We start from the raw sequence: 115,343 nt of genomic DNA, 5'->3' as shown, positions 1-115,343 counted from the left end.
CGACGGAGCTGTCCAACCTGGCGGAGCTGATGGGCAGGGGGCTGACCAAGCACCTGACCAGGATTTCCGACGACCACAAGGCCCGTTGGCAGGCGAATGTTTCCGAATTCGGAAAGGCCGTGGAAGCCATGGGCGGTGCGCAGGAAAAGGGGTCTCTCTTTGAGGCCTGGGAGGATTACTGGCAGGATGTCTCCCAGCGTGTGGTCCTCACAATGGACACCCTTCGTCAGCGTGGCGACAACTTTCTGGACCACGAGGATGCCGGCTGTCCGCCGGTTCTGGTCTATGACTACGAAGTGGTTCTGGACGGTGCCGATCTGCCGCGTCCAAGCTGCTACATGCTGCTGAAAATCATTCCGCCGGCAGACCTGCCGTGCCGCGACCCGAAGCCCTGGAAACGGCCCTATATTATCATTGATCCGCGGGCGGGACATGGCGCCGGGATCGGAGGTTTCAAACCGGACAGCCAGGTAGGCGTCGCCCTGCACGACGGTCACCCGGTCTACTTCGTGGCCTTCAAGCGCATGCCGGAAAAAGGCCAGACGCTGGCAGACGTGACTCATGCCGAAGCGGCATTTGTGCGCAAGGTTATGGAACTCCACCCGGAAGCCCCCAATCCGGTCGTCACCGGCAATTGCCAGGGTGGCTGGGCGACGCTGCTGCTGGCGGCCACGAACCCGGATCTGACCGGACCGATCATTCTCAATGGGGCGCCTGTCTCCACCTGGGCCGGCCGGGTCGGTGAAAATCCGATGCGCTACAATGCCGGTGTTCTGGGCGGTACGTGGAATGCCATGTACTACTCCGACCTAGGCCACGGCATCTTCGATGGCGCCGACATCGTGCAGAATTTCGAACTGCTCAATCCGGCCCGGAACTATTTCGGCAAGTACTATGATCTCTATTCAAAGATCGATACCGAGCCGAAGCGGTTTCTGGAGTTTGAACGCTGGTGGGGCGGGTACTTCCTGCTCAACGAAGCGGAGATGAAATGGATTGTCGAACAGCTCTTCGTCGGCAACCGTCTTTCCAAGAACGAGGCGCAGCTTGAACCCGGCCGCAACGTCGACATCAAGCACATCCGCGCGCCGATCATCGTTTTCGCCAGCTACGGCGACAACATCACCCCGCCGCAGCAGGCCCTCAACTGGATCATCGATACCTATACGGACGAGCGGGAAATCGCCATTCGTGGGCAGCGGATCATCTATATGATCCACGAACAGGTCGGCCATCTCGGCATTTTCGTGTCTTCCAAAATTGCCAAAAAAGAGCACACGGAAGTCACCTCGACGCTGAAGACGATCGAGGCGCTGGCTCCGGGTCTCTATGAAATGACCATCGACGACTATGAAGGCCCGTTGCTTGAACGGGAATTCACCGTCAGCTTCCATGAACGCAAGATGGAAGACCTGACGAAGATCGATGATGGCCGGGACGATGAAATTCCCTTCGCCGCCGTTGCCCGTGCGTCGGAGCAACAGGCTGAATTCTACGACGTCTGTGTACGTCCTTTCGTCCAGGCGTTCGTGACCGAGCAGAGTGCGGATCTGCGCCGCAAGACCCACCCGCTCAGAATGCAGCGCGCGCTGTTCTCCAGCCTCAATCCGGCGCTTGGCTGGTTGCCGGGCATTGCCGAGCGGGCCAGAAACGAGAGGTCGCCGGCCAGTGCAGGCAATCCGTTTGTCGAACTGGAGAAGGTCAATGCAGCCTTGGTCGAACAGTCCATGGATCTCTATCGGGATCTGCGCGACACCGCCTACGAAAACCTGTTCTATTCGATCTGGGGAACACCCTACATGCGCTGGTTCGGCCGCAGTAAGCAACCGGGTCGGACGCTGAAACGCAAGGACGAACTGCGCAGCCTGCCGCCGGTTCAGGCCGCGCTGATGCATATCGAGGAAGGTGGTTTCTGCGAAGCCGTCATCCGCATGCTGATCCTGCTCGCCGACAGCCGGGGCAACGTCCGCCGCGACCGTCTGGAAAGGTCTGCCCGTGTTCTGACGCAGGACGAGCCGTTCAAGTCGCTGACAGCGGACGAACGCAGCTTCATTCTTCAGGAACAGACGATGATCGTCGAATTTGCACCGGCTCAGGCGATCGAAACCCTGCCCAAGCTTCTGAAAACCAGGGAAGAGCGGGAACTTGCGGCCAAGGTCGTCAGGTTCATCCCCGGCGCCATAGACGAAATGACGCCGCATACCATGGAAACCCTGCAGCAGTTCCACGAGGTGCTTGGCCTGCCGCCTGTGTCAGGAGACGTCACGGAAGATCCGCTGGCTGCGACGGACGTGGCGGTCGAGCCGGGCAAGGAAGACGCCAGGGCTGCACAGAAAGAGGCGGCCAGTAAAACGCCGGTACGGGCAGCTTCGGCTGCTGCGGCACCGAGCAAATCCTCGCCTCGCAAACCGTCCGCGCGCAAGACGACGGCCCGCAAGACAAGCGCCTCGCGCAAACCGCGCAGCGCTGCGAAGAAGTCCCAAGAGCCGGCTGAATAATAAAAGGGGAGCGCCCGGGCCTCTCGGACGCTCCCCACAGAGCCCCCCTGGAATTATTGTTGGAGTTTGGCTCTGATCTGAAACGGTGTTTTGCTTAGCAGGCTAAGGCATGATTTCGGCAAACCGGCAGAGATGGAAACTCAGGACCCAACTTGCTGGATTGATGCGTTAAGCATAACGATATCGGGGCTACTCACAAGTGCCGGTTCACCGGTTGGCCAAGGAATGTCGACAGGCCAAATTCCAGCTCTGTTTTCTTTGCGTTTTTCGCTACGCTCAAGCGTGATGGCGAAACACGAACTTCCTATTCGCCACCGGAATGCCTACTTCTTGTTCAATGCAGAGCCTTACGCAGCCCGGATTTCCGGTTGTTTGGCTGGAATGGAAACCTTCCGGAGCGGTCTGCTCCAACGGCCCGGCAACGGTAACCGCTCTGCGACAGGACTTTGAAAAGACAACTGGCGGAGCCGCATGTTCGACTGGGCCTATAAGAAACGCTTGAAGGACGACCTGGAAGTATGGGTCGCGAAGGGCTGGGTTAGCTCCTCAGGGGCTACTGCCATTTTGAAGGAACAGGATCAGGACGACGGCCGTTCTCGTCTGCCCATGGCCCTTGCCGGAATTGGCATGGTCTGCGTGGCCCTGGCACTGCTGGCGTTCATTGCCGCAAACTGGGGTGCGATCCCGAAGTCCGTGAAGCTCGTCGGCATCGCCTTGCTGGTTGTGGCAAGCAACGGGCTGGCGGCTTTCGCTTCCACGAGGGGACGAAAGGGAATTGCCGATCTCGCGACAGGCTTTGCGACATTGGTTTTTCTCGGCGGCATGGCGCTGGTCGGACAGATCTTTCACCTGCCTGCCGACTGGCCCGGGGGCGCTTTCCTTGTCTGCCTGGGGGCGCTGGCCGCTGCCTGGCTGACCGGCTCGAAGACATCGCTGATCGTGGCAGCAGGCGCTGCCATCACCTGGCAGGTCATGCGGTCCGAATTCGGGTCGGCGCCACTTCTGGAAGATCTCATAGGGCTTCTTCTTCTGGTGGCTGTTTTCCTCCATCCGGTGGTTCACCCGGCGCGACTTTCGCGCTGGGCTGCAATTTCGCTGCTATGGGTGACGTATGGCCGCTGGTTCGGTGAAACGGCGGAGCTGATGAGTTCCAGCGACGACTTCATTACGGCAATGTTCCTGGCCGGGACCGGCGGGTTGGCGGCGGCGATGATGTTGCTCGATCCGGTTGCAGATCTCTTCGTGAAGTGGTCCAGCGACCGCCCCATGCGCAGTCATGGCCACTGGCTGATGGCAAGATCGCTTCAGGATGTCGGTATTCTTGTGCTGTCCGTGCTGGTGGTGCTGGCGCTGGTGTTTGTTCCCGAGGTTGCGGACGAACCCTCGCTGAACGGGCTTGCGACGCTTCCAGCCCTGGTGCCGCTGGCAGTTGCGATGGCTCTTTTGGTGACCGGTCTGCTGCTCTCATACAAGACAGCCAAATCGGGGGCGCTTTTCGGGGCGACCGGTCTGGCGCTGGCGGCCGCGCTGATGCCGGTCCTGACCGCAAATATTCTCGTGTTGGCGGCTTTCGTTCTGGCGGCGTTGATCGGCCTTTGTGCGCTTGGCACCTGGTACAACAACAGGTTCTGGATGCTTTGTGCCTATCTGGGGCTGACTGCGGTCGCACTCTGGCTGCTTCAGGTAACCATTGGATCCCTGCTTGGGCAGTCGCTGTTCTTCCTGGTCGCGGGTGTGCTGCTTCTGGGGATGGCTCTTTGGCTGGCGCGTGTTCTGAGGCGCGGTAACCGCTCGCCCTCTCAAGGGGAAATGACGGGGGAGGCCCAGTGATGACCACGGCAACCGAAACGTCTTCCGGTTATTCGATGTTCCGCTCCGCCTGGCTGCGCTGGGGGCTTCTGGCGCTGATCCAGCTTGGCCTCATATCAATCCCGTTGTTCGACCGGTTGGACGTTCAACACAGCGGAAATACGGTGTCTCTGGCCGTGGTCCCGGTGGACCCGAGAGATCTGCTGCGTGGGGATTATGTGGTGATCAATCTTGCAATCGGCACCATTTCCAAGACCGTGCCCGGGGCCGACCAACTCCAATCGGGAGATCGCGTCTTCGTCGGTCTGACCTCCGGGGGATCAGGGACCGCGGGATCAGGCGCCGCGGAGCCGGTGTTGATCGCACGGGAGCGATCAGAAGCCGGCGACCTCGCCATTGCGGGCACGATTCGTACCGTGCTCGATGACGAGATAAGGGTGGATTACGGCATCGACGCCTTTTTCCTTCCCGAGGGAGAGGGACTCGAAATCGAGCGTATGGACCGATCGCGCATTCTGCTGGAAGTCTCGCTTGCCGAAGACGGCAGGTCCCTGCCAGTGAACCTTCTGGTGGACGGCAAGGCATTTCGATCCGACGCGATCTTTTGACGTTCGGCCATTCTGGCGGTATGAGCGCGTCAGCTTAAACCCGTCTGAAAGACCACCATGTCCGATCCCGCGCTCGATACCCTCGTATTGCCTCTTGAAAGCGGGGCCGTCGAGCTTGCCGAAAAGAGCCGTGTCCTGTTCCTGCGCGCCAGGGCGGGACGTCCGCTTGCTGCGCTGGCGAATGCCGATCTTGTTTGCGAACAGAGCTTTGCACCTGACCGGGATGCACTGCGAAAATCCGGGTTGAAGGTCCAGGCAGACACTGAAGAAAATGGCTTCGATGCTGTTTTTGTTCTACCGGGTCGTCAGCGTCAGGAAGCAAGGGCACAGCTTGCCCGCGCGGTTTCCAAGACACGGCCGGGCGGCATCGTCATGGCCTGCGCACCCAATACCGAGGGTGCCAAGACGCTGGAAAGCGATCTTCGGGAGCTTCTGGGCAGCGCCGAGAAAATGACCAAGAACAAGTGCCGGGTTGTCTGGAGTGAGCTTTCCGATGACCGCTTCAACACCGCACTTCTTGCTGAATGGCTGACGCTCGATGCACCACGGCCCGTGCTTGACGGCGCATTCGTCAGCCGTCCGGGCATCTTCGCCTGGGACAGGATCGACCCGGCCTCCAGACTTCTGGCGGACCTTGTGCCGGCAACGCTGAAGGGCAGGGGGGCTGATCTTGGAGCGGGCTTTGGGTATCTGACCCGTGCCGTCTTCGAGAAAGCTCCCAAGGTCACGTCGATGGATCTTTATGAAGCCGAAAAGCGTGCGCTGGACCTGGCCGAACAGAACCTGGCAGCCTTCAAGGGGCTCAGAACAATGCAAGGCATCTGGTCGGACGTGACCCAAGGCATCGAAGGGCCTTACGACTTCATCGTTTCCAATCCACCGTTCCATCAGGCCGGCAAGGCTGATCGCGCCGATGTCGGTCAGGGCTTCATCCGTGCCGCTGCCAGGGGGCTTCGGCCAGGAGGCGAATTCTTCATGGTGGCCAACCGGCACCTTCCCTACGAGCATACGCTTGGCGAGGTCTTCGCCGACGTGAAACAGCTCGCCGACGAAGGTGGCTACAAGGTGATCCGGGCCATCAAGGGCAAGGGAGGACGTTAACATGCGTCTTGTGAAACTCCTCGCCAATCTCGGCTATGGCAGCCGGAAGGAAATGCAGCTCGCGATCCGCAATGGTTGGGTCACCGACCGGGAGGGCAATCGGTTGAAGGCCGACGCGAAAACTGCTCACGAAGACATTCTCTTCGATGATGAGCCGCTCGATCCCGCGCACGGGGTTGTCATTCTGATGAACAAGCCGCTTGGCTATACGTGTTCCATCAAGGATCAGGGGCGGCTGGTCTACGACCTGCTGCCGGACCGGTTCCGCATGCGCAAGCCTGTGCTGTCCACCATCGGCCGTCTGGACAAGGAAACGTCCGGGGCGTTGCTGTTTACCGATGACGGCACGTTCCTGCACCGTGTCATTTCGCCGAAATCCGAAGTTCCCAAGATCTACGAAGTGACGCTCGACCGTCCGATGAAGGGCGACGAAGCGGCGCTGTTTGCCTCTGGTGACATGATGCTGGAAAGCGAAGACAAGCCGCTGAAGCCGGCGGAACTTGACGTGACAGACGAGACCCATGCCCGCCTTACCCTGCATGAAGGTCGGTATCACCAGGTCCGCCGCATGTTCGCCGCAACGGGCAATCACGTGACCGACCTGACAAGAAGTCATATCGGAGGTCTGGGCCTGGAAGGGCTCGAAGAGGGGCAGTGGAAAGTGCTTTCCGAAGAGGAAAAGACGCGCATCTTCGAAAGCGAGTGAGGCGCCGCCGTTAGGAAACTTCTTTTTTTACCTGCCTCGAAAATTTCTGAGGCCGAACCTCTGTTTTGTAAACATATTTGTATTCAAGGATTTAGCGGAACTGTCTTTGCGGCTTTGACCGGACTCAATCGCTGAGTCTTGTCTAAATCTCGAAAAAAGATTTTTCAGCTGCATCCAAAATTCGATCTGCCGTGTTTCCGGGATGTGAGGCCAGTCCGATGCCTCCTGCTTATGAAGACGGAGATCTGAAATGCCCCTTTTCGCACGTACACTTCTGACAGCATCTACCCTTGTTCTTGCCGCCGGCGCCGCGCATGCGACCCCTGCGATCGGCCTCGCCGGCGAAAAGACGCTTGTGGTCATCGACAGCAATTCCGGCAAGGTCACGCAGACCATGGAAGTTTCCGGTGTCGAAAGCCTGCTCGGCATCGACCTGCGTCCGGCGACGGGGCAGCTGATTGGCGTCAGTACCGCACACGAAATCGTCGAGATCGATCCGAAGACCGGCGCGGCAACGGTGATTTCCAAGATGGACAAGATGTTGCCACTGAAGGACGGGCAGCCTGTCATCGTAGACTTCAATCCCAAGGCCGACAAGTTGCGGTTCATGACAGGCCTGACCAATCACCGCGTTGATATCGAAAGCGGCAAGGTGACCGTCGACGGCAGCCTGGCCTTCGAGGAAAAGGACATGCATGCGGGCGAGGCGCCGAACATCGTTGCTGCCGCCTACATCAATTCCTATGGCCAGCCGGAAACCACGGCCATGTATGACATCGACGCGACCATCAATGCGGTTATCCGCCAGACGTCGCCGAACGACGGCACTCTCGCAGCCGTTGGCAAGCTGGGGGTGGACGCAGCCGAGACCTATGCCTTCGATGTGGCAACCGATGCGGAAGGCAACAACAAGGCCTGGCTCGCAACGGGCACTTGGCTGCACACCGTTTCTCTGGAAACCGGCAAGGTTACCGGCAGCTGGGAACTGGGCGGCCTCGAGTGGCCGCTGCGCGACATCACCTTCATGACGGCGATGTAACACCCATCCGAAAACAAGCTAATGGAGCATCTTCAGCCCGCTGAATGAACAGAGATGCTCTAGGCTTTGTGGACCGTTCCCACCTGGTCCGCAAAGCCGATTGCCGGAGCAGCCTGGACCACCCACCCTGGGCTGCTCCGGTCCTTTTTCGGCATGATTGGTCCGGCAACGCTGCTGATGCGTAGCAGTCAGAAGCCCTGGTGAGTTTGAACAAGTGAGACCGACGTGCTGGATATGCCGGAGAGCGTAAGCGAAGTGGATCACGCGGCCCTTCTGGCCGCCTGTGCGCGCAAGGACCGTCAGGCCCTGCGCCAGATCCTTGAACTGGAAGGCCCTAAAATGCTCGGCATTGCCAGGCGCATGTTGCGTAGGCAGGACCTTGCCGAAGATGCCCTGCAGGATGCGCTGGTCCTGATCTGGCGCAAGGCACCCCAATTCGATCCCCGCAAGGGATCGGGCCGTGCCTGGATCTATGCGGTTCTGCGGAACCGGACGTTGAACATGCTGCGCGACGGGGCCCGCGAAGCGGCAACCGATGACGACAAGCTGGAGCGGCAGATCGACGGCAGCGACCTGAACGATGCCTGGGAAATGCTGGGGCACGACAGCGAGTTGCGGCGGTGTCTCGGGCGGCTGGAAACCGAAAAGCGCAGTGCGGTGCTGATGTCTTACATCTGGGGGTACACCCATGGTGAGATTGCCGGCCGTTTGTCCGCGCCCCTTGGAACGGTGAAGGCATGGGTGCGCCGTGGCCTGACCTCCCTTCGGGAGTGCATGTCATGAGAACAGCCCGTCGAGACCTTGCCGAACTTGCCGACGAATTTGTCATTGGCCTGTGTGATCCCGAGGAACAGCGCGAAGTGGAAGATCGCCTGATGAAGGAGCCGGAATTGGCCGTTCTCGTGGAACTTGCCCGTCAGCGATTTGCCGCCCTTGACGCAGCAACGCCCCGCGTAGCCGTGCCGGACAGCCTTTGGCATCGTGTTGAAAGGCGTCTAGACGCCCTGGAAGAGAGCCTTGTGCAGCCCCAGACAAACGACAGCGATGTTGGGGCACCGGTTGATCTCCAGTCCGAGAGACAGAGGAGGGGCAGACCGCTTCTATGGACAACGGCCGCAAGCCTGGCGGCCAGCCTCGTACTGGCCATCGCGCTTGCCTGGAACCTGATGACGACCGTCGAACCGCAAGTGATCGCCGTTCTCGTCAACGACGCCGGTCAGCCGGTCGCGATGATCGAGGGTGCTGAGAACAATGCCACCCAGGTTACCCTGCTTGGCGAGACGGACGTGCCTGCGGGCACGATCCTGCAGCTCTGGACCAAACCGGATCCGGATGGGCCGCCGGTTTCCGTCGGTATCTTCGACGAACCTAAGCAGACCCTTCTGCAGGCCGCCGGGTTGCCGGTGCCAAAACCTGATCAGCTTTACGAGATCACGTTTGAACAGCCCGGTGGTTCTCCAACCGGATTGCCCACTGGTCCGATCCTCGGCAAGGGCCATGCAAGAGAACCCAGGTGATCTTGGGCCCGGGAGGTGCCGGGTGAGGCCGCCCGCAATGGTATGGCCTTTTCCGAAGACAGCCCGGTCCTTGACATGACCTAACGAAAACACCCGGCAAACTGGGTTTGCCGGGTGTTTCCAGTTTGGCGGAATTTGCAAATTCAGGCTTTGGTAGCCTTTGCCGCAAGGGCGATCGCGATATAGCTCCATCCGTTGAGCATCACGGAAATGCCAGCCAGCAGCCCAAGCGCCCAGGCTGCGGAACTCGGCAGCTCCAGCCAGATCATGACGCCTGCCGCAAGTGATACCAGCCCGGCGATCAACACCCAGACCCAGCCCTCATGGGGCTTCAGCTTGAAGGCCAGCAGGATCTGGCTGATGCCCTGCGCCACGAAAATCGCAGCAATCACCAGCGTCAGTGCGATGGTTCCCGCCAGCGGGTTCACATAAATCACGATCCCGCCGATCACGGCGATGACGCCGGTGATCAGGTTCCAGAGGAAACTGGCGGTGCCGTGTGTCTTGAAGGAATTGTAGATCTGAACCAGGCCGCCGATGAAAAGCACGGCCGCGATCAGGATCGTCACGGCAACCGAGGTTGCCAGCGGAGCGGCGATCAGGATGATGCCCCCTATGACAAGCGCAATGCCAAGCGCCAGAAACCAGCCCCAGTTATCCTGGATCTTTTTTTTCAGATCCTCTACAGCCTGAACAGCATCTGTCATTTTGACCTCCTCACGCTCCGGTTGTCGATACAAACCGTAACCCCTTTGCAAATAAACGCAATATCCTGATGTAAAATTGCTGGAGCTTGGGCTCGTCAGACTGTGACTTGACAATTGATGTGTATATGCACACAAAGCCCCCATGGAAGAAGACGACTTTTCGCTCTGCGTTCTGGCCAACGCCCGCAAGGCTGCACGTGCAGTCAGCCGGCATTACGACAAGCTCGCCCGGCCAGTGGGCATGACGGCCGGACAGTTCTCTGTCCTCGTCTCGATCCGTAAATACGAAGGCGAAACAACCGCTGGGCTGGCGGAGCGGCTGTCCATGGAACGTACGACGCTGGTCCGTAATGTGGCTCTGCTGGAGCGCAAGGGCCTGGTGGCCTCGCAACCGGTCCGCGACGGCCGGGGCAAGCAATACCGGCTGACGCCGAAAGGCACGGAGCTTTTGAACAAGGCCGTCCCGTTATGGCGGCAGGCACAGGCAGACGTGAAGGGTCATCTGGGCAGCGAGGAATTTCTGCGCGCCATCAACACCTTAAAACGGCTCTCGGAGCTTTAGCCGAGCGGAATGAAACCGAATTTCGGGCGGACTGGCAAACCGCCTCGACACATCTTGACTGCCGGGGCGGGGGCGCTGGCAAACCAATGCGAGGTAAGACATGCGGCGTGTGGTCGTAACGGGACTGGGGATCGTTTCCCCGCTGGGAACCGGGGTAGATGCTTTCTGGAACCGGCTGAAGGCAGGTGACAACGGCATTCGCCAGATCACCCACTTCGATGCAGGCGAACTGGCCTGCCGGATCGCAGGCGAGGTCCCTTCGAAGGCGGAAGATGAACATGGCTTTGATGTCGATGCAGTGATGGATCCGCGCGAACAGCGCCGCTCCGACCGTTTCATCCATTTCGCCATGGGGGCGGTTCAAGAGGCACTTGCCCATGCCGGGTGGGAGCCGAAGTCCGACAAGGACAAGGAACGTACCGGAACGATCATTGCCACCGGTGTCGGCGGGTTTCCGGCCATGACGGCAGGCACGCGGCTGGTGGACGAAAAAGGCCCGCGCCGGGCATCGCCGTTTCTGGTGCCGTCTTTCCTGGCCAATCTTGCTGCCGGGCAGGTCTCTATCCGTCATGGCCTCAAGGGGCCGATCGGCGCACCGGTAACAGCCTGCGCCGCCAGCCTTCAGGCTCTTGGCGACGCTGCCCGCATCATCCGTTCGGGAGAAGCCGACGTGATGGTTGCCGGCGGGTCCGAAGCTTGTATCGACAAGGTTTCCTATGCCGGCTTCTGCGCGGCCAAGGCCATGTCTTCCAAGCGAAATGACGATCCGGCCCATGCGTCCCGGCCATTTGACCAGGACCGCGACGGTTTCATCATGGGGGAGGGCGCCGGTATCCTGATCCTTGAGGATCATGACCACGCCACGGCCCGCGGCGCCACGATCCTGGCGGAACTGGCCGGTTACGGTACCAGCGCCGACGCCTATCATGTGACCGCGTCTTCACCCGACGGCGAGGGGGGGCTTCGGGCGATGCGCCAGGCCTTGGCGACAGCCAATCTCTCGCCAGGTGAAATCGGCTACGTCAATGCACACTCCACGTCGACACCTGTCGGTGATGCCGCCGAAATCGCGGCGCTGACCAAGCTGTTTGAAAACCGGGGCAAGGACCTTGCGGTGTCGTCGTCGAAATCGATGTTCGGTCACCTGCTTGGGGCTGCCGGAGCCGTTGAGGCGATTGCCTGCGTCAAGGCGCTGATGAGCGGTCTGCTGCCGCCCTCCCGCAACCTGGAAACGGTCGATGAGGCCATGAGCCGTTTCGAAATGATCCCCGGCAAGGCCATTGCTCGCGACGTCAACCACATCCTTTCCAACGGCTTCGGCTTTGGTGGCGTGAACGCCAGTGCGGTGTTCTCGAAAGTGTAAAACTAAACGACCGTCAGACACTGCTCATTCTTTGAGCTTTGTAAATTGAAGAATCCCATATATGAGAAAAATCTCATTTATGGGATTTTTTGATGTCGAACCTCGATCAAGATCTCGCCCGGCGGCTGACCGAATTGCGCCGGGCCAGAAACTGGCCCCTGGAAGAACTGGCCGAACGCACCGGCATCAGCCGGGCAACTCTTTCGCGGATCGAGCGCGGCGATACCAGCCCGACCGCAAACGTGCTTGGAAAACTCGCTGCCGCATTCGGACTGTCAATGGCCGAACTCTTCGGAGCTGCTTCCGCGGCGGTCGAGCGCCTTGTCCCTAGGGACGCGCAGGCTGTCTGGACGGATCCGGAGACGGGTTATGTCCGCCGCACACTGACGCCTGCTGCCAGCGGCTACCGCGGGGCGATGATCGAAGGACGCATTCCTCCCGGTGCCACCGTTGCCTATGCCGCGCCACCGGTGCCGGATCTGGAGCATCAGCTCGTGCTCCTGGAGGGAACCTTGCGGCTGGTCATTGGTCCCGACGCTTATGATCTGGAACCTGGTGACGCGCTCCGGTTCCGTCTCAATGCCCCCAACAGCTACCATGCGTCCGGCAGCTCACCGGCCCGCTATTTCCTGACGGTGATCACGCCATGACCCTTTCCAAACCCGATACCGGCTCTGCTCAGGAGCCAGGCTTTGCGCCTGAAGCTCCTGTCCATCTTCTGTCCGCGGACGAGGTTCGCAAATCCTTGCCTGAAATGGGGCAACTGCTGAAAACATGTGTCGAAGAGGGCGCTGGGATTGGCTTTATTCTGCCGATGCCTCAGGAGAAGGCGGAAGCATTCTGGGCCGGTAAACTGCCGGCCATTGAGAGTGGCGAAGCCTTTCTTCTCGCTGCCCGTCAGGGCTCTGAGATAGCCGGTGTCGTGATGCTGGTGAAGGCCGGTGCGGACAACCAGCCTCATCGGGCGGATGTCGCCAAGCTTATGGTCCATCCGGACCACCGCCGAAAGGGACTTGCCAGAAAGCTGATGACAGCTATCGACGGGCTCGCGATGTCTGTGAACCGCTGGATGCTGGTGCTGGATACGGTTACAGGAGACAGGGCAGAAAAGCTTTACCCGACCTGCGGATACCAGAAGGCTGGCGTCATACCGGATTACGCCTACAACAGCCATGGCCATCTGGACGCGACGACCGTGTTCTACAAGGATTTGCGGTGAGGTAACGGCAGAACGTCACAGCCCGTCCTGCTCATCGGATCGTCATTCCTCGATGTCATCTCCGCATCGTTTCGCGGGAAATGACAGCAGGCAGGTTGCGCGGACAACAGGAGCACCGGCTGATGCCCGCTCTGCCATCCGTTCAGTCGCTGAACTCGACGGAATCCGGTTTGACGCCCAGCTCCTCAAGTACCTCCTGTACCGCATCCATCATCGGCGGCGGTCCACAGAGATAGAAACGGCGGTCCAGATCAGGCACAAGATCCTTGATCATATCGGCGTCGATCATGCCGTGGTGGCTGCCGGCCGTGTCCTCGTCAGACAAAACGTGGTCGACTTTCAGGCCGTCCATCGCTTCCAGTTCCTGCCGGTAGATGATGTCGTCCGACGTCTTGTTGGCAAAGATCAGCTGGTTGCCTGTCAGTTTGCCCTTCTTGTCAAGATCCCGGAAGATCGCAAGGAACGGCGTAATACCTGCACCGCCCGCAATGAACACGCCGGGTTCGTCATAGCGGAAGGTCTTGAACGGGGCCGCGATCAGAACCTGGTCGCCCTCATTCAGATTGTGAAGGCGTTCCGTCACACCGTCATGATCGGGATAACCCTTGATCGTGAACTCAAGCGTGCGCTCTTCCGGCAGCGAGGTCATCGTGAAGGGCCGGGTCTCGTCCCGCCAACCGTCTTCGTCGACCGCAAGCTCTGTGGCGTCGCCGACTTTGAAATCAAATCCGTCAGGCTCGACAAGACGGAAGCGTTTCACGTCGTGCGTGACCTGTTCAATCTTGAGAATGGTCGCCTTGTGCATGTGTGCGTCTCCTTCTTGTTCGAAGAGGAAACGCGGAAAGGGGGCGGAGAGTTCCCCCAGGTTCAAATGCCTCATCAGCCGCATTCCGGCTGGTGAGGAGAGCACAAGGCAAGCGGGCCATCGTGTGCACCGGTAATCCTGAAGCGGTGCTTTGTTTCCGCTTCAGGCCTCGGCGGGAACTTGAATCAATTTGTGAAGACGACTGGCTGGCCAGCTCCACTAGCTGGCCTCGTTCAGCATTTCCAGTTCCAGCCACTGTTCTTCCGCAGCATCCTTTTCATTTGTGAGATCAGTAATTTGCTGGGAAATCTTGGCAAATTTGTCAGGGTTCTTCACGTAAAGCTGCGGGTCGTTCATTTCCGCCTGAAGCGTTTCGAGACGCGCCTCAAGTTTCTCGATCGTATCCGGCAGTGTTTTCAGGAGATGCTGTTGGGTGAAGCTCAGTTTCGATTTCGCCTGAGGCTTTTGTACCGAAGTTTCTGATGCTGAAGGTTTTTCCTTCTTCACCGATGCCGCCTTGTCCGCTTTGCGGGCGGTCACGCCTTCCCCTCGCTGGGCGAGCATATCGGTATAGCCGCCGGCATACTCGCGCCACAGGCCATCGCCTTCCGAAACGATGACAGACGTTGCCACCCGGTCGAGGAAATCGCGGTCGTGCGAGACGATCAGAGCGGTGCCGGGATAGTCGGCCAGCAGTTCCTGCAGCAGGTCGAGCGTTTCCAGGTCGAGGTCGTTGGTCGGTTCGTCGAGCACCATCATGTTCGACTTGTTGGCCAGCGCCCGGGCAAGCATGGCGCGGGCGCGCTCGCCTCCCGACAACACGCCGACGGGCGTACGGGCCTGTTCCGGCGAGAACAGGAAGTCCTTAATGTAGGACATGACGTGCTTGGTCTCGTCGCCGATCACCACCATATCGCCGCGCCCGCCGGTCAGGACGGAGGACAGCGTGTCGTTGAGATTGAGGTTCTCGCGTTTCTGGTCGAGCGTGACCATTTCCAGATTTGTGCCAAGCCGCGTCGTGCCGGTGTCCGGAGCCAGTTCGCCGGTCAGCATTTTCAGGAGTGTCGTCTTGCCGGCGCCGTTCGGGCCGACAAAGCCGACCCGGTCACCGCGCTGGATGCGTGTAGAGAAGTCCTTGACGATGGTTCGTTCGCCATAGGTCTTGGAAATGCCCTTGGCTTCGATCACGAGTTTGCCCGACACTTCAGCATCCGCTGCCGCGAGCTTGGCTGTGCCCTGGGGGCCGCGGTGCTCGCGCTTCTGCTTACGCAGGTCCGCGAGCTCGCGCACCCGCCGCATGTTGCGCTTGCGCCGGGCGGTGACGCCATAGGTCATCCAATGTTCTTCGCGCTTGATCTTCTGCGCCAGCTTCTGCTGGTCAATCTCTTCCTGCTCGAACACCTCGTCGCGCCAGGCCTCGAAATGGGCAAAGCCCTTGTCGAGCCGGCGAGCGAGGCCACGGTCGATCCAGACGGTGGTACGCGACAGGTTCTCCAGAAAGCGGCGGTCGTGGGATATCAGCACAAGGGCGGACTTGAGGCTCTTGAGCTCCTCTTCCAGCCATTCGATGGCGGGAAGGTCCAGGTGGTTGGTTGGTTCGTCGAGCAGCAGGATATCCGGTTCGGGCGCGAGCGTCCGGGCAAGAGCCGCCCGGCGGGCTTCGCCACCTGAAAGGGACATCGGATCCTCCGCGCCGGTAAGGCCGAGCACTTCGAGAAGGTAGGCGCCGCGATAGGGATCGTCGCCCTCGGTCAGGCCTTCGTTGACATAGTCCAGCGTGGACGCATAGGCGGACAGGTCCGGATCCTGCGGCAGGTAGCGCACGGTGCGACCCGGCTGGAAGAACCGTTCGCCCTTGTCCATCTCCACCATGCCGGCAGCGATTTTCAGGAGAGTCGATTTGCCCGAGCCGTTGCGGCCGACCAGGCACATGCGCTCACCTTCGGAAACGGACAGCTCCGCTCCGGTCAGGAGCGGGGTGCCGCCAAAGGTCAGATGAACGTCGCGGAGAGTCAGCAGCGGTGGAGCCATGAGGGTCTTGTTTTCCCGGTCGGAATGTCGGATCGGCGCCCGGTTTACTGGCCGCGCGTGAACCGCGCAAGCGGCCCGGAAAGAACGCCCTGCATTTTTGATCCGGATTGGAGAGATTTTGGCTGCCGAATGCGGTATTCTCATAGGCGTGTGGACAGGGGCGACCAACAGGCGCAAGGCGTGCGCCGACAGGAGAGAGCATCATGTCTGACCTGAACCTGGCAAATCCCGACCTGAGCGGCATTGCCCGCTGGCGGTTCCGGATCTGTCTCACCGCTGCAGCGATCTGTCTCGCCGGAGCGCTCGCCAGTCTGTCCGGCACCACGCCCGCGCGCGCGGACGGCATTTATTTCAATGGCGTCGGTGTCGGCTTCGGTTTCGGCAATCGCGGGTATCGCGGCGGCGTCTTCTACGCACCCTATGGCCTTTACGGTCCGCCCTATCGTCCCTACGGGGCGCCTTACTATTATCACCCCTATGACATGAGGGCCTATCCCTACCGGTCGCGGGTCTACGTGAACCCGCCCCGCTACCGTGGACAACCGCAACGTGTCCCCTATACCAAGACCGGTCTGGCCCCGTTCACCCCCCAGTGGGCGGCCTATTGCGCGCGGAAATTCAAGTCTTTCAACCCAAATACGGGCACATATCTGGCCTATAGTGGAAAATATCGCTTTTGCCGCTAGCTTTGAAACAAAATTGCGCAAGGTGAGGTTGATTTATTTGACCGCTCAGTAAAACAACGGAAAAATATTCCGGTTGCGATCGAATATGAGCAAAAACATCGCCTTTTTGCGACTATAGTTGAAATGTGCCGTTGGGAGATGCTTGATTGCGCGCAAAGAGCGTGGAATCTTGTGACCCATCGTTCCATTTGCTTCAACTATAACCCAAGAGGGGAGAGCGATATGTTCAAGTCCATGCGTGTGACAGCGCTTGCGGCTGCCTTGATGGCTGCTACATCTATTACTGCGGTTGCAGAGGTGGTCTACCACCGCGGCAACACTGCCGACCCGGAAACCCTGGATCAGCACAAGACCTCTACAACCTATGAAGCGCATATCCTGCGCGATCTGTATGAGGGCCTGGTTGCCTATGGCGCCGACGGCCAGATCATTCCTGGCGTGGCTTCGGAATGGAAGGTTTCCGACGACGGCAAGACCTACACCTTCATGCTGCGCGACGATGCCAAGTGGTCCAATGGGGATCCGGTCGTTGCCGGCGATTTCGTCTTCTCGCTCCAGCGCATCATGAACCCGGAAACCGGCGCGAAATACGCCAACGTGCTGTATCCGATCATGAATGCGGAAAAGGTCAACAAGGGCGAAGCCAAGCCGGAAGACCTCGGCGTGAAGGCAATTGACGATCATACGCTCGAGATCACTCTGGAGTCCCCGACACCGTATTTCATTGATCTTCTGGGCCACCAGACCGGTCTTCCGGTCCACCCTGCGTCCGTCGAAAAATTCGGCTCCGATTTCGTGAAAGCCGAAAACATCGTCACCAACGGTGCCTTCACCCTGGCCGAATTCGTGCCGAACGCACATGTGAAGGCGGTCAAGAACCCGTATTTCCATGATGCCGATCAGGTGAAGATCGACACAATCTTCTTCTATCCGACCGAAGACCGTGGCGCGGCTCTGCGCCGGTTCCAGGCCGGTGAGCTGCACACCAACAACGATGCGCCGACCGAGCAGGTCGCCTTCATGCGTGAGAACCTGGGCGACCAGTTTCACGTCGCTCCGTATCTGGGCACCTACTACTACGCCCTGAACCACGAAGACGAAGTGTTGAAGAACGCGGACGTCCGCCAGGCCCTGTCCATGGCAATCGACCGCGAGTTCCTGGCCGATGAAATCTGGGGCTCCACGATGGTCGCCGGCTATTCCTTCGTGCCGCCGGGCATCGGCAACTACGGTGAGCCGGCCTATGCCGACTACAAGGACATGTCCCAGATCGACCGCGAAGAAAAAGCGATCGAGCTGCTGACCAACGCCGGTTACGGCCCGGACAATCCTGTTGAGCTGACGATCAACTACAACACGTCGGAAAACCACAAGAACACGGCAGTTGCGATTGCAGACATGTGGAAGCCGCTTGGCGTGAACGTGAAGCTGATCAACACCGACACCAAGACGCACTATGCCATGCTGCGTGACCGTCAGGACTTCGACGTCGCTCGCGCCGGCTGGATCGGCGACTACTCCGACCCGCAGAACTTCCTGTTCATGGTCGAGAGCGACAACGACGGCTTCAACTACGCCCGCTACAACAATCCTGAGTATGATGCACTCATGGACGAAGCGGCCGTCACGGTTGATCTGGAGAAGCGTGCGGACATCCTGAAGAAGGCGGAAGAGATCTTCATGCGGGATCTGCCGTTCATTCCGATGATGTACTACGGTTCCATGAACCTGGTATCCGACAAGGTGGCAGGATTTGAGGACAACCTCCTCAACATCCATCCATCCCGCTGGATGAGCATCTCCGAATAACCCGACAACATCGAGACCGGCAGGGATTCCCTGCCGGTTCTTGCAAGGCGGCATCAATCAACCAGGATTGACCGAAAGACCGCCGTTTAACAAACAGAGGCAAAGCCTATGCTCCGCTATGTCTTCGGACGATTGCTCGGCGCAATCCCGACGCTTTTTCTGATTGTCACGATTTCCTTTTTCCTCATCCGCATCGCGCCGGGTGGACCGTTCGATCTGGAACGTCCGCTGGAAGCCAAGGTGATGGAGAACCTGAACAAGATCTATCATCTCAACGAGCCCCTGTGGAACCAGTACCTTCTGTACCTGCAGAGCGTGGCCCGCCTTGACTTCGGTCCAAGTTTCTATTTCCGCGATTTCTCGATCAACGAACTCTTTGCGGAAAGTCTTCCGATTTCGATCCAGCTTGGTTTGTCCGCTCTCTGCCTGGCGCTGATCGTCGGCGGTGTTCTGGGGGTGGCAGCGGCGCTGCGCCAGAACAAGCCGGCCGATTATTCGATCATGGCCGCCGCGACGCTCGGCGTGACGATCCCGAACTTCGTCGTTGCACCAATCCTGACCTTGCTGCTGGGGGTCTGGCTCGGGTGGCTGCCTGTCGGCGGCTGGAATGGCGGAGCCTTCGTCAACCGGGTGCTACCGGTCGTGACCCTGGCCTTGCCGCAGATCGCCGTTGTGGCGCGTCTGACACGCGGTTCGATGATCGAGGCCCTCAGGTCCAACCATGTCCGAACGGCCCGGGCCTATGGCCTGACCTCCTACATGATCGTGGTGGTGCATGCCCTCAGAGGCGCGATCCTGCCGGTCGTTTCCTATCTCGGCCCGGCTGCGGCAGCGCTGCTGACAGGTTCGGTCGTGATCGAAACCATCTTCGGCATCCCGGGCATCGGCCGCTACTTCGTGCAGGGCGCTCTCAACCGTGACTACACCCTGGTGATGGGTACGGTTGTTGTCGTTGCCTGCTTTGTTATCCTGTTCAACCTCGTCGTGGATCTGCTCTATGCGCTGCTTGATCCGCGTGTGCGCTACGACTGAGGAGGAGACGACTGTGACCCTGACTGCAACATCAACCACCGGGGCGCCTGCAAAGGGGCGTTCCCTGTGGGACGACGCGCGCGACCGGTTGCTTGCCAACCGTGCTGCGGTTGCCTCCATCATCGTGCTGCTGACGATCGGACTGATCTCGATCTTCGGCCCGATCCTCTCGTCCCATCACTACGACACCGTTTATCGCGACTATGTGAAGGTGCCGGCCAGCCTGCAGGCTTACCCAAAGCCCGAGCATGTCGAACCCGGTTTCATGTCGTCCGCCAAACGGGCGCGTCTGAAGGTGGAAAGCTTCGAGCGCGAAGGCGACATGATTGTCGCGAAGGTAACCTCCAGCCGGGATATCGATCCGCGGTCCGTTCTCTATTTCGACCGCAGCGATCTGTTCAAGAACACAGAACTCACGGACATGTCCGCGGACAACAAGTCGGCAACGGTCAAGGCCGACATCAACTTCATCCATTTCTATTTCGGCACCGACGCCAATGGCCGTGACATGATGACCCGGACCTTCATTGCCGGTCGCGTGTCACTGACCATCGGCCTGTTGGCAACCATCGTGGCGATCTCCATCGGGGTTCTCTACGGGGCAACTTCGGGATATCTCGGAGGCCGTGTCGACCAGATGATGATGCGTGTCGTCGACATTCTCTATTCGCTGCCCTTCATCTTCTTCGTGATCATGCTGGTCGTGTTCTTCGGCCGGAACTTCATCCTGATGTTCATCGCCGTCGGCGCGGTGGAATGGCTCGACATGGCGCGTATCGTTCGCGGTCAGACCCTGACCATCAAGCGGCAGGAATACGTGCAGGCAGCGGAGGCTCTCGGCGTTGCCGACGGCGGCATCGTGCGCCGGCACATCATTCCCAACACGCTCGGTCCCGTCGTGGTCTACATGACCCTCCTTGTGCCGAAGGTCATTCTGCTGGAAAGCTTCCTGTCCTTCCTGGGTCTTGGCATCCAGGAGCCGATGACGAGCTGGGGCGTGCTGATTTCCGAAGGGGCCCGTAACCTGCAAGGGGCGCCCTGGATGCTCATTTTCCCGTCCATCTTCCTGACATCGACCTTGTTCGCCCTGAACTTCATCGGCGACGGCCTGCGCGATGCCCTGGATCCGAAGGACAGGTGAGGAGAAGACCATGACCAGCGAAACCAGGAAAACGGTCCTCTCCATCAAGGATCTTAAAGTCGATTTCGAAACCGCGACGGGTACCGTCAATGCGGTTCAGGGTGTCGATATTCACGTGCAGGCGGGCGAGACCGTCGCGATTGTGGGGGAAAGTGGCTCTGGCAAAAGCCAGACCATGATGGCAGCGATGGGTCTCTTGGCGTCCAACGGGCGTACGCGAGGCGAGGTGATCTACGAGGATCGCAACATTCTCGGTCTGCCCGTGAGCAAGCTCAACAAGATCCGCGGCGCCAAGATCACCATGATCTTCCAGGAACCGATGACCTCCCTCGACCCGCTCTACACCATCGGACGGCAGCTGGCCGAACCGATGGTCGTTCATGGCGGGTTGTCCTGGAAGGCGGCAAAGGCAAAGGCGCTTGATCTGTTGAAGCTCGTCAACATTCCCGAGCCGGAACGCAAGATCAATGCCTATCCCTACGAGATGTCGGGCGGTCAGCGGCAGCGCGTGATGATCGCCATGTCGCTCGCCAACGATCCCGATGTGCTGATTGCCGACGAGCCGACCACCGCACTGGACGTCACCACGCAGGCACAAATCCTGGACCTCTTGGCAGACCTGCAGAAGCGGCTCGGTATGGCGGTGATCTTCATCACCCATGATCTGGGCATCGTCCGTCGCATTGCGGATCGGGTCTATGTCATGAAGACCGGCGAAGTGGTGGAAAGTGGCGAGACCGGGCAGATCTTCACCCAGCCCGCGCATCCCTACACCAGGATGCTGCTGGATGCGGAGCCAACCGGGCACAAACTGCCGGTTCCCGACAGTTCTCCGGTTCTTCTGGAAGCGCAGAAGGTCGAGGTGGAATTCGAACTCGATTCCGGCTTCTTGAAACCCAAGCATGTGCTGCGCGCCGTCGACGATATCAGTTTCTCGCTGCGCAAGGGCCAGACACTGGGCATCGTCGGTGAAAGCGGCTCGGGCAAGTCGACCCTTGGCCGAGCGGTGCTGAACCTTCTGCCAGCCGGTGGCCGGGTGGTGTTCCACGGACAGCAGATCACCGGCAAGTCCCGTGCAGAAATGCGCGGGCTGCGCAAGGACATGCAGCTGATCTTCCAGGATCCGTTCGGTTCGCTGTCGCCGCGCATGACGGTTGGCCAGATCATTTCCGAAGGCCTCATGGTGCATGAGCCATCGCTCAACGGCCGGCAACGGGATGAGCGGGCGTGCAAGGCGCTTGAGGAAGTGTCAATGGATCCGGCGATGCGCAATCGGTATCCGCACGAATTTTCAGGCGGGCAGCGTCAGCGTATTGCAATCGCCCGCACGATGGTTCTGAAACCGGAACTGGTCGTGCTCGATGAGCCGACCTCGGCTCTCGACCGGACGATCCAGAAGCAGGTGGTGGAACTGCTGCGTGATTTGCAGAAGGCCCATGACCTGACCTACTTGTTCATCAGCCATGACCTTGCGGTCGTACGGGCGCTGTCCGACACCGTGATGGTGATGCAGCGGGGCAAGGTGGTGGAAGCCGGAACTGCCGATGCCATCTTCGAAGCGCCCAAATGCGACTATACGAAAGAGCTGATCGGCGCTGCGATGCTGACGCAGCAACAGATGATGGAAAGCGCCTGACCGGCGTTCTCCGGCAAATCATACCACCCGAAATCTGGATCTCTGGACGTTCGATCGAAACCGATTGAACGTCCAGAACCGTTTGGCCATCAAGCGCCAGGGCAGGGGGATTGCGGTCAGTCGATCGCAGGGCGCACTAGCGCAAGTGCACGCCGGCTGCCTTGACGGGTAGCGCGTCGAACTGGTCCTGAAGTTCCACGATATCCGTACCATAGAAATGAGGGGCCAGCAACACGGCGCTCGACAGGATATGAGATCGAAGTGCCGTCAGTGTTGCATTGATGTCATGGGCGCCCAGTGCCTCGATGATAGTCCGGTGCGGGGTCACATTCGACCTGGTCCACGACAATTCGGAGCGTGGTGTCGACAGCATGACCCTTTGCAGGATCATGAAGGTCCTGACCAGCATCGGCTCCAGAACGGGCATCTGGGAAATTCTGAAGAGTTTCAGGTGCAGATCGCGGTCAATCTCGGCGCAGCCGAACACGTCACGTCTGTCCCGGCACACTTCGAACTGGTCTTCAAGGTCGATGAGTTCGTCTATCTGTTCGCTCGTGACCAGCTTGATTGCCTCCACGACGCCGGTCGCTTCAATGTCGATGCGCAGTTTCAGCATCAGGCGGGCTTCCAACGGGCTCGGGTCGGTGACGAAAGTGCCCTGGTAGCCACGGCGGACAACGAGCCCGCATTCCTGCAGAAGCATCAGTGCTTCACGGATTGTGCTTTGCGAGCAGCCATAGTCCTGGGCTAGGGATTGTTCGGTAATAGGGCTATCGGAGGTCATTTCTCCGGTCAGGATCTGACGCTTGAGATCCGCATAGACCGCATCGGACTTGCGAGCGCGCTTGCCCCTGTTTTCTCCGTTCACCGGCGAACGTCTGTCCGCGGTAAGTAATACATTCACGTCGCTGCCCCCCACTGGCATCGCGTCTGAATGGCAACGCAAATAAAGACCGTAGCCGGCAAAATCCACCGACCACAATCTCGCGTTTTCCTCTCCATCCGGTCATTCGCCTGTGCGAAGAAACGGTCAATGGGACGTGCCAACCACGCGCAACCGCCTGAATACTGCAACCTGCCTGCATCTTGTGCCACCGGTGAGGGTGGATATTGAACGCGCAGTTCAGCTGTTATTCCGGTCCTGATATTTAGACGGGTGCCAAAAAATAACAATAAATGCATTGTTTCTCCGCCGACCCGCAAAAGCAATCGCTAACTCTTTACGCTTGGTAACAAGTTTGCGAGCCGGGCGAAGTGATATTGATCAAACGCGAGGAGGGAGGCTCAGGCGGCAGCTTTTTCCAGGGCCGAGATCCAGTTCTTCCAGGCAATCTTTTCCAGAACCGGCGTATTGAACCCGCGGGAATCGAGCTCTTCCATCAGTCGGGACAGACCGGTGACGTCGCCAATGTCGCGCGGCAGGACACAGCCGTCGAAATCAGAGCCTAGCGCCACGCTGTCTTCTCCGAGGCGATCGACCAGGTAGGCCGCATGGTCGGCGATGACCGACAGTGGCGTGTCGCGTGAATGACCGCCGTCCTTGCGAAGGAAGGCGACGTGGAAGTTGATGCCGACAAGACCACCGCTTTCCTTGATGGCGTCCAGCTGTTTGTCGGTCAGGTTGCGGCTGCTTTCACAGATCGCATGAACGTTGGAGTGACTGGCCACGATCGGCCGGTCTGTGATGCGGGCCAGATCCCAGAAACCCTTTTCGTTGAGGTGCGACACATCGAGCAGGATGCCGAGCTGGTTGCAGGCGCGCACGAGGTCACGCCCCGCACCGGTCAATCCCGGGCCGATGTCCGGTGAGGCCGGGTGCGCCATCGGCACACCGTATCCGAAGTCGTTCTCGCGGCTCCACACAAGGCCGAGAGAACGCAGGCCCCGCCCGTAAAGTTCTTCCAGTGCATAGAGGTTGGTGTCGATGGCTTCGGCACCCTCGATATGCAGACTGATGGCGATCTGGCCGGCTTCGACAGCCTTGCGGTTTTCATCGGGGGTTCGGCAGATGACGACGTTGTCCTCGGACCTGGCTGCAATCTCTTCTGCCCGCTCCAGCAGCCTGTAGGTGAAATCAAGCGCGCTCTTCTGCGGAACCGGCTGATAATTGGCGGGATCCTTGGGATTGAAGGGCCGGGTGAAATCCTGGTCCGGGTTGGATGGCACGAACATGGCAAAAAGTCCGCCGGCAAATCCGGCTTCCTGCGCACGCACCATGTCGACATGGCCGGTCGTTGACCTGTCGAAGAAGCTGCGCTCGGCGCCCTTCATGGCATCGATTTCGAGTTTCAGGAGCGTGTCGTTGTGACCGTCGAAAACGGGAAAGGGCGACTTTGAAACGTTTGTCTGCACGGAAGGACCTTGGGTGTGGGGTGGGCCGGAGAAGGTCGGCACACGATAATCTAAGGATTCATCTGAAGAATGTAAGGCAGTTCGGCGAATGTGACTTGCAACTGTTGAAAACCTGTCTCAAGAAGGAGCCAGAATTTGTGGAGGTCTCATGAAGCGTTCCAAATCGCCGCTCGATGTTGACGGCGCGCCAGCAAACGGCGCGATGAACAGACGCGGTTTTCTTGCCGCCGGTCTGTTGCTGACGGCGACCGGCCTTGCAGGATGTCAGTCCGCCGGACTGGTCGGTTTGCCGGATCAGGCTGACCTGCCGGACGAGCAGTTCGACTATGCAGCGGCCTATGCGGCTTGGCCCGATGGTGATTTCACCTGGCCGGCGATCAATTACAAGAATTTCGACCAGAAGTACTGGCGGCAGATCGTGGAGTACGAAACCCGCGAGCGGCCGGGAACGATCATTGTCGATCCCTATAACAACTTCCTTTACTGGACGCTCGGAAACGGCAAGGCACTGCGCTACGGCATCGGTGTCGGCAAGGCCGGATTTGCGTGGTCGGGTGAAGCGAAGATCCGCGTCAAGCGCCCTCATCCGATCTGGCGCCCTCCACGCGAAATGATCGCACGCAAACCGTCGCTGGAACGTTATTGGGAAAAGGGCTATCCGCCCGGACTGAAAAACCCGCTCGGTGCGCGCGCCATGGATCTGTGGCAAGGGTCCACCGATACGCTTTACCGCATCCACGGCACCAACCAGCCGAACTCCATCGGCAAGAGCGTGTCCTCTGGCTGTATCCGCATGTGGCAGCAGGACGTGATCGATCTGTTCACCCGCGTGCCGCTCCAGACGAAGGTGATCGTGCTCAAAAAGGATCCCAACGCAGACGCGTGATAGAGTGCGAACTCTGAAAACGAAAGGCGGTTCCTGTCGGGGCCGCCTTTTTTGTTGCCTGGGGTCAGACCGCCCCGGCCAGTGCCACGTCGTGGAAGACGGCAGTGAAATGACAGACTGCGGCTGCCAGCACGAATGCGTGCCAGATCGCATTCTGGAACGGCAGGCGCTTCCAGGCATAAAACGCTGTTCCGACCGTATAAAGGACTCCGCCGGCCAGGATCATGTAGAATCCGAACGCGGACGCCTTTTCGATCAGCGGGTTGACGGCAAAAACGACCACCCAGCCGAGCGCGAGGTAAATCGGCACGGTGAGGCGATCAAGTCCGGTCAGATGCGCCAGTTTGACGATGGCTCCGGTCAATGCCCCGGTCCAGACGACTGCCAGCAGTACGCCTCCTGTCCAGCCACCGATGATCATCGCCGACAGAGGCGTATAGGTGCCTGCGATCATGAGGAAGATGGCCGCATGGTCGAGCCTCCTCAAGATCCCGGCCTTGTGATCTCTCGCCAGCATGTTGTAGAGCGCCGAGCAGATCAGCATCGCCATCAGGCAGGCGGCATAGATCATGACCGTGACCTGCCGCGTCGGATCACCCGTATTCCAGAGCGTGGCTGCCAGAACGACAGTTGCCGTCAGGCCCAGACAGATGCCGATCACATGAACGGCGCCGTCGGCGATGAATTCGGCAAGGGTTTGCGGTCTGAGTGTTGGCATCAAGCTTTCCTCGGTGGTTTGGAGCGCGTTTGCGTCGTCCAACTCATCTCAGCTGAAGGTGCGGATAATTTGACAAAGCAAATTCGCAGCCAGCTCGAGCATGGCGCAAAAGTTTTATGAAAGCTTGATGCCAGTGGTCGGTATTTCCCGGACTTGCCCAAATTTCGCAGACTTGCTTTAAAATTGAGCACCTTTGGTATCAAATGCCACATTCCTGTTTGTCCACCTTTACGGGACGCTGCGACCATGAACCATCTCTTTGACGCCCTGACCGCCTACATACCCGACCGCTCCAAGGTTTTTCTCGAAACGATGGACGACGGTCGGGTGACATATGCGGACATGCTGGCGCGCTCGGCGCAATATGCCGGAGCCTTGCAGAAGCTGGGTGTCAAACCGGGGGACCGGGTCGCTGTCCAGGTGGAAAAATCGCCAGATGCCCTGATGCTCTATCTCGGCACGATCCGTGCCGGCGGGGTGTTTCTTCCGCTCAACACTGCCTATACACCTGCTGAGATCGGATATTTTGTCGGTGATGCGGAACCGGCGGTCTTTGTCTGCGATCCGGCGAGAGCAGACGTTCTGGCCGGAACCGCGCAAAAGGCCGGGGCAAGACTGCACACGCTCGATCAGAACGGGGAGGGCAGTCTCAGCCAGCTCGCGGACCAGATGCCTGAAAACTACGAGACCCGACCACGCGAAGACGATGATCTGGCAGCTATCCTCTATACGTCCGGTACGACCGGGCGCTCGAAGGGGGCGATGCTGTCGCACGGCAATCTGGCGTCAAACTCACAAACCATGGTGAAATACTGGCGGTTCACCGAAGACGACGTGCTGTTGCACGCCTTGCCGATATTCCACACCCACGGACTTTTCGTGGCCACCAACTGCCTGATGATGGCGGGCGGCTCCATGCTGTTTCTGCCGAAATTCGATCTGGATCAGGTTCTCGCGGCCTTGCCGAAGGCAACGTCCATGATGGGCGTTCCGACTTTCTACACGCGCCTGCTTGCGTCCGACCGGTTCACCAGCGAGGTAACGGCCCACATGCGCCTCTTCATCTCCGGATCGGCTCCCTTGTCGGCAGAAGTGCACAAGGAGTTCTCCGAACGAACCGGGCACGCGATCCTGGAACGCTACGGCATGACCGAAACCAACATGAACACGTCCAACCCTTATGACGGCGACCGCAGGCCCGGTACGGTCGGATTTCCTCTGCCAGGTGTCGGGCTGCGTGTCGTTGACGCCAGAACCGGGCGGGCGCTGCCTGACGGGGAGGTCGGTATCATTGAAATCAAGGGCCCCAACGTCTTTCAGGGCTATTGGAGAATGCCGGAAAAGACGGCACAGGAATTTCGGGCGGACGGCTATTTCATCACCGGCGATATGGGCCGTATTGACGAGCAGGGGTATGTTTCCATCGTCGGCAGGTCCAAGGATCTTATCATCAGTGGTGGCTTCAACGTTTATCCCGCTGAGGTCGAAGCCCTTTTGGACGAACTTCCCGGAGTGGCCGAAAGCGCGGTGATTGGTGTGCCGCACCCTGATTTTGGTGAAGCGGTTGTCGCAGTGCTGGCACCGAAGCCAGGTGCGGAACTGGCGCAGGAATCCGTTCAGGCCTCATTGAACGACCGTCTGGCAAAGTTCAAGCAACCCAAGAAAGTCCACATCCTTGACGCCTTGCCGCGCAACACGATGGGCAAGATCCAGAAGAACGTGTTGCGGGACCAGTACAGCGGTGATTTCGGCTGATACCAGCGCCACTCTCGTTGTGGCCGCAGTCGCCGGGAAATACTCAGTTTTTCGCAGGCGAGTCCTGAACGAATGCGGTAGCGCCATAGGCGCAGCACAGCGCGAGCAGGAGGCCCGTGATCCAGAAGATCGGCCCGAAACCGGCTCCCATGCCCAGGAGTACGCTGCCCAGGGTAACGCCTAGTGTTCCGCCCACAAGACGGGCGGTGATCAGCAGGCCGCTGACTTCTCCCTGCTTTTCGGTGGGAACCGCATTGGCGCTCAACCGGCCACTCGGGACCATGGCAAAGGGAAGGGCGACACCCCACATCACAAGGCCCGTTGCAAGAGCCCAGTAGTTTTCCAGAAGCATCATTGATCCGATGGCCGCATTGGCAAGCGCCAGAAGCATCAGCGCTGTCAGCACCGGTCTGCGCGAGCCGTGCTTGTCCGCAAACTTGCCCGCAGGGGCTGAAAGGATCGGCATGGGCACGACGGCAAGGACCGTTACGAGGCCTGCAGCAAGGGCCGAATATTTCATGTCCAGCTGCAGGAAATGCGGCACGAAGATCGCAACCACGATCTTGTTCATCTGTGTCAGCAGGATCACCAGCAGGCTGGCGTGAAACGCTCTCAACCGGAACAGGTTCACATCGATCAGCGGCACGTCCTGCCGGGCTTCATAGGCAACAAACGCGAACAGTCCGAGAAGGCCAGCCGTCAGACATGCCAGAATGGCCGTTGTTGCCCAGCCGAAGTTCGGGCCTTCCATCAGTCCGAAAACCAGAGCGGTCAGACCAATGACCAGCAGCACGAGGCCAATACTGTCGACTGGAGGGCGGGTGAACTCCTTTGAGGGCGCGCGCCAGAGCAGGCAGGCGAGCACACTGCCAGCTGCGACGATCGGAATATTGACCCAAAAGACCCAGCGCCAGGTCAGGAAATCCGTCAGCATGCCGCCTAGCAAAGGTCCGCCAGCCAGAAAGATGGTTGCCATGCCCGTGAGAATACCGATCGCCCGGCCGCGTTCGCTCTTGTCGAACGTGAGCATCACGGCAGCCAGCGTCATCGGGAAGATCAAGGCTGCGCAGAGACCCTGAACGATGCGCATGCTGATCAGCATTGTGGCTCCGTCTGAAAACCCGGCAAGAAGACTGGCAAGCGCAAACACCGCAGCGCCGGCGATGAGGGCAGGGCGCAGCCCGAGAAAGTCGATTGCCTTTCCGCCAATGGCGGCGAAACAGGTGAAGGTCAGCATGTAGGCGTTGATGATCCAGTGGGTCACAGTTGGAGTGAGACCGAGGTCAGACCGGATCGCCGGCAGAGACACGCCGAGAATTGTCTCGTCCAGCATGACAAGCCCGCCGAGTGTGCCCATGGCGAGAACGAGACCGCGCTTGCGGTTGGTTTCCGAAAGTTCCCTCATCGTCCGTCCTCCCCAGGTTGACGGATCTCCAAACCGCTCCAACAACGGTTACCCGAAGGAAGTCTAGGCAGTTTCAGCAAGTGCGCCCAGCTGTTTTTGCCGTTCCGGATCAGGCTCCGGGCGCGGTTCCCCCGAAGGCAAGCGTCGACAAGGCCCTGTCGGTCTGGTTGCTCCAGGTCGTCAAGGCTGCAGAAAGGCGTGCGGCTGGACTGTCTTGCGGGTCGGAGGCGCGCCGAACGCACCACCAGTCCATTGAAACGCCCTCTTCGGCGATAGGACGGGAAACCAGTGTTCCGTCAGCCAGTTCCGGTTCGATGGCCCACTTGCTGAAGATGGCAACGCCGAACTTGGCGCGCACCAGATCGATCACGGCTTCCGGGGTCGGCATCGGGGTCAGCCGCCTGAAAGGCTGGGTTGGCGTGCCGAGCAGGGTTGTCCAGTCGAAACCGGGTTCGGCTGTCAGCGGATAGACGAAGAAACGCTCATCCCCCATGTTCTCGCTGTTGACGACCGGCTCGGCGGCAAGCGGGTGGTTATGAGCAAGTACGGCGACAATCGGATCGGTTCCGAGCTTGACCGCGCGCAGGGAGGCGAGCGCCGGTTCGCGGCCGAATACCAGTGACACATCCACGGAGCCGTCAAGGAGCGAAGCCAGTGGATGAGCTGTCGCCCGGGACGACAGATCGACCGACAGTTTCGGATCCGTCGTTTCCAGATAGTCCAGGAAAGCGGGAAACCAGTGATACCGGCTGTAGGTGGCCTGACCGAGGCGAACGAGGATCCTGGCATCACGCGCGGACGCTTCGAGATCCTGTTCCAGGCGGAACAATTCTCCCAGAAAGGTCTCTCCGAGGTGCCGTAGCCGCTCGCCTTCCGGCGTCAGTTCGATCCGGTTATCCGCCCTCCTTGCCAGGACCACCCCAAGACGCCGCTCAGCCTCCCGCAATCTGTGCGAGGCCGCCGATTGGGTGACACCGAGACGCGTGGCGGAGGCCGTCATGCTGCCGGTTTCGCCAAGCGCGGACAGAAGGGTCAGGTGATGAAGGGCAAGACGTGGGATCATGCAGACATGAAAGCATTTCATGAACTGAATGAAAACTAGGAATTTTGTTTATTCGCCGATGCGCAGTATCGACAAGGTATGAGGAACAATATCTTTCCACAAACCGGTCTAGGTCCGACAGGTGCAACTCTCGTCATTGCTGGTTCCGCAGCCTGTTTCGGCCTTGTTCCGATCTTCGTGCGGGGGCTTCAGGACCTGGGGAGCGGACCCGCAACGATCGCGCTTTACCGCTATGGGTTTTCCGTCCTGTTCCTGATCCCCTTCCTGCCGTTCGAAAAGCGGAAGCGCAGCGGGGCGCTGTTGATGGCGGGGGCTGGCCTTGTACTGGGGCTCAGCCTGATCGGCCACCTGGAGGCGATCCGCATGGCGCCGGTCGCGGCTGCCGGGGTGGTCTACATGTCCTATCCGGTATTCGCGGCACTCTTTGCCTGGGTTCTGCTGAGACAGGCGCTCACCTGGAGGTCGTTTGCCTCTGCGGGTCTGGTTGTCCTGGCCGCCGGGCTGTTGCTTGATCCCTCGTCACTGTCTCCCGAAGCACTGAAAGCCCTGTTGTGGGCCATTCCTGCTCCCATCGCGTTCGGCTTTCTGATTGTTGTCCTGAGCGGATTGGCAAGTGAATTGAATTCGCTGGAGCGCACGGCCTGCGGTTTGTCCGGATCCGTCGTCGGTCTGTTGCCGCTTGCGATCCAGGAAGGGCACGGGTCAGTCCTGCCGGCGACCACTGGCGAATGGGGGCTTGTCATCGCCATGGGTCTTGGAACGGCTCTTGTTCCGCAGATCCTATACACCGTGGCCTGCCAGAAAGTTGGTCCGGTGCGCACTGCGGCTGCCGGAAGTTTCGAACTGCCGACCATGTTCCTGGTTGGCTGGCTGGTTTTCGGCGAAGCAATTGGCTTGCGGGAATTGCTGTCGGCAACACTGGTTTTATCCGCAATCCTGATTGCGCCCTCAATCGCGGCGGGTCCCCGTCTGAACCGGGACGTCGCACCAACAATCTAATACCTCGAAGATAAGTATCTTGATATCGAGACAAATATATCCTATCTCCTGGTCAAACGATGGATACATGTCCGGAAAAACGACTGGAGATACTGCTCATGACTGCCCGTACGCCCGATCATCCAATTGAAAACCTGTTCGTCGACCGCTGGTCACCCCGTGCATTCGACCGGTCACCAATCGCGGAAGCGGATCTGAAAACCATCCTGGAAGCAGCGCGCTGGGCGCCGTCTGCTTTTAACATCCAGCCCTGGCGCTTCGTCTACGCGCGCAGAGGCGACGCCAAGTGGCAGGTCCTGGTCGATCTTCTCAACCCGTTCAACCGCGACTGGGCGCAACACGCCTCCGCGCTGGTCTATCTCTTTTCCGACAGCGAGGTGGACGGCAAGGACGGCAAGCCGAACCGAGCCAACGGCTCGCACACATTCGATGCCGGTTCGGCCTGGTCGCATGCAGCCCTGCAGGCCACCGCGCTCGGCTACCATGCGCATGGCATGGCCGGCATCCTGAAAGACGAGATTCACCAGAAGCTCGGTGTGCCAGAACGCTACCTGCCTCAGATTGCCATTGCCATTGGCCGTCGGGGTGACACGGCAGACCTGCCTGAAACCTTGCAGGAACGCGAAACCCCAAGCAGCCGCAAACCGTTGGCTGAAATCGCTTTCGCAGGTGCCTGGGCCTGAACGCCGAGGTCGGCACACAATCACTTTCCCAAAAAGGCAGCGGGCTGTTTCCGCTGCCTTTTTGCTGCGGCAATCTGCAAGGGGTTTTTCCGGTGGCGGCAGGTATAGGATTGGCAAGTCGAATTTGCTGGAGGGAGCCAGGGCATGGCCATGACCGACAAACTGCCGGAAGAAAGTCTCCTCAATACCTATAAGGCAGCCGACGATTATCTCGACACCTTTTCGATCCCGATCCGCGGACGGGAAGATCTGTTGACCGCAGACATGCGCGTACTTGCCGAACGCATTCTGATGGCAGAAATCGGTTGGGTGACTGCGCTTCTCTCGTTCCGCGACAAGCTTGCAGGCCTCGTCGGCATGAAGACAACGAAGGCTCTGGCACAGGAACAAGGCGCCGATAACATCATCTGCAAGGGTGAGGGAGACCGGATCGGTTTCTTCAAGATCTATTCGGTTTCAGAAGATGAGATCATTCTGGGCGAGAACGACTGGCACCAGGATTTCCGTGTCTCCGTGTTCCGGAAAAGGGGAGGTGCCGCGCGGGTCTATGTCTCGACCTGCTGCAAACGGCACAACCTTGCCGGTCATGCCTATCTTGCGTTGATCCTGCCGTTGCACAAGATGATCGTCAAAACCCAGCTTTCCAGGGGGACGGCCCTCCAGAACTGGGCAACTCAGAACGCCAGGTGACCCGTCTTCCGCCAGACGCGGGCTCCCTGTGTGGTGCTGATTTCCTGCCGGGTTCCGGCAGGCAGGCGTATCCAGGTTCCCTGGTCGTGCCGTCCACTCTGGTCCGAGAAACTGCCTTCAACGACAAAATACTCCGCACCACCCGGGAAGGTCTGCGGGCTTAGCCGGGCTCCTTTTTCCCAGTCCAGCATCACCACTTCCTCGTCCGGTCGAATGTACAGCGGCAGAATAGTTTCTCCGGGCCTGCCAGCCTGCCAGCCGCCGGGGTCAAGTGTGTTCACCCGGACAAAGACATCGTCGTCTGGCTGCATCTGGCGCAATTTCACCAGGATAACCGCGCCCGGCTCGCTGGAGGGCACATGGCTGGAGCCCGGAGGATTGCGGACATACATGCCTTTCGGGAAATCGCCGCTTTCATCCGAGAAAACGCCGTCAAGGACGAGAAATTCTTCTCCCATGTCATGGTCATGTGCGGAAAAGGAGGAGCCGGGTGCATACCTGACCAGACTGGTGGCCCGCGCAACTTCCTCGCCGTCGCGCTCCAGCATGCGCCGCTCGACACCGGCCATCGGCGAGGGCACCCAGTCGAGCGTGGCGCTATCGACGATTGCAGGCTGCGTCAGGTCAGCATGAATTTTCATCCGGTCCATCCCTATGTGCTTCTTCTTATGGTCACATGGGGCAGGATATCCCTTTTTGAAAGGGGTGGGTTTGAACTCGTTGTGAAGCCTGTGCAGCATGCCGGAGTATCGGGGAACTCCATCCGGCGAGGCGGGTGTCACATGGCTGTTTTCAGATCACGAGGGGTTGGCCCGGGATTTGCCGTCGCCAGTATGGTTCGGCCACAAAAGGCGATCGTATTCTCGGGTGTCACGTAGTTTTTTCAGGCCGCGATTGAACCGGGTGCAGAACATTTGGCCGTTTTCGATGTTCTTTGAAATGACCACGCGATACTCCCACAGGACAGCCACGTCCTCCAGGGCTCTGAAACGTGCGGTTTCTTCAGGCGCAAATGCGGCCGACTGCGCATCGGCGGCAACTTTTTCATTCCCCATGACAATGTCGACACGCCCGACATCAAGCATCTTGAACAGATCTTCCAGTGTATTTTGGCGAAAGACCGTGATCCGCCCGGCCGAAACCAGTTTGTCCAGTTCCTCGCCAAGGGCGGCTCCTTCGATTGCCCCCAGGCTGAGCCCGCCAAGGTCCTGCAGACCTTTCGCGTTCACCGGCCGGTCAACGGCATAGAAGAACTGTTCGCGCTCGACCAGCACTGCATCGCAGAAATGGAAGAATGGCATGCGTTCAGCGGTCTTGCCCCAGCCGGCTGATGCTTGCCAGCGGCCGGACTGGGTTTCCAGCAAGGCCCGTTTCCAGGGAAAGAAGCCGTATTCCACCGCAACGCCTTCAAGCTCGAAAGCTCGCGTAACCACCTGTGCGTAAGTGCCGTAGCCGTCGGCGTCTTCTGAAAAATAGGGCGGCCATTCGCCAACGGCGATCCGGATCGTATCGGTTGTTGCAGAACTTGCCGTGAGCGAAAGGAGCAGCAAAACGGCGCCGGCGAGCAGCGTTTTGACTTCCAAAAAAATATGCCGGCACGAAGAGCCTGCCAATCCATTGACTGTCACAGCTATTTCCCTGAAAAGCTCCCGTCCCCTGGACCTTACCACAGAAAACCTTCGTGGAGACGGGTACGTCCGGCATAACTTCATGCGATCCCGAACCTGAATTTCGGTGTCTTCTGATCGCAGTCTGGCACTTAAAGGTTGCTATTCGGTGGAATTCTGGGAAAACCCGGCTTTCCCGGCAGGCCGGCTTTGCAAGTCGCACGGAATCGTGCTGACTACCGCACTGCATGAAATCCAAAAAACGGAGAAGCCGCAGCGCTGCCGAGGCTGCAAGAAAAGTGGTCGCATGACGGTACAAATCGACATCGGGGAAATGACAAGCGGCGCACGCGCCGGGCTTGATCTGGAAGAACTGCTGGCGACGCGCCTTCTGGTGCAGGGCAATTCCGGCTCGGGAAAGTCGCATCTCCTGCGCCGGCTTCTCGAGCAGTCCGCAAGCTGGGTGCAGCAGGCCATTATCGATCCTGAAGGCGATTTCGTGTCACTCGCCGACAAGTTCGGGCATGTCGTTGTCGATGCCGTCGGCACCGAAAAGGATCTCCAGATGATCGCCGCACGGGTGCGCCAGCACCGGGTGTCGGTGGTGCTCAACCTGGAAGGTCTTGATGCGGACCGGCAAATGAAAGCGGCCGCAACCTTTCTCGACGGTCTGTTCGATGCCGACCGCGATCTCTGGTATCCGATGCTCGTCATCGTCGATGAAGCGCAGCTTTTCGCCCCTGCCGCTGCCGGCGAGGTGACCGAGGAGGCCCGGCGTCGTTCTTTGGGCGCCATGACCAACCTGATGTGCCGCGGCCGAAAACGCGGGCTGGCCGGCATCATCGCCACCCAGCGTCTGGCCAAGCTTGCCAAGAACGTTGCCGCGGAAGCGTCAAACTTCCTGATGGGCCGCACCTTTCTGGATATCGACATGGCCCGCGCCGCTGATCTTCTCGGCATGGAGCGGCGACAGGCCGAAAGTTTCAGAAATCTCGACAGGGGCCACTTCATCGCTCTCGGACCGGCCATGTCGCGCCGTCCGGTTCCGGTCAAGATCGGCCCGGTGGAGACCATGGGCCGGGGCGGAAGTCACAAACTGTTGCCGCTGCCTGAGCAGCCCAAGGAAGACGCCAAGGACCTGATCTTCACGCCGGGAGCAGACGAAGTTCAGCCAGTGCGCCAGCGTTTCGTCGAGCCAGTGGTTTCTACCGGTGACGTGCTCGACCAGCTGAGCAGTGCCGAACGGGCCAGCGCCGATGAGGTGCCGCAGGCCGAAAGCCTGCTCGATTTCGGCGAGCGCGAGCAGAAAATTGCCGAAATCATCGCAGGTATCCTGGAAGACGAGGAAGCTGCGTTCCAGCCGATAGCAACGCTGTACCAGGACTTTCAGGTCCGCTGCCGCATTTCCAAACTGGCCGGTGGCGCACCAGACCTGCAAACCTTCCGTGAAAAGCTCTCCGTTGCCCGTGCGGGGGTGGAAAAAGGCGAAATGGACGATGGCGCCTGGGCTCAGGCGGAACTGATTGCCTCCGAACTTCCCGAAGACATGCGCGGCGTCTATCTGCTGCTGGCCAAGGCGGCGATTGCAAAGGCGCCATGCCCGGGCAACATCGAAATCGCCACAGCTTACGGTACAAGGTCACCCGGCAGGGCACGCTGGCTGTTGAGCCATATGGAAGAACGCGGATTTCTTGTCTGCGCCACCGATCTGCGCGGCAATCGCATCGTGACGTTGACCGACCTCGGTTGGCAGACGGCTCCGGGTGACGAAGCCGCGGCCTGACCGGCCGTTTCGGCACATCGACTGGCGAACACGCAAACTTTCGCGCATGCTTCCTGTGAAGACGGCAAGGGAGGCGTGAATGACGCTGGAAGACACCATCGATCTCTACTGCGCAGCCTGGTCTGAACGCGACCCGTCCTATCGGCGGGACCTGCTGGACAGGTCCGTGAACGAAAACGTCAGATATACGGATCCCGAAACCGACGTGACCGGCATTGCAGCGCTTGTCGACCACATCGCAGGCGTTCTGGCCGGCAGGGTCGGCGCAAAGATCATTCGCACAAGCGGCATCGACGCCCATCACGACATGGCGCGCTTTGCCTGGCGGATGGTCAAGGCGGACGGAACGGCGCTTCCTGAAGGCCTTGATGTCGTCTGGATCGACGACGAAACCGGAAAACTCAAGACAGTTCTCGGGTTCTTCGGCGCGTTGCAGCGCGAATAAGCACGAAGGTCCGGCTCTCCGATTTCTAGGAAGGCAATGCCTCGAATGTCGGCAGAGTTTCCAGGCCGTCATCCCAGTCAGCGCGGCTGGCAGTAAAGATATGGCCTGCCGGTTTCAGCGATACGGGCGTGTCCAGACAACCTGCCGGCACGACCAGAAGCTTGCCGTCCATCTGAAGATTGGGAAGAGCTGATCCGCACTCGGAACAGAAGGCCTTCTTGTGGCGTGTGCCCGTCAGCGTGAAGGACTTGACCTTGTCCTCACCGGACGTCCAGGCAAGGCTTGCCGTTGTCGAAAACAGATTGGCGGCATGTGCGGATCCGGTGTCTTTCCGGCAGTGCCCGCAGTGGCACAGAAAGAATGTCTCGAAGTCGCCTTCGATGGTGAAAGTGGCGCTGCCGCACAGGCAGCGGCCTTTGTGAACCGTCACTTGGCAATATCCTGAAAGAGGGAAGCTGCTGCTGCATAACAACTTGCACCTTCAAAGGCTACCCGGTCAGATTGCAGGGCGCATACGACTTGTGGACGAATTGCGTGACGGGTCGACAGGCTGGGACACCAGAAGGTAGTCGAGCTGCGACAACTCCAGCGAAATGCCGTCGATCGTGCGCGTGAGCACGCTTTCCAGATAACTGCCGCCAGGTGATCTGTCCCGGATCGCGATGGCCCGTTCCCGCGCCTTGCGCAGGTACAACATCATGGTGCGGACCTCGCCGCGTGTAACGGACGTCAACTGATCAGTGCCCGGCGTCGACGCAGAAGCGGAGGAAACAGCACAGGAATGCGCAACAGCAGTGTCGGCGAGCCGCATCGATCTTCTCCAATGTTCCTATTTTGTTCTTTTTACGTCAGCTCTCTTTTTCGTTCAAGCGCGGAATCGAAAATCAGCGGCTTTTTGAGGAAGGGAACAGTGCGGGGTAGAACATAAAGGGGAGGCGGATAACCCTGTGAGTTTGTTTCGGTCCGTCGCGAGAACGCTGATAATGTTGAGCTTTTTCAGCGGAGGATACTCATGAGACGTCACGATACAGGGGCTGAAGATGATGCGGGTCCTCTCGAAGTGGCAAATGGCTTCGAGCACTTTATGGTCAGTAGCACGTCAGTCACAACGGTCGCCGCAGGCTGCTATCACGTCCAGAACGTGAATTCGCTCCACGCCCCCTACGACAGGTTCATCAGGCCATCTGCAGGCCGCCCAATATCACTTCACCCTTCCATCATCTTGGCCAGAAGTCTTCTTCCCGCCGGTCCCGGAGGACGGCTCGCGAGGTAGGCGGCATAAATTGTCAGCGCCCCTTGCTGTCCGGTAGCCTCGTCATCCAACTTGAGCTCCACCACGCGCCCCTCCTCGAGATCCGTCTTCACAAGATGGCGCGGCATCCTGCACCAGCCAAACCCGGCGCGCAGAAAGTCCAGTCGACGACCGAGGTCAAGGAACCGCCACCGAGCAGAACTCAACACGCCATAGTCTGGACCCTGCGCCGTCGCGTCGGAACTCAGGACGAGCTGGACGTGAGGTTCGAGGTCAGCACGCGTGAGCGGACCTGGAAGCTGCGCAAGCGGGTGCTGCGAGGCCGCGACCGGAACCAGCTCGATCGTGCTCAGCGGCAAAGCGACCACGTCCTCTGGCACCTGAGGCAAAAGCAGGCCGATAGCCAGTGCGGCCTCCTTGCTGCGCAGACGTCTCAGAGCACCACCAAGTTCTTCGGTGGAAAAGCTGATCGGCAGTTGAGGCCACTCGTCGTGCAGTGTCCGCAGGCTTTGGATGAGAGGCTCTGACGGTACCATCGGATCAATTGCGAGGGTCAGAACCGGTTCCAGACCCGTCCGGGTTCCGGCTGCAACGGCCTCGAACCGGGCCGCGCTGGCAAGCACGAGGCGGGCCTGTTCCACCAGCACACGCCCGGCCTCCGTCAGCTCAGGGCGGTGACCGGACCTGTCAAACAGCTGCACGCCCTGATTTGCTTCAAGGTTGGCCACGGACTGACTGATGGCCGACTGAGCCCGCGACAGATCCCGGCCAGCAGCTGAAAAACTTCCCGTATCGGCAATGGTCACGAGGATACGTAGTTGGTCAAAGGTGAGAGTGCCGAGCAACTCTATCTCCATTCAAGATGGTAATGATCATAATTATATCACTTCTTATGATAATTTTCAGCGCCTATCTTCGCCTCATGCAACCGACAATCTTCATCAATCACGGCGGCGGCCCTTGTTTCTTCCTGCGGGGTGGACCGATGCGTGACGGCTTCCGGGAGCTGGAAGCCTACCTCGACGGGTTCGCTGCACAATTGGCAGCACCACCACGGGCAATCCTCGTCGTTTCGGGCCACTGGGAAGAGCCGTATCCGACTGTGAACGCTGCGGCGCGCCCGCCGCTTCTCTATGACTACTGGGGGTTTCCCGACTACACGTATCGCCTGACCTGGCCAGCGCCGGGAGCACCTGAGATTGCGGCGCGTGTCCAGGACCTGTTGACCGACGCAGGGATAGACAATGCACGCGAGGATACGCGCGGCTGGGATCACGGGGTCTTTGTACCGCTCAAGGTCATGTGGCCCGACGCGGATATTCCGACGGTTCAGTTGTCGTTGTGCCGCGACTGGGACCCGGCACGGCACCTTGCCATTGGTCGCGCCCTGCGTCCGCTGCGCGACGAAGGCGTGCTGATCCTTGGAAGCGGTCAGACCTACCACAATCTGTCGGCCGGGTTCGGCGCGTCAGACCCCAAGGCCCTGGCCTTCGATACGTGGCTGCGCACCGAGATGGTTTGTCCTGAAACCAGAGACGAAGCACTGATCCGCTGGGCCTCGGCCCCCGGAGCACGCCACGCCCAGCCTGAAGAGGATCACCTGCTGCCATTGATGGTGGTTGCAGGGGCCGCGTCTGGTGATCCCTGCCGGATCGACTTTCACGGACAGGCCCTTGGCAAGCCCATTTCAGGATTCCGCTTCGGCGCCTGAACCCGTCCCATCTCTTTACTCTCTCCAACTCCTTCCTCCTGAAAGGCAAGATCATGACGAAACTTCTGTTAATCGAGACCAGCCCCCGGGCCGCTGCGTCTGTCTCCCGCAACCTCACCGCCAGATTTATCGCCGATTGGCAGGCCACGCATCCCGAAGGCGAGATTGTCATCCGGGACCTGGCCAAGGACGCGCTGCCCCACGTCACAATGGACTGGCTAGCCGCCTATTTCACGCCGCCACCGGCGCAGACACCCGAGATGAAGGCGCAACTGGCACTGTCCGACGAACTGGTGCAGGAACTGCTGGGCGCAGACGAGATCGTGATCTCGACGCCTGTCTACAACTACAACATTCCTGCCAGCCTGAAGGCCTGGGTGGATCACATCGTGCGCAAGGGGCTCACGCTCGGGTTTGACGGTGCAGGGCTGGTGACCGGCAAGAAGGCGACACTTATCGTCGCTTCAGGTGGCGTCTATGGCGAAGGTTCCCCAATCGCGGATCGCAACATCGCGCCGCAATACATGAAACTGATCCTGAAGGTTATCGGGATTACGGACGTGTCCTTTATCCACGGCGAAAGCGCCAAATCTGTCGACATGGGTGAGACCACGATGGAAAATTTCGTGGCGAGCCACGTGGGTCAGATGAAGCAATTGGCTGACGCCTGAACCGCGCGACTTCCTGCGCTCCAATGTCTGACAGGGCCGGTCATTCGTGCACCGCGCCGCGAAGGGGCGGCCAGGGTCCGTCGTACGGTCTGGGGCAGATACAGAGCTTGAGAGGTGACGCTGAGGTCAAGCTCGACAGGCCACCGCAATTTATGGTCACCATCCCCCCAAAAAAATTGGGCCCGCACAAGGATTTGTGCGGGCCCGTCTTTGAGGCGATGTAACCGGCTTACGCCGCGCGAACGCGGCTCAGGAAGTCAGCAATGGTTGCCTGCAGGCCCTGGGCATGCTCGGAAACCGACTGGGAGACCGACAGGACATCGGCTGCCGAGCTGCTGGTTTCCTCTGCGGCCTGCATGACATCACCAACGCTGCTGCTCATGTCACTGGTGCAGCTGGCGGCCTGCTGGACATTGTGGCTGATCTCGTTGGTGGCGTCGCCCTGCTGCGAGATCGCCGCGGCAATCGCTGCCGTGAACTGGTTGACCTCTTCCATGGTGCTGGCGATTTCCTGGATCGAACCGACGGCGTTGCGGGTGGAGGACTGAATGCCGGTGACCTGCGTGGAGATTTCTTCCGTCGCCTTGGCGGTCTGGGTGGCAAGTTCCTTCACTTCAGCGGCAACGACAGCAAAGCCCTTGCCGGCTTCCCCTGCACGGGCTGCCTCAATTGTCGCGTTCAAGGCAAGAAGGTTGGTCTGTTCCGCAATCGCCTGGATCAGGCTGACAACTTCACCGATCTTTTGTGCGGCGGTGTCGAGACTGCCGACCTTGTCGTTGGAATCGTTGGCGGCGCGGGTCGCGCTGGTGACGACTTCCTTGGTCTGGTCGATCTGACGGCCGATTTCGGAGATCGAGGCGGACAGCTCCTCGGCGGCGGAAGCCACCGTCTGAACGCTACTCTGCGCAACTTCCGAAGACCCGGCCACCGACGAAACCTTTGCCGAAGTGTCACGGGCGATCGCATCGAGAGACGCTGCGGTCTGTTCCATGCGCTTGCTGTTGCCGCTGACCTGGTCGAGCACGGCATGCACGTCGCGTTCGAATGTCTCGATCAGGGCTTCGACTGTCTTCTGGCGCTCCAGCTGGCTGTGCTGGGCCTGCTCCGTGTCGCTTTGCAGCGACCGGCGTTCGGTCTCGTTTTCAACGAAGATTTCCAGTGCACTGGCCATCTGGCCGATTTCGTCCTTGCGGTCGAGGTAGGCCACCGGCGTGTCGACGTCGCCTTCGGCAAGCTTGCGCATACGGGCAGTCAGCATCTGCACCGGTCCGGCGATCGTGGAGCCGAGCATCCACATCAGGAAAGTGCCGGCAACCAGCAGACCGAGGGCGAGCAGGAGGCTCATCTGCATGGTGGAATTGGCGCTGGCCAGAAGTTCGCTCTCGTCAACGGCGACAACGATGAACCAATGTTGGCCGGTGCCGTCCAGTTCGAAACCCTTGATGGCTTCAACGATACCGTTGTCGGTCGTGAAGGCAGCTTCATTCTTGATCGACTGGATCTTGTCGACCATTGCCGCATCGGCCTTCTGGCCCAGGAGAGCCGCGTCCGGATGTGACACCCAGACACCTGCCTCACTGAGAAGGCCGACATAGCCGCTTTCATAGGTCTGACCGGCGCTCACCGCCTGCTGGAGGCCTTCCAGCGACACGTCGATGGTGGCACCACCGATACCGCGCCCGGAAACGTCCATGATCGGCGAGGAAGCCGTTGCCATCAGGACATCGACACCGTTGACCGGATAAAGATAGGGTTCGGTGACCGTGTCGTGGCCGAGGTTCTTCGGCTTGTCGTACCAGTCCTCAGAGCCGCTGTCGCCGCCGAAAAGAAGTGGTTCCCAGGCGACAGTTTCATCCTTGTTGTAGAAATAGGGAATGAAGCGGCCCTTGTCGTCGGAATAGTTGGCGCCCGCGTTGTCCGCATCCTTGCCAGCCATGTCCGGTTCCAGGATCGCGCCGCCGCCGACAAAATGTTTGTTCTGGCTGATCTGGTGCTGCATCACGGCCGCATAGGCATTGCGGTCGCTGACGCCGGCGTGCTGCAATCCTTCCAGGGCATCTGCCGCGGCGCGCGCTGCAAGCTGTGCCTGTGCCAGTGTCTTGCCGGCATCCAGGGCTAGCGCCTCGGCTGTCTTGCGGATGAGATCCTCGCCCGATTTCTGCGAAGTGGCCTGGGTCATGAAGGTGACAGCAAGAATAAGCGTCAGGAATCCAACCAGGAACACGCCGCTCGAGGCGAAAAAGATTCGATTTCTAAGAGACATGAAAAGCTCCAACGGTGAGACTGTGGGAAACCTAGGAGACGCGCGTAAAGCAAAGCTTACGTTCGGCAGTTTTTTTGCGATGCAGCAGGAGAAAATCTGCCCCGATTGCAAAACCATCGACATGCCGCTTGATCCCCGGGATCAAAATGGTTACATATGCAACTAAATTCATCTCCGAACCGGGAGGACGTCATGGATCAGAGATCGGATAGCAATCAAAATCTTGCTGAAAACGGCCGTAACACGGCGGATCTGGAATATATGCCGGGCTTCGGCAATGATTTTGAGACGGAGGCTCTGCCGGGTTCGCTGCCGCAGGGCATGAACAGCCCGCAGAAATGCGCCTATGGACTTTACGGCGAGCAGCTGTCGGGCACTGCCTTCACCGCCCCGAGCCACCAGAACGAACGCACCTGGTGTTACCGCATTCGCCCTTCGGTCAAGCATACCAGCCGGTTCAGGAAGATCGATCTGCCGTACTGGAAGTCCGCGCCGAATATCTGCGATGACGTCGTTTCGCTCGGTCAGTACCGTTGGGACCCGGTGCCCCATTCCGATGAAGGCCTGAACTGGCTGACCGGCATGCGCACCATGACGACGGCCGGTGACGTCAACACCCAGGTCGGCATGGCCAGCCACATTTACCTGATTACCAAGTCGATGGAGGACGAGTATTTCTACTCCGCTGACAGTGAGCTGCTGGTGGTGCCGCAGGAAGGTGTCCTGCGTTTTTGCACCGAGCTGGGTGTGATCGAGCTGGAGCCGAAGGAAATCGCGATCCTTCCGCGTGGTCTCGTCTACCGTGTCGAACTGGTGGAAGGTCCGGCACGCGGGTTCGTCTGCGAGAATTACGGCCAGAAATTCGAACTGCCGGGCAGGGGGCCGATCGGGGCCAACTGCATGGCGAACCGCCGTGACTTCAAGACACCTGTGGCGCACTACGAGGACCGCGAAGCCCCGTCCACGGTGACGGTGAAGTGGTGTGGCCAGTTCCACGAAACCAGGATAGGTCATTCGCCACTGGACGTCGTTGCCTGGCACGGCAACTACGCGCCCTGCAAATACGATCTGAAGAACTATTGCCCGATCGGCTCGATCCTGTTCGACCATCCGGATCCGTCGATCTTCACGGTCCTGACCGCACCGTCCGGTGTGCCGGGAACCGCCAACATCGACTTCGTGCTGTTCCGCGAACGCTGGATGGTGATGGAAGATACCTTCCGTCCGCCCTGGTACCACAAGAACATCATGTCCGAGCTGATGGGCAACATCTACGGGCAATACGATGCCAAGCCGCAGGGCTTTGTTCCCGGCGGCATGAGTCTGCACAACATGATGCTGCCGCACGGGCCGGACAAAAACGCCTTCGAAGGCGCGTCCAACGCCGACCTGAAGCCGGAAAAGCTCGACAATACAATGTCCTTCATGTTCGAGACCCGCTTCCCGCAGCACCTGACGGAATTTGCCGCCAAGGAGGCCCCGCTGCAGGACGATTACATTGACTGCTGGGACTCGCTGGGCAAAAAATTCGATGGCACGCCCGAAGGAACCTGGAACAAGTAGGGAAACCGTCCGGCGTTTGACCGACCGCAAACGGCTGATCGGTCGTCGCCGGTAGGTTGACCTGGCTCTCCGGAATCCGGTCAGGCACCGGTCGCGGGCAACCACAGTGTTTCGGCAGATCTGCCGGGGCCTTGACAAGAACAACGGCTGGAAGCCGCAAATGGCTTCCCGGGAGAAACCATCGTTGGACGCAACAGTCTGGCGATTTTTAGGAGCTGAAAACCCGATGAAACTGGCAACGCTCAAGGATGGCAGCCGCGACGGCAAGCTGGTGGTGGTCAACGACCGCCTGACCTTCTGCACCGACGCAAGCCACATCGCGCCGACTTTGCAGGCGGCGCTCGACGACTGGGAGCAGGTGGCGCCGAAGCTGAAGCTGCTGGCCGAAAGCCTGTCTCATGAAGCTGTTCCCACGCTCCGCTTTCACGAGCACGATGCCCTGTCGCCGCTGCCGCGCGCCTATCAGTGGGCGGACGGTTCGGCCTATGTCAATCACGTCGAACTGGTGCGCAAGGCCCGCGGTGCGAAGATGCCGGAAAGCTTCTGGACCGATCCGCTGATGTATCAGGGTGGTTCGGACACGTTCCTTGCCCCGCGCGATCCGATCTCCATGCGCGACGAAGCCTGGGGCATCGACATGGAAGGTGAGATTGCAGTCGTAACCGGCGACGTGCCGATGGGTGTCAGCGCCGATGAGGCGCGCGATCACATCCTGCTGGTGCTGCTGGTCAACGATGTGTCCCTGCGCGGGTTGATCCCGGCAGAACTGGGCAAGGGCTTCGGCTTCTTCCAGTCCAAGCCATCTTCAGCCTTTTCGCCGGTGGCCGTCACCCCGGAAGAACTGGGCGACACCTGGAAGGGTGGCAAGCTTCACCTGCCGCTTCACGTCGACCTCAACGGAGAGCCGTTCGGCCGGGCGAATGCGGGCATCGACATGACCTTCGATTTCGGCCAGCTGATCGCCCATGCGGCCAAGACCCGACCCCTCGGCGCGGGCACGATCATCGGATCCGGTACAGTGTCGAACAAGCTTGACGGCGGCCCGGGCAAACCGGTGGCCGAAGGCGGTGTCGGATATTCCTGCGTTGCCGAAATCCGCATGATCGAGACGATCAACACCGGCGAAGCCAAGACACCGTTCCTGAAGTTCGGCGACACGGTCCGCATTGAGATGCTCGACACGGAAGGCCATTCGATCTTCGGCGCCATCGAGCAGACGGTGCAGAAATACGAAGGGCCTTGATCGGACCTTTTGAGATGGGCCCCCATCGAGGGGTGGGGGCCTGTTCCGTAGAGCAACAAAAGTGCTGCGTCAGGCCGAGCCATTCCGCCGCCAGGATAATTCAGGGAGAGGGCAATGCCTCATATCGACCCGCTTGACAGAGTGGATCTGCCTCAGTTCGAGGAAAAATTCGCGCGTTACGATGCAATTCGCGGCTTTCTGCCGAACTCCATCCTGACCATGGCGCGCCGGCCGAATATCGCAAAGGCTTTCATGGAGCTGAACCAGGCGATCCTCTACGAAGGCACGGTGCCGGAAGACCTGAAGATGATGGTCGCGCTGATGACCTCCATGGCGACCGGCTGCCGCTATTGCCAGGGACACATGGCAAATCTGAGCCACGTCTACGATGTGCCGGACGAGAAGATCGCTGCTGTCTGGGAATGCGAGACCTCGCCGCTGTTCACGGAGGCTGAAAAGGCTGCGCTGGTGCTGGCCCGCGAAGCAGCCGGCGTTCCGAACGACGTGACTGAAGCCCATTTCGCGGCGCTCAAGCCGCATTTCAATGATGCCGAGATTGTCGAGATCGTCGCCTCGATCGCTCTCTTTGGCTACCTCAACCGGTGGAACGACACCATGGCAACCACGATGGAAACCCATCCGGCCGCCGTCGCCAAAAAGGCGATGCCCGCATGGGAAGAAGGCAAACACGGAGCCTCGAAATGAGCAAGCAATTCGCGTCCGCTGGAGACATGACGGAAAAGAAGATCTCCTTTACCGAGATCGGCAAGGACCTCTGGGCCTTTACCGCTGAGGGCGACCCGAACACCGGCGTCATCATCGGCGACGACAGCGTCATGATCGTCGAGGCGCAGGCGACCCCAGAACTCGCCAACAAGGTGATCGAGAAGGTGCGGTCCGTCACCGACAAGCCGATCAGCCATCTTGTGCTGACGCATTACCATGCCGTGCGCGTGCTGGGGGCTGCCGCCTACAAGGCGCCGACCGTGATCATGAGCCAGAAGGCCCGGTCCATGGTTGTGGAACGGGGTGCAGAAGACCGGGAATCCGAATTCATGCGCTTCCCGCGTCTGTTCATGGGCTATGAAAACGTCAACGACATTCCGCCTCTGACCTGGCCGACCACCACCTTCAACGACCGCATGACGGTCTATCTCGGCAAGCGCCGGGTCGACCTAAGCTTCCTTGGCCGCGCCCACACGGCCGGGGATATCGTTATCCACGTACCGGACGCGAACGTCATGTTCACCGGCGACATCGTCGAATACCATTCGGCCTGTTATTGCGGCGACGGTCATTTCAACGACTGGCCGACAACGTTGGAAGCGATCCGTTCCTTCGATGTGGAGGCTATCGCGCCTGGACGCGGCGATGCGCTGGTCGGCAAGGAGATGGTGGGTAAGGCGCTGACCAACACCGCCGATTTCGTCTCCTCGACCTATCGGCCGGTGGCCCGGGTCGCCCAGGGTGGCGGATCGCTGAAAGAAGCCTGGGACGCCTGCCGTGCCGAATGCGATCCGAAGTTCAAGGATTACGCCATTTACGAACACTGTCTGCCGTTCAACGTTGCCCGGGCCTATGACGAGGCCCTCGGCATCGACACGCCGCGCATCTGGACCGCGGAGCGCGATGCCAAGATGTGGGCGGATCTGCAGGGCTGACCCATGAGCACTGTCCTTGATCACCTCCGCCTGATGGCCCGCAACAACGCCTATGCGAACAAGCGTCTTTACGACGCGTGTTGCCGGTTGTCACAGGCGGAGTTCGAGGCGGAAAGAACCGGGTTTTTTCCGTCGATCAGGGAAACGCTCAACCACAATTGGGAAGTGGACCGCTATTACCTTGATGCCTTGAAGGAAGAGGGACAGGGCCTGTCGGTATTTGACACGCCACATCTGGCCTCGGCAGCGGAATTGAAACAGGCCCAGGAAAGTGCCGATGCGGTGCTGATCGCGTTCTGCGACCGGATCACGGATGCCGATCTTAACCGCAACATCGCGCAGGACCGGGGCAAGAGTGGCACCTGTCACGAGACGATTGCCAACACGCTGCTGCATCTGTTCCAGCACCAGATCCATCACCGGGGGCAGGTGCATGCCATGCTGGCAGGCACCAGTGTTGCCCCGCCGCAGCTGGACGAGTTCTTTCTGGAGTTCGACCGGCACCCGTCCGCGCAACGTTTCTGGGAGGCGGACTAACGCTTCGGCGCAAGGATCAAGAGGGCGAGCCAGGTGAGGCCGCCGGCAAGAACGATGATCTCGCTCACCACGATGCTGATGCCGATCATGCTCCAGTTGTCGGCAAGCACGGTGGCGGGCGCGGCGATAAGAAGTGCAAGGGCGACAACGGACAACAGTCCGGCAATTAGCCGGAACGTCCAGAGACGGCCTGATGTCAACATGTTCTGACGTGTCACGATTGGCATGTCACACCTCCTTTTGGGGGATCGTGTAACGAAAACGCGGAAACCCCGGTGCGGGTTCCGAGAAACAGGCAAAGACGGGTCGGCGGAGGATGCCGGGACGTCTCGGCAATTGGGAGAAACGCCTGTGACCAAATTGTTTGAAGCGCCGCTTTATCCGTACAAGCGGTCCCAGGACCAGGACGCCGCGGCGCCCGTTCGCCACCCGGTGGTGATCATCGGCGCCGGGCCTGTTGGCCTCGCCACGGCCATCGATCTGGCTCAGGCGAATGTGCCTGTCGTCATTCTGGACGACAACGACAAGGTCAGCGTGGGCTCGCGGGCGATCTGCTTTTCCAAGCGGTCCCTGGAAATTTTCGATCGCCTTGGATGCGGAAACGAGATGGTCGACAAGGGCGTTGTCTGGAACGTCGGCAAGGTGTTTTTTGGCGATCGGCAGGTCTACGACTTCAACCTGTTGCCGGAAGAGGGCCACAAGCGCCCGGCCTTCATCAACCTGCAGCAATATTATTGCGAACTTCACCTGGTCGAGCGCATTCGCGCGCTGCAGGTGGAAGGCAAGCCGGTGGAAATCCGCGGTGGCAGCCGGGTTGCAAACCTCAATCAGAGGGACGACCACACGCTGGTGACCGTGGAAACGGCTGATGGTGCCTACAATATCGAAGCGGATTGGCTGATTGCCTGTGATGGTGCCGGTTCGCCGTCGCGCCGGATGCTCGATCTCGACTTCGTCGGCCGGGTGTTCGAAGACAACTTTCTGATCGCCGACGTCATCATGAAGGCAGACTTCCCGACAGAGCGCTGGTTCTGGTTCGATCCGCCCTTCAACAAGGACCAGTCCGCGCTCCTGCACAAGCAGCCGGACGGTGTCTGGCGCATTGATCTTCAACTTGGCTGGGACATCGACAAGGAAGAGGAAAAGAAACCGGAAAACGTCATTCCCCGGCTCAAGCAGATGCTCGGACAGGACGTTGAGTTCGATCTGGAATGGGTGTCGATCTATACCTTCCAGTGCCGGCGAATGGAAAAATTCCGCCACGGCCGGGTCATCTTTGCCGGCGACAGCGCGCACCAGGTGTCGCCCTTCGGTGCGCGTGGCGCCAATTCCGGGTTCCAGGATGCCGACAATCTGGGCTGGAAGCTGAAGCTCGTCCTTGAGGGCAAGGCTCCGGAAAGCCTTCTGGACAGCTATGCCTTCGAACGGGAAATGGCGGCGGACGAGAACATCCTGCAAAGCTCGCGGTCAACCGACTTCATCACGCCGAAGTCGGACATCAGCCGTGTCTTCCGCGATGCGGTGCTGGATCTGTCCGAAAAGCACGCCTTTGCCCGTCCACTGGTCAATTCCGGCCGCCTGTCCGTCCCTTGCGTCTATGACGGATCGATGCTCAATGGCCCGGATGTGGAGGGTCTGCCTGCGCGCACGCGGCCGGGAAGCCCGGCTGTGGACGCTCCTCTTGGAGACGGCTGGCTGCTGGATTGGCTCGGCAGCGGTTTCCATCTGCTGGGGATCGGCGCCGAGGTGCCGGAGAACATCCGGATTGACGGCATCGGCATCGCCGGTGTCAGCATTGCACCGGCATCTGCTGGTCCGGAGCTGAAAGCCAGATATCTCGGCGAAGCCTCATCGGCGGTCTATCTGATACGTCCGGACCAGCATGTGGCGGCACGCTGGACAGGGTATGACCGCGCAGCGGTCGAACACGCACTTGCAATTGCACTCGGGAAAGGCGGAGAGGCCTAATGGCGGAGATTGTCACCAAACCGAACCTTGAAAATCCCGACGGGTTTTATGCTGACCTGCTGATCGCCCATGAAAGTCTTTCCAAGGCTGAAAGCGATGCTTTCAATGCCCGGCTGATCCTGTTGATGGCAAACCAGATCGGTGACAGCGAGACGCTTGCAAAGCTGCTCGAAGCCGCCAAACGATAGGCCGTGTGTGACGTCGCACAGGTGATGTTATCCTGCACACTGAGGTTTTTGACGGGGGTATGAAAGTTTCAGGCTTTCATACCCTTGGTAGAATTTAGGTTCTGCCTAATCGTTATGCAGGTAATTGGAATTATTTTGGGCAAAAATAAATTTTTCAAAAAGCCTCAATATCTAGTTGTCGCAAAAGAGTAAAAAGCGCCTGATTTAATTTGTGATGTCAAAGAGAAGACAGGCCTGCGATTTTTCACCAAATGTTTATCTGCCTACACCTTCATTCGTTGAAAGTGCGGGGGAAACAATGTCCAGGTTACTTACACCTTTAAAGAATGTACGCCTTTCGGCGAAAGTAGGTGGTGGCTTTGCGGCCATGATCCTGGTGGCGGCTGCGGTCGGCGCCGTGGGTACGGTCGCAATTCTCGGCCTCAGGACCCAGTCGGATGTCAGCGCGAAGGCAACAACCGCGATGGCGAACCTTCAGCAGGTCGCGCAGGCGCAGGAAGCCTATCTTTCGGATCGCACGACGGATCTGGCTGACGCCGCCAGGCTGCAGATTGGTCAACTGGAGACGGCTCTGGTGACGCTCGACGGTGTCTCGGGGTCAGGAGAAGGCGAAAGGGCCACTGCGGAGGCCATTGCGCTGGTCGGTCAGCTCAGCGGCGAATTTGACGGTGTCGTCCAGGCTGTCGAGAACCGGCAGGCCCAGGTCGACAAGCTGCTGCGCTCTGCCGTCAATCTGGCAACCATCGCTGCCCAGATCAATGACAAGATGAGCAAGATCCAGCGCGATGCCGGCAGTGCCGCCAAGACGGCATCAGGCACCCGCAACCGGGCTGACAAGGTCGGGCGCATGCTGTCGGACATGGAAGACCTCGTGGCCGATCTGGAAGCCAGGATCGCCGAGGCAGGTGCCAACGGCGATCTGCCGTCGGAAACAGTGGCAGCCATTCTGGATGGCACGCAAACCCTGGCCAAGACGGCAGCGAAAGCCGGCAAGCTGAAAGTGGACGGTGTCGACAAGGAAAAGGTCAAGGGTCTTGCCGACATGGCAGCGGTACTTGGTGAAAAACTGCCGAAGCCGGAAGGGGAAGGGGCACGGCCCGCACCGTTGCCGGCCGCAGTTGCCGCGGATCTTGTCGCTGGCCTGGAACTGCTCCACGATCAGGCCTCGGCCTTGCGCAAGGTGGTCTATGCCGCAACAGATGAAGCCAAGTCGATTGCCGGCAAGGCAACCTCCCAGCTCGGTATCGTCGACCTCGTCAATGTGAACGTGAACAAGTATCAGAACGCATCCCTGGATATTCGCTCTGCGACCATGGAGTACTTCGCCGGCTTTGACACGATTGGCGCGGAAGAAGTTCTCAACCGGATCGAAACGCTGCGCTATCTCGCCAATCTGCTGAAGGCGGACAGCGCTGCTTTCCCGGAAATCGCGGATGCGATTGCCTCGATCGAAGCGGAGGTCGGCACCTATGAGGCCGAGTTCGCCGCCATGGTCACCGCGAAAGAGGCCTTCGATGCCAAGCGGGCAGAGCTCATTGAGATTTCCGGCAAGGTGCGCAGTGTCATCACGGCCCTGACGGAGGCTCAGTCCGCGGGAGCTTATGCGCGGGCGGACACAGCGCTCGGACTGATCGCGGTTGCGCTCATCGTGGCGGTTGCCGCCGGTGGACTGCTGGCCTTTGTGCTCTCACTCGTGATCACGCGTCCGACGCGGGCGTTGACCGAAGCCATGGGCCGCCTTGCGGAGGGGGATATCGATGCGGTCATTCCCTCGACCGATCAGCGTGACGAAATCGGCGACATGAGCCGCACTGTTCAGGTGTTCCAGGAAAACGCCCGCGAGCGGATACGCCTGGAAAGCGAGGCGAATGCCCATCGCGAAGCCCAGAATGCGCGCCAGCAGGAAATCGAGGATCTGATCCAGAACTTCCGGGGTGAAATCCAGGGCCTCCTGAGCGCACTGGATGAAACGGCTGCCGGCATGTCCAACACCGCTTCGGCACTCGGCGGCATCGCCGAAAGCAGCGCGGAACAGGCCGGCGATACCGCCCGGGTCAGTGAAGACGCCAGCATGAGTGTTGAAAACGTTGCCGGTGCGGCAGAGGAATTGTCCGCATCGATTGCCGAAATCGGTGAGCAGGTGCGCCGGTCCTCCGACATCGTCACGACGGCCACCAGCGCAGTGCACGAGACCAACGGCAAGGTTCAGGGACTGGCGGAAGCCGCTTCGAAGATCGGCGAAGTTGTCAGCCTGATCCAGGCGATCGCAGAACAGACCAACCTTCTGGCGCTGAACGCCACCATCGAGGCTGCACGTGCGGGAGAGGCGGGCAAGGGCTTTGCGGTTGTTGCTGCCGAGGTGAAGGAGCTGGCAACACAAACCTCAAAGGCAACCGAAGAAATCTCGTCCCAGATCCACACCATCCAGAGCTCAACGAGCGACGCGGTCGCCGCTATCGGGGCGATTTCCGACACGATGGAAGAGGTCAACGGTTACACGCAAGGGATCTCGGCCGCCGTTACCCAGCAGGGTGCGGCCACCAACGAGATTTCCGGAAATGTTCAACGTGCCGCCCAGAGCACGCAGGCGGTCCAGACCAACATGTCCAGCCTGGCCAGGGCGGTCGATGAGACCAAGGAAGCATCGGGTGATGTTCTTGCCGCCTCGGGAGATCTGAGCAACCGTAGCAAGGACCTGAAGGAGGGGATCGAAACCTTCCTCAACCGTGTCGCCGCTGCCTGACCTCAATCGGATCGCATTTCAGTTGAACGCCTCGCCGGCCATTGCCGCCGGCGGGGCGTCTTCTTGCGAGTCTGAAACTCAAGAGCGGTTCGTATAGGCTTTGCTTCGGAGGCGAGGGTGGACGTATCCGGCGACACCGCAGTCTTTCAGATATGTTTTCCCTGACAATGGGAGCTCGAGATAAGAATGATATTGCAACTCATTCGCAACAAACTTGACAGTTGCGAATGAGTTGCAATATCACTTGCAGAAGTGATGTTCATACGGGATATGGTGATGCTGAAAAAACTGGTTCTGACGGTCTCTCTCGCGGCGCTAGCTGCTGGACCGGCAACGGCTGCCTTTGCACGGGACAAGATGAAAGTGGTGACCACCTTCACCGTTCTCGCGGATATTGCGCAGAATGTTGCCGGAGAGACCGCCGACGTGGTGTCAATCACCAAGCCGGGCGCGGAAATTCACGGCTATGAGCCGACACCACAGGATATCGTCCGGGCATCGGACGCGGACCTGATCCTCTGGAACGGCTTGAACCTCGAGCGCTGGTTCGAACAGTTCCTGTCCAACCTTGGCGACATCCCTTCCGTCACTCTCACCGACGGGATCGAGCCGATCTCGATCGCCGCAGGGTCCTACGAAGGCAAGCCGAACCCGCATGCCTGGATGGGGTTGGACAATGCTCTGATCTATATCGACAACATCGCCAAGGCGTTCGCCCAATACGACCCGGACAATGCGGCCACGTACGCCGCCAATGCGGATGCCTACAAGGAAAAGCTGCGCGAAACCATCGAGCCGCTGCGCCAGGCCGTTGCCGACATTCCCGAAGACAAGCGCTGGCTGGTGACCTGCGAAGGTGCCTTCAGCTACCTCGCGCGCGATTTCGGCATGAAGGAACTCTATCTCTGGCCGATCAACGCCGATCAGGTCGGAACGCCGCAGCAGGTTCGGTCGGTGATCGACGGTGTGCGCGAGCACGACATCCCGGTCGTCTTCTGCGAAAGCACGGTCAACACCTCGCCCGCCAAGCAGGTCGCGCGTGAGACGGGTGCAAGATATGGCGGCGATCTTTATGTCGATTCCCTGAGCGAGGCGAACGGCAAGGTGCCGACCTATCTGGATCTGCTCAAGGTCACGTCGAGCACTGTGGTCGAAGGTCTGAAATCCACTTCGCAGTAACCGGCCGTAAAACGGATTGCCGGGTGGCATTGATCTGATGCCGCCCTTGATTGTGCCGCAGTAACCCCGGATTGTACTGGAAAGCCTACATGCTGAATGTCATCAAGGACCCGGTTATGGAAATGCCCAACGTCAGGGACGATGACGGAATTGCCGCCGAGGACGTTACCGTTACCTACCGGAACGGACATACGGCTCTCTGGAACGCCAGTTTCTCGATCCCGCGCGGCACCGTGACGGCTCTCGTCGGGGTCAACGGCGCCGGAAAGTCGACCTTGTTCAAGGCCATCATGGGGTTCGTGCCGACAGCCAAGGGGCGCATCCGGATCCTGGACATGACGGTTCGCGAAGCGCTCAAGAAGAACCTCGTTGCCTATGTGCCCCAGTCGGAAGAAGTCGACTGGTCGTTCCCCGTCCTCGTGGAAGACGTGGTGATGATGGGCCGCTACGGACACATGGGCTTTCTGCGCCGGCCGAAGCCCGCCGATCATGCCGCGGTCGACCAGGCGCTGATGCGCGTGAACATGCAGGACTTCAGGCATCGGCAGATCGGGGAACTCTCCGGCGGTCAGCGCAAGCGCGTCTTTCTCGCCCGCGCTCTCGCCCAGGACGGTCAGGTGATCCTTCTCGACGAGCCCTTCACCGGCGTCGACGTGAAAACCGAAGAACAGATCGTGGTGTTGCTGCGGGAGTTGCAGGCTGAGGGCAGGGTGATGCTCGTGTCCACCCACAACCTCGGTTCCGTACCCGAATTCTGCGACAGGACCGTACTGGTGAAGGGCACGGTGCTCGACTACGGGCCAACCGCGACAACCTTCACCCGCCAGAACCTGGAGAAGGCCTTCGGCGGCGTCTTGCGCCATTTCACCATTTCCGACCAGACCCTGCACACCGATGGCGACCAACGTGCGGTAACCATTCTGACCGATGACGAGCGTCCGTTCGTTCAATATGGTGACAAGGTGCAGATCCGCGAGGATCGCGACTGATGGAGCCTTTCAGTTTCGCCTACCTGCTGGAACCTTTCCAATACAGCTACATGACCAACGCCATGTGGGTCTCGGCGCTTGTCGGCGGCGTTTGCGCCTTTCTGTCGTCTTACCTGATGCTGAAGGGCTGGTCGCTGATCGGCGATGCCCTGTCTCATTCGGTCGTGCCGGGGGTCGCCGGTGCGTACATCCTGGGCCTGCCGTTTTCGCTCGGCGCTTTTCTCGCCGGCGGGCTTGCGGCAGGTGCCATGCTGTTCCTGTCCGAACGTTCGGGCCTGAAGGTCGACGTCATCATCGGCCTCATCTTCACATCCTTCTTCGGACTGGGCCTGTTCATCGTTTCCATCAGCCCCATGTCGGTTTCTGTGCAGACGATCACCATGGGCAATATTCTGGCGATCACGCCGGAAGATACCCTGCAATTGGCCATCATCGGGTTCGTGTCGCTGACGGTCCTCACACTCAAGTGGAAGGATCTGATGGTCACCTTCTTCGACGAGAGCCATGCCCGCACCATCGGTCTGAGGCCCGGTCTCCTGAAAGCGATTTTCTTCGTGCTTCTGTCTGCTTCCGTGGTCGCGGCGATGCAGACGGTCGGGGCCTTTCTGGTCATCGCGATGGTGGTCACGCCGGGGGCAACGGCCTATCTCCTGTGCGACCGCTTTCCGCGCCTGATCCTGACCTCCGTGGCTATCGGCACCCTGACGAGTTTTGCAGGTGCCTACGCCAGTTATTTCCTCGACGGTGCCACCGGCGGCATCATTGTCACGCTGCAGACGCTGATTTTTCTGATCACCTTCGTGCTGGCGCCAAAGCACGGCCTTCTGGCTGCCCGGCGCAAGTCGGCCGCAGCCCTGCGCCGGGGATACGCCGTGGACGCAGAGCAGTCAGAAGCAGGAGATCAGGCATGATGGATCTCGAAACACTCCTTCTGCCGTTCAAATTCCCGTTCATGCAGAATGCGTTTCTGATCTGCGTGATCGTATCGATCCCGACTGCCCTGCTGTCCTGCTTCCTGGTCATCAAGGGCTGGGCTCTCATGGGCGATGCCGTCAGCCATGCGGTCTTGCCGGGCATCGTGCTCGCCTACATCTTGGGCATCCCGTTGATCATCGGGGCATTTGGCGCCGGCATGGTCTGTGCGGTTCTGACGGGTTATCTGTCCGGCAACAGCCGGGTGAAGCAGGATACGGTGATGGGGGTCGTGTTTTCCGGCATGTTTGGTGTCGGCATCGTGCTCTATGTCTCTATCGAGACAAACGCCCATCTGGATCATATTCTGTTCGGCAACATGTTGGGCGTCGAACGGCACGAGCTGATAACCGCGGGCATCATTGCTCTCGTTGTCGGCGGTGCGCTGGTGCTGAAGTGGAAAGACCTGCTGCTGCACAGTTTCGACGCTGCCCAGGCCCGGGCGTCAGGATTGCCGGTCCAGGTGCTGCACTACGGGCTTCTGGCGGCGCTGTCGCTGACCATTGTGGCCACCCTGTCGGCTGCGGGCCTGATCCTGGCCGTTGCACTGCTGATCGCGCCGGGAGCCATCGCATTCCTGCTGGTTCGCACCTTCAAGACGATGCTCTATGTGTCGGTGCTGGTTTGCATGCTGTCGATGGTGGCAGGCACCTATGCCAGCTTCTTTTTTGACAGCGCACCAGCTCCCACGATCGTGCTCATTCTGACGGCGGTTTTCCTTGCTGCTTTCGTTCGCCGCCAGGTTCTGACACGTCAGGCGTCCTTGCGCCGCATGGACGAAACCGGCTAACCGCAGCCCGAACATCCGGGCCTGGAACCAGTTCCGGACGTTCGGCACTGGTTCTCGGCAACCTCTACGCTATTTGGGTAATGGATCCGGTCCGCAGATGCTTCAGTGGCAATTGGGGGGCTTGTTTCTATATCACAGGTAGAGTTGCAGAGATGAAACAGCTCTTTGGTGTTGGTCTGCGTCGTTCCGCATACAAATTGGTACACCTTATCGATTGTTGGCATACGGGATTTGCCGTAGATAACTGGTTTCAGGAAACAACCGTTTTCGGCAGTGCCGGCAAGTTCTGATCGGAGTTCCAATTGTCAATTTGGAAACAGCTCGTCCTCACCCTGTTGGTTGTCGTTGCGGCGGCAGGGCTCTGGGTTCGTTACTATCCGGGTGCTGGGCAGCAGCTGTCCGACTGGGGCATCGACTGGCTGGACTTTGCCGTGGCCGATGCCGCGCCAAGTGCTGGCGACAAACCACGGCGTGGCCGGGGAGGTCCGCAAGGCGCAGTCGTTGCAACTCCGGTTGTCGAAATCACGATCAATGACCGCCTGTCTGCCATCGGCACCAGCACGGCGCTGCAATCGGTCGCCGTGACGCCTTATACCAGCGGCCGCATGACGGATGTCCTGGTTGAGTCCGGCGCGACAGTGAAAGCTGGTGATGCCATCGCCAAGCTGGACCTGGATGCAGAACAGATCGCGGTCGAACGGGCTGCAAACGCTCTTAAGGACGCCGAGGCGCGGCTGCAGCGCATGCAGGTTCTGCGCAAGACCAATACTGCAACGGCAGTGCAGGTGACCGACGCGGAGCTGTCGGTGGACAATGCAAAGCTGCAACTGCGTGAAGCCGAGCTGGCGCTGTCCCGCCGGTCCATCGAAACGCCCATCGGCGGTGTGGTCGGCATTCTGCCCATCACCGCAGGCAACTATGTTTCGTCGCAGACGGTCATCGCAATCATTGACGACCGCAGCGAAATTCTCGTCGATTTCTGGGTGCCGGAGCGTTATGCCGCTGCCATCACGGTAGGCTCGCCGATCACCGCAACGTCGGTTGCCCGGCCGGGCGAGACCTTCGAGGGTGTCATCAGCGCCGTCGACAACCGCATCGATATCGACAGCCGTACACTTCAGGTGCGCGCGCGTTTCCCGAACAAGGCAGACAAACTGAGAGCCGGCATGTCGTTCCAGGTCTCGATGAAGTTCCCCGGCGACAAATATCCGGCGGTCGATCCGCTGGCCGTGCAATGGGGATCTGATGGTGCGTTTGTCTGGGCCGTGCGCGAAGGCAAGGGCGTGCGCGTTCCGGTCAGCATTATCCAGCGCAACACCGACAGTGTTCTGGTCGATGCGGACCTGACCGTAAACGACGAAGTCGTGACCGAAGGTATTCATCTGGTTCGCAACGGTGCAGATCTGACGGTCGCGGATCGCAAGCAGGCACCGGCGTCGGATGCGCCCGCACCGCCGGTATCCAGCGAAAGCGGTTCCTGAAATTTGACCTGAAGGTCTTGGAGAGACTGCCATGCAGATGGACCGTTTGAAGGAACTCGGTATTACCGGCCTGTTCGTGCGGCGCCCTGTTCTTGCCTTCGTGATCAACATGCTGATCGTGGTTGCAGGGATCGCCGCAATCTTCGGTATCGAGGTGCGCGAACTGCCCGATGTCGACCGTCCGGTCATCACCGTCAGCACAAATTATCCGGCTGCCGCCGCCGAAACCATCGACCGGGAGGTGACCGGGGTCATCGAAGGGGCCGTGGCGCGGGTGTCCGGCGTCAAGGCGATCTCTTCCTCGTCGTCCTTTGGCCGCAGCCGCGTGACCGTGGAATTTTCCGACGATGTCGATCTGGACGTTGCCGCTTCCGACATGCGCGATGCGCTTGGGCGCATAACCAACGACCTGCCGGAAGATGCCGAGCCGTCCCGCATCATCAAGGCGGACGCCAATGCGCAGGCCGTGTTGCGTCTTGGCCTGACCTCCGATCGCATGTCGGTCGAGGACATGACGGTGCTGGTGGAAGACGAGATATCCGATGCACTGGCCGCCGTACCCGGCGTTGCGGACGTCCAGGTCTATGGCGACCGCGACAAGATCTTCCGTATCGATATCGACCAGGCCAAGATGGCCAGCCTCAATCTGACCATTGCCGATGTGGCCAAGGCCCTGTCCTCCATGGCTTTCGATACGCCTGCAGGCTCGCTCACCAGTCAGAATCAGGATCTGATCGTACGGGCGACGGCGTCCATCGATACGCCGGAAGAATTTGAAAGCGTCATCATCAATCGCCGGGCCAGGTTGCGCGATTTCGTGACGGTGACCCTTGGTCCGGACCTGGGCCAGACCCAGCTGCGCGCCAACGGCAAGTCCGGCATTGGTCTTGGCATCATCCGCTCGGCCCAGTCGAACACGCTCGAGATTTCAGAAGGCGTGCGTGCCGCGGTCGATCGCATCCAGGAAAACCTGCCTGAAGGCATGACCATCGAGGTCACCAGTGACGACGCCACCTTCATCAACGGCGCCATTCATGAAGTCGAGATTGCCCTGGCCATCTCGGTCAGCATCGTTCTGCTGATCATCTTCATTTTCCTGTGGGACTGGCGGGCGACCATCATTCCCGGTGTTTCCCTGCCTGTGGCGCTGATCGGCACGCTGGCGGCGATCTATCTCGCCGGTTTTTCCATCAACATCCTGACGCTGCTGGCGCTTGTGCTGGCAACCGGTCTTGTGGTCGATGATGCAATCGTGGTTCTGGAAAACATCGTCCGCCGGCGCAACGAGGGCATCGGCCCGCGTGCGGCGGCGGTTCTGGGGGCTGAAGAGGTCTTCTTTGCGGTTCTGGCGACCACGGCCACACTGATTGCCGTCTTCGTGCCGCTATCCTTTCTGCCGGGGCAGACCGGCGGGCTGTTCCGCGAGTTCGGCTTCGTGCTTGCGATTGCGGTGTTCCTGTCCTCCATCGTGGCGCTGTCACTGTGTCCAATGCTGGCCTCGCGAATTCTCAAGAGCAAACCTGGCGGTGAACCCAAGGGGCAAGGTGGCGTCGCAGGGGGGCTGGGACGTATGTTGAGCGCGCTCTATCGGCGCTGCCTGCATGCGTGTCTTGATGCACCGATGGTGGTCGTGGCTGTCTCGCTGCTGTTTGCCGCGACCGCTGGCGTCCTGTTCCCCACCATCAAGTCGGAACTGACACCGACTGAGGACCGCTCGATAGCCTTCATGCGCGTCTCCGCGCCACAGGGCGTGAGCCTGGATTATCTGTCACAGCAGATGCGTGAAATCGAAAATATGCTGGAGCCCTACCGGGAAAGCGGCGAGATCAACAGCACCTTCTCAATTGCCGGCACCGGCGGTTCCAAGAACAGTGGCTTCATCGTCATGCGTCTGGCGCCTTGGGATGAGCGGGAGCGCTCGCAGCAGCAGATTCTGTCCGAAGTCAGTGCGCTCGTGCGCGACGTTCCCGGCGTGCGGGCCTTCGCTTTCCAGCCGAACAGCCTTGGCATTCGCGGGGCAGGGTCCGGCCTTCAGTTTGCCGTTGCCGGCAGCAACGACTATGCGACACTCGGTGAAACGGCGGACAAGATCATTTCTGTAATGGAACAGGACCCGCGGTTCCGCCAGGTGCGCCTGTCCACCGAGGCAACACAGCCGCAGCTTTCCGTGTCCATCGATCGGGAACGCGCCTCTGATCTCGGCATCGATATCAACGGTCTGGGCACGGCCATGCAGGCCATGCTGGACGGCCGCAAGATCGGTCAGGTCTTTATCAACGATCAGGCCTATGACGTGAAATTTGTCTCCACGTCCAATCCGATCAACGATCCGACGGACATGGAGAACATCTTCATCAAGACAGGTGATGGCCGCTTCGTTCCTGTCTCGACCATTGCCAGCCTGGTGGAGAAGGCCGTGCCGCCGGCGCTTGCCCGCGAGCAGCAGCTGCGCTCCGTTGCCATCACCGCGGGTCTTGCGGACGATTTTGCCCTCGGCAACGCCTATGAAGAGGCGCTGAGGATCGCCGAGCCGCTGCTGCCGCCCGGTGCCCGTATTGTGCCGCTGGCGGAAACGGCAACGCTGGGTGAGCAGTCGTCCTCCATGGCGCGCACGTTCGGCTTTGCGATTGTCATCATCCTGCTTGTACTGGCTGCCCAGTTCGAAAGCTTCATCAGTGCGCTCATCATAATGGCCACGGTGCCGCTCGGTCTGGCTTGCGCCGTCTTTGCCATGCTGCTGACCGGGACGACACTCAACGTCTATTCCCAGATCGGGCTGGTGCTGCTTGTGGGCATCATGGCGAAGAACGGCATTCTGATCGTGGAATTTGCCAACCAGTTGCGGGATCGCGGGCAGGGATTGCGCGAAGCGATCGAGAATGCCTCCAACATCCGCCTACGTCCCGTGATGATGACCATGATCTGTACAATCGTCGGCGGTGTGCCGCTGATCATGGCAAGCGGGGCAGGGGCGGAAGCGCGTATTGCTCTGGGCTATGTGATTGTCGGTGGCCTGGGCCTTGCGACCGTTTCGACCCTGTTCCTGACACCTGTCGCCTATCTCCTGCTCGGGCGGTTCATCACGCCGGCCGTTCAGGAAGAAGAACGGCTCCACAAGGAAATGGACGCGGCAAGGGAGATTGGACAGCAGCCGGGCGAGTGACGCGGAGAGCGCCTTCGGACGTGATACGAAACTTGCCGTTGTCTTCCCGGCCAGGCGGAGCGCGAGCCGGGACCGGGGAGCCCAGGCGTTTCCGAGATTGCATCGGCTCTCCGATCCCGAATCTTCGCTGGGCTGTGTTCGGGATGACAACGAAAATCCACGTTTTCAGAAGACCCGCCCGCGATTTTCGCGAGCGGGTCTTTTCGTTTGGGGGTTATCGACCGGTGATGCCGGGGAAGAACAGCAGGATACCGACCGCCAGTATCTGCAAGGCAATGAACGGCAGCAGCGACCGGAAGATGGTTGCCAGCGTTATGTCCGGTGGCGCCACACTCTTGAGGTAGAAGGCTGCCGGCCCGAACGGCGGCGACAGGAACGACACCTGCATGTTCATGCAGAACAACACGCCGAACCAGACCGGGTCATAGCCGAGGTCCTTGATGATCGGCACGAAGATCGGCATCGTCAGCAGGGCGATCCCCACCCAGTCCAGGAACATGCCGAGCACGAACAGGATCAGCATCATGAACAGCAGGATGAGGGTCGGGTTGTCGGAGATGCCGGAAATCATGGCCGACACGAACTTGATGCCACCCATCAGGTTGAACACCCCGACCAGCGCACTGGCGCCGATGCCGATCCAGACAATCATGCCGACGGTCTGAAGCGTCTGCAACGCCGCGCCTTTCAGAAGGTCGATGGTGAATTCCCCACGCACAACGGTCGACAGCAGCACTCCCGCGACGCCGACGGCGGAGGCTTCGGTGACACTGGCGATACCGCCGTAGATGGAGCCGAGCACGCCGGCAACGACGGCAAGCGGCAGGACCAGGCCTTTCAGAAGACGGAGTTTTTCCGCCATCGGCACCGGCTCGCCTTCCTGCACCGGCGCGATGGCCGGGTTGAGGTAGGCCCGGATCAGGACGTAGGCGACATAAAAACCGGCCAGCATCAGACCCGGCAGAAAGGCGGCGGTGAAGAGATCGCCGACCGAGACGTTGGCGGTGAGGCCATAGATGATGAGTACGATGGACGGCGGTACCATGGTGCCGAGCGCACCACCTGCGCACACGACGCCGATGGCCAGGTGCTTGTCGTAGCCGAGCCGCAGCATCTGGGGCAGTGCAACGAGGCCGAGAAGCACAACTTCGCCGCCGATGATGCCGCTCATGGCTGCCAGGATCACCGCAACGACGATGGTTTGGATCGCGACCCCACCGCGCAGGCGTCCGCCCAGCAGTTTCATGGCGTCAAACAGATCCCGGGCTATGCCTGATCGATCCAGGATTGCCGCCATCAGCACGAACATCGGCACGGAGACGAAAACGAACGAGCCGACGAAGGAATAGACGCGGCTGGTGATCAACGGCACGACCATGGGGCCGAACCAGCCGAGTGCGAAGATCAGCGCAACCAGCAGCGTGACGAAGGCAAGTGGGATGCCGGAAACCAGCAGAACCAGCAACATCGCGAACATCAGCAGCGTGCCGGTCTCGATGCCGAGCCCTTGAAGGGAGCCGAAGAACTCTGTCACTTGCGCCCCCTGGCGTAGTTATAGGCAAGAATGAGGAACTGGACGGCCATCACCGTCATGACCACCAGAAGGAAAACCTTGATCAGCCCTGGGTAGACCGGGTCCCAGGCGCTGCCGGACCGTTCCAGGCGAAAGCTGCCGTCCGGGCGAAAGGCTGCCTTTTGCACCATCAGCCAGCTGGCCCAGGCAAAAAAGGCACTGGCCACCATGCAGATGAGAGAGATGACGACGTCCAGAACGCGGCGCAGATGGCGCGGCAGCGTGTCGTAGATCAGTACGACCCTGATGTGGCGGTCGCGTGCGGTGCAGTAGAGGCCGCCGTAAAGAAAGGCAGCTCCGCACAGGAAGATGGTGGTTTCATGAGCCCAGATAGTGGGCGCATTGAAGACATAACGCAGGACCACCTCGTTGATGAGGATCAGCATCGACAAGACAATGCCGACCGCGAACAGCAATCCGCCCCTGTCGATCCAGCGCCCGAGCATACCTGCCTCGGCAATGGCGCCGGGATCTTTTTCCCGCTCCGGGGTTTCCTTCAGTTCCGCCACGGTTTCCTCCAGCTTCTTTTACAAAACGGGCGCCCGAAGGCGCCCGCCAGATAGTCATGGTGAGGCAGATTACTGCATCAGGCCGTTTTCCTTGAGGTAGCCGGTCAGAACGTCGTAGACCTTCTGGGCATTTTCCGAACGCTCGGCCACTTTTGCCCATTCACCGGTGGCGATGGTGCGGAACTTGGCGCGTTCTTCCGGTGACCAGTCGGTGATGGTCACCTTGCCGCTGGCCTTGGCTTCCTCGACGGCTTTCTGATCGCTCGCAGCAAGGGCAGCAACCTGCGCCTTGGCAAAGTCGGTGACGCTTTCTTCAAGAGCGGTCTTGAGATCGTCCGGCAGAGCGTCCCACTTGTCCTTGTTCATTGAGATTTCCACCAGCGGCATGGAGTGGAAGCCCGGGTAGACCGGGTTCGGGGCAACGTCGTGCATGCCTTGTGCCTGGTTGGTGGAAAAGACGGAGTAGTCGGCTGCGTCGATCACGCCCTTGTCGAGCGCGGTGAACACTTCAGAGCCCGGCAGGTTGACCGGGGCCGCGCCGGCTGCGGCAAACACCTGCTGGACCAGACCTTCCGGTGCGCGCATCTTCAGGCCCTTCAGGTCGTCGACGCCGTTCAGCGGAACCTTGGAAACGAAGGCTTCCAGGCCCGGCGTTGTCGCACCGATGAAGTGCAGGCCATAGGGCTCGATCAGCTCGTTCATCAGTTCCTTGCCACCCCCCTCGGACATGAAGGTGAACATCTGGTCCGGGGAGGCCCAGGCGCCGACCGGATTGGCGATCAGGCCGAAAGCCGGATCCTTGCCGGCAAAGTAGGACGTGTCGGTGATGTGGCCGTCGAGAATGCCGGATGCGATGGCATCCTGGGTCTCGCTGTGGGAAACAATGGATTCCACGGGCAGCAGTTCGACCTCGATCTTGCCGCCGGTCTTTTCCTTCACGCTCGCGGCCCAGCCCTGCTGCAGCACGAAATTCGGGTTGCCTGCCGGATCCGAGGACTGGAAGCGGAACGAATAGTCCGCTGCCATGGCGGTGGTGGCAAGCGCACCGGCTGCAACGGCGGCGAGAGCGGTTCTGGTCAAGAGTTTCAGCATGATTTCCTCCCTGGTGGAAACGTCATCGCTCAAGAGGCGATGGTGGTATGAGGCGGCCTTGCCGGCCGCAGTTCTTCCAGGGCCCTGTCGACAAGTTCGTCGACGGGCCTTGAAATATCCAGGCTGAAGCCGGCTTCTCCGGCTTGCAGCGGTTCCAGCGTCGCCAACTGGCTGTCCAGCAGCGTTTCGCCGACAAAATGCCCCTGGCGTCCGGCCAGGCGCGCAGCAATCAGTTCTCGTTCTCCCGACAGGTGAACGAAGATGCAGGAGGGCAGGGCGCTCCGAAGACGGTCTCGATAGGCACGTTTCAGGCTGGAACAGGCAATCACCGCGCCGCCGGCGCAGTAGATCTGTAACTTGGCCGCAACTGACACGGCATCCAGCCAGGGCATGCGGTCGGCATCGGTCAGCGCTTTGCCGGCCGCCATCTTCCGCTTGTTTTCCAGGCTGTGGAAGTCGTCAGCTTCAACCATGCCGATACCTAGACGGCCGGCTAGACGGTTCGCCAACAGGCTTTTGCCGGCGCCGCACACGCCCATCACGACGATGGCCGTCTCGCCAGAGGCTGTTGGCAATTCACCCTGCATTTCCGTCCCCAAGTGATCTCGTTGTTCGGCGCATACAAAATGATAGCGCTAACATTTGTCAAACACTTTTTTCTGAGATATTATTCAATTGTTGATTTGATATAGAATAACTAATTGTAATGGTTGAGTAATTTGAAGAAAACGATCGCGGATGTCGCTCGAGAGGCTGGTGTTAGCGCTATGACTGTGTCACGCGCGTTGCGTGACCCGGGCAAGGTTTCCACCAAGACGCTGACCAAAATCCGGGAGGTGGTTGACCGACTGGGATATGTGCCTGATCCGGCGGCGAGTGCGCTTGCCACGGGCAAGACCAACGTCATCGGTGTCATCGTGCCGTCGGTCACAAACAACGTCTTTTCCGATGTCATGCGCGGCATCTACGAAGCGGCGGAAGGGTCCAAGTGGCAGATCCAGCTCGGCAACTCCCGGTATTCCCCGCTCGAGGAAGAAAGCCTCGTGCGGACCTTCCTGAGTCAACGCCCCGCGGGCCTGGTTCTTTCCGGTCTTGACCAGTCGGAAGACACTGCGCGGCTGCTTGAAGCGGCCGACTGCCGCATCGTGCAGATCATGGAATGCGGCCCGGCGCCGTACGACATGATGGTCGGCTTTTCCCACGTAGAAGCCTCGGCAGCGGCGACCCGTCATCTTCTTGCCGCCGGATACCGGCGCCCGGGATATATCGCGGCCCGTCTCGATCCGCGTAGTCAGCGCCGTCTTGCAGGGTTTCGGGGTGAGGCTGAAAAGGCTGGCGTGTTTGATCCCGGCCGGATCGTCACGACGCCGCGCCCCTCGACAGTCACCCTCGGCTGCGAGCTTGTTGCCGATCTTCTGTCGAAGGCACCTGAAACGGATGCCATCCTGTGCAACAACGACGACCTTGCGCTCGGCGCGCTGTTCGAGTGTCAGCGCCGCGCAATCCGGGTTCCGGACGACATGGGCATCTGCGGTTTCAACGATCTGGAAATGATGGCGGCCGCCAATCCGCCGATTACAAGCGTGCGCACTTTCCGCCTCGACATGGGGCGTGATGCATTTCGCATGCTGGCGGGTGCTCTTGCCGGTGTCGAGCCGGAACAGCCGCTGGTCGACCTCGGCTACGAAGTCATCGCTCGCGGCAGCACGGCCCGAAGCGGGCAGGGCTAGAACAAAGCGTCTGAAGATAAGGAAGAAACTGGCTGGGGTGGAAGGATTCGAACCTTCGCATGGCGGTACCAAAAACCGCTGCCTTACCGCTTGGCTACACCCCAAGGCCGTGGGGACGCTGTATAGCGAGCCTCGAACCTTTGCGCAAGTCTCCTCAAGAGCAAACTTTGAAGGGGAAGGACCGGTTTTCCCCAGGAGCGTTGCAAGGCCTGGTTTCGAACGATTTTGGGTCGTTTCGAACAGCTTCCACCTGGCGGTTTGGCATGCGGGGCTTGCGTGTGCCGGCTGAAAAGCGGCCATTTTCACGCTTACTCCGCTGAGGTTGTTCACAGTTTCAAAAAAGTGACATTCGGCAATTCAAATCGCTTGCGGGATCAGACCAGCTTTGCTACATGACGCTCCACGCAGCGAGGGCTTTCCCCGCTGTTCCCGATGAGCTTGGTTTTCCAAACTCATATTCTGTGTCGGAGTGTAGCGCAGCCTGGTAGCGCACCTCGTTCGGGACGAGGGGGTCGGAGGTTCGAATCCTCTCACTCCGACCATTTTTCTTCCTTCAAGACTTAAGACATATCAAACCGTTTGTACCGGTAACACGGGTTTGCATTGTGCCGCACGGTTTGCCGACGCCATCAGGCCTCCAATTCGGGCTACGCATGTCGGGCAGAGGCTGTCCTGTTCGATAGGCCTCGTCTTGAGCCTTCGGCCTCTTCCTGATTGAGGGGCGTGCGTCATGTTTCTTGCCGCTGGCGAAGCGAGCGCGCGGTTTGCTCCGCTTTTGCAACCTGCCGCCATTGCAACCAGCTGTTCTGGCCAGGGCCATGCAGATTCTCCACGACAAAAAGCAAGTTTTGATCGAGCGGAGGCACTCCAGCCCGACCTGCTCTTTGTCGATCATAAGTACGCGTTTTGATTGAGTCTTTTGAATAATAAAACTGAATTTAAATCGATTGCCAGAAAAATAAATGCAACCAAAAGAAGATTAGCTCGCGCAAAAGTAGCTTGCAACCTGTGGCTTAAACGCTTAGGGCAACACTAACAAAAAAGACAATGCGAGAAAAGACAATGCTCCATACTTTCGCTGTATTTTGAATAACTTGCCGGTTCTGAATTTCAAGATCCGGCGACGATAGCTGCAATTTTTCAATCCTGACCGTTGGCCCGCCGGCTCGTCTGGCGGAATGCTTGTGCACGCCCTGCGTGCTGTTTCGTCAAAAGACAGATACCCATGGCACAAACAATGTTTTCCCGTTTTTTCGTTCCGTCGAATATCAGGTTCGGCCGCCGCAAAGGGCCTTTCGTACGGCCTGATGCGCGCTTCAGTTTCTGGAAACCCGCATTGGTGGCGGGTGGTCTGCTGGCCGCCTGTGCGCAAGCATCGGCACAATCGGAACAGCCAGACCAGAAGACCATAACCGAGCGGTTCAAGGCCTGGACGGTCACATGCGTGGAGGCCGAAACACGCATCTGCCGGATGACGCAGGAACTGGTTCAGCAAAAGAGCGGGCAGCGGCTCTCCGCATTGGTCGTTGAAGAGCGGGCAGGGCAAGGTCCCGTTCTTACGGTCCTGACGCCATTCGGTCTGTCTTTGGCGCAAGGTCTTGCCCTTTCCGTGGATGAGACGGAGTTGCCCAAGGCGCAATTCCTGACGTGTCTACCAGCCGGCTGTGTGGTGCAGGTGCCGCTGGATGAACCTGCCCTGGAAAAGCTGCGCGCGGGCAACCGGCTCACAGTGGTCGGTGTAACTGCGACAAATAACAAGCCGGTTCGAATCGAGTTTTCACTGCAGGGGTCTTCGGCCGCTCTGGCACGGCTGAAGGCTCTTTCCGCGGATAATACGGCCGATTGACACCATGCGAGCACTTGCGCGTTTTTGGGCCCCGCTTGCAGGGGCGCTGATGTTTGCACTGCCCGGGGCGGCTCAAACGCCACCGGGGATCGAGGACGTGCTGCGCCAGCAACGCCAGATCATCGAGCGCGAGGAACAGCAGCGCCGGCTTGAACGCGACCGGTTTCTGGGGGGAACGACCGAGCCGTCCCAGCGTTCGCCGGATCTGCTGCCGCAGGCAACCGGCGGCGAGGGGCCATGCGTTGACGTCGACCGGATCCGGTTCGAAGGCGCGAACCGTGTTCCCGCCCGCCAGCTGGAGCTGCTGGTCCGCAACCGCCAGGGCGCCTGCCTGACGCTGACCGACATTCAGAACGTGCTGAGAGCGGCGACCAACTATTACGTCGAAAAGGGCTTTGTAACCTCGCGCGCCTATCTGGTGCCGCAGGATCTCGGCTCCGGCGAATTGCGCGTTCTCATCGTCGAGGGCTCGGTGTCCGAGGTTCGCCTTCAGGAAAACGGCAAGGCACGACGAGGAGCGGCCCAGCTGTTTGGCGAACGGTCCGGCCGGATCATGAATATCCGTGATTTCGAGCAGGGTCTGGAGCAGATCAACCGGCTGGGATCGAAGGAAGCTGTCATTCGCATCGAGCCGGGCGCTGGCGTCGGCCAGAGCATCGTCACCATCGAGGTGAAGGACGCCTATGCGATGCAACTGTCCGCATCGCTGGACAATGGCGGGTCCACAAGCACCGGTCGTCACCAGTGGAACGGCATCGCCGGCTTCGAAGATGTCCTCGGGTTAAGCGAGTTGCTGACGATTTCCGCCCGCAGTTCGCTCGACAGGCTGGACGAACGTATCTATTCGCGCTCGATCAACGCTTATCTGTCTGTTCCCTGGCGGTATTGGACCGTCAACATCAGCGGGTCTTATCTGGACTATCTGTCCCGTCTGGAAAGCCCTTCGGGCGACTACAGCTATGACGGCACAAGCTGGGAAGGCCGGGTGGAACTGGACCGCGTGCTCCATCGCACCGGGCGCTATGTCTGGCGCGCGGGCGGCGCTTTTTCGCTGAAGGAAGCCACCAACTACATCGAAGAGATCTTCATCGACGCCTCCAGCCAGCGGCTGGCGGTTCTCGAAGCCTCCACAAAAATCAGCGGCCGGATAGCAGGTGGCTTCGGCCAGGCGAGCGTCGCCTTCAGGCAGGGGCTGGACGGCTTTGCCGCCCAGAAGGACAGCCGCCAGCTTAACGGTACACCGGCGGCCCAGTTCAGCCAGGTGACGCTGTCGGGGTTCTACCAGCGCGTCTGGCAGAACCCTGTCGGCCAGCTTTCCTTCCAGGCCAGCACCTATGGCTCCTATTCGCCGGACACGCTGTTTGCGTCCGAGCGGGTGACCATCGGCGGGCCTCTGTCCGTTCGCGGCTTCCGGGATGTCAGCCTGTCGGGTGACGCTGGCGGCTATGGCCAGTTTGAGCTTGGCTTCACGCCCGCGTTCGCCAGCAAAGCCCCGGACAACCTGAAGCGGATATTCGGTCTGCCGCAGGTCTACGCCGGGCTTGATGCAGGCGGTGTTCTGGAAGATGCCGACGATCCGCTGGAGGGCGGAGAGCTGATGGGCGGTGCGGTCGGCCTGCGGCTGAGCGGCGGCATCGTGACCGGCGAAGTGGCTTATGAGCGGGCTCTGGCCCATCCGACATTTCTGGATCCGGCGGAAAACGGCTTTTTGCGTTTCCGGCTGGGCATTTCTCAAACGTTTTAGGCGGATCGGCTTATGATCAAGTCCGTTTTAAATGGTTTCTTCTGTACCGTCTTTCTGGTCCAGACCTCCCTGCCGGCCTTTGCCGGCGGGCTGACACCGGATGGCGCTGCTGCGCCCGGCAACCGGCCGGAGATCATCGCGGCGCCAAACGGCGTGCCGGTCCAGAACATCGTCACCCCAAATGCGCAGGGCCTGTCCCACAACAAGTTCACCGATTTCAATGTCGGCAAGAACGGCTTGATCCTCAACAATTCCAAAGGTGTCGGCCAAAGCAACCTGGGCGGTTACATTGTCGGCAACCCCAATCTTCAAGGCTCCGGCCCGGCATCGGTGATCCTGAACGAAGTCACCTCGTCCAACCGGTCGCTGCTGCAGGGCGCGACGGAGCTGCACGGCGGCCAGGCGGACTACATCCTCGCCAACCCCAATGGCATCACCTGTAATGGCTGCGGCTTCATCAACATTCCGCGGGCAACGCTGACAACAGGCGTGCCGCAAGTCGATGCGGGAACGCTGAAGGGTTTCTCTGTCGACCGGGGCACCGTCACCATTGGTGCGGATGGCGTCGCGGCGGAAAGCGTCGACTATTTCGACATCGTCTCGCGCGCGGTCGAAATCAACGGCAAGATCCACGCTGGCGAGAACCTCGGTGTCTTTGCCGGTCGCAACGACTACGATTATGCCAACCGCTCGGTTGCGGCCAAGGCCGGGTCGGCGGCGGACAAGCCGGAATTTGCCATTGATTCCTCCGCGCTTGGCGGCATGTATGCCGGGCGCATCAAGCTTATCGGCACGGAAAGCGGCGTCGGTGTGCGTGCTCCTGAAAGCGCGACGGCCGCCACCGGCGATTTTCAGATAACCGCCGATGGCAAGCTGGTGCTTGGCGGCACGGTGTCTGCCCGCAAGACCCTGCGCGCCCGGTCCGTCAACGGGTCGGTGGAGGTTCAGCAAAATGCGTCCCTCTATGGCCAGGAAACGCTGGTCCTGAAGGCCGGCGGCGATATCAAGGTTGCCAAGGATGCAACCCTTGGTGCCGGCAGCCAGGTGGAGCTGGAAGCGGCAGGCGTCGATTTTGAGGAGGCGCAGCTCCTGGCGGGCATGGCGCCCGGTGGCACGCTGGCAGCAGGGGTCGGCTCCATCAAGGTGGCAACGACGGGCCTGGCCGATTTTTCCGCCGCCAGCCACCTTCAGGCGGGCGAGGCCATCACCTTCAACGTCGGCGCTCTTCAGCAATCCGGAACCGTTGCCGCCGACACCTACACGGTGCGGGCATCAAACGACGTGGTCCTTGGCAGCGCATCGATCGCCAGTGCAATCGATGTCGCCTCCAGCCTTGGCGACGTCACGGTGGCCTCCGGCTCCGTGCTTTATTCCGGCGGAGACCTTGTCCTTTCGGCAGCCGGCCGTTTGACCGTGGCAACGGCGGGCGAGGTCAACGCGCGCGACCATGTCGCGCTGACAGCACCGGTGATCGACATTTCCGGCGGCAAGGTTTTTGCCGGTGTCACCGGCGAAGGCGCCGCGATAACGGACGCCGGCACGTTGACGCTCACCGCATCCGGTTCGCTCAACGTGGCCGCCGGGTCCCGCCTCCAGTCCGGCGATCTGACACGGATCACCGCCGGCACCTGGAACCAGCTCGGCGCGCTGGAGGTCGGTTCGCTGGCGCTCGATCTTGGCGGGCTTTCCCTCAGCGGTTCCGGGGCGACGGTCGCGGCGCGGGATATCTCCGGCAGAATCACCGGCACGGCAACGCTTGCCGCTGGCGCCCCGGGGCTGACCGCCACCAACGCGCTGGACCTCAGCGTCAACGATCTGACCGTTGCCGGATTGCTGCGCGTGAACGGAAACGGCCAGCTGACCGTCGGCGGCACCCTGTCGGTGACCGGCAAGCTGGAAGCGACCGGCGGGCTGACGGTCAACGGCGGAACCACCAGTGTTGCCTCCGGCGCTTACATCATTGCCAATGATGCTGCCCTGTTCGATGGCCTGGACAGCTTCACCAACCGGGGCGGTGTTCACGCAGGCAATGGCCTGACCATCCGCTCGGCCAGTCTGGACAACCATGGCGGCGTTCTTGTTGCCGAAAACGGCCTGACGCTGGAAGGCCGCACGGTGGGCACCAAGGCGGCCAGCATCATCAACCGCAAGGGCGGGATCATCGAGGCACGGTCCGGAACGCTGACGATCCGGGCTGATAGCCTGAAGAACATCACCGGCGCCACATTCGACACCAGGACGACCGCATATGCCAATGAAGTCGTCGCCGGGGCCTATCCTCCCGACTGGCTGAAGGGCGGCTTCTCCAAATACTGGGCAGCCGGCGGCATCGGCGACTGGGACCAGTTCTGGGACACTGGCGGCGGGCCCGGCGGCTATGTGTTCGTGCCGCACCCGGAAAAGATCAAAGAGATCCTCACGGCCAAAAATGCCACGGCAGCGGACTGGGACCAGAACTGGTGGAAGGACTACGCACCGACATCCATTGCCGAGTTCGACCCGGACAACGGCGCCTATGACGACTGGCTGATGCTCGCGCCCGACGAGGACGGTGCAGCAGGTTCGGGCGATGTGGTGACCATCTACGTCACCGAAGACACCTATGAGCTGGTCGACCCGGTCGCGCGCATCGCGGCGCTGAACGGCAACATGGTGCTGGATGTCGGCATGCTGGAAAACGAATACAGCGACATCGTCGCCTCCGGCGACATGCGCATCGACGGCACCAGTATCGTCAACGGCGGCAAGACCCTGACGCGGGTCATCACCATTCACCAGAGCTGGTCGAGCTACGAAACCCGCACGCTGGGCTTTGCCCCCTCGCACAAGTTTCTCGACAACGGGGTGCAAAGCAAGACGCTGAGCGCCGAAACGATCGATGCCGTTCCCGCGACCATCCACGCCGGCGGATCGCTGATCGGCAACCTGACAGGCACGCTCACCAACGAAGCCGGCGAGCCTTCCACCCCGGAGGACCTGCAAAAGTCCACACAGGACACGTCCATCGTTCAGCTCAACGCCAGCTCCCAGGCCCCGGCCTTCGACCCCGCGTCCTACAAGTTCAACGGCCAGCTTTTCAGCCGTGCTCCGGAAAGCAGCCCGTTCCTTTACGAAACGCGCTTCGCGTTCGTCGACATTGGCGCATTCTTCGGGTCGCAGTATTTCCTGGATACAGTCGGCATTCCCGACATCGACAAGCACATCCGCTCGCTTGGTGATGCCTATTTCGAAAGCCAGTATGTGGCAGAGCAGGTGCGCAGGGCCACGGGCCGCCGCTGGCTGTCCGCCGACCAGACCTCCGATGCCCTGCAGATGAAGACGCTGATCGACAACGCGGGCGCACAGGCAGAGGCGCTCGACCTGGCGTTCGGCGTGTCCCTGAGCGAGGAGCAGATAGCACTCCTGACAAGCGACATCGTCTGGTACGAACGTGCGGTGGTGGACGGCGTCGAGGTGATCGCGCCCCGTCTCTACCTTGCCTCGACAACGGACCTCAACAAGACCGGCGCGGTCATCGCCGGGCGCAACACGACGCTGGAGGCAGCGGAAATCAGGAACGTTCGCGGCACGATCAAGGCCGACGAAACCCTGGTCGCCAGCGCCGCCGGCACCCTGCTCAACAGGTCCGGCACGATCAGCGGCAGGGATGTGACCCTGTCCGGCGAGACTGTCTCGATCGAAACCGCAACCCGGGCGACCGGCAACGGCACCACGGCCATCGGCACCTGGGCCTATGAGCGCGGCACGGTGACGGCGGAAGACTCGCTGACCATCCGCAGCGATAACGACACCCGCATCACCGGGGCCGATCTTGCCAGCGGCGGCAGCCTGGAAATCGACGCCGGCCGGGACCTGGTGGTGACCGCCATCGAGCTCGACAGCCATTTCGAAGCCAGTGGCCAGGCAGGCAGCAACCGCTACGATGTGCGCGAAAGCCAGACCCGTGTGTCCGGCTCCACCATCCAGGCGGCAGACGCGGCTGACCTCAAGGCCGGGCGCAACATCGCCGTGGAAGGCTCGCTGATTGCCAGCGACGGCACGGCCAGCCTGACAGCCGGTGAAAACGTCACCATCGGCACGGCAGAGGAAAGCCGGGAAGACCGGTCCGCGCGCAACAAAAGCGGCTTCCTGACCTCAAGTTCCAGGAAACGCGACAGCAGCAGCACCACGCAGGTCGGCTCCATGGTGACCGCGCTCGGCGATCTGGAGATCTCGGCCGGCACCGGGGATGTGGTGGTCAAGGGCTCTGCCGTATCCTCCGAAAGCGACGTTGCCCTGTCGGCCGGGCGCGATGTGCGTCTGGAAGCTGCGCAAAACACCTCCGAAGACAGCCGAGTCGACAAGAAAAGCGGCTTCTTTGCCGAAACCGGCAACATGGGTGTGGTCGCCGGCTACAAGTCCGAACGGCATACCTCCGACACCAGCTCGTTGACCCAGGTCACCTCGGCGGTGTCCGGCCGGAACGTTTCCATCGATGCCGGGCGCGATGTGGTTTCCGAAGCTGCCTCCGTCGCCGCCGACGAAGACCTTGGCATAACCGCCGGGCGCGACATCGTCCTGGACAGCGTCCACGATCTTTATGCCCATTCGGAAAGCCACAAGATCGACACCTTCGCGCTGTCGGTCGGCGCCTTCGAAAACATCTCCGGTCCGGTGAAATCGCTGGCGGATGCCCCGCGCATGGCAGCCTCGGGCAAGGGCAATCTCGGCTATCAGGCGCTTTCCGCGGTCTCCGCCGGGCTGAAGGCGGTCGACGCGCTCAACCAGCTCAACGCCATCCGCCAGGGCGGCACCATTGCCGGGGTGCGCATCGGCATCGGCATCTCCCGCGAGGAAAGCAGCTCGTCGGAGGTTAGCGCCATCGCCCGCACCGCCACGCTGTCGGCGGGCAACGACATGTCCCTGGAGGCGGGACGCGACATCACCGCCAAGGGGGCCCGGATCGACGCCGGCAACGATATCGCCATGGCGGCGGGACGGGATGCCATCCTGGAATCGGCGCAGAACCATCTCGCCTATGAGGGCGAAAGCTCCAGCATGTCCGCGGGCATCGGGCTGACGCTTGGTGTCGGCGCCAGTGGCAAGAATGGGGCCCCCGGCGCCAGCCTCAGCCTGGGGCTGGATGTCTCCGGCCAGCAGAGTTCCTACAGCCAGTCGCAGACCTATCACACCAATACGGATGTGACGGCGGGCGGCAACGTGTCGGTCGAAACCGGCCGGGACCTTGCCCTGAAGGGCGCGCGGATTGAAGCCGACAGTGCCGATCTCGACATCGGCCGCAACCTCACCATCGAAAGCCGGCTGGACACGGCCGAAGGCTCCAACCAGAGCAGCGGCTACAGCGCCGGGGTTTCCGTTGGCATCGGGCTGGGGGCAGACGGCGCCGGGCCCACCTTCGGCGCATCTGCCAGCGTCAACGGGGCCAAGGGCTCCAACAGCTCGGCCTGGGTGAACGCCCCCTCCGGCATCGTCACCGACAACGCGCTCAATGCCGATGTCGGCGAAACGACCTCGATCACCGGCGGGGTGATCGCCTCGCGCTCCGGCGACCTGACCCTTGAAACCGAGCGTCTGGAAACGGCGGATATCGACCTTCACCGCAAGGGGCGGCAGGTTTCCGGTTCGGTCGGCGTCAGCATAGGCTCCAATCCGGAAGGCAAGTCCAAACCGGGCATCACGGTGGAAGGGGCCTATTCCAACTCCGAGACCGAGGGCGTTGCCCGCGCCACCATCGGCGAAGGCGAGATCACCGTGCGCGACGGCGATGGCGACGGCATCAAGGCCGCCGACCTGGAAGCCGAGGCGGACGCGGCAGAAGCCGAAGGCGACACGGCCCGCGCCGAAGCCCTGCGCACCGAAGCGGACCGGGAAGCCGCTGAGGACACCACCGCCACTGAAACCCAACTTTCCAACCTCAACCGCGACCCGGACGCGGTGGTGGAAGTGACCTCGCAGAAGCAGGAAGGGTTTGAGCTTTATGTGAGTGATACGAGCATCGTCAAAGCGGTGGAGGCTGTAGAGACTGCAGGCAAAACTCTGGCTGACATAGCCGACGCTGTTGTGGATGCATTATCGAAAGACCAAGATTTACCTGCTGAAGAAGCGAAAACCCTCAAACAAGCTGTCAAAGAGGCTCAAGCGGATCCTGAAGTAAGAGAGCAATTGGCCAGTTGCGGCCAGGAGCAGGGCTGGAACCTGTTCGACTGGATTATTACGCCGGCACACGCGCAGACTATGTGCTCAATCAGTTTGGGGTCTGGTGAAACTATATCACTGACACCAGACCAGGCGGAGGCCAGCCTCGATATTGTCGACTGGATCGCAGGCAATCTCTCGGCAAAAGGGCTTGCACGGGTACTTGGACCTGTCGGCGCGTTGCTGGCCTCGACGGGGCCTGCCGGTGATGTCACCGAATATTCAGTCACCGATACCGACGGCACTCGCTACGACATCAATATCGATGGACCTGAAGGAACTGTTACCATTTCGTTCGATGGCAATGACACTGCCACGGAACTGAAATTTACACTGTCTTCAAATACTGGAAACTATGTTCTGACCAGCGGAGAGATGAACGGTCAGTCTCTCAGCCAGGATGCCTTAAAGAAGACATGGCAGGTCCTTGCCAACCAAATCGGTGACAATGGCGGCCCGCCACTAACCGACGAAGATCTCGGACGAACCGATGAGAACGGCAGCAACAACAACAACGGTGGCAACGGCCCGCATCTCGTCGGTCCCATCGGGTGGGAAAGTCATAGTGGTGGAAATGACGCCACAAATAAGGGGCTGACCAAATACGAAGGCGATTTAGTTTATTCATCCAAAATCGAAACACAGATGAAAAAACGTGGATGGACCGACGATCAGGTGCGAGAGGCACTTATGACGGAAGGCATTCCAACTAGCGGGAAACAGGGACCAGCTACAAGATATGTACACCCGACAACTGGACAATCTGTGGTTAGAGACAACACCACAGGAGAAATTTTTCACGTAGGTGGACCTGGGTATGTCTATGAATAACCGAGTGAAAGCATACGTACGTTTGCTAGACGAAGGAATAGACGTTTGGCGTCCTTGCTATGTGCGCATGGTAAGGAAAGGGGTAGCAATAGTTCTACCTGATGAGTATTTACCCGAAGATTTTAGTGAAGAGTGGGAGTGCAAGCCGGGAGATATTGTTTCAATAGAAATAAAAGGTGATAAAATGCGCATTTTTCCACTGTAGTTAAAATCTCTCTGGGTAATATATGCTACAAAGAGGACGCAAATCATCGATGAACTATTGGCGGGTGGTGCCAAGATCACACTGAATAGCCCCGTGTTTTCTAGACGCCCTCGGCTTTCCTTTTCTGCTGCCGTCTCAACCGGAAGGGTATTACACTGAATATGTACACCCAACACCTGGAGTAATCGGACAGGGGCCTCAACGAGTGATTCAAGGGCAAGGTGGAGGACTGTATTATACGCCAGATCACTATGGCACGTTTATTCCATTGAATTAGAAGGCAATGCGCTTTTTCAAGTATTTCAAGGATGAGGCTGAGTTGGTACTTCTGGATGGGGCGATATTTTGGTTGCCAACAGGTAGCACCAGTAAGTCAAGTCTCTTTACGGCGTATGGTAGAGCTCTGCGAGCACCTAACGGGTATTTTGGTGAGAACTGGGATGCTTTTAGTGATTGCTTGCTTGAACTTGATTGGATCGATTCATTTGAAGTTTTCTTAATCCACCGAGAGCTGCCGCACCTATCGCAAGAAGAGACCGCGATCTATCTGGACATTCTTCAACACGCAATGACGACATGGTCCGATAAGAAGACGGATGAACTGTCTCACCTTTATCCTAGTTTTATTCCACACCGACTGACCATTTATTTCCCAAGAGAAATTGAGGAATTAGTCTCATCGTTTGTTGGAGGGGGCGCTTCTCACTCCCATTCCTCAGGCGCCTGATATTCTGGCATATGTATAGCGGGCATGACCGTCAGACCTGAAACCAATGTAAAATGATGCAGCTGCTCCGCCTTATGGTGTGGGAAGATGTTAACTCGCCTATGAGGGCGAAAGCTCCAGCATGTCCGCGGGCATCGGGCTGACGCTTGGTGTCGGCGCCAGTGGCAAGAATGGCGCCCCCGGCGCCAGCCTCAGCCTGGGGCTGGATGTCTCCGGCCAGCAGAGTTCCTACAGCCAGTCGCAGACCTATCACACCAACACGGATGTGACGGCGGGCGGCAACGTGTCGGTCGAAACCGGCCGGGACCTTGCCCTGAAGGGCGCGCGGATTGAAGCCGACAGTGCCGATCTCGACATCGGCCGCAACCTCACCATCGAAAGCCGGCTGGACACGGCCGAAGGCTCCAACCAGAGCAGCGGCTACAGCGCCGGGGTTTCCGTTGGCATCGGGCTGGGGGCAGACGGCGCCGGGCCCACCTTCGGCGCCTCTGCCAGCGTCAACGGGGCCAAGGGGTCCAACAGCTCGGCCTGGGTGAACGCCCCCTCCGGCATCGTCACCGACAATGCGCTCAATGCCGATGTCGGCGAAACGACCTCCATCACCGGCGGGGTGATCGCCTCGCGCTCCGGCGACCTGACCCTTGAAACCGAGCGTCTGGAAACGGCGGATATCGACCTTCACCGCAAGGGCCGGCAGGTTTCCGGTTCGGTCGGCGTCAGCATCGGCTCCAATCCGGAAGGCAAGTCCAAACCGGGCATCACGGTGGAAGGGGCTTATTCCAACTCCGAAACCGAGGGCGTTGCCCGCGCCACCATCGGCGAAGGCGAGATCACCGTGCGCGACGGCGATGGCGACGGCATCAAGGCCGCCGACCTGGAAGCCGAGGCGGACGCGGCAGAAGCCGAAGGCGACACGGCCCGCGCCGAAGCCCTGCGCACCGAAGCGGACCGGGAAGCGGCTGAGGACACCACCGCCACTGAAACCCAACTTTCCAACCTCAACCGCGACCCGGACGCGGTGGTGGAAGTGACCTCGCAGAAGCAGGAAGGGTTTGAGCTTTATGTGAGTGATACGAGTGTCAAAGATGCTTTCAAAGCCGTCAAACTGGTTGGGCACGCAGCTTCTTCCATCGTTTCCAGTGTCATGGAAAGGATGGGAGATGAAAACTCAGGTTTAAAAGACCTGGCCCAAGCCAAACGTGCGGGACACCTTTCGGACGAAGCGATCCTGACACAGCTTGCTGGTTGCAACCCTCAGCATGGCTTTAATCTATGGCAATTGTTCGTTTCACCTGCCTATGCGCGAGGAACTTGCTCCGTCACGACATCCAATGGGTATGTCATTAACCTGAGCGACGACGAGACACGTCAATGCCTTGAGATCTATCTCGGCACTATGATCGCCAACCCAGAGGATGCCGGTCGTTGGGCGGATCTGCTCCGCAACGGGAACCTCACGGCTCCGGTAAGGGCAATGGGCGCAATCGCGGCCATGTCAAACGGCCCGTATGTAACAGGCTACGGAGAAGATGGCGAAGGCCTTGTAACGACAGACGGCAATGGTCGTTTCCTCTATAAGAATACGGTTACAGGTGACTTATTCTTTGCCAACCCGCTGGATGTGGGGGATCCGGCAGTCATTTCTTATGTAAGCGACGCATCTGCGGTCGGTGGGCCGGGAACCAGCTTCACTACAGTAAGACTCGCTCTCGCTCCGAAGTTTGTTGGAAAAGCAAAGGCTCCAAAGGAAGTAATTACTTCAGAACAATTCTCGCGTTTAGGGGGTGTTGGTCGCCAATATTATACTAGTCTTCGATCAAAAGGTGTTCCAGCAGTCGACGCATATAACGCAGCTAAAGGGAACATGATGCATATGCCTTATGCACCGCGTGTTCGGCAGAGGGCTGTCGAAGACCCTGGAGGGCACAACTTCCCAAGATCAATCGATGAGAAAATGTTCGAAGTTCCGCCAGTTGTTGTTCGTGGTGGTGGACTGGGCTATGCAATTCAAGGAACCCGAAATGGCGCCCCGGTTGTCTTCAACACGATCGTGAAAAATGGACGTATTATCCACCGCGACGCCATTCCAGCGTCCCAATGGGGCCAACGCTCACGTAGTTTCGGCTGGCCGGGAACCTTGAATGATATTCCAACTGGAACAGTAAATTGGCCAGGTCATTGATATGAAACTCTTTGGTGAAAATTCAGCACGTGTCGAGTTTTCGAGAAAGTTGCCTTCGAGCGATTTAATTGATTTTAAATTTTCGTGCGAATGGTGTTCTGGAGAATTCCAGCTATTCTCAAGTGATCAGGATTTCGAAGGGCTGGAGAGGCTTTGCAATTCAATAGCAAAAGGTAAGAAAAAAGGTAGTTGGATTAGCGAAGAGGGTGATCTTGAATTGAGGTTTTCTGTGCAGTCATTGGGTCGTGTGCGGGCTAGTGTTATCTGCTGCCCTTCAGTTAATTTAACACATCCAGGGAGGCTGGAATTTGAAATGGAGCTGGAGTTATCCTCATTTGGCTTCATTGCCTGATCACTCGGAAGCTTCTTGTTGCACCTGATCAACTTACCTGGAAACCGAGGGATGCTGCGGAAGTTGAATAGCTCCGCGTTTTCTCGGCGCATTTGGCCTTCCTTTTCTGCTGTCGTTTGAACTCGACGGGCGACAGCATCCCGTATCTGAGCTGTTTGCGCTTTGAATTGTAGAATATCCGGATAGCCCGTTCGGTAATCTGCGCCCCCCTTCCATCGAAAATCAACGCCTCTTGATCGATCAATTGTTTCGAGCCGTGGTAGCGAGAGCGCCTGACCCGCTTCTCCGAAATTTCCCCGTTTTGAGGTTAGCCTGTTTCCATTTCGCACTTTACCCAACTTCACCGCGCTGAGGTGGCCTGTTCCGGTCATATCCCCGTTGTTTGATGTAGTCGCGGAGCAGGCCCACCCGGTTGGGGCGGAAGCTTTCGGTGCCGGGCGCCAGTGAGGCGATCCGGCTGACGTGGAAGTGGCGGTAGTCGTGCCGAAGGCGGCAATGGGCGAGCAGCAGCAGCGAGGTTTCGCTGTAGGACAGGCCCATCGGCCAGATTTCCCGGGTGGTCGTCCGCTCCTGCAGGTCGCGATAGGTGATGATCAGGCTGAACTCTTCCCAGCAGGCCTCGCGCAACAGGTCGAGATCCACCGTCACCGGCGGGCGCTTGTCCGGCTGCCGCCAGCTGCGCATCACCGTGTGCATGGCCTGGCGGGCCTGCCGGTCGGGCAGGGTGGCGATGATGCGGGCCATGGCGTTGCGGCCGGCCTTTTTCAGTGTCTCGTCACCAATCTGGTCCAGCCCGCTTTGTGCCAGCATCAGCGCCTCGATTTCCAGCCGGGAGAAACTCTGCGGCGGCAACACGGGATCTTCCGTCAAGGTGTAGCCGACGCCCGCGGCCCCGTCGATCAGGGCGCCACCCGCACGCAAGGTCGCGATGTCGCGGTAGAGCTGGCGCAGGGAAACGCCGGTCTCTTCTGAAAGACGTGCGGCGGTGACCGGTTGGGGTAGGCGCCTGAGGGTATCCATCAGACGCATCAGCCTGTCCATGCGGGCCATGTTTGCTCCTGCCGTAAATTGTCAGCAGGGGGAAGCTATACCTCTGGCATCACAAAGAAAAGGAGCTTTCCCATGATGACGCTTTATCATTCCCCCAACAGCCGGTCTTCGGCAATCGTGACGCTGATCGAAGAGCTGGGCGCCGACGTTGAGGTGAAGGAAGTGACGGTTCGCCGGCTGGATGGCTCGGGCGGGCCGGATGCATCCAACCCGCATCCCGAAAAGAAGGTGCCCTACCTGGTGGATGGTAGCGAGGGGATCCGCGAGCGCGGCGCAATCATGCTTTATCTCACCGACAAGTTTCCAGAAGCCGGGCTGGGGCCGATCGAGGGCCAGCCGGGGCGCGGGGACTACCTGTCCTGGCTGTTCTACTATCAGGGTGTGATGGAGCCGATCATCATCCTGAAATTCGCCCAGTTTACGCATCCGGCCGTGGAGGCAAGCCTGCGCGATTTCGACACGATGGTCGCGCGGCTGTCGGAAACGCTGGAAAAGCAGCCTTACCTGCTGGGCGAAAATTATTCGGCCGCCGACCTGTTGTGCAGCGGTCCGTTCCTGTGGCTGCCGGACATGTTGCCGGACAACGAGGCGATCCGTGACTGGGTGAAGCGGTGCAGTGAACGCCCGGCCACCGTGCGGACGTTGGAGCGTGAACGCCAGGCGGCCTGAGAGGTTTTGAACCTCTGCTGACGATATGGCCTGCCGGGTTTTGCCCGGTGGGCCATATCGGTTTGCGCAGTTGTCTTGAGAACGGCCCAGAAACTGGAAGAATTGCCTGCGTGGCTTTCCAGTTGGCCCGCCCGTTCGTTTCTGCCGGTGAGGGCGAGGGCCGTCAGTCCGGCCTCGTCCGCAACTGGCCTTCATAGTCGCGCTTGCCGATGGGCACGCCGCGCGTGCGCAGGATGTCGTAGGCGGTGACGGCGTGGAAATGAAAGTTCGGCAGCAGGAAGGACAGGAGAAAGGTCTCCGATGTCAGGGGCATCGGCCGAGGGCTGATGTGAACCAGATCAAGGTCGAGAAGCCGGCCCGACCAGTCGTTTACCTCGGCGGGCGTATAGGCCTGCAAGCGTGTCACTGTCTGCGCGATCCGGTCCTGCAGAGCCGCATATGGGGCTGGTCCGACAAGCGGCGGAGGGGTGAAGGCACCCGTTCTCATCGCTTCCAGGCCCCAGACGGAAAAATTGTCGACGCACTCGATCTGAAACCAGAACGGAGCCATGTCCGGATAAAGCCGCGCGGTCACGAAGTCGTCCGGATCGGTGCCTGTCTGCTGGCAATGGGTTGCCGCCTTTTGAAGAAACCCGCTGACGGCGCGTGCCGTTTGCAGGAAGGTCGGCACGCTCATGTCGTAGAGGGTGGTCGCCACGGGCAGTTTCCTGGTCATGATCCGGGTTCGAAACACGCCTTGGCGTGATCTTCAAAGGGTACGACGGGGAGGCGGATTATATCCATGAAATTTGAGCGCTGCGGCAGAAGCTGACAGCAAGCCTCGGTTGGCTGGGCCTGGTGTCCTTCCTCTCAAACACCGCGGCTCGAAGGGGTGTTTGAAGTATTCCGGCACTGGTGGCGTATCAGCGCCTTTTGCCGAAAGTCGGTTTTCCGGCGCTTGCGTCCGGCCGGTTCCGGCGCACGGAGGCGCGCTCGTCGGCATGCGGTTCGCCCATGTGGCGGCGCTGGAAAAAATTGTCCGGACTGTCACGGCGTTCGTCGAGTTCGCCTTTCAAGGCTTCTTCGGATGATTTCAGCACTTGCGCGCGCTGCGCCGCTACGGGTCGTTTCTCGCCGATGAACTGCACACCGCACCGGAGGCCTTCTTCCCAGCGGCGTTCGCAGGTAACCTCATAATTTTCCAGATCAATATGCAGGTCGAATTCCTTTGGCAGCATGTAGGCCTGCTCGAATTCCAGCATGGCGCCGCCGTCGGAAATGTTGCGCACGATGCAGGGAATGGACCGCAAGCCGTGCTGAAAGACCATCTTGCCTTTTTTGAACACGCGTGCCCGCCGCTCTCGCGGCATCTGTTCGCTGGCGCTCTCATCCGCAGTATGCTGCGGGAACGGTCTGGCGTCCGACATGGGTCTCTCGCATTCTCATGGTGTCCAGGGGCACTTTAACCCCCATTCGGGATAAGTTTAGGCGCAAAGCCCTTGCCAATCGGTGAATCCACGTATGGATCAGTCAGGTAAAGCCCTGCATAGGACCATGTTGGGAGAAACAAAAGCTCCCTTGCGACGGTCAGAGAAACCTGAGCTTTTTGTATTCTGGCGAAAACGTGGAACACCATTCCTTGAATTGATACACTGTACCTTTCTATTTACGGGACAGCCACGCGGGCGGACAGCGCGGGGGGCAATATTTCCCGGCGCAAATTGAGGCATCAATGACTGAAGACCAGATATCTTTCTTGAACCGGCTAGCCCTGAGAGCTGGTGAGGAAATCCTCAAAATCTACGCGGAACCGTTCGAAGTCGAGAACAAGGTCGACGGGTCTCCGGTGACCAAGGCCGACGCTGCAGCCGAGGAAATCATTCTCGCGGGCCTAGCGGAAAAGTTCCCCGATATTCCGGTGGTGGCTGAAGAAGCCGTCGAGGCCGGCACGCTGCCTTCGGCGGGCACGCGGTACTTTCTGGTCGATCCGCTCGACGGGACCAAGGAATTCCTGAAGAAGAACGGCGAGTTCACCGTCAACATCGCCCTGATCGAGGACGGCCGCCCGGTGTTCGGTGTGGTCTCCGCACCTGCCCTTGAAGAGATCTATTGGGGCGGGGACATCCAGAGTGATGGCAAAACCGAAACAAAGGCCTTCAAGGGAACCATTGAGAACGGCGGGATCACCAATATCGCGCCGATATCCGTGCGCACGCCGCCGGTGGACGGCATCAGCGTGCTCGCCAGCCGCTCTCATCTTTCGGAAGAGACCACTGCCCTGATCTCGCGGCTACAGGTCGCCGAGCAGGTGAACGTCGGTTCGTCGCTGAAGCTGTGCTGGGTAGCCGCCGGCCGGGCGGATTTCTATCCCCGTCTTGCCCCCACGATGCAATGGGACATTGCAGCAGGCGATGCGGTTGTGCGCGCCGCCGGCGGGGCGGTCGTTCTGGCTTCAACCGGTGAGGACTTTGTCTACCGGGTGCCGGAAAACGCCCGCAAGGACGACCTGCGGAACCCGTATTTTCTGGCAGCCGGGTGCAGGACCCTCCTGCGGGACGCGGCCGCGGACGCCTGACAATTGGCAAATTGCGCGGGCAAGAGGCCCGTGCCGGACTTTTGATACGGCCGGTTCGCCGGCCAAACGGAAAAGCGAACATGAACATGCAATCTCACGGGATCACGCCCGAGCGCCTCAGCAATCTGAAGCGGCTGGAAGCGGAAAGCATCCACATCATCCGCGAAGTGGCGGCGGAATTCTCAAATCCGGTGATGCTCTATTCCATCGGCAAGGACTCCGGCGTCATGCTGCACCTGGCGATGAAGGCCTTCTATCCGTCCAAGCCGCCGTTTCCGCTGCTGCACGTGGACACGACCTGGAAATTCCGCGACATGATCACCTTCCGTGACGAGACCGCGGCGCGTCTCGGCATGGACCTGATCGTCCATACCAACCCGGAAGGGCTTGAAAAGAATATCGGCCCGTTTTCCCACGGCTCCTCGGTTCATACGCACATCATGAAAACCGAAGCGCTGAAACAGGCGCTGAACAAATACGGCTTCGATGCCGCCTTTGGCGGCGCGCGCCGGGACGAGGAAAAGTCCCGCGCCAAGGAGCGTGTCTTCTCCTTCCGCAATTCCAATCACGGCTGGGACCCGAAGAACCAGCGGCCGGAACTGTGGAACCTCTACAATGCCCGTGTGGCAAAGGGCGAGAGCATCCGCGCCTTTCCGCTGTCCAACTGGACCGAGCTTGATATCTGGCAGTACATCCTGACGGAAGACATCCCGATGGTGCCGCTCTATTTCGCTGCAAAGCGCCCGGTCGTGAACCGCGATGGCATGCTGATCATGGTCGACGACGACCGCATGAAGCTGCAGGCCGGTGAAGTGATCGAGGAAAAGATGGTTCGCTTCCGGACACTCGGCTGCTATCCGCTGACCGGCGCCATTGAATCGGACGCCGACACGTTGCCCGCCATTGTCCGCGAAATGCTGATTGCCCGTACGTCCGAACGCCAGGGCCGCCTCATCGACAAGGATGAAAGCGCGTCGATGGAGAAGAAGAAGCGGGAAGGATATTTCTAAGATGACGATCGAAAACATTGAAGAAGCTGCAGAGACAGCCGTCACCGAATATATCCTGGCGCAGGAAAGCAAGGACCAGCTTCGTTTCCTGACCTGCGGGTCAGTCGACGACGGCAAGTCGACGTTGATCGGCCGTCTGCTCTATGACACCAAGCTGATCTTCGAAGACCAGCTTGCCGCGCTGGAGCGTGATTCCAGAAAGCACGGCACCGTGGGCGAGGACATCGACCTGGCACTGCTGGTCGACGGTCTTGAGGCCGAGCGCGAGCAGGGCATCACCATCGATGTCGCCTATCGTTTCTTCGCGACCGAAAAGCGCAAGTTCATCGTTGCCGACACACCGGGTCACGAGCAATACACCCGCAACATGGCAACCGGCGCATCCACCGCCGATCTCGCCGTGCTGCTGGTTGACGCGCGCAACGGCCTGATGGTCCAGACCCGCCGCCACGCGTTCATCGCGTCGCTGCTGGGCATCCGCCACGTTGTGCTGGCCATCAACAAGATCGACCTTGTCGGCTATTCCCAGGAACGCTTCGAAGAGATCCGCAAGGAATTCGAAGTCTTTGCCAACGGGTTCGACTTCGAAACCCTGCAGGCAATTCCGATGTCCGCGCGTTATGGCGACAATGTCACCGGGCGCAGCGACAAGATGGACTGGTATTCCGGCCCGACCTTGCTGGAGCACCTGGAAACCGTTCAGGTGGGTGAGCATGTTCTGGAAGCGCCGTTCCGCTTTCCGGTGCAGTGGGTCAACCGGCCGAACCTCGATTTCCGCGGCTATTCCGGCACGGTCGCCAGCGGCCAGGTGTCGGTTGGAGACGAGCTGGTGGTTGCCGGTCCTGCAAAGCAGTCCAGGGTGAAATCGATCATCGGAGCAAGCGGCGAAGTCAGTTCGGCCCGGGCCGGCGAGGCGGTCACCATCTCGCTGGAAGACGAGATCGACATTTCCCGTGGCGATCTACTGACCTCGACTGCACACCGCCCCGACGTCGCCGACCAGTTTGCGGCCCATGTCATCTGGATGTCCGACGAGCCGTTGCTGCCGGGCAGGTCCTATCTTCTGAAGATTGGCACCCGCACGGTGACGGCGACTGTCTCTGAGATCAAACACAAGATCAACGTCAACACGTTTGAGCATGTGGCGGGCAAGACACTGACGCTGAATGAAATCGCTTTCTGCAATTTCTCGCTGTCTTCTGCCGTGCCATTCGATCCGTACGAGGCCAACCACACGACGGGTTCCTTCATCCTGATCGACCGGATGAGCAATTCGACGGTTGGTGCGGGCATGGTCTGGTTCGCTCTGCGCCGGGCGAGCAACATCCATTGGCAGGCTCTCGACGTCGACAAGAAGGCCCGTTCCGAAAAGCTTGGTCAGAAACCGGCGATCCTTTGGTTCACCGGTCTGTCCGGTTCCGGCAAATCGACCATCGCCTCGATTGTCGAAAAGAAACTGCATGTCGACGGGCGCCACACCTACACGCTCGACGGCGACAACGTCCGCCACGGGCTCAACAAGGACCTGGGTTTTACCGATGCCGACCGGGTGGAAAACATCCGCCGCGTGGGCGAGGTCGCCAAGCTCTTTGCCGATGCGGGCATGATCACGCTTGTGTCTTTCATCTCGCCGTTCCGCTCGGAACGTCAGATGGCACGCGACCTTCTGGAAGAGGGCGAGTTCATCGAGGTCTTTGTCGATACGCCAATCGAGGAATGCCGCAAGCGTGATCCGAAAGGCCTTTATGCCAAGGCCGATCGGGGTGAGATCAAGAACTTCACCGGTATCGACAGCCCTTATGAAGCACCGGAAAACCCCGAACTTCATATCCGCAACGTCGGCCGGGACCCGGAAGAGGTTGCCGAAGAGATCGTAGAGTATCTGCGCGAACGCGGATACCTCAACAGCTTTGGCTCCGACGGCGAGGGGATCTGACAAGGCTCCGGACGGGAGTGCGGCAGGGTGAAATGCTGCCCAAACGTCAGAAAAACAGCCATCCGCGTTGCAAGGACGCGGGTGGCTTTTTCGTTTGCGGAAACCGAAGCGATAATCCCGCCAGACGAGCTTGACCTTTCTTTGGAAACAGGGCGCTTTTCAGAAGCTATATACGCGTGTCACGCAGCCCCAATCCATTTCGTACCAGGTCTCTGCGGCGCTTGTAAGTTTCACGGTTCCAGGTGGCCAAGGTGGTTCAGGCAGACTTCGCCATTGCCCGAACCTGCGAAGCCTTTTAATACCTTGGCTGACCAACTCACGCGTTTTGCAAAATGAATTTTTGATCGAAAGGCTTTGGGCAAATCATGAAAACCGTTCTGGTGACTGGCTCTGCGGGGTTTATCGGCTATTTCCTGTGCACCCGCCTTCTCAAGGACGGTTTCCGCGTAATCGGTCTCGATGCCATGACGGATTACTACGACGTTCGCCTGAAGGAACGCCGGCAGCAGATGCTGATGCAGAATGAGCATTTCAAGCCAATAAACGACCGGGTCGAGGCGCCAGACCTGTTGATGTCCCTGTTTCGCACCGAGCGGCCGGATTTCGTCATTCATCTGGCGGCGCAGGCCGGTGTTCGATACTCCATCGAAGCACCACGCTCCTACCTGGAGAGCAACATATGTGGCACGTTCGAGCTGCTGGAGGCCGCAAGAGCCTTCCCGCCGGAACACATGCTGCTCGCGTCCACGTCGTCCGCCTATGGTGCCAATACGGAAATGCCCTACTCGGAGACCGACAAGGCCGACCACCAGATGTCGTTCTATGCGGCGACCAAGAAGGCAACGGAATCCATGGCGCATTCCTATGCCCATCTTTATCACTTGCCGGTGACGATGTTCCGTTTCTTCACCGTCTACGGGCCCTGGGGACGGCCGGACATGGCCCTGTTCAAGTTCACCAAGGCGATCCTCGAAGGCAAGCCGATCGACGTCTATAACTACGGCGACATGAGGCGGGACTTTACCTACGTGGAAGATCTCGTCGAAGGTATCAGGCTGCTGATGGATGCCGTCCCCGTGCGCCCGGCCGAAGGGGAAGAGGTTCCGGACGGCGACAGCCTGTCGCCGGTGGCCCCCTGGCGCGTGGTCAATATCGGCAATTCCACCTGCGTCCAGCTGACCGAATTCATCGAAGCCATCGAGGCGGCAACCGGCAAGACGGCCGAACGCAATCTCATGCCGATCCAGGCCGGCGATGTGCCGGCTACATGGGCAAATGCGGATCTTCTGCAAAGCCTGACAGGCTACCGGCCGAAAACGACGGTGCAGGAAGGCGTTGCCAGGTTCGTCGACTGGTATCGGGACTATTATCGGACGTGAAGCCTGGCAGGCATCGAAGCCATCAGGCGTCGGAAGGCGTCGTCGGCTGCGGTGAGGCAATCTGAGGCGGCTGGCAGACATCGACCCATTCGGCCCCGGTGATTTCCGCCATGCGCTCCGGCTTGATCCTGACAGCGGCATTGGTTGCGCCGGCGGCGGGAATGACCACGTCGTATTCCTTCAGCGAGACATCGCAGTAGACAGGCAACGGCCGGGCAAGGCCGAACGGGCACACGCCGCCGACGGGGTGTCCCGTGAGCGTTTCCACTTCATCAAGGCCCAGCATCTTCACCTTGCCACCAAAGGTTGCTTTTGCTTTCTTGTTGTCCATGCGGGCATCGCCGCGGGCAACCACCAGAAAGATCCTGTCCTTGAGCTGAAATGACAGCGTCTTGGCAATCTGGCCGGGCTCGACCCCATGCGCCTTGGCGGCTAGGTCGACCGTGGCGCTGCTGTCTTCCGTCACGATGACTTCAAGCTCAGGGGCGGCACTGGCAAGGTGGTTGCGAACGCTTTCAAGACTCATGCTGCGGGGCTTCCTTCAGGTCGGATCAAACAGGTCCGGGAGGGAGGGGGCGCTAGAGCCGCGCGAGGCCGGACCATAATTTGTGCATATCAACAATTTCATTGTGCTGTAAATTAAGAAAAGATTCATGTTAATCTTAAACGGGTTTTAACCATTTGCGACGTAAACGGTACTGTGTATGGCTGATGGAAATGGGTTCCTGATGGCCATTGGTTAAGTCGTTCAAGGATTGCCGAAATGGCGAGAGCCGCTACAGCCGTAACTGAAGTTGAATCCTCTGGGGTGGAGAGGAGGAAGCAGGCTGACCATGCAGCTCATCAGGGTGGGTCTATGAATTTGCCATTTATGGTGGCGAAAAATCTCCTGTTCTGGGGGACGATTTCGCTCAGCCTCTACGGTCTTTACGCGGTGGTTGCTGCCATCTAGGCAGCGCGTGCGTATACCGATTGTGATCGAAAGAACCGCGTCAAGTTCGCGGTCGTGTCACATCATCTGCAATCACATATACAACCTTTCATTGCAATTGAGCCGTCAGCTTGAGCTGTCGGCGATCGCCTGGACGGTTGCGTTTTTAGCGATCGGCGTCCAGCCTGCCGCTGCCGAAGTGGTGCGCCGGGCGGAATGTCTCTGGCAAAGGAACGGCAGGGTCACGGCCTGTCATCTCCGCCACCAGGGCATCCGCAATCAGATGGGCAATGCCGAAGGAAATCTTGAAGCCGCCGGTTGCCGCAAAGGCGGTCTCGAAGCCCGGTAGCTTTCCTGCCAGCGGGTCTCGCCTGTGATTGCGCGGCCGGATGCCGGCCCAGTCCGAAAGTACCCGCCGCCCCTTCAATTGCGGACAAAAGGCAGTGGCGCGTTCCAGCAGCTCGGCTGAACGGGTGGGCGAGGGCGTAGCGTCTTCGAACTCCCGATCGGATGTGCTGCCGATGGCCACGGTGCCATCGTCATGCGGAACGACATAAAGACCGTCGCAATAGATCGCTGGTCGGTCTTCCAAACCCTTGCCTTCCAGCACCAGGGCCTGGCCTTTCTCGCCCCGCCCGATCCGCTCGCCGGTCAGCGTCTCGATCAGGTCGAAAGCTGCAAACCCTCCCGAAACGACGAATTGCCGTGTCCGGATGGGGGCTTGCCCGCCGGCAAGCAGGACGGAGCGTGATGCATCGTCGTAACCGACCACCTCAACGCCTTCCCGCAGGCTGCCGTGCTGGCGGACAAAGCCGGCAAGGCTCGCCAGATAGGCCCGGGGCGAGATCCGCGCGGCAAGGGTTTCATAGACAATGCCGAAGGGGGCGGATTTTGCGTCCAGCCAGTCCGACCGGCTTCCGGCAGGCTCGACCACATAGGAAAAGCCGGTTTCTTCAGGCCGCCAGCGCAGCTTGCTTTCTTCCGCCCGTTCCAGGTGGTGCTCCAGCTTGTCCGATGTCGTCAGCGGCAGAATGCGTCCGCAACGATGATAGCCGCAGGCAAGGCCTGTTTGGCTCTCCAACTGTCGGATGCGGTCCTCCAGGCAGAGCAGTGCCTGGAACTGGAATTCCTTCTTGGGGTTCCAGCGTGCCGGCATGTGCGGCATCAACGCCCCCAGCACACCACCACTGGAGCCGGCGCCGACGTGGCTTTTCTCCAGAACCTCCACCTTCAGCCCGGCTTCGATGGCTGCCTGCGCGATTGCCAGGCCGAAAATTCCGGCACCGGCAATGGCGACATCGAAAGTTTCGGCGTCGGTTGCTGCCATGAGGCGGGGTCCTTTGAGATTGATTGATCCTGCCGGCTCTCTTATGAGAACGCGTTGCAAATGGCAAAGGCTGATGGGTGCTACCCGAAGGAAACCTCAAGATCATGTCCATCAAGGCACCGGATCTGGAATGGCTGCAGGGCGACGCGCCCCGGGCCGAAGGCTTCAACGACACGTATTTTTCCAAGGCCGGCGGTCTGGCCGAAACACGCCATGTGTTTCTGCAGGGCAACGGCTTGCCCGGGCGGTTCGACGGCTGCGAGCGGTTCACCATTGCCGAATTCGGTTTTGGAACCGGCCTCAATTTCCTCACCACCCTCGCGGCTTGGCAGGAATGGCCCAACCGGCCGGATCTGACCTTCGTGACGTTCGAACTGTTTCCGATGACAGTGGAGCAACTGACCCGCGCCCTCAATGCGTTTCCGGAACTGGGACCACTGGCAGATGATCTGCTGAAGGTCTGGTCGCCGGGGCCGGGCTGGAACAGCCTCATGATCGCCGGAGCCAACCTGCGGATCGGCATCGGTGATGCGCGGGAGTTGATCGGCCAGCTCAGCACCGGTTTGAAGGACGAGACCGGTAATGAGCCGGTCATTCCACCGGTTGATGCGTGGTATCTCGACGGGTTCAGCCCTGCGCGCAATCCGGAACTCTGGGACGCCGAACTTCTGAAGGCGGCAGCAGGTCTGACAGTTTCCGGAGGAACTCTGTCGACCTATTCAGCCGCAGGCTGGGTCCGCCGCAATCTTCAGGCCGCCGGCTTCGAAATCGAAAAGGCAGAAGGATTTGCCGGCAAGCGCGAAATGGTGAAAGGGCGAAAGCCCTGATGCGGGCGCGCGCTCGCCGTCACGCTGCAGCCGTTGCCAGCAACCAAAGGCGGAACTTCTGCATTGCGCTTGTCTCTTCCCGGGATTTCAGCCATGTCAGCCAGTAGCTTCCCGTCAGCACGCTTGTCTCGAACGGCTGCGCAATGGCACCGGACGCCAGTTGCCGGCTGAACATCGCAGTCGGTACAAGCGCCACACCTGCACCTTGCGTGACGGCTTCAACCATGGCCAGCGAACTGTCGAACATCCAGCCGCGTGCCCGCGGTGGCGGCAACTGTGCGGCCTGGAACCACATCGCCCATTCATCCATTCTGTAGGATCTCAGCAGGGGTTCATGCAAAAGGTCCTGCGGCACTGACAACCTGTTCGCCGCTTCGGATGAGCAGATCGGCGACAGTGGGGCATCCATCAGCTTTTCCGCATTTGTGGCATGCCAGGCACCGTCGCCGAAGCGCAGGAAACAGTCGAGGCCATCCGCAAGAATATCCGCACGGTTGTTGTTGGTTTTCAGTCGCAGGTCAATCTGCGGATGGGCCCTGGCAAAGCTGGAGAGGCGCGGCAACAGCCAGCCGGTCGCGAAGGTCGCAACGGCGCCGACAGTCAGCACCTCTCGGTAGTTGCCGTCCTCGAACCGGCTGAGCGCATCGCTCATCCGCCTGAAGGCATCAGTCAGTACAGGTAGCAGCGCCAGTCCTTCGTCCGTCAGGGCAACACCGCGCGGAAGGCGCTCGAACAGCGATACCTGCAACACGTCCTCCAGCGCCTTTACCTGGTGGCTGACGGCAGTCTGCGACACCCGCAGTTCCAGGCCGGCGCGTGTAAAGCTGCAGAGCCGGGCAGAGGCTTCAAAGGCTCTCAAGGCATTGAGCGGAAGTTTTGAGACGTCCATCCGGATCCAACTATGACCAAGTTCTACTCATGTCTAACCTCAGTATTCATCATTTGCGTTATATCTGAGGCGGCGGCACTGTCGCGATGTCCCGAAGACGAATGGTGCGGGGGGCAACACACCACACCGGGTCGGGCAGTTTGTATTCATCATTGGAGTTGAAGATGAAACTCTGGACACGCCGTAACGCGTTGACGCTTTCGCTTGCCCTTTTTGCCGGGTTTCCGGCGATTTCCGGATTGGCACACGCCGCCGGGTTCGATCCCGCACCACTTGAGAAAATCGTCACGGGGGCGGAGAGCCACCTGTCGGCTCGGATCGGCGTCGCGGTGCTGGATACGGAAACAGGCAAGATCTGGACCCACAGGGCAGAGGAGCGGTTTCCGCTCAACAGCACCTTCAAGGCGTTCCTGTGCGCCGCGCTTCTGGAAAAGGGCGAGCAGGGTGAGGTTCAGCTGGAACGTCGCGTGAAGATCCGGTCGGAAGACCTTGTCTCCTATTCGCCGGTCACCGAGAAAAAGGTCGGCTCAGGTGGCATGACGTATCTGGAACTGTGCGACGCGGCCGTTGCGATCAGCGATAATGCCGCCGCCAATCTGGTGCTGGAAGCGGTTGGCGGACCGGAAGGACTGACCGATTACCTGCGCGGAATTGGCGACACCATCACCCGGCTGGACCGGGCGGAACCGGGTCTCAACGAGGGTAGGCCCGGCGATCCCCGCGACACCACCACTCCGGCCGCTGCCGTCGCCACCTTGCAGAAGCTGGTTCTGGGCGATGCCCTGTCGCCCACCGCCAGGGCTCAGCTAACGGGCTGGCTGCTGGACAACAAGGTTGGCAATGCAACCCTGCGTGCCGGATTGCCGGAAGAATGGCCGGTGGCCGACAAGACCGGGGCAGGAGGGAATGGCTCACGCAACAACATCGGCGTCATCTGGCCGGATGGCCGGGAGCCGGTCGTGATCGCGGTCTATATCACACAGACTGATGCCTCCTTCGACGATCGCAACAAGGCGATTGCCGATATCGGCACCGCACTTGCCGAAAGTCTCATCGATTGAGTGCGCCTGTCCGGGTGGATGTCCAAGTCCACCCGGACACCCTCGCGTCTGGAAATGTCCAGCCTGTTGCCGACGGAGACGACCTTGCCCGTATCAAGATCATTACTTGCCCTGCTGCTTGCCGTTGCCGCGACAATGGCCTTGTCATCCCATGCGGCTGCTGAGGAGACGCGGGAACAAAAGCGAGCCAGACGCTGCGCCTATTACCAGGACATTGTCCGGGTGGCGTTTGAAAACGTCAGCCGCTCGCAAATGCGCCCCGGCTTCGTCGCCGAGCATGATGCCTTCATTGCGGGTGGTTGCTTCGCCGGGAAAGCCGTCTGCCCGAAAACACCGGCCGAATTCGCCTTTGCCGACATCCTGACGATGATGACCGTCAGCGCGAATATGGGCAGTACCTTCACACCGTTCAGGTGCCCGGCCGGCGGATCAGAGTGAAAGGAACTGGAATGACCTGTAGCCCGGTATTCGGTTTTCCGGAGGGACCGGCCCCGGTAGGGCCGGCCCGGGCAACCGGCGGAGGTTATGTCGCCAGTTACCTTGTTGCGACCGGGGATGCCGGCTTCTGCCACTTTTAAGCACAGCGACCGAGCGCGGCGCACCAGTGGGCAAACGGGATCCGCGTGACGGATCCGGGCGAACGACTGGAGGTGAGCAGGCTTCTGAACGCATTTGTCTTATTGGTTCACCAGCCGCTCCCAGTCGACATCCCGGCGTGGCTTGTGTGGTCTGATGTTTCCACGCCTATGGGGCAAACGCATCGCAATCAGAAAGGATGCGCTTCCCCCCTAAAGGTATGGCGCAAGCAACACGTGTCAAACGCGCAGCCGAAAAAAATCGGCCGGCGCAGCGTGACAGCCTTGGTGTTTCCTTGGGTTCAGCGCATTTCCGGAATGGGTGTCAGGGCCTTGCCGGTCTTGAACCAGCTTGTCAGGTTGTCAACTACGAGCTGCCCCATGGCATTGCGGGTCGCTTGCGAGGCAGAACCGACATGCGGCAGCACCGTCACCCTTGGCAGTTTCAGAAGGGTGTCAGGCACATGCGGCTCGTTCTCGAAGACGTCAAGACCGGCGCCGTAGATCGTGCCGTTTTCAAGGGCGGCTATCAGCGCTGCCTCATCGATGACCGTACCCCGACCGATATTGATGACGATGCCATCCGGCCCGAGCGCTTCCAGAACCTCGGCGTTGACGGCATGCAGGGTTTCCGCTCCGCCCGGTGCCACGACCATCAACGTGTCGCAGGCAGCCGCCAGCTCCTTCGGTGTTGCGTGGTAGGGATAGGAAACCCCGTCCTGTTTGCTGCGGCCATGGTAGTGGATTGTCATGCCGAAGGCTTCGGCACGCTTGGCAATCGCCTTGCCGATCCGCCCCAGGCCGAAAATGCCGAGTGTTCGGCCCTGCATGGTCGCTCCCGTCAGCTTGTAGGGGCCCTTGCTTTCCCAATTGCCCTGCCGCAGCCATTGTTCGGCCTGGCCGAATTCGCGGACCGTCATGATCATCAGTCCAAGCGCCGTATCGGCAACTTCTTCCGTCAGCACGTCGGGCGTATGGGTCACCATCACATTCGCCGCCAGGCAATCGTCCGTTTTGACGTGGTCGTAGCCGACCCCGAAGCTGGAAACGATTTCCGCATTCGGGATTTTTGCAAGCAACTTGGCGTTCACCGGCCCGAAAGCCATGGCTACGCCGCGAATTTTCTCTCCGATTTCGGCAAGCAACGCCTCCGGATTATCGGCCTCATACAGCCGGTGCACCGTAAAGGCGGCATCCAGCTGCTCCTGAACGATCGGCAGCATCGGGCGGGGCATCAGAATATCGATGGAGGTCATGGCAGGTCCGGTGGGGTGATGAAGAAAGGTGGGGTGACCTTAAGGACTTCGGCAGAGCGAGAAAAGAGCCAAAAGGGCGGAGGCGGTACGCTGATGATTTGTCGTTTCGACGTGCCAATTCAAACGGCAATGGATCGGCCAACGCAAACCATCTTCATTTCAGACGAGGAAGTCTCCGCTTGAGCACCAATCCACATTCCCCCCATTGCCCCCGGGCGTCATTTCCCCTAAAAGACGCCGCAGAATTCCTGAGAATCCCATCAGATTTTGAAAGCGGAGAAGCGGAGCCCCATGGCGCGCCAGTTCATCTATCACATGCATGGCCTGTCCAAGGCCTACAATGACAAGAAGGTCCTCGACAACATCCATCTCTCGTTCTACCCGGACGCCAAGATCGGTATCCTGGGTCCGAACGGTGCCGGTAAGTCGACCCTTCTCAAGATCATGGCCGGTATCGACAAGGAATACACCGGCGAGGCCTGGGCGGCCGAGGGGGCGAAGGTCGGTTACTTGCCGCAGGAACCGCAGCTCGACAACACCAAGACCGTGATGGAAAACGTCATGGAAGGTGTGGCCCACAAGCAAGCCAAGCTCGACCGCTACAACGAGTTGATGATGGACTACTCGGATGAAACCGCCGAGGAAGCCGCTTCGTTGCAGGACGAAATCGACGCACAGGATCTGTGGAACCTGGAAAGCCAGGTGGAAATGGCGATGGAGGCCCTGCGGTGCCCGCCGTCAGACGCCGCCGTCGACAATCTCTCAGGTGGTGAGCGCCGCCGCGTCGCGCTCTGCAAGCTGCTGCTGTCCGAGCCGGACCTGCTGCTGCTGGATGAGCCGACCAACCACCTGGACGCCGAAACGGTCCATTGGCTGGAGCGTCACCTGCGCGAGTTCAAGGGCTCCGTCCTGATCATCACCCACGACCGCTACTTCCTCGACAATGTCACGGGCTGGATCCTCGAGCTCGACCGCGGTCAGGGCATTCCTTACGAAGGCAACTACTCGGTCTATCTGGAAAAGAAGACCAAGCGTATGGAGCAGGAAGGCCGCGAGAACATGGCCCGTTCCAAGGCGATTTCCCGCGAGCGCGAGTGGATGGGCATGAGCCCGAAAGGCCGTCAGACCAAATCGAAAGCCCGTATCCGGGCCTTTGAAGACCTTTTGACCGCCCAGGAAGAGCGTCAGCCGTCCATCGAGCAGATCCTCATTCCGGTTGGCGAGCGTCTCGGCGCAAACGTCATCGAGGTCGATGGTGTTTCCAAGGGCTTTGAAGACCGTCTGCTGATCGACAACCTGTCGTTCAAGCTGCCGCGCGGTGGCATTGTCGGTGTCATCGGCCCGAACGGCGCCGGCAAGACGACGCTGTTCAAGATGCTGACCGGCCAGGAAACGCCGGACAAGGGCAAGGTCGTTGTCGGTGACAGTGTACACCTTGGCTATGTCGACCAGTCCCGCGATGCGCTCAACCCGAACAACACGGTCTGGGAAGAGATCTCTGGCGGCGCCGAAGTCATCTATCTCGATGACAAGGAAATCAACTCCCGCGCCTATTGCTCGTCCTTCAACTTCAAGGGTGCAGCCCAGCAGGCGAAGGTCGGCGATCTTTCCGGTGGTCAGCGCAACCGCGTGCATCTGGCCAAGGTGCTGAAGAAGGGCGCCAACGTGCTGCTGCTCGATGAGCCGACCAACGACCTCGACACCGAGACGCTGGCAGCTCTGGAAGACGCGTTGGAAAACTACGCCGGCTGCGCCGTTATCATCAGCCACGATCGTATGTTCCTCGACCGTCTGGCCACGCACATGCTCGCCTTTGAAGGCGACAGCCATGTGGAATGGTTTGAAGGCAACTTCGAAGACTACGAAAAGGACAAGGTCCGCCGCCTTGGCGCACATGCCGCCGACCCGCGCCGGATCAAGTACAAGCCGCTCACACGCTGAGCGAACGGCCTGGAAACTGAGACAGGGGGCTTGCCCCCTGTTTCCCGAATGTGCCGGTCCCGGCAACGGGCCGGCATCTTTTTTGCGCGGTGGTGCAAACCAGTCACCGGGCGATTAATGTCCAGCGGGCGGCACAAGGCATGTTCCACAGAACCATCGTCTGTCTGTTTGCGGCTTTTGCCGTCGCCGTTCTTGCCTCGTTTCTGGCCACGATCGGCTGGCCGCTCGATCTTCTGGCTCATTTTCAGGCCCAATACGTTCTGGTCGGCCTGTTGTTTGCCACCGGATTTGCGATCTTCCGGAACTGGAACAGGGCAGCGATGGCCGTCTGCCTGTCGTTGGTTGCTCTCGTGCGCATGGATGTCTTCGACGATGGGCGCTTTGCTGCAACCTCCGGTACGGTGGAACCGGCAACAAGCGTCGTCACGGCTAATCTCTTCGGCAGCGCGGCAGCGCTCGACGATCTCGTCGAGGAAAACAGGGCGCGTGGCTTCGATCTCATGATCCTCACGGAGCTGCCGGTGCCTGCCGACGACAGGCTGCTTGACCGGTTTAAAGGCATGCTTCATGTGGCCGGAGTGCCCGGTCAGGCGCTATTCGGACGTCCCGCCGCAGTTATCCTGTCGCGCACTGCGCCGCGCAGCGTCGAACTGATTCCTGTGGGCCGGAACCCAAACGCGATCACGAAAGCAGTCTACTGCGGTGGGCAGGCAGAGCCCTGCCTGAGTGTCTTTGCGGTCCACACACTGCCACCGTTGACACCGCACTTCTATCTCGCCCAGGCAGACATTCTTCAAAGGCTTGCGACCGAAGTGTCGCAAACGCCGGGACCGGTTCTGGTCGCCGGCGACATGAACGCAACCTCCTGGGCACCGCTGCTGGCAGGGTTTCAGGAAACGGCGCGGATGCGCAAGGCGGTCTGCGGCAGCCGTTGGACCCCGACATGGCTTGCCCCTGTTCCGGGCATCGGCCTTGAGCTCGACCATTTTTTCGTTGGGAACGGGCTCGCGGTGAAAAACTGCGAACCTGGCGACTTCAATGGCTCCGATCATTGGCCGGTCTTTGCAGAATTCGCTCTCGCGGAGCAAGAGCCGTCCGACTGATCTTCCGAGGCAGGCCGGTGTTCGACGGATCGAAGCGCCATGGACACGAGGCTCTGCAATCCGCATAAGAGAAGTGTCTTCAGAACGTCAGGGTCTCCATCCTGAAGAGCCGGGTTCAAGTCAAACCAATGCTTCAAGTCGCTTCGGACATAAAGACAAGTCTCCTGCGCACAGACCCGGGCGGCTTGCGGCTGATACGCGGCTTTCACCTGATGCTGACCGTGCTCGGAGCGGTCTTCCTGGCAAATGTCGTGGCAAGCGTCGTACCGGGTCAGTCGGCCTTTACACTGGCCGTTCTGGCAGCGGCCACTGGCGGGCATTGCCTGTTGTTCACGCCGGTCTCCACCCGAAGGGCCGAGATCGTCGGTATCCTGAAGCTTGGAGGGTTCCTGACGCTCCTGTTTGCAGTTGGGGCCGTTGCCGCTGAGGTAGCGGGAAAAAGTGCCTCAACCGTTCTGCAGGGCCTCTGGATCGCCGCGATCATGCTGGGCTTTGCCATGCAGGGGCTCGGTCCTTTCTGGCAGCGTGCGGGACGAAGCATGGCGATTTGCTGGCTGTTCGTGATCCTCGGTAACCTCGCAGGATCACCGGGTGTCTGGCTGCCGGCCATGGCGGTGCTTGGAATGGTGACAGCGCTCGCGGTCCGAACCGGGCCCTGGCGGCCCTCGACATACCGAACCTACCTGAGGGTGGAGGCTGCCAACCGTCAGGCGATGGCGACCTATCTGAGGCAACTGTCGGGCCGGACTGCCCGATCCGCCGGGGGCGCGGCCGTCCGATTGAGGGACTTGGCAAAGCTGCGCATGGAACTGCAGGCATGCGCCGATTTGCTCAGGCCGGAAGGCGAGTTGCAGGGCATGTCGCCGGAAGCGGCCATCATGGTGGAACTGGCTCTGGAGGTCGTGGGCGATGCGCGCGCCCAGCTGTCTCGGGACGCGCGCAATCGTCTGGCGCAAGATGCCGGCTTTCGCCGCACGGTCGACCGACTTGTCCATCGCCTTGAAACCGGTGAGGGCGTTACGAAGGCGGGCGATACGGGGGAGCGCGATGGCCGGGACGGCGCGCCTGCCGCGAGCTGGCTGCAGGCCGGTTCGGAGGAGGCGGCAAATGACCGGTTTCAGGAATTGCGCATCGCCCAGGCCTTCAAGCGTCTGTGGATACTGGCTGCAAGGGACAAGCCGGTTCACCTGAGCCTTGATGCGGATGTAAACGGACCCACGGACGCCTGGTGGCGTCAACTTTCCTGGCGCCTGTCGTTTCAGGCAGGTGTCGCAGCCGGGATCGGCTTTTCCCTGGGGCTCGCGTTCAATCTCAATCACGCCTATTGGGTCACGCTCACCATCATCATCGTGCTTTCGAACAGCCTCGGGGCGACGCTGCTTCGAACCGCACAGCGGATCGGCGGGACTGCGGGCGGCGTCGTTCTGGCCATGCTGGTCGATCCGGCACTGGCGGAGTTTCCATCCGTCAGGCTCGTGCTCGTTGTCATTGCCATACCCGGGGTCATCGTATTCCTCGACCGCAATTACGCCATCGCCTCCGGCATCATCAGTTTTCTGGTGGTCATGGGGCTGCAGACCCTGGAAGGCTTGCCAATCGGCGAACTCTGGTCGCGTCTCTACGACACGATGATCGGCGCGGGCGTCGGTCTTGCTGCGGCATGGTTGCTGTTTCCCAACCGCACCGGTGCAAGCTTTTCTGGGCTGGCGTCCGATTATCTCAATGCCTGCCGGGACTGTCTGGAGAACGAAGGTGGCCGGGCGGAGACGGACCTTCAGGACCTTGCCCGACTTCGAATGGCGGCAAGCACGCTGATCGCCACTGCCAGGTCCTATCGGATCGAGCAGGCGCCGTGGTCGTCATTCACGCGCTCCGCCAGCGACCTCAATGTGCTGGTGATCGTGCTGGCCCAATACGTGGTGCTTTATCGGGAGGCCCGTTCGGACGTCATGCGGGAAATGGCGGAAAGTCCGGCCAGGTCCGGAATAGACGCCTTTGTTGCCCGCATGGACAAGCGCCTGGAAGACGAGTTTTCGGCTGTCCTTGAGGGACGCCCGAGGCAGACCGTTCCAGGCCTGGAGGACGACTGGACGGCAGCGATTCCAGAGGGAGCAACAGGCAATCTTGCGCTTGAGACGGGTTGGGTCGCGATGCTCTATCACGCCCGAAAGGTCGTGAGATGCCTGGACGGATTGCGCAAGGAGAAGTTCCTCTCCAGCCCTGCCTGAAAATTGCCGTGTCCGGCTCAAGTTCGGGGTGTGGCAGATCCATCCGCCGCGTTTATGAAAACATCAAGGAGTTTCGTTGGTCAGGGAAGCGTCTGCGCCCTAGCATCGCCGCTCGACCGCGACAGGAGACCTTCATGACAGACCAGCTCGAGCTTCTCGCCGATGACCTTCGAATAACGCCGGCATTCAGGATCGCCGGCAAGGTAGAGAGCGTCTTCCGGACAAGTTCTGCGGAAGACTTCAGAACCTCCGGGACAGACCCCCTGGAGCTGACGTTCGGAGGCATTTCGGGAGACCGGCACGGCGGCCACACCCGCAAGTCCGGCGGCCGCGAACCCTGGTATCCGCGCGGCACCGAGATGTGCAACGAGCGCCAGATTTCCATCCTGTCCACCGAGGAACTTGCCGAGATCGCATCGCGCATGGAGATTGCGGTGCTGAAGGCCGAATGGATCGGCGGCAACGTCCTTGTCTCCGGGATACCGAGGCTGTCCCTCGTTCCGCCGCGCACACGGCTGGTCTTCGAGGGTGGCGTGGTTATTCGTGTGGACGGTGACAACAAACCCTGCCGTTTTGCAGGCGAGGCGATTGCCGAACACTTTCCGGACCGGGACGGGCTGGACCTGCTTTTTCCGCAAAAGGCAAAGCGCCTCAGAGGACTCGTCGGCTACGTGGAAATTCCTGGAACAGTCGCGGCAGGCGAGACAGTCACCGCCCATGTTCCCGAACAATGGATTTACACGAAAAGCTAGATCTTCAGAGCACTCGAAAGATTGCCCTTCCAAGTCCGTCCACCTCATCCTTTTAGACGGGCCTATCAGCCCTCCTCAGGGACGAGGGCGTTTCAGGGGTAAGCCGAGGCGCGGACAGCACGAGTCTTGGCCCCTTTGCAGATATCAGGAGAATACATGCTTCCGATCCATCACATGATCGACCAGGCACCACAGCCCGTTGCCCCGTTTTCCCATGCCGTCGAAATTGACGGCTGGGTGTTCGTAACCGGCCAGATGCCAACCTTGCCGGACGACCCGGAGGCCCCGCTACCGGACGGCATCGAGGCGCAGACCATACGGGTGATGGAGAACCTGAAGCTCGTCCTGGGCGGTCTTGGGCTCGGACTTGAAAACACGACCTTTATCCGTGTCTATCTGACCGAGTTCAAACGGGATTATCAGGCGATGAACGATACATACCGGACGTTTTTCGAGCCCGGCAAATTGCCGGGCCGCACTTGCGTCGGTGTTTCGGGCCTTGCCGTCGATGCGTTGGTCGAAATCGACCTGATCGCCCGGCGGCCCTGATATCTGAAACGGATATCAAATACCTGACCTTGAAGCCTATTGGCTGTCCTGTGTGGTGTGGTTGGCGGCCGACCACACATTGTCGCCGTCCAGATGGCAACCAAGCCCCGTGGCGGCAAGGTTCTGCCCCACCTGATACTCGCCGTCATAAACAGGGCAGGAGCAGGTGGTCAGGCCGTCTTCACCCTTGGTGCAGGGGGCGGTCATGCAGCCGGCGTATTTGTCCTTCGAACAGGAGGTCGAGTTGAAATGGTGATCCTTCACGAACTCGAAGCTGAACGTTGAGATGTAGTGGACGTCGGGAAGGTTCGGGAAAAGGGTTGGCAGCTTGTTGTCTTCGATTGTTCCCAGAAGCCCGCAGACCGGCGCCGTTGCGCAACCGGCATCGGTCATGTTGCTGTCGATGCACTGCTGCAGGTTTTTCATGTTGAGACAGCCGCCATTTTCCTCGCAGAAGGTCTGGGTGTCCTCGCGGGCCTGCTTGTTCAGGATGGATTCGATCAAGACGTAATTATATTCGGTCGGTCCGGTTCCCACTTCATCAATGGCATAACAGGTGCAACTGGCGTTGTCCGGCAGGTCAGGATCAAGGACACATGGCAACGACGGCACGCCTTGACCAACACGGCGCGGTGTCGGTTTGTCCGGCCCGGAATAATAGCAGAGAGCGTAAGGGTTGCCGGTACAGGCCAGGAAGTCTTCCGGGTTTTGAAAACTGTCAGAGCGTGGCGGCTCCTGGGCCGCGGCGGCGGAAGCCAGCATGAATGTGCCGATCAAGGCAAACAGGGCCGGATACCAGCGTTTCATCTCTTTCCTCCAAATTAGAAGTTGCTTGATTCTGGTATGCAACTTAAACGGAAGTACAGGGATGAGGCAATGCAATCTTTGGATGTTAAAATTCGGGGAGCCTGAATAAGGTTGAGGTCAACTGGCGTCAGTCCTCGCTAAAGGAAGTCTCGTCGGCGTCCAGGCGTTTTGCGCAGCCCCAGGAACTCAGCACGTCGTTCATCTCGTCCAGCACGAAGAACCGCGCGGCGTCGCGGTCGTAGCCTTCCTCCAGCAAGGTGTCATAATCGGTCAGCGCGTGCCGGACGTGGCTGGTAGTGGCCTGCCAAAGGGCAATGGCGGGTGGCAGGTGGCGCAGATGGCCGGCGAGGGCAACGCCGAGAATGGCTTCCGCATCGGCAAAGGGTACACGTGGCAGCAATGCCCGCAGCGCCTTGCGCATGTCTTTTTGCCGCTTGGTACCGCCGGTCATGAAAGTCTCCAGGGGGTTCGGTTCAGGAGACCAAACAGGTACTAGCTATCGCCACAAATGAGAAGCTGACCAAGGGCACTTTGCCGGTCAGGCGCGAATAAACTGAATGCTGCTGGCGGCAAGCGTTCCGGACAAGGGAAGGCCCGCGACCGTTCCGTTTTTCCCGGCACTGGCAAGAATGTCTTCGAAAGGCAAGGGCGCACTGAAATGGTACCCTTGGACCAGCCGGCAATGCATGGCTTCCAGCAGTTCCAGCTGGTGGCTTTCCTCGACACCTTCCACCACGCACAGCATCTTCATGGAGCGGCACAGGTTGACGATTGATGTCACGACGCCGCTTGCCATCGGGTCCTTGATACCGGCAACGAAACTGCGGTCGATCTTGACGCAATCAATGGGCAGCCGGTGCAGGTAGCCGAGGCTGGAATAGCCGGTACCAAAATCATCAAGCGCCAGTTTGACACCGGCACTGCGTAGCGATTGCAGGCAGGTTTCTGCTGCTTCATAGCTGCCGATCACGGAAGTCTCGGTGATTTCAAACGTAATCTGTCTCGGGTCTACGGCCGTCCGGCGAATGATGTCGAGCAGCGCATCCACGGTTGCCGCGGATGTGACGTCATGTGCGGAAAGGTTGAACGACAGGGTAAGAGATCCAGGTAGGATCTTGATCTGGTCGACGGCCTTTTCGAACAGGGACAAGGTCAGCCTGTGGATCAGGCCGGCCCGCTCTGCAATGGGAATGAACTTGTCGGGAGCAATTCTGCCAAGCTGCGGGCTGTCCCACCGCGCCAACGCCTCGAAGCCGACAACGAACCGTTCCGGCAACTGGATGACAGGCTGGAAATAGACTTGGAATTCGCTGGCAAGATCTGCGCTTTGAAGGGCGGACTCGATAGCCCGTTCCGAGCGGATGCGGGCTTCATGTTCGGCCGAATAGACGGTCGTCCGGCCGCGCACGCTGGTCTTTGAGTTGTAAAGGGCGTAGTCGGACCGGTCGAACAGGGCATGGGCAGACGTGCCGGCGTCTGGATAGAACGCAATGCCGCAGGACGCGCCGACAGAAACCTGCAGTTCACCGATCCGATAGGGGAGGCTGATCTGTTCGCAAATAGATTGCCCCGTCGAGGCAGCCTCGTAAATGTCTCCGAGATAAAGGAAACCGAACTCGTCGCCGCCGAGACGGCAGATCTCGACATTCGGCATTCCAAGGCTTTTCAGGCGCATGCCGACTTCCATCAGCAATTGGTCGCCCAACTGGTGGCCATAGGTGTCGTTGATGGGCTTGAACCGATCCAGGTCGACGACGCCGACCGCAAACTGCCGGTCCGTGCCTTCCACTTCGCTGATCAGGGCTTCAAGCCGATTGAAGAAATAGCGCCGGTTTGGCAGGTCGGTAAGCGCGTCGGTCTGGGCAAGCTTGGAGTTTTCTGCGTTGAGAAGCTCCGTTTCTTTCTGTTTGGCGGCCAGGTCAGACTGCGATTCAATCAGTTTGCAGAACCCCCGGTAGCCGTTCAGGAGAACCTGCAGGACAACCAGGCACACCAGGAAGATATTGAGCCCTATGGCAATGTAGACGTCCTGGTTCTGGCCGAGATAGTGCACCAGATAGGGGATCGTCACGATCACCATGACCATCAGGGCAGCCTGCGGCAGGTGCATCAGGCAGAAGATGCAACCGATGACGGTGATGGCGATGAAAAGCGCCACATGACCGCGCTCCGCTGGCCCGCCATAGCCGTCCAGGCTGAGCGACCAGGCAATGTAGATGACGGACACCAGACTGCCGAGAATGACCGTCTGCCGCATCTTGCTGATGGCTTCTTGCGGTGTAGGGTCGATTTGGCGGGCGCGTATCCAGGCCACCATACGGAACGTCGTGATCAGCAGGATCGGTGCGAGGATGCCGACTGTCAGATAGGTCGGCGCGATATCAAAATGGGTATAGGCAACGGCAATCGCATTGACCATCAGGAGGGCATAGAGCGACGGGATCTGGGTCTTGAGCTCGTTGTACTGAGCCTGTGCGATTTCCGGATGGCGTGGGTCGATCATCATCCATCTCAGGAAAGCCCGGATTTTTTCCATTGCGTCCTCCGTTGTCATTTTTCCTAATCGAAATAATCTAAAGAATTGTTATGAAGGCGACTTTCGTGACTTTGCGTCGCGTTCTGACTTTTGAAGTGTTAATGGCCGGTCAGAAATTCCAGCGTGTAAATTTCGCAGTATTTTGATGCGGAGTTCGCTCGATAAACAGGGTGTGCCAAACATATGATCGGCGTTGAGCATTGCTCTGCCGCAGACGTGTCACCCACCACTTGTGGCATGCGTCCGCCCGACATGGCAAATCAATGTGAACGTCGAGGCAGATTTGTCGTTGGGCTCGGCTCTGATCTCCTTCAATAAGGAAAGCAGACTATTTTTTTATCTCGAAAATACGCTATATAGGCAGGCATGGCAGATCGTACCCGAACCCGGCTTTTGAATGCGCTGAAATCCTCCGGCCCGCAGACTGCGGTGGATCTCGCGCGGGGACTGAAGGTGACGTCCGTAGCTGTTCGCCAGCATCTGGATGGCCTGCTGCAGGACAGGCTGGTGGATTTCGAGGATCTGAAAGGCTCCGTCGGCCGGCCCAAGCGGGTCTGGGACCTGACACCGGACGGACACAAGCAGTTTCCCGACAACCATTCCAATCTGGTGCTCGGTCTGATCACCGGCCTGAACGATATTTTCGGCGAGGAAGGTGTCGACAAGCTGATTGCCCATCGCGAAGCGCAAAGCCGCAAATCCTATTCGGAAGCGGTTGGCAAGGCGCCGGATTTGCGCGGTAAGCTGGAAGTGCTGGCGGACCTGCGCAACCGGGAAGGTTACATGGCCGATCTTGTCCCGGAAGGGACGGGTTATCTGCTCATCGAAAATCATTGTTCGATCTGCGCCGCGGCAACGGCCTGTCAGGGGTTCTGCCGGTCAGAGCTCAATCTTTTCAAGGATGTCCTTGGGCCTGGCGTCACGGTCGAACGCACCGAACATCAGCTCTCGGGCGGTCGTCGCTGTGTTTACAGGATTGAGCCCGCGGCCTGATCCCGCGCCGGTCTCAGTCGAGGAGTTTATTGCGTGTCAATCGCCAGGCCGCTGCTTGCACGGCTCATCGAACGGTATTTCCATCCGTTCGAGACCCATATCAAACCACTGGAATTGCCGATCACGCCGTTGCCGGACGAGGGGCCGCTGAAGCTGGTCTGGCATTTCGCCAAGATGTTCCGCTGGCAACTGGTGATCGTCTCCTGTCTGGCGATGATCTCTTCCGGTCTGGGCCTCGCCGGTATCTGGGCGATAGCCTTCGTCGTGGACGGGGTGACCGAGGCCGGTGCGCAGGCTTTTCTGAAAGACAACGTGGTCATTCTGTCCGGTTTCTTTCTCCTCTTCGTGATCATCGACCCGATCGCCTTTCTTCTGCGCCAGACCTTCGCCTTCCAGACCGTGCGCATTCTTCTGCCTGCGGCAATGCGCTGGCAGGCGCACAAGGCCGTGGAAGCCCAGGACCTCGCATTCTTCGAGGATACTTTCGCCGGTCAGGTCGCGTCCCGTATTGCCCAGGTCACCATGTCGGTTCACCGGCAGATGATGCTGTCTATCGAGACGGTGCCCTTCCTGATCATTCAATTCGGCGGATCGTTCCTGCTGCTTCTGGCAATGGCCTGGCCGCTGGCCATTCCGGTGCTTTTCTGGATCTGCGCGAATATCCTCGTCGCCTGGTTGGCTATCCCGGCCTATCTGCAGCGCTCCGCCAAGGTGGCGGCGGCAAACTCCAAGGCGACCGGGGCGATGACCGACGTTTATTCGAACATCGCCATGGTCAAATTGTTTGCCGCGGAGGATTCGGAAGCCGGTGCGATCCGCAAGGTCATCGGCGAGACGATCAATACAAGGCACAGCGAGAACCGGTCCTACATCCTGACCGACAGCGGCGTCTATTTTCTGAACGTGCTGCTGATCCTTGCCGTGGTCTCCATTGGCTTCTGGGGCATGATGGAAGGATGGGTTTCAATTGGTGACTTCGTCGCCGGGCTGACGGTGACACGATCATTGTCCCATGCCTCGTCCAGTTTCATCGGGATCGGACAGTCTATCACCAGTACGCTCGGCACGATCCGCGATGCCATGCCGATCATGACAAGCCGGCCGGCAATCGTCGACCGGCCTGATGCCTGCGAGCTCAAGGTCAGTGCCGGCGAGGTCCGTTTCGACAACGTCTCCTTTGCCTATCAGAGTGATCGCAAGCCTGTTCTCGACAAGTTCAACCTGACCATCAAGCCGGGAGAGCGGGTCGGCCTGGTCGGTCTGTCCGGTGCCGGCAAATCGACGGCGGTGTCTCTTCTGATGCGCCTGCGGGACGTCACCGAAGGCCGGATTGCAATTGACGGGCAGGATGTGCGCGAAGTCACCCAGGCATCGCTGCGCAGCCGGATCGGTGTTGTCACGCAGGACATTTCCCTCCTGAACCGGTCGATCCGGGATAACATCCGCTATGGCAGGCCGGACGCCTCCGACGACGAGGTCCGGGCGATCGCCCAGGCCGCCGAAGCGCTTGATTTCATCGAGGAGCAGAAGGACAGCAAGGGCCGGACGGGGCTTGATGCCCATGTGGGTGACCGGGGTGTCAAACTCTCCGGCGGTCAGCGTCAACGCATCACCATCGCCAGGGTGCTCCTGAAGGATGCGCCGATCCTGATCCTGGACGAGGCGACCTCTGCGCTCGATAGCGAGGCGGAACTTGTCATTCAGCAGAACCTTACCCGCATGATGGAAGGACGCACGACCCTTGCCGTTGCCCACCGTCTGTCGACCATTGCCGCCATGGACCGGCTTGTCGTGATGGACCAGGGCCGGATTGCCGAGGAGGGCACGCACCGGGAACTGCTTGCGTCCGGCGGTCTCTATGCCGCGCTTTGGGAACGTCAGTCGGGTGGGTTTCTCGCCCTGAACGCTGCCGAATAGGTTCAAACGGGCAATCTGCCGATCGAGTGGGCTGCCGCAGCGGAGTTCGCCTGTGGCAGGTCTCGTCGCCGGGATCACGACGACGCTGTGGGTACCGACAAAGTGCAATCAGGTCAGCTGTTTCGGGAAAATGTCAGCTTGTGTTGATTTTCCGAAATTCGGCTGACAATACTCCTCTCATGGACAAGAGAGACCGCGCCGTACTTTTTCGCGAACGCCTGTCGGATGCCTTGCGCAGCCGGGACATGAACCGATCGGATCTGGCACGCGGTGCCGGGCTAGACCGATCCACTGTGTCCCAGTTGCTGTCGGAAGATGCACCGCGCTTGCCCAACGGTCAGGCACTGGCTGCCATTGCGACCGCGCTCAGCGTTTCTTCAGACTGGTTGCTTGGCCTTTCCACGCACCGTGGAGCCGCGGCCGAGATCCTGGATCAGGCGGTTCAGGTGGCAGAAACCGAGCGGCACCCGGTCGATGAACATCTGCTTGCCTGGTATCGGGACGCGGTAGGTGCAAAAATCCGGCATGTTCCGGCCAACCTGCCCGATGTCCTCAAGACAGAGGCCGTTCTGGCTTTTGAATATTCCGGCGAGACGTTGCGCACCGCCGACCAGGCCATAACCGGCACCCGTGACCAGAGAGCACTCCTCAGCCGGGCGGAATCCGATATGGAAATTGCCCTGTCGAAAGAGGCTCTGGAAGGTTTTGCGCGCGGAGAAGGGTTATGGCAAGGGCTGCCGGCGGATCTGCGCCGGGAGCAGCTCGAGATCATGGGCCTCACCTTGAGCGAGCTTTACCCCTCGCTACGGCTGCATCTCTTCGGTGCCACGGACCGCTTCTCCGCACCTTTCACTGTCTTCGGCCAGAAATGGGCAGCACTTTACCTCGGCCAGCGCTATCTGGCCTTTTCCAACACGCGTCACGTCCAGTTGTTTGCCAGCCACTTTGACGATCTCGTCCGCCATGCGGTCATTCGCTCGCACGAAGCGGGGGATTTTGCAGTCCGGCTGGCGCGCCAGATCACCTGAGATTTGTTCGATTTATTGCCGCGGGCAACGGTTACCTTGCTGCCTTTGTGTTTTTGCAAGTTGCATTCGTGACACCTCCGTTTGTTCGGTCCGCCGCCGATACCCGCGCCATTCTATTTACTCTGAAACGTTCACTTTGAAGGAAGACGCACGGCAGCGTTTTTGGCAGGGCTCTCAACCGGTGAGATAATGGGGGCTAGGGACAATGCTCTTCAATACGGCTGGGTTTTAGATCAAGCCGCGATTGCGCAGGCTCCAAGTCACAGGCTCAATTTCAGGGAGGCTTGCCCGAGCCGTTCGTTCGTTGCTTTGGCTTTTGATGCCTCGCTGGACTTTGCCGATCGAAAACTCTCAGCTTACGTCTTGTGCCATTCAGTCGAGTTGTCTCGACTGCAAACATTCCAGATGCGTCTGAAACTGCGCTGAGCACATTTTCAGACAAACATCGTGGTTGGCAGGTCATCGTCTGAGGCCGTATCACTGATGAATTTTCAAGCCCGGACGATTTTGCCATTCAGTCAGATAAGTCTTTCAAAATTAATATCTTATCATAGCTTTTTGTGTGAAGAGAGGGAGTTGGAAAGACCGGCCGCACCGCATTCTGGTTGTGAATTACTTGACATCTGAAGACAAGTGTACACATATGTAAACGTATCGATACAGGCGTTGACGAGCAGGTTTCAAAATGGGCAAGAGTATTCCGATCAGTGTCAGGCTCAGCGATGAAGATGTCGAGTTTCTGGCAAATTATGAAGTCCAGGGCGCTCGAACGCCAAGCGACAAGATGCGAGAAATCTTGAGGTTGGCGCGAGAGCGCGAGGAAGGGACGCAGGACGTCGCAGCCTGCGAGGACCTGCTCCGCTCGATGATGCGTCCAGCGGAGCGAGGAGTGCGGCAACTGCAAAGAGAGACCGGAATGCGGTCCGATCTTGTCATCAAGCTGTATGAGCGTCTTCCCGAGATAGTTGCGCAACTGGTGGCAGCTGCACCTACTGCGGAAACGGGTGGGGACGAGCTCAAGCAGTTCGAAGCTATGCTGTCTGCTGAATTGTTCGCTCTTGTGGAGGAAATTTTTGATCTCGGGCTGACGACCCAGAGCCGGACATATGATCCGGACCTTATGGAACGGCGCCTGGGTCCGATCCTGGAAATTGCCAGCCTGCTGGATCAAAAGCGCAAGGCAGGTACCTGAAGGGGTGTCTTTCGCCCGTCACATGGCAAATTGAAAGATTTGAAATTGGAAGTATTCCGCTGAGGTGGCAGATTTTGAGTCCCCTCAATGTTGGAACCCCATTATTGATTTAATGACCAGCACAGAAAGGTTGGAAAAATGGCAGAGGGTCTTGTTGCACGTGTGAAGCGTCTCGTATCCGGCGGTGTCAATCAGCTGGTGGATTCCATCGAAAACGCCTCACCGGAAACAGTGATGGACGAGGCGATCCGCGAAGTCGACCGCGCCACGGATCAGGTGCGCGACGAGTTGGCTGGCGTACTCGCGAACAAACATCTGGCCAATACGCGATTGGGTGAGACAACGACACGTCACGAAGAACTTGGCGAACAGATTGCACTGGCAGTGAACCAAGGTAGGGACGACCTTGCCGAGGCCGCAATAGCGCGCCAGCTGGATCTGGAGGTTCAGGTTCCGGTACTCGAGGCCGCCGTTGCCGATGCCGGCCGTGAGGAGAAAGAGCTGGAAGGCTATATTAGTGCGCTCCAGGCCCGCAAGCGTGAGATGGAAGCTGAACTCGCCAATTTCCGCCGTGCGCAGAAGCAGTCCTCGGCTGACGGGGCCGCGGCTGGTCCAGCCGCGCGAAGTGACAGTGTGGAAGGCAAGACCCGCAAGGCGGAAGAGGCCTTTGACCGCGTTCTCAAGAGCACCACTGGCTTGCCTGGTGGTATCGCCACCCAAAAGGCTGATGCAACCAAGCTGGCGGAGCTGGAAGACCTGGCGCGCAAGAACCGGGTTGCCGAACGTCTTGCCGCCTTGAAGGCGGCTGCGAAAGACAGCTGAACATGTTCGATTTCATCTTAGCTCAGCAGAACACATCATTTGCGGTTTCTCTCGGTCTGATGCTCGCGATTGCGCTGGCCGAAGGAGTTGGAACCCTTCTGGGACTTGGCCTGTCGAGCATGATCGACAGCCTGCTGCCGGATTTCGATCTGCCGGATGTCGAAGTTCCAGATGCGGACGTCTCGGACTTTCACGCGGGCGGCGTCGGGAGCGCCCTTCCCAGCGAGCTCGAAGTGGTTGGCAGCTCAGCCAACCCGTCGGCGGTCGGGCACGGCGTGTTAGGTCAGATCCTCAGTTGGCTCTGCTTCGGCCGTGTTCCAGCCTTGGTTATCTTGGTGATATTCCTGACTGGTTTCGGCCTGACAGGCTATGTGTTGCAAAGCCTGGTTCATGGGCTCACTGGATGGTTGTTGCCCGGTGTAGTGGCCTCTGCCGGTGCTTTCGCAGGCGCCTTGCCTTTCACGCGGGTGACAGCGCTCGGGCTTTCGAAAATCATGCCCAAGGACGAAAGCGATGCCGTCTCGCTGAAGAGCTTCATCGGCAGACCTGCCCGTATCGTCCAGGGGATTGCCCGAACAGGGGTGCCTGCACAGGCTCGCCTGCAAGACCCTACCGGGCAAAGCCACTATTTGCTGGTGGAACCGGATGTCGAGGGAGAGGAGCTTGAATTGGGGGCGGACATCATCATTGTTCGCCAGTCCGGGGCTAGGTTTACCGCGATCAGGAACACCAGTGCGTCATTGACCGGCGCAGGCGGCTAAGCCTGCGCCCGTTTCGGAAATTTCATCAATTTATCAGAAGGGAGTAGTGGGTTATGGACCAGCTCGTTGGCATCCTCATTCTTGTCGGCGTAGGCTTTGTTGCCCTGCTTGCCATCGGTTTGATCATTTCGCGGCTCTATCGCCGCTCCTCAAAGGAAGTATCGTTCGTGCGGACCGGATTTGGCGGTCAGCGCGTTGTCATGAATGGCGGCACGCTCGTGCTTCCGGTGCTGCATGACATCATTCCGGTCAACATGAACACGCTGCGGCTGGAAGTCCGCCGTTCGAACGAGCAAGCCTTGATCACCAAGGATCGAATGCGTGTCGATGTTCTGGCTGAGTTTTATGTCCGTGTTCAGCCGACAATAGAATCCATTGCCAACGCTGCTCAGACGCTGGGTCAGCGCACCATGAAGCCGGAAGCCTTGCGCGAACTTGTGGAAGGCAAGTTCGTAGATGCTCTGCGTGCGGTTGCTGCGGAAATGGCCATGGAAGAACTGCACGAGCAGCGGGTGAATTTCGTCCAGAAGGTGCAGGCGGCCGTATCGGAAGACATCCTCAAAAACGGTCTGGAACTGGAATCCGTCTCGCTCACAGGTCTGGATCAGACCAATCGGGAGTATTTCAATCCGGAGAATGCCTTTGACGCCGAAGGTCTGACCAAGTTGACACAGGCGATCGAGGAACGCCGCAAGAAGCGCAACGACATTGAACAGGAGACTGAAGTCCAGATCCGGCGCAAGAACCTGGAAGCTCAGCAGGAAAGCCTGCAGATCAGCCGGGATGAAGAATTCGCCAAGCTTGAACAGCAGCGCGAGGTCGAGATCCGCCGCGCCGAACAGGCATCGCTGATTGCAAAACAGCAGGCTGAGCGGGAGCGTGAAGCGGAGGAAGCCAAGATCCTAGCCCGGCAGAAGGTCAAGGAAAAGGACATCGAATCCAACCAGGTGGTCACCGAGCGCCAGATCGCTATGGACCAGCAGGTTCGCGAACGTGAGATCACCAAGGAGCGCAGCGTCGAGGCGGCCAATGTCGAAAAGCAGAAGTTGATCGAACTGGCTCAACAGGATCGTGACATCGCTGTTGCCGCAAAGTCGCGTGAGAAATCGGAGGCTGAAGCCCAGGCCGATGAGGCACGCGCAATTGCCGCCCGTGCTTCCGAACAGGTTGCGACCGCCCGTGAAACGGAAATTGCCGAACGCGACAAGCAGATCGAGCTGATCGAGGCTCGCAAGGCCGCAGAAACGGACGCGGTTGCCATCACTGTGGGGGCGGAAGCCCAGAAGCATGCAGCCGCCGACCAGGCTGAAGCGGTACGGATCGCAGCCGAGGCGGAATCGGTGAAACTGCGCATCGAGGCTGAAGGCTCGGCCGCCGCGGACAAGCTCCGTGCCGATGCTCAGAAAGTGCTCTACGAAGTGGAAGCCGCCGGTAAACGGGCGATCAATGAGGCAGCGAACTTGCTGTCAACGGATCAGATCGCAATGCAGGTTCGCATCAGGCTTCTGGAGCAGCTGCCACAGATCATTGCTGAAAGTGTCCGGCCGCTGGAGCAGATCGACGGCATCAAGATCATTCAGGTTGACGGCTTGACCGGCGGTGCGGGTGGCACAGCAAACGGCGGCGGTGGCAATAGCGCCGGCGGCAACCTTGCCGACCAGATGGTGTCCTCGGCCCTGCGATACCGCTCTCAGGCTCCGCTTCTGGATGCCATGATGAAGGAAGTCGGTCTTGACGGTTCCGGTCTTGCCGGCCTGACAGCAGGCCTTGCCGACGCCCCGGCCGCCGAGGCCAAGGGGGACGATACGGAAACGCAGGCTCAGGCGGGAGAAACGACGGAAACCTCGAAAACGGAGGCTGTTGCACAGGAGACAACCCAGGAACAAGGCCAGAAACCAGCCCGGAAACCAGCAGAGACCGCACCGGCAGAGATCGATCCGAAGCCGCCTGCATCAACCAGTTGAATGGGCAACCTTGTCCAGATCCCGGAGCCCGTCGGTTCGGGGATCTGGACAGTCAGGCCGAACTCCGTAGAACCATGACGGAGATGCTTCCGAAACTTTGAGATCAAACCCTGGCTCTACTGGCCTCTGCACACGGCTTCCCGTGTGTGCAAAAAATCTATTTATTTACATGTTGCGTTCGCTTGAGCCGCGCTCGGGCCATTCAAGTTTCGGAACAAGGTTCCACAATCAGGCAGTCATACCTCGGCCTGCAGTAACGTTGATTGTGAACTACTGATGTGGGACCGACTTGGCCGCTTCAATCGACTTGACCGGATGAAAGCTTTCCGCTTCCGCCATTTCCCAATATGTGGAGTAGCCAGCGATGTTGTGCGACTGGTCCAGAAGGGCGCCCTTCTTCAGCCAGGAAAGTGCGACGCTGGCTGGCATGATTTCGCGCAGGCCCTCGTGCAGATAGAAGTGCTCCGGCTTGAACTCGCGCGGATGGCTCAGTCCTGCCGCGGCCGAGAAATCCCGCAGCGACTTGAGCGTGTTGCGATGGAAATTCTCGACACGCTTTGCCTTGTCCGGAACCACAAGCGCTTGCTGGCGCTTGGGGTCCTGCGTGGCTACACCGGTCGGGCAACGGTTGGTGTGGCAGCTCTGGGACTGGATGCAGCCGACCGCGAACATGAAGCCGCGGGCGGAGTTGACCCAGTCGGCCCCAAGCGCCAGGGCTCCGGCGATGTCAAACGCGCTGATCAGTTTGCCACTTGCTCCAATGCGGATGTCCTCGCGCAGGCCCGTGCCGACCAGGCAGTTGTGCACGAATGTGAGCCCCTGGCGCAGCGGCGTGCCGAGACGGTTGGCGAATTCGACCGGCGCGGCACCCGTTCCACCTTCTGCTCCATCGACCACGATGAAATCCGGTTTGATACCGGTTTTCAGCATGGCCTTGACGATGGCCATGAATTCCCAGCGATGACCTATGCACAGTTTGAAGCCGACAGGCTTGCCACCGGACAGGTCCCGCAATTGGGTGATGAAGTGCAGGAGTTCGATCGGGGTTGAAAAAGCGGAATGGGAAGCGGGGGAAATGCAGTCCTTGCCGACGGGGATCCCGCGCGCTTCAGCGATTTCTTCTGTTACCTTCGGGCCGGGAAGCACGCCGCCGTGACCTGGCTTCGCCCCCTGGCTCATCTTGATTTCGATCATCTTGATCTGCGGGTCGACGGCCTGCTTGGCAAATTTTTCGGCATCGAATGTGCCGTCACTCGCGCGGCAGCCGAAAT

General features: G+C 59.7%; 98 protein-coding genes, 2 tRNA genes and 1 pseudogene (2 of these 101 running past the window's edge). 70 read left to right on the top strand and 31 right to left on the bottom strand.

Annotated elements, in window-relative coordinates; translation table 11 throughout:
* The 8 genes from ACYQ54_RS12335 to ACYQ54_RS12300 all read left to right on the top strand — a co-directional run.
* On the top strand, positions 1 to 2,498 hold the 3' portion of the coding sequence (locus ACYQ54_RS12335; RefSeq protein ID WP_460082633.1) for a DUF3141 domain-containing protein. It extends 112 nt beyond the left edge of the window; 2,498 of the gene's 2,610 nt are visible here — the last part of the coding sequence; the start codon falls outside the window, past its left edge; the stop codon is at positions 2,496 to 2,498.
* 471 nt (positions 2,499 to 2,969) lie between these two features.
* A complete protein-coding gene (locus tag ACYQ54_RS12330) occupies positions 2,970 to 4,328 on the top strand; it encodes a DUF2157 domain-containing protein (RefSeq protein ID WP_460082630.1) in 1,359 nt (452 codons plus the stop codon).
* Positions 4,328 to 4,915 (top strand): GDYXXLXY domain-containing protein, encoded by a 588-nt coding sequence (locus ACYQ54_RS12325; protein WP_460082629.1) that lies wholly within the window; start codon positions 4,328 to 4,330, stop codon positions 4,913 to 4,915. Before ACYQ54_RS12330 ends, ACYQ54_RS12325 begins: the two co-directional genes overlap by 1 nt.
* A gap of 57 nt (positions 4,916 to 4,972) precedes the next feature.
* Complete coding sequence (locus ACYQ54_RS12320; RefSeq protein WP_460082626.1) at positions 4,973 to 6,016, top strand: class I SAM-dependent methyltransferase; 1,044 nt, start codon at positions 4,973 to 4,975, stop codon at positions 6,014 to 6,016.
* Between the two features lies 1 nt (position 6,017).
* A complete protein-coding gene (locus tag ACYQ54_RS12315; RefSeq protein WP_460082623.1) occupies positions 6,018 to 6,722 on the top strand; it encodes a pseudouridine synthase in 705 nt (234 codons plus the stop codon).
* A 250-nt stretch (positions 6,723 to 6,972) separates the two neighbouring features.
* Positions 6,973 to 7,761: a DUF4394 domain-containing protein gene (locus tag ACYQ54_RS12310; RefSeq protein WP_460082620.1), complete on the top strand. Its 789-nt coding sequence runs from the start codon at positions 6,973 to 6,975 to the stop codon at positions 7,759 to 7,761.
* Positions 7,762 to 7,995: 234 nt separating this feature from the next.
* Positions 7,996 to 8,544 carry a sigma-70 family RNA polymerase sigma factor gene (locus ACYQ54_RS12305; RefSeq protein ID WP_460084781.1) on the top strand — a complete coding sequence of 183 codons (549 nt, stop codon included), beginning with the start codon at positions 7,996 to 7,998 and terminating at the stop codon, positions 8,542 to 8,544.
* On the top strand, positions 8,541 to 9,278 hold the full coding sequence (locus ACYQ54_RS12300; RefSeq protein WP_460082617.1) for an anti-sigma factor: 738 nt from the start codon (positions 8,541 to 8,543) through the stop codon (positions 9,276 to 9,278). Before ACYQ54_RS12305 ends, ACYQ54_RS12300 begins: the two co-directional genes overlap by 4 nt.
* Before the next feature lie 143 nt (positions 9,279 to 9,421).
* Here ACYQ54_RS12300 and ACYQ54_RS12295 read toward each other — a convergent pair whose 3' ends face one another.
* Positions 9,422 to 9,985, bottom strand: a complete 564-nt coding sequence (locus tag ACYQ54_RS12295) for an HdeD family acid-resistance protein (RefSeq protein ID WP_460082615.1) — start codon at positions 9,983 to 9,985, stop codon at positions 9,422 to 9,424.
* Between the two features lie 142 nt (positions 9,986 to 10,127).
* Here ACYQ54_RS12295 and ACYQ54_RS12290 point away from each other — a divergent pair, with 142 nt between their 5' ends.
* The 4 genes from ACYQ54_RS12290 (at position 10,128) to ACYQ54_RS12275 (ending at position 13,129) form a co-directional block, all read left to right on the top strand.
* On the top strand, positions 10,128 to 10,547 hold the full coding sequence (locus tag ACYQ54_RS12290; RefSeq protein WP_460082613.1) for a MarR family winged helix-turn-helix transcriptional regulator: 420 nt from the start codon (positions 10,128 to 10,130) through the stop codon (positions 10,545 to 10,547).
* A gap of 100 nt (positions 10,548 to 10,647) precedes the next feature.
* Positions 10,648 to 11,910 carry a beta-ketoacyl-ACP synthase II gene (fabF, locus tag ACYQ54_RS12285; protein WP_460082612.1) on the top strand — a complete coding sequence of 421 codons (1,263 nt, stop codon included), beginning with the start codon at positions 10,648 to 10,650 and terminating at the stop codon, positions 11,908 to 11,910.
* Between the two features lie 92 nt (positions 11,911 to 12,002).
* Positions 12,003 to 12,560, top strand: coding sequence for a helix-turn-helix domain-containing protein (locus tag ACYQ54_RS12280; RefSeq protein WP_460082610.1), 558 nt, complete (start codon positions 12,003 to 12,005; stop codon positions 12,558 to 12,560).
* Positions 12,557 to 13,129, top strand: coding sequence for an N-acetyltransferase family protein (locus ACYQ54_RS12275; RefSeq protein WP_460082607.1), 573 nt, complete (start codon positions 12,557 to 12,559; stop codon positions 13,127 to 13,129). Before ACYQ54_RS12280 ends, ACYQ54_RS12275 begins: the two co-directional genes overlap by 4 nt.
* A gap of 142 nt (positions 13,130 to 13,271) precedes the next feature.
* Here the strand turns inward: ACYQ54_RS12275 and ACYQ54_RS12270 are convergent, their stop codons facing one another.
* Both ACYQ54_RS12270 and ACYQ54_RS12265 read right to left on the bottom strand, forming a co-directional pair.
* Positions 13,272 to 13,934, bottom strand: coding sequence for an FAD-binding oxidoreductase (locus ACYQ54_RS12270; protein WP_460082605.1), 663 nt, complete (start codon positions 13,932 to 13,934; stop codon positions 13,272 to 13,274).
* 219 nt (positions 13,935 to 14,153) lie between these two features.
* Positions 14,154 to 15,965: an ATP-binding cassette domain-containing protein gene (locus ACYQ54_RS12265; RefSeq protein WP_460082603.1), complete on the bottom strand. Its 1,812-nt coding sequence runs from the start codon at positions 15,963 to 15,965 to the stop codon at positions 14,154 to 14,156.
* Positions 15,966 to 16,168: 203 nt separating this feature from the next.
* On the opposite strand from ACYQ54_RS12265, the gene ACYQ54_RS12260 reads away from it, so the two are divergent.
* From ACYQ54_RS12260 to ACYQ54_RS12240, 5 genes are all read left to right on the top strand, one after another.
* On the top strand, positions 16,169 to 16,651 hold the full coding sequence (locus ACYQ54_RS12260) for a BA14K family protein (RefSeq protein ID WP_460082602.1): 483 nt from the start codon (positions 16,169 to 16,171) through the stop codon (positions 16,649 to 16,651).
* 222 nt (positions 16,652 to 16,873) lie between these two features.
* Positions 16,874 to 18,460 (top strand): peptide ABC transporter substrate-binding protein, encoded by a 1,587-nt coding sequence (locus tag ACYQ54_RS12255; RefSeq protein WP_460082599.1) that lies wholly within the window; start codon positions 16,874 to 16,876, stop codon positions 18,458 to 18,460.
* Positions 18,461 to 18,568: 108 nt separating this feature from the next.
* Positions 18,569 to 19,492: an oligopeptide ABC transporter permease OppB gene (oppB, locus tag ACYQ54_RS12250; protein WP_460082597.1), complete on the top strand. Its 924-nt coding sequence runs from the start codon at positions 18,569 to 18,571 to the stop codon at positions 19,490 to 19,492.
* Positions 19,458 to 20,633 carry an ABC transporter permease subunit gene (locus tag ACYQ54_RS12245; protein WP_460082595.1) on the top strand — a complete coding sequence of 392 codons (1,176 nt, stop codon included), beginning with the start codon at positions 19,458 to 19,460 and terminating at the stop codon, positions 20,631 to 20,633. The genes oppB and ACYQ54_RS12245 overlap by 35 nt, the downstream gene beginning before the upstream one ends.
* Before the next feature lie 10 nt (positions 20,634 to 20,643).
* Complete coding sequence (locus tag ACYQ54_RS12240; RefSeq protein WP_460082593.1) at positions 20,644 to 22,269, top strand: ABC transporter ATP-binding protein; 1,626 nt, start codon at positions 20,644 to 20,646, stop codon at positions 22,267 to 22,269.
* A gap of 136 nt (positions 22,270 to 22,405) precedes the next feature.
* On the opposite strand, the gene ACYQ54_RS12235 is transcribed toward ACYQ54_RS12240, so the two are convergent.
* Together ACYQ54_RS12235 and ACYQ54_RS12230 are read right to left on the bottom strand one after the other, a co-directional pair.
* Positions 22,406 to 23,173 (bottom strand): GntR family transcriptional regulator, encoded by a 768-nt coding sequence (locus ACYQ54_RS12235; protein WP_460082591.1) that lies wholly within the window; start codon positions 23,171 to 23,173, stop codon positions 22,406 to 22,408.
* A gap of 380 nt (positions 23,174 to 23,553) precedes the next feature.
* Positions 23,554 to 24,621, bottom strand: a complete 1,068-nt coding sequence (locus ACYQ54_RS12230) for a dipeptidase (protein WP_460082589.1) — start codon at positions 24,619 to 24,621, stop codon at positions 23,554 to 23,556.
* A 148-nt stretch (positions 24,622 to 24,769) separates the two neighbouring features.
* On the opposite strand from ACYQ54_RS12230, the gene ACYQ54_RS12225 reads away from it, so the two are divergent.
* Positions 24,770 to 25,507 carry a L,D-transpeptidase gene (locus ACYQ54_RS12225; RefSeq protein WP_460082587.1) on the top strand — a complete coding sequence of 246 codons (738 nt, stop codon included), beginning with the start codon at positions 24,770 to 24,772 and terminating at the stop codon, positions 25,505 to 25,507.
* Positions 25,508 to 25,571: 64 nt separating this feature from the next.
* Here the strand turns inward: ACYQ54_RS12225 and trhA are convergent, their stop codons facing one another.
* A complete protein-coding gene (gene trhA, locus ACYQ54_RS12220) occupies positions 25,572 to 26,225 on the bottom strand; it encodes a PAQR family membrane homeostasis protein TrhA (protein WP_460082585.1) in 654 nt (217 codons plus the stop codon).
* Between the two features lie 246 nt (positions 26,226 to 26,471).
* Between trhA and ACYQ54_RS12215 the strand changes: the two genes are divergently transcribed.
* Complete coding sequence (locus ACYQ54_RS12215; protein ID WP_460082582.1) at positions 26,472 to 27,980, top strand: malonate--CoA ligase; 1,509 nt, start codon at positions 26,472 to 26,474, stop codon at positions 27,978 to 27,980.
* A 43-nt stretch (positions 27,981 to 28,023) separates the two neighbouring features.
* Here the strand turns inward: ACYQ54_RS12215 and ACYQ54_RS12210 are convergent, their stop codons facing one another.
* Positions 28,024 to 29,385 (bottom strand): MFS transporter, encoded by a 1,362-nt coding sequence (locus ACYQ54_RS12210; protein WP_460082579.1) that lies wholly within the window; start codon positions 29,383 to 29,385, stop codon positions 28,024 to 28,026.
* Positions 29,386 to 29,494: 109 nt separating this feature from the next.
* Positions 29,495 to 30,448 (bottom strand): LysR family transcriptional regulator, encoded by a 954-nt coding sequence (locus ACYQ54_RS12205; protein ID WP_460082576.1) that lies wholly within the window; start codon positions 30,446 to 30,448, stop codon positions 29,495 to 29,497.
* Positions 30,449 to 30,526: 78 nt separating this feature from the next.
* On the opposite strand from ACYQ54_RS12205, the gene ACYQ54_RS12200 reads away from it, so the two are divergent.
* The 3 genes from ACYQ54_RS12200 to ACYQ54_RS12190 all read left to right on the top strand — a co-directional run bounded on the left by ACYQ54_RS12200 (position 30,527) and on the right by ACYQ54_RS12190 (position 32,820).
* On the top strand, positions 30,527 to 31,447 hold the full coding sequence (locus ACYQ54_RS12200; RefSeq protein ID WP_460082575.1) for a DMT family transporter: 921 nt from the start codon (positions 30,527 to 30,529) through the stop codon (positions 31,445 to 31,447).
* A gap of 98 nt (positions 31,448 to 31,545) precedes the next feature.
* Positions 31,546 to 32,130: a nitroreductase family protein gene (locus ACYQ54_RS12195; protein ID WP_460082573.1), complete on the top strand. Its 585-nt coding sequence runs from the start codon at positions 31,546 to 31,548 to the stop codon at positions 32,128 to 32,130.
* Positions 32,131 to 32,280: 150 nt separating this feature from the next.
* Positions 32,281 to 32,820: a DUF2867 domain-containing protein gene (locus ACYQ54_RS12190; protein WP_460082572.1), complete on the top strand. Its 540-nt coding sequence runs from the start codon at positions 32,281 to 32,283 to the stop codon at positions 32,818 to 32,820.
* Here the strand turns inward: ACYQ54_RS12190 and ACYQ54_RS12185 are convergent.
* Entirely contained in the window at positions 32,805 to 33,461 is a 657-nt protein-coding gene (locus tag ACYQ54_RS12185; protein ID WP_460082570.1) for a cupin domain-containing protein, read from the bottom strand. The genes ACYQ54_RS12190 and ACYQ54_RS12185 overlap by 16 nt on opposite strands.
* 156 nt (positions 33,462 to 33,617) lie before the next feature.
* On the bottom strand, positions 33,618 to 34,403 hold the full coding sequence (locus tag ACYQ54_RS12180; RefSeq protein ID WP_460082568.1) for a substrate-binding periplasmic protein: 786 nt from the start codon (positions 34,401 to 34,403) through the stop codon (positions 33,618 to 33,620).
* A 331-nt stretch (positions 34,404 to 34,734) separates the two neighbouring features.
* Here ACYQ54_RS12180 and ACYQ54_RS12175 point away from each other — a divergent pair, with 331 nt between their 5' ends.
* On the top strand, positions 34,735 to 36,210 hold the full coding sequence (locus ACYQ54_RS12175; protein ID WP_460082566.1) for a helicase HerA domain-containing protein: 1,476 nt from the start codon (positions 34,735 to 34,737) through the stop codon (positions 36,208 to 36,210).
* Positions 36,211 to 36,289: 79 nt separating this feature from the next.
* Positions 36,290 to 36,655 carry a nuclear transport factor 2 family protein gene (locus ACYQ54_RS12170; RefSeq protein WP_460082564.1) on the top strand — a complete coding sequence of 122 codons (366 nt, stop codon included), beginning with the start codon at positions 36,290 to 36,292 and terminating at the stop codon, positions 36,653 to 36,655.
* A 25-nt stretch (positions 36,656 to 36,680) separates the two neighbouring features.
* Here the strand turns inward: ACYQ54_RS12170 and ACYQ54_RS12165 are convergent, their stop codons facing one another.
* From ACYQ54_RS12165 to ACYQ54_RS12155, 3 genes are all read right to left on the bottom strand, one after another.
* A complete protein-coding gene (locus ACYQ54_RS12165; protein WP_460082562.1) occupies positions 36,681 to 37,085 on the bottom strand; it encodes a GFA family protein in 405 nt (134 codons plus the stop codon).
* Between the two features lie 66 nt (positions 37,086 to 37,151).
* Entirely contained in the window at positions 37,152 to 37,466 is a 315-nt protein-coding gene (locus ACYQ54_RS12160) for a hypothetical protein (RefSeq protein ID WP_460082560.1), read from the bottom strand.
* Positions 37,467 to 37,861: 395 nt separating this feature from the next.
* A complete protein-coding gene (locus ACYQ54_RS12155; protein WP_460082558.1) occupies positions 37,862 to 38,752 on the bottom strand; it encodes a LysR family transcriptional regulator in 891 nt (296 codons plus the stop codon).
* 140 nt (positions 38,753 to 38,892) lie between these two features.
* Here ACYQ54_RS12155 and ACYQ54_RS12150 point away from each other — a divergent pair, with 140 nt between their 5' ends.
* Together ACYQ54_RS12150 and ACYQ54_RS12145 are read left to right on the top strand one after the other, a co-directional pair.
* Positions 38,893 to 39,618, top strand: a complete 726-nt coding sequence (locus tag ACYQ54_RS12150) for a DODA-type extradiol aromatic ring-opening family dioxygenase (RefSeq protein ID WP_460082556.1) — start codon at positions 38,893 to 38,895, stop codon at positions 39,616 to 39,618.
* A gap of 53 nt (positions 39,619 to 39,671) precedes the next feature.
* Complete coding sequence (locus tag ACYQ54_RS12145) at positions 39,672 to 40,289, top strand: FMN-dependent NADH-azoreductase (protein WP_460082554.1); 618 nt, start codon at positions 39,672 to 39,674, stop codon at positions 40,287 to 40,289.
* Positions 40,290 to 40,518: 229 nt separating this feature from the next.
* On the opposite strand, the gene ACYQ54_RS12140 is transcribed toward ACYQ54_RS12145, so the two are convergent.
* Entirely contained in the window at positions 40,519 to 42,552 is a 2,034-nt protein-coding gene (locus tag ACYQ54_RS12140) for a methyl-accepting chemotaxis protein (RefSeq protein ID WP_460082552.1), read from the bottom strand.
* Between the two features lie 192 nt (positions 42,553 to 42,744).
* Between ACYQ54_RS12140 and hmgA the strand changes: the two genes are divergently transcribed.
* From hmgA to ACYQ54_RS12115, 5 genes are all read left to right on the top strand, one after another.
* Positions 42,745 to 44,115 carry a homogentisate 1,2-dioxygenase gene (gene hmgA / locus ACYQ54_RS12135; RefSeq protein ID WP_460082550.1) on the top strand — a complete coding sequence of 457 codons (1,371 nt, stop codon included), beginning with the start codon at positions 42,745 to 42,747 and terminating at the stop codon, positions 44,113 to 44,115.
* A gap of 226 nt (positions 44,116 to 44,341) precedes the next feature.
* Positions 44,342 to 45,358: a fumarylacetoacetate hydrolase family protein gene (locus ACYQ54_RS12130; RefSeq protein ID WP_460082548.1), complete on the top strand. Its 1,017-nt coding sequence runs from the start codon at positions 44,342 to 44,344 to the stop codon at positions 45,356 to 45,358.
* A gap of 114 nt (positions 45,359 to 45,472) precedes the next feature.
* Entirely contained in the window at positions 45,473 to 46,063 is a 591-nt protein-coding gene (locus ACYQ54_RS12125; RefSeq protein ID WP_460082546.1) for a carboxymuconolactone decarboxylase family protein, read from the top strand.
* A complete protein-coding gene (locus ACYQ54_RS12120) occupies positions 46,060 to 47,019 on the top strand; it encodes an MBL fold metallo-hydrolase (RefSeq protein WP_460082543.1) in 960 nt (319 codons plus the stop codon). The genes ACYQ54_RS12125 and ACYQ54_RS12120 overlap by 4 nt, the downstream gene beginning before the upstream one ends.
* Positions 47,020 to 47,022: 3 nt before the next feature.
* Positions 47,023 to 47,556, top strand: a complete 534-nt coding sequence (locus tag ACYQ54_RS12115) for a DinB family protein (protein ID WP_460082541.1) — start codon at positions 47,023 to 47,025, stop codon at positions 47,554 to 47,556.
* Here the strand turns inward: ACYQ54_RS12115 and ACYQ54_RS12110 are convergent.
* Positions 47,553 to 47,783 (bottom strand): hypothetical protein, encoded by a 231-nt coding sequence (locus ACYQ54_RS12110; protein ID WP_460082538.1) that lies wholly within the window; start codon positions 47,781 to 47,783, stop codon positions 47,553 to 47,555. The genes ACYQ54_RS12115 and ACYQ54_RS12110 overlap by 4 nt on opposite strands.
* 124 nt (positions 47,784 to 47,907) lie before the next feature.
* Here ACYQ54_RS12110 and ACYQ54_RS12105 point away from each other — a divergent pair, with 124 nt between their 5' ends.
* From ACYQ54_RS12105 to ACYQ54_RS12065, 9 genes are all read left to right on the top strand, one after another.
* Positions 47,908 to 49,524, top strand: coding sequence for an FAD-dependent oxidoreductase (locus tag ACYQ54_RS12105; protein WP_460082536.1), 1,617 nt, complete (start codon positions 47,908 to 47,910; stop codon positions 49,522 to 49,524).
* Positions 49,524 to 49,712: a DUF2783 domain-containing protein gene (locus ACYQ54_RS12100; RefSeq protein WP_460082533.1), complete on the top strand. Its 189-nt coding sequence runs from the start codon at positions 49,524 to 49,526 to the stop codon at positions 49,710 to 49,712. Before ACYQ54_RS12105 ends, ACYQ54_RS12100 begins: the two co-directional genes overlap by 1 nt.
* Before the next feature lie 298 nt (positions 49,713 to 50,010).
* The gene (locus tag ACYQ54_RS12095; RefSeq protein WP_460082531.1) at positions 50,011 to 52,455 is read left to right on the top strand and encodes a methyl-accepting chemotaxis protein; all 2,445 of its coding nucleotides are present in this window, start codon (positions 50,011 to 50,013) and stop codon (positions 52,453 to 52,455) included.
* Between the two features lie 276 nt (positions 52,456 to 52,731).
* A complete protein-coding gene (locus ACYQ54_RS12090) occupies positions 52,732 to 53,634 on the top strand; it encodes a metal ABC transporter substrate-binding protein (protein ID WP_460082528.1) in 903 nt (300 codons plus the stop codon).
* An 89-nt stretch (positions 53,635 to 53,723) separates the two neighbouring features.
* A complete protein-coding gene (locus tag ACYQ54_RS12085; protein ID WP_460082526.1) occupies positions 53,724 to 54,623 on the top strand; it encodes a manganese/iron ABC transporter ATP-binding protein in 900 nt (299 codons plus the stop codon).
* Complete coding sequence (locus ACYQ54_RS12080; protein ID WP_460082523.1) at positions 54,623 to 55,534, top strand: metal ABC transporter permease; 912 nt, start codon at positions 54,623 to 54,625, stop codon at positions 55,532 to 55,534. The genes ACYQ54_RS12085 and ACYQ54_RS12080 overlap by 1 nt, the downstream gene beginning before the upstream one ends.
* Positions 55,534 to 56,385 (top strand): metal ABC transporter permease, encoded by an 852-nt coding sequence (locus ACYQ54_RS12075; RefSeq protein WP_460084779.1) that lies wholly within the window; start codon positions 55,534 to 55,536, stop codon positions 56,383 to 56,385. Before ACYQ54_RS12080 ends, ACYQ54_RS12075 begins: the two co-directional genes overlap by 1 nt.
* 302 nt (positions 56,386 to 56,687) lie before the next feature.
* Entirely contained in the window at positions 56,688 to 57,866 is a 1,179-nt protein-coding gene (locus tag ACYQ54_RS12070; protein WP_460082521.1) for an efflux RND transporter periplasmic adaptor subunit, read from the top strand.
* A 31-nt stretch (positions 57,867 to 57,897) separates the two neighbouring features.
* A complete protein-coding gene (locus tag ACYQ54_RS12065) occupies positions 57,898 to 61,029 on the top strand; it encodes an efflux RND transporter permease subunit (protein ID WP_460082519.1) in 3,132 nt (1,043 codons plus the stop codon).
* Between the two features lie 214 nt (positions 61,030 to 61,243).
* Here ACYQ54_RS12065 and ACYQ54_RS12060 read toward each other — a convergent pair whose 3' ends face one another.
* From ACYQ54_RS12060 to ACYQ54_RS12045, 4 genes are all read right to left on the bottom strand, one after another.
* Complete coding sequence (locus ACYQ54_RS12060) at positions 61,244 to 62,506, bottom strand: TRAP transporter large permease (protein WP_460084776.1); 1,263 nt, start codon at positions 62,504 to 62,506, stop codon at positions 61,244 to 61,246.
* Between the two features lie 53 nt (positions 62,507 to 62,559).
* A complete protein-coding gene (locus tag ACYQ54_RS12055) occupies positions 62,560 to 63,111 on the bottom strand; it encodes a TRAP transporter small permease subunit (protein WP_460082516.1) in 552 nt (183 codons plus the stop codon).
* A gap of 69 nt (positions 63,112 to 63,180) precedes the next feature.
* The gene (locus ACYQ54_RS12050; RefSeq protein WP_460082514.1) at positions 63,181 to 64,203 is read right to left on the bottom strand and encodes a TRAP transporter substrate-binding protein; all 1,023 of its coding nucleotides are present in this window, start codon (positions 64,201 to 64,203) and stop codon (positions 63,181 to 63,183) included.
* Positions 64,204 to 64,232: 29 nt separating this feature from the next.
* Positions 64,233 to 64,790 (bottom strand): gluconokinase, encoded by a 558-nt coding sequence (locus tag ACYQ54_RS12045; RefSeq protein WP_460082512.1) that lies wholly within the window; start codon positions 64,788 to 64,790, stop codon positions 64,233 to 64,235.
* 123 nt (positions 64,791 to 64,913) lie between these two features.
* Here ACYQ54_RS12045 and gntR point away from each other — a divergent pair, with 123 nt between their 5' ends.
* Positions 64,914 to 65,933, top strand: coding sequence for an HTH-type transcriptional regulator GntR (gene gntR, locus ACYQ54_RS12040; protein ID WP_460082510.1), 1,020 nt, complete (start codon positions 64,914 to 64,916; stop codon positions 65,931 to 65,933).
* A gap of 29 nt (positions 65,934 to 65,962) precedes the next feature.
* Here gntR and ACYQ54_RS12035 read toward each other — a convergent pair.
* Positions 65,963 to 66,037: transfer RNA gene (locus tag ACYQ54_RS12035), tRNA-Gln, on the bottom strand.
* Between the two features lie 361 nt (positions 66,038 to 66,398).
* Here ACYQ54_RS12035 and ACYQ54_RS12030 point away from each other — a divergent pair.
* The 9 genes and pseudogenes from ACYQ54_RS12030 (at position 66,399) to ACYQ54_RS11990 (ending at position 80,015) form a co-directional block, all read left to right on the top strand.
* A tRNA-Pro gene (locus tag ACYQ54_RS12030) sits at positions 66,399 to 66,475 on the top strand.
* Positions 66,476 to 67,158: 683 nt separating this feature from the next.
* Complete coding sequence (locus ACYQ54_RS12025; protein ID WP_460082507.1) at positions 67,159 to 67,779, top strand: invasion associated locus B family protein; 621 nt, start codon at positions 67,159 to 67,161, stop codon at positions 67,777 to 67,779.
* Between the two features lie 49 nt (positions 67,780 to 67,828).
* Entirely contained in the window at positions 67,829 to 69,523 is a 1,695-nt protein-coding gene (locus tag ACYQ54_RS12020) for a ShlB/FhaC/HecB family hemolysin secretion/activation protein (RefSeq protein ID WP_460082504.1), read from the top strand.
* A gap of 12 nt (positions 69,524 to 69,535) precedes the next feature.
* Positions 69,536 to 76,549, top strand: a complete 7,014-nt coding sequence (locus tag ACYQ54_RS12015; protein ID WP_460082502.1) for a two-partner secretion domain-containing protein — start codon at positions 69,536 to 69,538, stop codon at positions 76,547 to 76,549.
* Positions 76,550 to 76,839: 290 nt separating this feature from the next.
* Positions 76,840 to 77,031, top strand: a complete 192-nt coding sequence (locus ACYQ54_RS12010) for a ribonuclease domain-containing protein (RefSeq protein WP_460084773.1) — start codon at positions 76,840 to 76,842, stop codon at positions 77,029 to 77,031.
* A gap of 6 nt (positions 77,032 to 77,037) precedes the next feature.
* A complete protein-coding gene (locus ACYQ54_RS12005) occupies positions 77,038 to 77,481 on the top strand; it encodes a barstar family protein (protein ID WP_460082500.1) in 444 nt (147 codons plus the stop codon).
* A 118-nt stretch (positions 77,482 to 77,599) separates the two neighbouring features.
* Positions 77,600 to 77,887, top strand: a pseudogene (locus ACYQ54_RS12000) (hemagglutinin repeat-containing protein); the annotation flags it as partial.
* Entirely contained in the window at positions 77,867 to 79,663 is a 1,797-nt protein-coding gene (locus tag ACYQ54_RS11995; protein ID WP_460084770.1) for a hypothetical protein, read from the top strand. The pseudogene ACYQ54_RS12000 and the gene ACYQ54_RS11995, both read left to right, overlap by 21 nt.
* 1 nt (position 79,664) lies before the next feature.
* A complete protein-coding gene (locus tag ACYQ54_RS11990; protein WP_460082497.1) occupies positions 79,665 to 80,015 on the top strand; it encodes a hypothetical protein in 351 nt (116 codons plus the stop codon).
* 330 nt (positions 80,016 to 80,345) lie between these two features.
* Here ACYQ54_RS11990 and ACYQ54_RS11985 read toward each other — a convergent pair whose 3' ends face one another.
* Positions 80,346 to 81,065: a helix-turn-helix transcriptional regulator gene (locus tag ACYQ54_RS11985; RefSeq protein WP_460082495.1), complete on the bottom strand. Its 720-nt coding sequence runs from the start codon at positions 81,063 to 81,065 to the stop codon at positions 80,346 to 80,348.
* Between the two features lie 72 nt (positions 81,066 to 81,137).
* On the opposite strand from ACYQ54_RS11985, the gene ACYQ54_RS11980 reads away from it, so the two are divergent.
* Positions 81,138 to 81,734: a glutathione S-transferase family protein gene (locus ACYQ54_RS11980; protein WP_460082493.1), complete on the top strand. Its 597-nt coding sequence runs from the start codon at positions 81,138 to 81,140 to the stop codon at positions 81,732 to 81,734.
* Between the two features lie 163 nt (positions 81,735 to 81,897).
* Here ACYQ54_RS11980 and ACYQ54_RS11975 read toward each other — a convergent pair whose 3' ends face one another.
* On the bottom strand, positions 81,898 to 82,431 hold the full coding sequence (locus tag ACYQ54_RS11975; RefSeq protein WP_460082491.1) for a DUF1993 domain-containing protein: 534 nt from the start codon (positions 82,429 to 82,431) through the stop codon (positions 81,898 to 81,900).
* Positions 82,432 to 82,636: 205 nt separating this feature from the next.
* The gene (locus ACYQ54_RS11970) at positions 82,637 to 83,140 is read right to left on the bottom strand and encodes a PilZ domain-containing protein (RefSeq protein WP_460082489.1); all 504 of its coding nucleotides are present in this window, start codon (positions 83,138 to 83,140) and stop codon (positions 82,637 to 82,639) included.
* Positions 83,141 to 83,445: 305 nt separating this feature from the next.
* On the opposite strand from ACYQ54_RS11970, the gene cysQ reads away from it, so the two are divergent.
* The 4 genes from cysQ (at position 83,446) to ACYQ54_RS11950 (ending at position 88,613) form a co-directional block, all read left to right on the top strand.
* Positions 83,446 to 84,288: a 3'(2'),5'-bisphosphate nucleotidase CysQ gene (gene cysQ, locus ACYQ54_RS11965; protein WP_460082486.1), complete on the top strand. Its 843-nt coding sequence runs from the start codon at positions 83,446 to 83,448 to the stop codon at positions 84,286 to 84,288.
* Between the two features lie 80 nt (positions 84,289 to 84,368).
* Positions 84,369 to 85,298 (top strand): sulfate adenylyltransferase subunit CysD, encoded by a 930-nt coding sequence (gene cysD / locus ACYQ54_RS11960; RefSeq protein WP_460082484.1) that lies wholly within the window; start codon positions 84,369 to 84,371, stop codon positions 85,296 to 85,298.
* 1 nt (position 85,299) lies between these two features.
* Entirely contained in the window at positions 85,300 to 87,234 is a 1,935-nt protein-coding gene (gene cysN / locus ACYQ54_RS11955) for a sulfate adenylyltransferase subunit CysN (RefSeq protein ID WP_460082482.1), read from the top strand.
* A gap of 365 nt (positions 87,235 to 87,599) precedes the next feature.
* Positions 87,600 to 88,613, top strand: coding sequence for an NAD-dependent epimerase/dehydratase family protein (locus ACYQ54_RS11950; protein WP_460082479.1), 1,014 nt, complete (start codon positions 87,600 to 87,602; stop codon positions 88,611 to 88,613).
* A 22-nt stretch (positions 88,614 to 88,635) separates the two neighbouring features.
* Here the strand turns inward: ACYQ54_RS11950 and ACYQ54_RS11945 are convergent, their stop codons facing one another.
* Both ACYQ54_RS11945 and ACYQ54_RS11940 read right to left on the bottom strand, forming a co-directional pair.
* Entirely contained in the window at positions 88,636 to 89,139 is a 504-nt protein-coding gene (locus ACYQ54_RS11945) for a YbaK/EbsC family protein (RefSeq protein ID WP_460082476.1), read from the bottom strand.
* 571 nt (positions 89,140 to 89,710) lie between these two features.
* Positions 89,711 to 90,871 (bottom strand): NAD(P)/FAD-dependent oxidoreductase, encoded by a 1,161-nt coding sequence (locus ACYQ54_RS11940; protein WP_460082474.1) that lies wholly within the window; start codon positions 90,869 to 90,871, stop codon positions 89,711 to 89,713.
* A 104-nt stretch (positions 90,872 to 90,975) separates the two neighbouring features.
* On the opposite strand from ACYQ54_RS11940, the gene mnmD reads away from it, so the two are divergent.
* Positions 90,976 to 91,698: a tRNA (5-methylaminomethyl-2-thiouridine)(34)-methyltransferase MnmD gene (mnmD, locus tag ACYQ54_RS11935; RefSeq protein ID WP_460082472.1), complete on the top strand. Its 723-nt coding sequence runs from the start codon at positions 90,976 to 90,978 to the stop codon at positions 91,696 to 91,698.
* A gap of 19 nt (positions 91,699 to 91,717) precedes the next feature.
* On the opposite strand, the gene ACYQ54_RS11930 is transcribed toward mnmD, so the two are convergent.
* Positions 91,718 to 92,587, bottom strand: coding sequence for a LysR family transcriptional regulator (locus ACYQ54_RS11930; RefSeq protein ID WP_460082470.1), 870 nt, complete (start codon positions 92,585 to 92,587; stop codon positions 91,718 to 91,720).
* A gap of 164 nt (positions 92,588 to 92,751) precedes the next feature.
* Between ACYQ54_RS11930 and bla the strand changes: the two genes are divergently transcribed.
* The gene (gene bla, locus ACYQ54_RS11925) at positions 92,752 to 93,648 is read left to right on the top strand and encodes a class A beta-lactamase (RefSeq protein ID WP_460082467.1); all 897 of its coding nucleotides are present in this window, start codon (positions 92,752 to 92,754) and stop codon (positions 93,646 to 93,648) included.
* Between the two features lie 18 nt (positions 93,649 to 93,666).
* The gene (locus ACYQ54_RS11920) at positions 93,667 to 94,086 is read left to right on the top strand and encodes a hypothetical protein (protein WP_460082465.1); all 420 of its coding nucleotides are present in this window, start codon (positions 93,667 to 93,669) and stop codon (positions 94,084 to 94,086) included.
* Between the two features lie 439 nt (positions 94,087 to 94,525).
* Here ACYQ54_RS11920 and ACYQ54_RS11915 read toward each other — a convergent pair whose 3' ends face one another.
* Positions 94,526 to 95,479 carry a 2-hydroxyacid dehydrogenase gene (locus tag ACYQ54_RS11915; RefSeq protein WP_460082462.1) on the bottom strand — a complete coding sequence of 318 codons (954 nt, stop codon included), beginning with the start codon at positions 95,477 to 95,479 and terminating at the stop codon, positions 94,526 to 94,528.
* Positions 95,480 to 95,770: 291 nt separating this feature from the next.
* On the opposite strand from ACYQ54_RS11915, the gene ettA reads away from it, so the two are divergent.
* The 5 genes from ettA to ACYQ54_RS11890 all read left to right on the top strand — a co-directional run bounded on the left by ettA (position 95,771) and on the right by ACYQ54_RS11890 (position 102,052).
* Positions 95,771 to 97,420 (top strand): energy-dependent translational throttle protein EttA, encoded by a 1,650-nt coding sequence (ettA, locus tag ACYQ54_RS11910; protein WP_460082460.1) that lies wholly within the window; start codon positions 95,771 to 95,773, stop codon positions 97,418 to 97,420.
* A gap of 140 nt (positions 97,421 to 97,560) precedes the next feature.
* Positions 97,561 to 98,523, top strand: coding sequence for an endonuclease/exonuclease/phosphatase family protein (locus ACYQ54_RS11905; RefSeq protein ID WP_460082458.1), 963 nt, complete (start codon positions 97,561 to 97,563; stop codon positions 98,521 to 98,523).
* A gap of 128 nt (positions 98,524 to 98,651) precedes the next feature.
* Positions 98,652 to 100,751: an FUSC family protein gene (locus ACYQ54_RS11900; protein ID WP_460082456.1), complete on the top strand. Its 2,100-nt coding sequence runs from the start codon at positions 98,652 to 98,654 to the stop codon at positions 100,749 to 100,751.
* A gap of 134 nt (positions 100,752 to 100,885) precedes the next feature.
* Complete coding sequence (locus ACYQ54_RS11895) at positions 100,886 to 101,503, top strand: MOSC domain-containing protein (RefSeq protein ID WP_460082454.1); 618 nt, start codon at positions 100,886 to 100,888, stop codon at positions 101,501 to 101,503.
* 156 nt (positions 101,504 to 101,659) lie between these two features.
* Positions 101,660 to 102,052: a RidA family protein gene (locus tag ACYQ54_RS11890; RefSeq protein WP_460082452.1), complete on the top strand. Its 393-nt coding sequence runs from the start codon at positions 101,660 to 101,662 to the stop codon at positions 102,050 to 102,052.
* 36 nt (positions 102,053 to 102,088) lie between these two features.
* On the opposite strand, the gene ACYQ54_RS11885 is transcribed toward ACYQ54_RS11890, so the two are convergent.
* The 3 genes from ACYQ54_RS11885 to ACYQ54_RS11875 form a co-directional block, all read right to left on the bottom strand.
* Complete coding sequence (locus tag ACYQ54_RS11885; RefSeq protein ID WP_460082450.1) at positions 102,089 to 102,859, bottom strand: hypothetical protein; 771 nt, start codon at positions 102,857 to 102,859, stop codon at positions 102,089 to 102,091.
* Positions 102,860 to 102,986: 127 nt separating this feature from the next.
* Entirely contained in the window at positions 102,987 to 103,310 is a 324-nt protein-coding gene (locus ACYQ54_RS11880) for a DUF2293 domain-containing protein (protein ID WP_460082448.1), read from the bottom strand.
* A gap of 87 nt (positions 103,311 to 103,397) precedes the next feature.
* Positions 103,398 to 105,395, bottom strand: coding sequence for a putative bifunctional diguanylate cyclase/phosphodiesterase (locus ACYQ54_RS11875; RefSeq protein WP_460082446.1), 1,998 nt, complete (start codon positions 105,393 to 105,395; stop codon positions 103,398 to 103,400).
* Between the two features lie 366 nt (positions 105,396 to 105,761).
* Between ACYQ54_RS11875 and ACYQ54_RS11870 the strand changes: the two genes are divergently transcribed.
* The 7 genes from ACYQ54_RS11870 (at position 105,762) to ACYQ54_RS11840 (ending at position 114,072) form a co-directional block, all read left to right on the top strand.
* Entirely contained in the window at positions 105,762 to 106,388 is a 627-nt protein-coding gene (locus tag ACYQ54_RS11870) for a helix-turn-helix transcriptional regulator (protein WP_460082444.1), read from the top strand.
* Positions 106,389 to 106,421: 33 nt separating this feature from the next.
* On the top strand, positions 106,422 to 108,305 hold the full coding sequence (locus tag ACYQ54_RS11865; protein WP_460082442.1) for an ABC transporter ATP-binding protein: 1,884 nt from the start codon (positions 106,422 to 106,424) through the stop codon (positions 108,303 to 108,305).
* A 179-nt stretch (positions 108,306 to 108,484) separates the two neighbouring features.
* Positions 108,485 to 109,333: a helix-turn-helix domain-containing protein gene (locus tag ACYQ54_RS11860; protein WP_460082440.1), complete on the top strand. Its 849-nt coding sequence runs from the start codon at positions 108,485 to 108,487 to the stop codon at positions 109,331 to 109,333.
* A gap of 685 nt (positions 109,334 to 110,018) precedes the next feature.
* Positions 110,019 to 110,525 (top strand): hypothetical protein, encoded by a 507-nt coding sequence (locus ACYQ54_RS11855; protein ID WP_460082437.1) that lies wholly within the window; start codon positions 110,019 to 110,021, stop codon positions 110,523 to 110,525.
* A 138-nt stretch (positions 110,526 to 110,663) separates the two neighbouring features.
* Positions 110,664 to 111,347 carry a PspA/IM30 family protein gene (locus tag ACYQ54_RS11850; RefSeq protein WP_460082435.1) on the top strand — a complete coding sequence of 228 codons (684 nt, stop codon included), beginning with the start codon at positions 110,664 to 110,666 and terminating at the stop codon, positions 111,345 to 111,347.
* A 2-nt stretch (positions 111,348 to 111,349) separates the two neighbouring features.
* Positions 111,350 to 112,108, top strand: a complete 759-nt coding sequence (locus ACYQ54_RS11845; protein ID WP_460082433.1) for a YqiJ family protein — start codon at positions 111,350 to 111,352, stop codon at positions 112,106 to 112,108.
* A 53-nt stretch (positions 112,109 to 112,161) separates the two neighbouring features.
* On the top strand, positions 112,162 to 114,072 hold the full coding sequence (locus ACYQ54_RS11840; protein ID WP_460082431.1) for a flotillin family protein: 1,911 nt from the start codon (positions 112,162 to 112,164) through the stop codon (positions 114,070 to 114,072).
* Between the two features lie 270 nt (positions 114,073 to 114,342).
* On the opposite strand, the gene ACYQ54_RS11835 is transcribed toward ACYQ54_RS11840, so the two are convergent.
* Positions 114,343 to 115,343: the 3' portion of an FMN-binding glutamate synthase family protein gene (locus ACYQ54_RS11835; protein ID WP_460082428.1), read on the bottom strand. Its footprint extends 634 nt past the window's final position; 1,001 of the gene's 1,635 nt are visible here — the last part of the coding sequence; its start codon lies beyond the right edge, outside the window — the gene reads right to left on this strand; its stop codon occupies positions 114,343 to 114,345.

The sequence above is a fragment of the Roseibium sp. LAB1 genome (genome assembly GCF_054658235.1).
Note: the sequence above shows the minus strand (reverse complement) of the source record. Positions and strands in the feature narration are given on the sequence as shown.

Coding starts and splice junctions, on each gene's coding strand:
- ACYQ54_RS12240 (WP_460082593.1), top strand. CDS start 20,644: ATGACCAGCGAAACCAGGAAAACGGTCCTCTCCATCAAGGATCTTAAA.
- ACYQ54_RS12145 (WP_460082554.1), top strand. CDS start 39,672: ATGACGAAACTTCTGTTAATCGAGACCAGCCCCCGGGCCGCTGCGTCT.
- ACYQ54_RS11880 (WP_460082448.1), bottom strand. CDS start 103,310: ATGACCGGCGGTACCAAGCGGCAAAAAGACATGCGCAAGGCGCTGCGG.
- ACYQ54_RS12320 (WP_460082626.1), top strand. CDS start 4,973: ATGTCCGATCCCGCGCTCGATACCCTCGTATTGCCTCTTGAAAGCGGG.
- ACYQ54_RS12025 (WP_460082507.1), top strand. CDS start 67,159: ATGGCACAAACAATGTTTTCCCGTTTTTTCGTTCCGTCGAATATCAGG.
- ACYQ54_RS12080 (WP_460082523.1), top strand. CDS start 54,623: ATGGAGCCTTTCAGTTTCGCCTACCTGCTGGAACCTTTCCAATACAGC.
- cysN (WP_460082482.1), top strand. CDS start 85,300: ATGACGATCGAAAACATTGAAGAAGCTGCAGAGACAGCCGTCACCGAA.
- ACYQ54_RS12175 (WP_460082566.1), top strand. CDS start 34,735: ATGACGGTACAAATCGACATCGGGGAAATGACAAGCGGCGCACGCGCC.
- ACYQ54_RS11885 (WP_460082450.1), bottom strand. CDS start 102,859: ATGAAACGCTGGTATCCGGCCCTGTTTGCCTTGATCGGCACATTCATG.
- fabF (WP_460082612.1), top strand. CDS start 10,648: ATGCGGCGTGTGGTCGTAACGGGACTGGGGATCGTTTCCCCGCTGGGA.
- bla (WP_460082467.1), top strand. CDS start 92,752: ATGAAACTCTGGACACGCCGTAACGCGTTGACGCTTTCGCTTGCCCTT.
- ACYQ54_RS11900 (WP_460082456.1), top strand. CDS start 98,652: ATGCTTCAAGTCGCTTCGGACATAAAGACAAGTCTCCTGCGCACAGAC.
- ACYQ54_RS12305 (WP_460084781.1), top strand. CDS start 7,996: ATGCCGGAGAGCGTAAGCGAAGTGGATCACGCGGCCCTTCTGGCCGCC.
- ACYQ54_RS12120 (WP_460082543.1), top strand. CDS start 46,060: ATGAGCAAGCAATTCGCGTCCGCTGGAGACATGACGGAAAAGAAGATC.
- ACYQ54_RS12190 (WP_460082572.1), top strand. CDS start 32,281: ATGACCGACAAACTGCCGGAAGAAAGTCTCCTCAATACCTATAAGGCA.
- ACYQ54_RS12130 (WP_460082548.1), top strand. CDS start 44,342: ATGAAACTGGCAACGCTCAAGGATGGCAGCCGCGACGGCAAGCTGGTG.
- ACYQ54_RS12210 (WP_460082579.1), bottom strand. CDS start 29,385: ATGAGGGAACTTTCGGAAACCAACCGCAAGCGCGGTCTCGTTCTCGCC.
- ACYQ54_RS12140 (WP_460082552.1), bottom strand. CDS start 42,552: ATGTCTCTTAGAAATCGAATCTTTTTCGCCTCGAGCGGCGTGTTCCTG.
- ACYQ54_RS12265 (WP_460082603.1), bottom strand. CDS start 15,965: ATGGCTCCACCGCTGCTGACTCTCCGCGACGTTCATCTGACCTTTGGC.
- oppB (WP_460082597.1), top strand. CDS start 18,569: ATGCTCCGCTATGTCTTCGGACGATTGCTCGGCGCAATCCCGACGCTT.
- ACYQ54_RS11840 (WP_460082431.1), top strand. CDS start 112,162: ATGGACCAGCTCGTTGGCATCCTCATTCTTGTCGGCGTAGGCTTTGTT.
- ACYQ54_RS12280 (WP_460082610.1), top strand. CDS start 12,003: ATGTCGAACCTCGATCAAGATCTCGCCCGGCGGCTGACCGAATTGCGC.
- ACYQ54_RS11990 (WP_460082497.1), top strand. CDS start 79,665: ATGAAACTCTTTGGTGAAAATTCAGCACGTGTCGAGTTTTCGAGAAAG.
- ACYQ54_RS12200 (WP_460082575.1), top strand. CDS start 30,527: ATGAGGAACAATATCTTTCCACAAACCGGTCTAGGTCCGACAGGTGCA.
- ACYQ54_RS11870 (WP_460082444.1), top strand. CDS start 105,762: ATGGCAGATCGTACCCGAACCCGGCTTTTGAATGCGCTGAAATCCTCC.
- ACYQ54_RS12310 (WP_460082620.1), top strand. CDS start 6,973: ATGCCCCTTTTCGCACGTACACTTCTGACAGCATCTACCCTTGTTCTT.
- ACYQ54_RS12050 (WP_460082514.1), bottom strand. CDS start 64,203: ATGCTGAAACTCTTGACCAGAACCGCTCTCGCCGCCGTTGCAGCCGGT.
- ACYQ54_RS12290 (WP_460082613.1), top strand. CDS start 10,128: ATGGAAGAAGACGACTTTTCGCTCTGCGTTCTGGCCAACGCCCGCAAG.
- ACYQ54_RS12300 (WP_460082617.1), top strand. CDS start 8,541: ATGAGAACAGCCCGTCGAGACCTTGCCGAACTTGCCGACGAATTTGTC.
- ACYQ54_RS11895 (WP_460082454.1), top strand. CDS start 100,886: ATGACAGACCAGCTCGAGCTTCTCGCCGATGACCTTCGAATAACGCCG.
- ACYQ54_RS12205 (WP_460082576.1), bottom strand. CDS start 30,448: ATGATCCCACGTCTTGCCCTTCATCACCTGACCCTTCTGTCCGCGCTT.
- ACYQ54_RS12245 (WP_460082595.1), top strand. CDS start 19,458: ATGCGCTGCTTGATCCGCGTGTGCGCTACGACTGAGGAGGAGACGACT.
- ettA (WP_460082460.1), top strand. CDS start 95,771: ATGGCGCGCCAGTTCATCTATCACATGCATGGCCTGTCCAAGGCCTAC.
- ACYQ54_RS11950 (WP_460082479.1), top strand. CDS start 87,600: ATGAAAACCGTTCTGGTGACTGGCTCTGCGGGGTTTATCGGCTATTTC.
- ACYQ54_RS12150 (WP_460082556.1), top strand. CDS start 38,893: ATGCGTGACGGCTTCCGGGAGCTGGAAGCCTACCTCGACGGGTTCGCT.
- ACYQ54_RS12045 (WP_460082512.1), bottom strand. CDS start 64,790: ATGCAGGGTGAATTGCCAACAGCCTCTGGCGAGACGGCCATCGTCGTG.
- ACYQ54_RS12260 (WP_460082602.1), top strand. CDS start 16,169: ATGTCTGACCTGAACCTGGCAAATCCCGACCTGAGCGGCATTGCCCGC.
- ACYQ54_RS11920 (WP_460082465.1), top strand. CDS start 93,667: ATGTCCAAGTCCACCCGGACACCCTCGCGTCTGGAAATGTCCAGCCTG.
- ACYQ54_RS11930 (WP_460082470.1), bottom strand. CDS start 92,587: ATGGACGTCTCAAAACTTCCGCTCAATGCCTTGAGAGCCTTTGAAGCC.
- ACYQ54_RS12225 (WP_460082587.1), top strand. CDS start 24,770: ATGAAGCGTTCCAAATCGCCGCTCGATGTTGACGGCGCGCCAGCAAAC.
- ACYQ54_RS11850 (WP_460082435.1), top strand. CDS start 110,664: ATGGCAGAGGGTCTTGTTGCACGTGTGAAGCGTCTCGTATCCGGCGGT.
- ACYQ54_RS12315 (WP_460082623.1), top strand. CDS start 6,018: ATGCGTCTTGTGAAACTCCTCGCCAATCTCGGCTATGGCAGCCGGAAG.
- ACYQ54_RS11845 (WP_460082433.1), top strand. CDS start 111,350: ATGTTCGATTTCATCTTAGCTCAGCAGAACACATCATTTGCGGTTTCT.
- ACYQ54_RS12255 (WP_460082599.1), top strand. CDS start 16,874: ATGTTCAAGTCCATGCGTGTGACAGCGCTTGCGGCTGCCTTGATGGCT.
- ACYQ54_RS12215 (WP_460082582.1), top strand. CDS start 26,472: ATGAACCATCTCTTTGACGCCCTGACCGCCTACATACCCGACCGCTCC.
- ACYQ54_RS12330 (WP_460082630.1), top strand. CDS start 2,970: ATGTTCGACTGGGCCTATAAGAAACGCTTGAAGGACGACCTGGAAGTA.
- ACYQ54_RS11945 (WP_460082476.1), bottom strand. CDS start 89,139: ATGAGTCTTGAAAGCGTTCGCAACCACCTTGCCAGTGCCGCCCCTGAG.
- ACYQ54_RS12005 (WP_460082500.1), top strand. CDS start 77,038: ATGCGCTTTTTCAAGTATTTCAAGGATGAGGCTGAGTTGGTACTTCTG.
- ACYQ54_RS12170 (WP_460082564.1), top strand. CDS start 36,290: ATGACGCTGGAAGACACCATCGATCTCTACTGCGCAGCCTGGTCTGAA.
- cysD (WP_460082484.1), top strand. CDS start 84,369: ATGAACATGCAATCTCACGGGATCACGCCCGAGCGCCTCAGCAATCTG.
- mnmD (WP_460082472.1), top strand. CDS start 90,976: ATGTCCATCAAGGCACCGGATCTGGAATGGCTGCAGGGCGACGCGCCC.
- ACYQ54_RS12100 (WP_460082533.1), top strand. CDS start 49,524: ATGGCGGAGATTGTCACCAAACCGAACCTTGAAAATCCCGACGGGTTT.
- ACYQ54_RS11940 (WP_460082474.1), bottom strand. CDS start 90,871: ATGGCAGCAACCGACGCCGAAACTTTCGATGTCGCCATTGCCGGTGCC.
- ACYQ54_RS12275 (WP_460082607.1), top strand. CDS start 12,557: ATGACCCTTTCCAAACCCGATACCGGCTCTGCTCAGGAGCCAGGCTTT.
- ACYQ54_RS12060 (WP_460084776.1), bottom strand. CDS start 62,506: ATGTTCGCGATGTTGCTGGTTCTGCTGGTTTCCGGCATCCCACTTGCC.
- cysQ (WP_460082486.1), top strand. CDS start 83,446: ATGACTGAAGACCAGATATCTTTCTTGAACCGGCTAGCCCTGAGAGCT.
- ACYQ54_RS12015 (WP_460082502.1), top strand. CDS start 69,536: ATGATCAAGTCCGTTTTAAATGGTTTCTTCTGTACCGTCTTTCTGGTC.
- ACYQ54_RS11860 (WP_460082440.1), top strand. CDS start 108,485: ATGGACAAGAGAGACCGCGCCGTACTTTTTCGCGAACGCCTGTCGGAT.
- ACYQ54_RS11985 (WP_460082495.1), bottom strand. CDS start 81,065: ATGGCCCGCATGGACAGGCTGATGCGTCTGATGGATACCCTCAGGCGC.
- ACYQ54_RS12075 (WP_460084779.1), top strand. CDS start 55,534: ATGGATCTCGAAACACTCCTTCTGCCGTTCAAATTCCCGTTCATGCAG.
- hmgA (WP_460082550.1), top strand. CDS start 42,745: ATGGATCAGAGATCGGATAGCAATCAAAATCTTGCTGAAAACGGCCGT.
- ACYQ54_RS12160 (WP_460082560.1), bottom strand. CDS start 37,466: ATGCGGCTCGCCGACACTGCTGTTGCGCATTCCTGTGCTGTTTCCTCC.
- ACYQ54_RS11875 (WP_460082446.1), bottom strand. CDS start 105,395: ATGGAAAAAATCCGGGCTTTCCTGAGATGGATGATGATCGACCCACGC.
- ACYQ54_RS12325 (WP_460082629.1), top strand. CDS start 4,328: ATGACCACGGCAACCGAAACGTCTTCCGGTTATTCGATGTTCCGCTCC.
- ACYQ54_RS12115 (WP_460082541.1), top strand. CDS start 47,023: ATGAGCACTGTCCTTGATCACCTCCGCCTGATGGCCCGCAACAACGCC.
- ACYQ54_RS11905 (WP_460082458.1), top strand. CDS start 97,561: ATGTTCCACAGAACCATCGTCTGTCTGTTTGCGGCTTTTGCCGTCGCC.
- ACYQ54_RS12185 (WP_460082570.1), bottom strand. CDS start 33,461: ATGAAAATTCATGCTGACCTGACGCAGCCTGCAATCGTCGATAGCGCC.
- ACYQ54_RS12125 (WP_460082546.1), top strand. CDS start 45,473: ATGCCTCATATCGACCCGCTTGACAGAGTGGATCTGCCTCAGTTCGAG.
- ACYQ54_RS11970 (WP_460082489.1), bottom strand. CDS start 83,140: ATGTCGGACGCCAGACCGTTCCCGCAGCATACTGCGGATGAGAGCGCC.
- ACYQ54_RS11915 (WP_460082462.1), bottom strand. CDS start 95,479: ATGACCTCCATCGATATTCTGATGCCCCGCCCGATGCTGCCGATCGTT.
- ACYQ54_RS11855 (WP_460082437.1), top strand. CDS start 110,019: ATGGGCAAGAGTATTCCGATCAGTGTCAGGCTCAGCGATGAAGATGTC.
- ACYQ54_RS11980 (WP_460082493.1), top strand. CDS start 81,138: ATGATGACGCTTTATCATTCCCCCAACAGCCGGTCTTCGGCAATCGTG.
- ACYQ54_RS12095 (WP_460082531.1), top strand. CDS start 50,011: ATGTCCAGGTTACTTACACCTTTAAAGAATGTACGCCTTTCGGCGAAA.
- ACYQ54_RS12195 (WP_460082573.1), top strand. CDS start 31,546: ATGACTGCCCGTACGCCCGATCATCCAATTGAAAACCTGTTCGTCGAC.
- trhA (WP_460082585.1), bottom strand. CDS start 26,225: ATGCCAACACTCAGACCGCAAACCCTTGCCGAATTCATCGCCGACGGC.
- ACYQ54_RS12295 (WP_460082615.1), bottom strand. CDS start 9,985: ATGACAGATGCTGTTCAGGCTGTAGAGGATCTGAAAAAAAAGATCCAG.
- ACYQ54_RS12090 (WP_460082528.1), top strand. CDS start 52,732: ATGCTGAAAAAACTGGTTCTGACGGTCTCTCTCGCGGCGCTAGCTGCT.
- ACYQ54_RS12110 (WP_460082538.1), bottom strand. CDS start 47,783: ATGCCAATCGTGACACGTCAGAACATGTTGACATCAGGCCGTCTCTGG.
- ACYQ54_RS12065 (WP_460082519.1), top strand. CDS start 57,898: ATGCAGATGGACCGTTTGAAGGAACTCGGTATTACCGGCCTGTTCGTG.
- ACYQ54_RS12270 (WP_460082605.1), bottom strand. CDS start 13,934: ATGCACAAGGCGACCATTCTCAAGATTGAACAGGTCACGCACGACGTG.
- ACYQ54_RS12020 (WP_460082504.1), top strand. CDS start 67,829: ATGTTTGCACTGCCCGGGGCGGCTCAAACGCCACCGGGGATCGAGGAC.
- ACYQ54_RS12085 (WP_460082526.1), top strand. CDS start 53,724: ATGCTGAATGTCATCAAGGACCCGGTTATGGAAATGCCCAACGTCAGG.
- ACYQ54_RS11890 (WP_460082452.1), top strand. CDS start 101,660: ATGCTTCCGATCCATCACATGATCGACCAGGCACCACAGCCCGTTGCC.